Here is a 110,942-nt window from a genome sequence, read left to right as displayed (position 1 = left end):
GCCCAGCTCGGAACGGGCCCCGTGGAGCTGGCCGCCGATGTCCGACAGCGACAGCAGCGGGTCCGCGCAACGGGCGGCCAGCACGAGGATCGCGAGGACCTCCGCCGCGCCGATGTCCCCGCCGAGCGCGAGGTGGGCGCCGAGGACGAGCAACGCGGTGAACGCCGCCTGCACCGTGAGCGTCAGGCCGAGCACGCCGGGCAGCGTCGAGAGCACCGTCCGGCGGGACGCGCGCTGGACCTCCCGCAACGAGTCGTCCAGGGTCTGGAAGCGTTCGGCGGACCGGCCGCCGGCGCGCAGCACCGGCTGGGCGCGGAGGTACTCGACGACCCGGCCGGCGGCCTGCTGGTCGTGTTCGGCGCGCTCGGCGTCGGTGGCGGCCGTCAGGCGGCCGGTCCAGAGCTGGACCGCCGCCACGAGCGGGACGGCGGCGAGCGCGGCCAGCCCCATCTGCCAGTTGAAGGCGAGGATCACCGCGACGATCGTCAGCGGGGTCACGCAGGCGGAGATCGACGGCGCCAGCAGGTGCGCGATCACGCTCATGGCCTGGAGGACGCCGCTGCTGGCGAGGACCGACACCTCGCCGACGCGGCCCGCGCCGTACCAGCCGATGGGCAGCCGGGCCAGGTGGTCGCCGAGGCGGTGGTACATCCCGTGCAGCAGCGTGGTCCCGACGCGGAAGCCGGACAGGTCGCTGACGTAGCGCAGCGCCGCGTAGACCGCGACCGCCGCCCCGAACGCGATCAGCCAGGGCCGGGCGTCCGACGGCGTGCTCCCGAACAGCTCCCGCAGCACCGGGACCAGCAGCGCGTAGGACAGTCCCTCGACGACCGCGGTCGCCGTCATCAGGGCCACGGTGCGGCGCACCGGCCCGGCGTACCGGTGTCCCAGCACGCGCAGCAGCATCCGGATCATCGGGCCTCGCCTCCTCGCGGTACGCCGCGGGCTTCGCTCTCGTCGGCGATCGCGGCCTGGTTGGAACGCCAGAACGCGGCGAACCTCCCGTCCTGGGCCAGCAGCTCGGAGGGGTCGCCGCGCTCGACGACCGTCCCGTTCTCCAGCATCACGACGGTGTCGGCGTCGGCGATGGTCTCCAGCCGGTGGGCGATGACCAGGACGCTCCGGTCGCCCTCCGGCGCGAGCGCCCGGCGGACGGCCTGCTCGGTCTGCGGGTCGGCGAACGCGGTCGCCTCGTCCAGCACCAGGACGGGCGTGGCGGCGAGCAGGGCGCGCGCGATCGAGATCCGCTGCGCCTCGCCGCCGGACAGCCCGGCCTCGTCCCCGATCACCGTGTCGTAGCCGCGCGGCAGTTCGAGGATGCGGTCGTGGATGTTCGCCCGCCGCGCGGCGCGCTCCACGGCGTCGCGGCCGGCGTCCGGCACCGCGAGCGCGATGTTGTCCGCGACCGACGCGCGCAGCAGCCGGACGTCCTGGAAGACGAACGACACGTTCCGGTACAGCTCCCGGCTGCCGATCTCGCGCAGATCCACGCCGCCCAGCGAGACCGTTCCGTGGGTCGGGTCGAAGAACCGCGGCAGCAGTTGGACGAGCGTGGACTTCCCGCTGCCCGAGGGCCCGACGACCGCGGTCACCGTCCCCGGCTCCAGCACCAGGTCGATCCCGCGCAGTACCTCGTGGCCGTCCTGGTAGGCGAAGCGGACGTCCCGCAGCTCCACCAGGTGCCCGCGCGGTGCGACCGGGCGCGCGGGCTCCGGCAGCGGCCGCACCGCCAGCACCTCCCGGATCCGGCCGACCGCGCGCCGGGCGGCCTGAAGGCCGTCGAAACCGTGGCCGAGCGCCGCCACCGGAGCGGTCAGCCCCAGCCCGAGCAGCAGGAACGGCAGCAGGTCCGCCGCCGCCATGCCGCCGTCCGTGACCAGAACGGCGCCGCCCACCAGAACGACCAGCAGCACGAACGGCGGAGACAGCGCGACCTGCATTCCCGCGGCGACCGCGGAAAGGCCGCGCACCATCCGGTAGAAGACCGTGACGAAATCGTCGGTGGCCGTCCGGAACCTGCGGTGCGCCCGTTCCGCGCCGCCGAACGCCTTGACCACCGCGATGCCCTGAACGAATTCGACGACCGAGTTCGCGATCCGTCCCATGGCCGTGTCGAACTCCGCCTGCTCGCGCAACCGGGTCGGCGTCATCATCAGCGGAACGAGCGCCACCGCCAGCACCACCGGGATCAGGGTGATGAGCGTCATCCGCCAATCGACGGTGAACAGGTAGACCAGCGACACCAGCGGCACCACGAACGCCGAGATCAGCTCGCCGGGGGCGTGGGCGATGAACGGGTGCACGGCACTGACGTCCTCCCCCACCACCTTGGCCAGCTCGCCCCTCGGACGTGCGGACAGCCAGCCGATCGGCACGCGCCCCAGCCGCGCGGCCAGCCGACGCCGGAACGACAACTGCACCCGTCCGTCCAGAACGTGCCCCACCCCGGACGACGCGGCCTGGAACACCAGCCGGACGAACAGCCCGATCGCGCCGACGGCCACGACCGTCCAGACGTGGTCGTGGTCGACCGGATCGGACGACAGGAAAACGCGCCCCAGTTCGACGACGGCCAGCAAAGGCGCCAGACCCGCGACGGCCCCGACCACCTGCAAGACCACAACGGCCGCGAATCCCCCGGAATAGGGAAGCAGCAGTCCCGCCATACTTTCCTCCGCCGCGGAATCAGCGGAATCGGCGTCCGGCGGCGGCGGGGGTTGGGATTTCTCCCCCACAGGAGCCAGCTCGGTAGCGCTCATCGTCCTCTTCTCTCCGTCAATTGACATGGCCTACGTTCCGGCTCGCTTTTCCAGTCGGCTGCCGCGCGGCAGGGTGACGGCCATGATGTTGCTGGGGGTGTCCAGCTCGATGCGGTGCCATCGCCCGCGCGGGACGATGGCGGCGGTCCCGGCCGTCAGCCTGATCACTTCCTCCTCCTGTCCCGGCCGTTCCGGACGGAGGTGGAGGCGGATCTTCCCGATGAGGCAGGACAGGACCTCCTCGGCCTCGGGATGGACCTCCCAGTGGTCGGCGTGGACGTCGGCGTCGGTCTTCGCGTGGAAGGCCGTCAGCCGCCAGCCGTCCCGCTCGTGGACGGACGCCCGCGGCCCGGCGTGCACCCGGCCGCCCTGGTGGAGGCCGATGGAGGACGCGAACAGGTCGATCGGGGTGACGGTCATGCCGAGGCTTCCTTCCTGCGCTGCATCTGCCCCTGCCGCGTCGCGGCCGGTACGGGCGCGCCGGTCCGGCACAGGACGGTGAGGGCGACGAGGACGGCGCCGGCCAGGAGCACGGCGCCGAGGGACAGCCCGAGCGCGTACCCGTCGCTGAGGCTCTCGGGCGTGACGTCCCGTCCGGTGCGGTGCTGGGCGGCGGTGCCGAGCGCGGCGAGCCCGAGCGACGCGCCGATCTGGCGGGAGCTGGCGAGCAGGCCGGACGCGGTGCCGGTCTCGTGCGCCGCGACGCCGGTGGTCGCGGTGGAGACGACCGGCGCGAGGCACAGCCCGAAGCCGACGCTGATGAGGACCGAGGGGCCGAGGACGTCGGCGGCGAACGTTCCGTCCGGGCTGATCAGGCCCAGCCAGGCGAACCCGGCGGCCGCCAGGAGCCCGCCGGCGACCAGCAGGGTCCGGGGAGCCAGCCGGTAGCCGAGCTTGACGGCGAGCGCCGAGCCGACGATCACGCCGGCGGCGAGCGGCAGGAACATGATCCCCGTCAGCGCCGGACCGTGGCCGAGGACCCGTTGGAGGTAGAGGGAGACGAAGTAGAAGGCCGAGGACATCGCCGCGCCCGCCAGGAGGTTGTAGGCGTTGGCGCCCGCGACCGCGCGGTTGGCGAACAGGCCGAGCCGGACGAGCGGTTCGCGCCTGGTGGTCCGTTCGACCTGGAGGAACGCGGCCAGCAGCGCGACGGCGGCCCCGAGGGTCGCCAGGGTGGTCGGCGACGTCCACGCGTACCGGTCGGTGCGGACGACGCCGAACACCAGCAGCGTCATCCCGGCGGTGGCGAGGACGGCGCCGAGGACGTCCGGACGGCGGCCGCGGGCCGCGGGCGGCGCGGCGGCGACCCCGCGCCAGGCCAGGGCCAGCGCGCCGGCGGCCATCGGCACGTTCACGAACATCACCCAGCGCCAGCTCGCGTACTCGGTGAGCAGGCCGCCGATCAGGACGCCGAGGGCGGCCCCGGCGGCGTTCATCGCGCTCCACACGCCGAACGCCCGGACGCGGGCCCGGCCCGAGGGGAACGTCGCGGCCAGCAGCGCCAGCGCGGCCGGAGCCAGCACGGCCGCCCCGACGCCCTGGACGACGCGGGCGCCGACCAGGTGCCCCGGCTCCTGGGCGAAGCCGCCGAGCAGGGACGCGAGCCCGAACAGCGCGAGCCCGAGCAGCAGGACCCGCTTGGGCCCGTACCGGTCGGCGGCCTTGCCGCCCAGCAGGAGCAGCCCGCCGAAGGTGAGCGCGTAGGCGTGGATCACCCAGGTCAGGCCGGACGCGCTGAAGCCGAGCCCGGCGGCGATCTCCGGAAGCCCGACGTTCACCACCGACAGGTCCAGCGACACCATGAACTGCACGACGGCCACCACGGCGAGCGTCAGCCCCGGCCGGACGCCCGGCCGTCCGCCCGCCGTCCCTCCACCGGTCACCGCGGCCCACTCCCCCGTGCTCCCGCGGCCGCGGGCCCGCCCCTGCCGGGTCCCGGCGCGGAAGGCGACGGCCTGCGGCACCCCGGGGGTACGCGGCGGAACCGGCCCTTGACTCCGATCATGTGCATGCCGGACATCGTGGTGTCCGGGCCGTTCAGCGGTCATCGTGCGCAGGAAGACTCCTGCGCACGGCACCCGGGAAGTACGACCGGCCGTACTACTACGTGGGGAGTAGTGCTGATTTCCGCCGTGCTGCGGACATTGCTCGTTGAAACAGCCTCTAATCTGCACGAATGAGGTTCCTGGACCGGTGGCGGCCGCTCGCCGAGGACGGCTTGCTCGCCGCGTCGATGGCCGTCCTGCTGGCGGTCATCGTGATCTATACGCCGAGCGCGGGCGCGCTGGATCTCGCGGCCGTGCTCGCCGGCTCGTTCGCGCTCGTCGCCTGGCGGCGGGCGCCGCTGGTGTCGCTGCTCGTCAGCACGCCCTGCATGCTCGTCGTCGCGGCGACGATCGAGCCGGGCCCGGCGGCCTCGTTCCCGGTGCTGGTGTCGGTGTTCGCGGCGGTCAGGGCGGGCCATCTCCTGGCCCCGGCGCTGGCGGGCGCGGTCTACCTGGGCACCGGCCTGGTGAACCTGCCCCGCGACGCCGGCGTCGTGGAGAACCTCCAGGACACCGCGCTGCTGGTCGGCTGGTTCGTCGCGGCCGGCGTGGTGGCGACGGTGTCCCGGCACAGGCAGGCGTACCTGGAGGAGGCCGAGCAGCGGGCCGCGGAGGCCGAGCGCACCCGCGAGGAGGCGGCCCGGCGGCGCGCGGGCGAGGAGCGGCTGCGCATCGCCAGGGAGCTGCACGACTCGCTCACCCACAGCATCTCGATCATCAAGGTCCAGGCCGGGGTGGCCGTCCACCTGGCGCGCAGGCGCGGCGAGGACGTGCCGCCCGCGCTGCTCGCCATCCAGGAGGCCAGCGGCGACGCCACGCGCGAGCTGCGCGCCACGCTGGAGGTGCTGCGCGATCCCGGCCGTTCCGACGGCGACGCCCCGGGCAGCGGCCTCGACCGGCTCGGCGACCTGGTCGAACGGGCCCGTTCGGCCGGGCTGCGGGCCACGGTGGCGATCTCCGGCACGCGCCGGGAGCTGCCCGCCGAGGTGGACCGGGCCGCGTACCGGATCGTCCAGGAGTCTCTCACCAACGTCTCCAGGCACGCCGGGGGCGACGCCGCCGCGGCGGTGCGCATCGACTACGCGGACGGGGAGCTGGTCGTGCGGATCGACGACGACGGCAAGGCCGACCCGGACGCGCCGCCCGTCCCCGGCACGGGCCTGCTCGGCATGCGCGAGCGCGTCGCGGCGCTCGGCGGACGGCTGCGGGCCGAGCCCCGCGCCGAGGGCGGCTTCACCGTGCGCGCCGAGCTGCCCCTCGGGGAGCCGTCGTGATCCGCGTGCTGCTCGTGGACGACCAGGCGCTCATCCGCGGCGGCTTCCGGGCCCTGCTGGAGATCGAGGACGACCTGGAGGTGGTGGCCGAGGCCGCGGACGGCGAGCAGGGCGTCGCGCTCGCCCTCGAACACCGGCCCGACGTCGCCCTGGTCGACATCCAGATGCCGGTGATGGACGGCATCGAGGCCACCCGGCTGATCGCCGCCGACGCGCGGCTGAGCGGCGTCCACGTCGTGATCCTCACCAACTACGGCCTGGACGAGTACGTCTTCAACGCGCTGCGCGCCGGCGCCTGCGGCTTCATGGTCAAGGACACCGAGCCCGCCGACCTGCTCCAGGGCGTACGGGTCGCGGCCCGCGGCGACGCGCTGCTGTCCCCCGCGATCACCCGCCGCCTGATCGGCGAGTACGTCGCCCGCCGCCCCGGCCCCGCGCCCGGCGCGCTCGACGTGCTGACCAACCGCGAGCGCGAGGTCACCGCGCTGGTGGCCCGCGGCCTGTCCAACGACGAGATCGCCGTCCACATGGTGATCAGCCCGACGACCGCGAAGACGCACGTCAGCAGGGCGATGACCAAGCTGGGCGCCAGGGACCGCGCCCAGCTCGTGGTGTTCGCCTACGAGTCCGGCCTCGTCACCCCGCGCCGCGACTGACCTGCGGCCCGACGCCCCCACGGCGCCGCGTGCCCACCGGCAGCCGCCGTGCCCGCGAGTTAAGCGACGATCACACCGGGTAATGCTTCCAGTACCGCATATCGAACATGACGCAGCGTTAGGACACGACGATGGCCGATTCGGGGCACCCCGTCCAGGGCGAGCACCGCTACCAGCAGCAGGTGGACTCGCCGTACGAGCATGAGGAACGGGCCGGACGCAGCCTGATCACCACCGACCAGGACGTCATCCGCCGCTGGGCGAACGAGCGCGACGCCCAGCCCGCGACCGTGCCGGGCAGCGAGTACGACGGCCGTCCCGGCAGGCTGCTCTTCGACTTCCCCGGATACGGCGGCGACGACCTGGTCCACATCTCCTGGGAGGACTGGTTCCGTACGTTCGAGGAACGCAAACTCAACTTCCTTTACCAGGAGCATAAGAAGGACGGCTCGCAAAGCAATTTCTTCCAGTTGCAGAATCCGGAGCGGAGCGGCGGCGAGTGACCGCCCGCACCGGCACCGCGCGGGCCCGCCGGTGATCAGGCGTCGCCCGCCCGGGAGGCGGGACGCGGCGACACCGATCCTCTGACGGGGGCGGGGTCGAGGGTCTCGGCCCTGTCGGTGGGCGGGCGGGTGTGGTGGGGGCCGTCCCATTCGAGGACCAAAACGGTGGCGTCGTCCTGGAGCCGGTGGTCGTGGTACTCCAGGATGGCGCGGATCAGGCGGCGCAGGGTCTCGGGGACGGGGAGGCCGTCGGCGCTGTGCCGGATGATGAAGTCGACGAAGCGGTGGAGGCCGAACTCCCGGCCGTGGCTGTTGCGGGCTTCGGTGATGCCGTCGGTGTAGAGCAGGACCCGGTCCCCCGGTTCAAGCTGCTCGCTGCACATCGGGACCTCGCCTCCGAGGTCCAGCCCCATGGGGTGCGCGGGCGGGCACGGCAGGGTGGTCGTCCACCGGCCGCCGCGGATGACCACAGGCGGGTGGTGCCCGCGGTTGACCCAGGTGAACAGGCCGGTGGTGGTGTCCAGGTCGGCGATGATCGCGGTGACGAACCGGGTGTCGTCGCCGAACTCCTCGATCAGGGTGCGTTCGATGGCGATGCTGGTCTCGGCCAGGCCGGTGCCCTGGCGGCGCTGGTTGCGGCAGCAGGCCATGGCCAGGTTCGCCGTCAGCCCGGCGGACACGTCGTGGCCCATCGCGTCGAAGACCGCCAGATGGACGTTGCCGTCGGCGATGGCGTAGTCGAAGGCGTCCCCGCCGACCTCGTAGGCCGGTTCCAGCGCCGCGCCGATCACCATCTGCGGGGTCGCGCAGGTCAGCGGCGGCATCAGGTTCCACTGCATCTCGGCGGCCACGTGCATCGGCCGCGTCCGCACCAGCCTCGGGTAGGAGTCGCTGTACGGGCGGCAGCTCACCACCATCAGCGCCGTCAGCGACGCCAGATGCCGCAGCCGCTCCTCCACCCGCGGCCCGGCGCCGTCGCGGTGAACGGTGACCCGCAGCACGCCGACGCGTTCGGTGCCGTCGAGCAGCGGCACCCACCAGCAGTCCGCGCCGTCCTCCTCCGAGCCCTTCGTGGCCAGCATGCGCACCTGCTGGAACGCCCGTCCGGCCATCGTGCCGTCGACCCGCAGCTCCGCCAGCTCGGGATCGGCGCCCTGCCCCGCGTCGATCCCGTGCCCGGTGAGCTGCCGCAGCACGGTCTCCTGGAGGTCGGCCAGGTAGATCAGCACCTCGTCCAGCCCGGCGTGCCGCGCGTGCTCGGCGACCAGCCCCGGCACCTGCTCCATCGACGCCTCGTGGCTGGCGTCCAGCAGCGCGGTCAGCATCCGCTCGATACCGCGGTCCTCGTCCATCGGCCCCGTTCCCATCCGAGTACTGGCCCCCCGACCGCGCCGATCGGCCACCAGGCCCACACCCACGTGACCTACCCTTCGGCCGAGAACTCCACCATGCGCTCACGCCGTGCCCGCAGGACGGCGTCGCGGGTGTGCCGGGTCCCGGCGGGGGCGGGCGCGGTCCGCGGGCGGGTCTCGTTGATCAGGACGGTCCAGTCGCGGCCGAGGAGCCCGGCGATGTCGTCCGGACGGTAGTAGTCGCGGGGGTCGATGCCGTGCTCCCCGTGCCGGGCCAGGTCGGCGGAGTCGTGGGTGGCGAAGAGCAGGGTGCCGCCGGGCGCGACGGCGTTCAGCAGGCCGCGCAGCGCGGTGTGGCCCGGCTCCTTCCGGAGCGGGAAGTACTGGACCGACACCAGGTCGAACGCGCCGGCCGGGGCGGCGCGACGGCCAGGTCGGCCCGGGTCCAGGTCACGCGGTGGGCGGTGTCGGCCGCGGCGGCGCGTTCCAGGGCGGTACGGGAGATGTCGGCCGCGGTGACCTGCCAGCCTCCTCGCGCCAGCCAGAGGGCGTCGGCGCCTTCGCCGCATCCGACGTCGAGCGCTCGTCCCAGCGGCAGGCCGGCGGCCTCGGCGACGAGGACCCCGTTGGGGTCGCCGCTGAAGACCTGGCCGCGGCTGCGGTACATCTCGTCCCATGTCCGGGCGTCCATCGTGCCTCCTGGTGTCGGACGGCTGGTGCCGGGCGCCGGGCGCTGATCGCGGGCCGCCTGCGGCGTCACCGTGCCTCCGGCCGTGCGGGTTTGACAAACTTCTTTGCGGAAAACGAAAAACGTGGGGCAGTGTGGGCCCATGAGCGAGGAGTACGACGACGTTCTTGCCGCGGTCGGGCCACGGCTCCGCGAGCTGCGGCGCCGCAGCGGGACCACCCTGACCGCCCTGTCGCAGAGCACCGGCATCCCGATCAGCACCCTGTCGAGGCTGGAGACCGGGCAGCGCAAACCGGGCCTGGAACTGCTGCTGCCCCTCGCCAGGGCCTACCGGATGCCGCTCGACGAGCTCGTCAACGCGCCGTCCGACGCCGATCCCCGGGTGTATCCGCGGGCGGTCACCCGCGGCGGCATGACCGTCATCCCGCTGACCCGCAAGCCCGGCGGCCTCCAGGTGTGGAAGCAGATCCTCCCCGCCGACCCCGACCTCGGCCGCGTGCCCGATCCCCGTTCGCACGAGGGCTACCACTGGCTGTACGTCCTGAACGGGCGGCTGCGGCTCGTCCTCGGCGACCGCGAACTCGTCCTCTCCAGCGGCGAGGTCGCCGAGTTCGACACCCACCTCCCGCACTGGTTCGGCAACGCCGACGCCCGGCCGGTCGAACTGCTGAGCATCCTCGGACCCCAGGGCGAACGCTTCCACATCAAGGCCCGATACCGCCCCGGCTAGCCCGGCCGACGAACGGGTCGCGGTCGCCGGACGGACGCGGCGTGAACGGGTCGCGCTTCCGGGCGGAGAGGGCCGCGCGGCAACGCTCGCCCTGTGGCGCGACGCCGGGCGGGAGGCCCACCGGCACGTTGACGGCCTGCGGCGGTCGAGCTGAACGGCGGGCCACACGGGCGGCGGCGCCTCGCGGTCGTTCGCCGGTCAGTCGGGGTCGCCGGCGGCGAGCATGGGGATGAGGGTGAGGTCGGGGTGGTCGCGCTGGAGGCCGCGCATCCGCCACTTGTCGGAGAACACCGCGACCAGCGTGCCGTCCAGCGTCCGGGTGAGGACCTCGACGCCGCGGCGCGCCTCCAGCGTGGCAGCCGACTCCTTGTCGGTGAGGCGCGCGGTCGTGTAGTCGAGGCGGGTCAGCTCGACGGGCGCGCCGAACTCGTTCTCCATCCGGGTGGCGACGACCTCGAACTGGAGCGGTCCGACCGCGGCCAGCACCGGGGCCTGGTCGCCGCGCAGGTCGCTGCGCAGCACCTGCACCGCGCCCTCGCTGTCGAGCTGGTCGATGCCGCGGCGGAACTGCTTGGCCCTGCCGTTGTCGCGGGTGCGCGCCACCATGAAGTGCTCGGGCGCGAACGCCGGGATCGGCGGGAACGCCACCGGCGCGCGGGCGTACAGGGTGTCGCCGACGGTCAACCCCGACGCGTTCGGCAAGCCGATCACGTCGCCGGGGTAGGCGGCGTCGAGCGTGGAGCGGTCCCGTCCGAACATGGTCTGCGCGTACTTCGTCGCCAGGGGCCGTCCGGTGGGGCCGTGGGTGAGCGGCATGCCGCGCTCGAAGCGCCCCGAGCACACCCGGACGAACGCCAGCCGGTCGCGGTGCGCGCGGTCCATGCCCGCCTGGACCTTGAACACCTGCCCGGAGAACGGCGCGGTGACCGGCCGCGGCACCCCGTCGGCGTCCACCCGGTCGGCCGGCGGCGGAGCCAGCGCGCACAGCGCCTCCAGCAGCGCGCCGACCCCGAAGTTGGGCAGCCCGGCCCCGAACAGCACCGGCGTGCAGAGCCCGGCGGCGAACGCCTCCGGGTCCAGGTCGGCGCCGATCTCGTCCAGCAGCGCCAGCTCCTCGGCGGCGGCGTCCCAGGCCGCCCCCTCCTCGGCCGCGGCCTGCTCGGCCGGGACGCGTTCGGCGATCGCGCGGGTGGCGCCGCCGGGGGTGCGGCGGAACCGGGTGTAGGCGCCGCTCGCGCGGTCGATCAGGCCGCGGAAGTCGCCGGCGATCCCGACCGGCCAGTTCAGCGGGGCCGGGCGCAGGCCGATGCGCTGCTCCACCTCGTCCAGCAGTTCCAGCGGCTCGCGGCCGGGCCGGTCCCACTTGTTGACGAACGTGATGACCGGGATGCCGCGGTGGCGGCACACGTCGAACAGCTTGAGCGTCTGCGCCTCCAGGCCCTTGGCCGAGTCCAGCAGCATCACCGCCGCGTCCACGGCCGCCAGCACCCGGTAGGTGTCCTCGGAGAAGTCGGCGTGCCCGGGGGTGTCGAGGAGGTTCAGCAGCGTCCCGCCGAACTCGAACCGCAGCACCGAAGAGGTGATCGAGATGCCCCGGCTGCGTTCCATCTCCATCCAGTCGGAGGCCACGCCCTTGCGCCCGGCCTTGCCGTGCACCGCCCCGGCCTGCTCGATCGCCGCCGCGTGCAGCGCGAGGGCCTCGGTCAGCGTGGACTTGCCCGCGTCCGGGTGGCTGATCACCGCGAACGTCCGCCGCCGCGCCGCCTGCGCCGCCACCTCGGAAGAAGAACTCACCGCCACCGCTCCGCCCCGGACCCCCGGCCGACCCCTCGTGGGCCCCCTGAACCTGCCCTCACGTTAGGGTACGTCGCCCGCCACCCCTCGCTGGCCGCCGCCGGCCCCTGCGCGCCGCCGGTCAGCGGGCGCCTCGGCCGGTCGCGGCGGAGCGGGTCCGCGCAAGCCGTACGCTGGCGAGCCCACGGGTGTCCCGATCGACTCCAGGAGGAGCCGGATGGCCAGGCGTTTCGAAGAGCTCGACTGGCGGCCGACCCCTCTCGGCGAGATCAGCCTGCGGCGCCGCCTCGACCCCGCGTCCGGCGGCGAGGTGTACGAGGTCAAGCTCGACGACGACTTCCTGATGTCCAGCCTGTGGACGGCCGGAGAGGTCGCGCTCGCGAGGCTCGGCCTGGACGCGGCCGCGGGCGACCGACTGGACGTCGCGGTCGGCGGGCTCGGGCTGGGGTACACCGCGCACGCGGCCCTGCGAGACCGCCGGGTGCGTTCGCTGACGGTGGTGGAGGCGCTGGGCGAGGTGATCGAGTGGCATCGGGCCGGGATGGTCCCGCTGGGGGCCGGGCTGGTGGCCGATCCGCGGTGCTCGCTCGTCCAGGGGGACTTCTTCGAGATGGCCGCGGAGCCGTCCGCTCTCGCCGCCGCCTCCGGGCTCGGCCCGAAGGGCCTTCTGCACGCCGTGCTGGTCGACATCGACCATTCGCCCCGCCACGTGCTGGCCACCGGGCACGCGTCCTTCTACGGGCCGGACCCGCTGCGCCGTCTCGCCGCCCAGCTGCATCCGGGCGGGGTCTTCGCGCTGTGGTCCACCTCCCCGCCCGATGACGGCTTCCAAGCCGTTCTGGACGAGGTGTTCGCGGAGTCGAGCGCGCACGTCGTGGAATTCCCCAACCCGTTCCAGGAACGTACCGAGACCAACACCGTCTACGTGGCGAGCACCGCACCGCCGGGGCGCTAGGAGCGGTCGCGTCCGGCGGACGGCTCGGCGGCGGAGGCGGAGGCGGCCGGTCGGTCGAAGATCCCGGCGTTCCACAGGACGCGGACATGGTCGATCAGGGGCGGCCCGAGGGCCCGCAGCGCGTCCGGGTCCCCGGCGGCCACCGGCGGGGTCACCATCGCGCTGGTCGCCGCCACGAGCATCCGGCAGGCGAACCGGTCGGCCTCCTCACCGAGTCCCATCAGTTCGGCGAGCGCGTCGCTGATGACCTCCTGCAACCGGCCGCGCCGCCGGATCGCCTCGGGCCCCGCCGCGTACACCTCGACCAGGAACAGCCGCGCGTACGGCAGCTCGCCCGCCAGCGCCTCCAGGTAGGCGGTGATCGCCCGCTCGCACCGCTCCAGCCGGGCGTCCGCCGCCCGCCGCGGGTCCCCGGCGGGCTCCGCGCCCGCGCCTTCGGCGATCGTCCCGGACACCCTTGCGAGCAGCAGCTCACCCGCGCACTCGAAGGCGGCGTTGAAGCAGTCGAGCTTGGACGCGAAGATCTCGTAGAAGCTCTGCCGCGACACCCCGGCGCGCTTGAGGACGTCCCCCACGGAGGTGGCCACGTAGCCCTTCTCCGTCATCACCTCGGCCATCGCGGCGCACAGCCGCGACCGCTGGATGCGCTGCACCTCCTCGCGCGGCAGCGCGTGGCGGCCCCGGGGCAACCGGTGGGACGCTGACTCCGGCATCCGACCACCCTAAGGGACCCGGGCGCTCCCTTCCCGGCCGCGGACGCCTCCCGTTGGCCGGTTGCGGTACGCGCCGTTCCGGTGCTCGCCGGTTCCGGCGCCCGGCACGCGGGCCGTCGCACGTTTCCTGAACGTTCACCGAACTTCGCCCCCGCCCCTGCCGTCGTACGGGCCAAGGAGACAAGATTGTCTATTTGATGGGGACGGGTGGCCGTCCCGAGCGGAGAAGAGGGCTCATGGAGGAACTGCTGCGCGTGCTCGTCGCCGGAGCCATCGGCGGCGGACTGATCGGTGTCGCCGGGGTGCTCGGCCAGTCCCGGCGCAAGCGGAGGGAGGAGCGGCGCAGGCAGGGCCGTTCCTGACGCCGCGCCGGCGTCCTCCGCGCCCTCCGGCCGGAAGACGCGGAGGACGCCGAGGGCGCGGCGGCCGGGTCCTGCAGCGGGGACCGGCGTCTAGATATGTGAGTCCACGGCCGCCCCGGCCGGGCCGCGTTCAGCGGTCCCGGCCGGGCCCCGGCCCATCTGTCCGAGGATGCGAGTACATGGCTGGACCCTTGGTCGAGAGAGATCCTCGACAGCTCGGCGGTTACTGGCTGGCGGCGCGACTGGGCGCCGGAGGCCAGGGGGTCGTCTACGAAGGCTACGACGCGCGCGGCGAACGGGTCGCGGTCAAGGCCCTGCACGCCGACGCGGTCGGCGAGAAGTTCCGCGAGGCGATGCGCAAGGAGGTCGCGACGCTCCAGCGCGTCGCGTCGTTCTGCACCGCGCGGATCATCGAGGCCGATCTGGACCACTTCCCCCCGTACATCGTCAGCGAGTACGTGCCGGGCCCGGACCTGCAAAGCTGGGTCGCCCGCAACGGCGCGTACGGCGCGGGCGAGCTCTACCGGCTCGCCATCGGCATCGCGACCGCGCTGTCGTCGATCCACCGCGCGGGCGTGGTGCACCGCGACCTGAAGCCGGCGAACGTGCTGCTCGGCCCGGACGGGCCGCGCGTCATCGACTTCGGCATCGCCAAGACCGACGAGATGTCGCGCAGCGCCACCGGGCAGATGAAGGGCACCCCGCGCTGGATGGCGCCCGAGCTGTTCCGGGGCGAACGGGCCACGCCCGCCGTGGACGTGTGGGCGTGGGGCGCGATCGTGCTGTTCGCGGCGGTCGGCTCCGCGCCGTTCGACGGCGACACCCTGCCGGTGCTGATGCACCAGATCACCACCCTCAAGCCGGACACCGCCGTGCTCGGCGAGCCGCTCCGCGGTTTCGTCGAGGCCGCGCTCAGCCAGGACCCCGCCGAACGGCCGTCCCCCGAGGAGATCCTCGTCGGCCTGATCGGCGGCGGGACGCCGAACCCGCTCGAAGCGGGCAAGCAGGCCGCCGCCGGGAGCGCCCGGCCCGCGATGACGCTCCCGCCGTCCCTCGCCGAACTCGCCGAGCAGGTCTACGGCGGGCTGGACCCGCACACGCAGCAGGCCGTTCCGCGGATCCTGCTGCGCATGGTCGTCGCGCTTCCCGACGCGGACGACGTCCTGCGCACCGTCCCGCTGGGCGATTTCGCCGACGGAGAGACGGACCACGAGACCGTAGGGCGCGTTCTGACCGCGTTCGCCGGGCCCGGTCTGCTCCGTTACGTCGATGGCCAGACCGTCGGGATCGGCACCCCCGCCCTGCTGCGCGCGTGGCCCCGACTGCGCGACTGGGTGGAGGCGGAGCGGCACGGCCTGAACGGCCACCACGCCCTGGCCGACGCCGCGCGCCGCTGGAACGCCAACGGGCGCAAGCCCGCCGACCTGCTCCAGGGGTCGGGCCTGGACGAGGCGCTCGGCTGGGCGTCCACCGGCCGCCGCCAGCTCACCCTCAACCTCGCCGAACGCGCCTTCCTGGAGGCGTCGGTCGAGCAGACCCGCCACCGGGCCCGGACCAGGACCATCGTGACCGCCGCGCTGGCCGCCCTGCTCCTGGTCGCCACGAGCGCCGGGATCGCGGCCGGGGTCCAGAGCTGGAACCTCAGCCGGGCCAACGCGACGGTCTCCGAGCAGCGCGACTCGGCCGTGGGCCGCCAGCTCGCCGCGCAGGCCGTCCAGATCCGGCGCACCGACCCGGCCCTCGCGCGCCGCCTCGCCGTCGCCGCCGCGTCCCTCGCCGAGGACAACCCCGACACCCACAACGCGCTGCTCACCCTCTCGTCGCAGTGGGAGCGCGACATCTGGGCGCCGCCCGGAACGGACGGCTCCTGGAACCAGGGGTACCCGTCGGCCGGAGGCCCGGTCATCTTCTGGAAGCGCGAGGAGAGGAAGGCCATCCTCGCCGACCCCGACACCCGCAAGGTGCTGCGCACGATCACCGTCCCGGGCGCGCCGCTCACGGACCTCGCCCTGACCGCCGACGGCAGGCGTCTCCTCACCAAGCAGCAGGACGGGACCCTGACGTTCTGGGACATGGCGAAGGGGACCGCCAGCCCGCTGCCGTACAAGGCCCCGGAGGGCAGCCTCTGGCTCAGCCCCACCGGCACGAAACTGATCAAAGCCAACGACGGCCTGATCACGGTGCTGGAGACCGCCACCGGCAGGGAGCTGTTCAAGGCCAAAGGGCAGGCGAGCGTGTGGGGCCCGGCGATGCCCCCGGACGAGCGTTCCATGGTCATGGCGCTGGAGAGCGGCAAGCGGCACATGCGGCTGGCCTGGTGGGACCTGACCACCGGCAAGGAGCTCAAGGGCCCGTACAACTCCCCGAACCAGTACCCGTTCTCCGACGCCAGGCAGCTCCGCGACACGACGTTCAGCCCGGACGGGCGCCTCCTCGCGACCCGCGCCAACGACTCGATCGTCGTCCTGGACGCGCGCACCCGGCAGATCCGGACCACGCTCTCGGTGCCGAAGGGCCTGGACGACGGCGGCCTGGACTTCAGCCGGGACGGCCGGTACATCGCCACCGACATGACGATGTGGAGCACCGAGCCCGGCACCAACGCGGGACCGTACCTGCGCTACACCCCCGACGCCATGTGCTCGGGCACCAGCTTCAACGCCGACGGGACGGCCCTGCGCTGCGTCGACCACCAGGACCGGATCCGTTCGATCGACGTGTCCGGCTTCACCCGCAGGCTCCGGTTCTCCGAGCTGAGCGTCCGCTCGGCGGCCAGCCTGGACGGGACGACCCTGGCCGTCCGGACGGCCCCCGACACCGTCCAGATCTGGGACCCCGCGACCCGTACCCGCCGGGCCGCTCTCGCCATCGGCCACCCCGTCGAGTCCGAGATGGCGCTGTCGCCGAACGGCCGGAAGCTCGCCGTCACCGGCAGTGACGGGTCGATCGAGATCTGGGACGTCCGGGCCCGCGCCAAGCGCACAGTGATCAACGCCGGCGCCCCGTCCCTGGGAGGCAGGCCGCTGCCCTCGTTCTCGCCCGACGGCAAGGCGGTGGCCGTCATGACGTCGTCCAAGCCGGCCGTGCTGAAGTTCTGGGACAGCGCCACCGGACGCCAGCTCGGCGAGGCCCGTCCCGCGAAACCGTCCGAGATCTCCGTCGCCTCGGAGACGCGGATCGTCTGGAGCAAGGACGGGCGCCGCGTCGTCTCGGCCCCCGAACTCGGTGTGGTCGCGTTCCCGTCCGGCAAGACGCTCGTCCAGCCGGGAGCGCTCGCGTCCGCGGTGGGCCGCTCCGTGCAGGCGCTCAGCGCCCAGGGCGACCTCGCGACCGTCGAGGGCGTCATCGACCAGCGCTCCCTCATCTTCTGGAACGCCGAGACGCTCAAGCAGAAGGGCTCCCCCATCCACCTCCCGAAGGGCCAGACCTCCATCACGGCGATCTCCCCGGACGGACGGCTCGCCGCCACCGCCGACTACCGCGGCAAGATCGACATCTGGGACGTGCGGACCCAGGCCCACCTCGGCCTCGCGCTCACCGGCCACACCACCGACACCGACACGGTGATCCAGGCCCTGGCGTTCAGCCCCGACGGCTCCCGCGTCTACAGCGTGGGCCAGGACGACGCGGCCCTCGTCACCCACATCGTCGCCCCCACCCCCCTCAAACGGGCCCTCTGCGCCAAGAGCGGCCAACTGACCCGCCAGGAGTGGAACCAGTACGTCCGCAAGGCCAACGGCATCCCCTACCGAAAGACCTGCTGACCCACCCCAGTCCGGGCCGAGCCCCCTCGGCCCGGACTCCCGTTCCCGAATCCCGCTCGGGCCGTCAGGCGACCTTGATGGAGTGGGGTCCGACGCTGACGGTGATGTCCACGTGCCCGCCGAGCGCGGTGGCGTACGCGCGGAGCGTCTCCAGTTCCATGGCTTCGATGTCGCCGTTCTCGATCTGCGAGACGCGTGACTGGGAGACACCGAGGATCTGAGCGACCTCGGCCTGCGTCTTGCCGATGGCCTTGCGGAGTTCCTTGAGGTGGTGGCCGGCGACGTAGGCGTCCAGTTCGGCGCGTGCCCGGGCCCGGCGTTCAGGATCGGCCAGTTCGGGGTTGCGGCGGTGCGCTTCGGCCTTGACATCCTGCCAGCGGCGTCCAGTGCTCACCGTCCAGCCTTCCTATCCTTGGCGGCCCGGTACTCGGCGTAGCGGGCTTCGGCCAGTGGGATCGCCTCGTCGTACCAGCGGGACCACTGCCCGGCCTTGTCCCCGGCCACCAGGAAGATCGCGGCACGGTCCGGGTCGAAGACGAACAGCATGCGGATCTGCGATCTTCACGCGGCGGTGGCGCGGCCGGAGCATCGGACTCCGGCCGCGAAAGCCATGCTGACCATGCTCACCAGGGAGGCGTCCTTGGCCGCCACCGGCGGCTGACGCGGGCGGGCTGCGGGATATCGCCTTCCCCACTGCCAAGGCGCGAGGGAGCGGGGGTCAGAGGCAGCCTTCGAATTGGGGGACTTCGATGATGGACATGTCCAGGCCGGAGCCCGCGAACCACTTGGCGACGAGCTTGGCGGCCGTGCCGTCCTGGTACATCGTGGTGATCGCCTTGTTGAGCGCCTCGCAGCCGTCCGGGTCGCCGCGGCGGATGCCGACGCCGGTGTTCTGCTCGCTGATGCGGGCGTTGACCAGGCGGAACCCCGTGCCCTCCCGGCGGATCAGCCCGGCGAGGATCACGTCGTTGGTGGTGATCGCGTCCACCGCCCTGGACTTGATCATCTTCATGCACTGGTCGTAGTCGGCGGCGGGCACGAGGGAGGCGGTCATCCCGGTGACCGCGGTGAGGCGCTGCGCGGTGTCGGCGCCCCGCACCGCGCAGAACTTGCGTCCCTTGAGGTCGCGGAGCTTGGTGACGCCGCGCTCGGCGGCCCGCACCATGACGTCCTGGTACGACGTGAAGTACGGCCCCGCGAACGCGATCTTCGTCTTGCGCTCCGGCGTGACCGACAGGGTGGCCAGCACCAGGTCGGCCTTCCCCTTCTCCAGCACCGGGATCCGGTCGGCGGCGCGCACCGGGACGAACCTGACCTTCTTCCCGAGCCGTTCGACGATGTACCGCGCCACGTCGATGTCGAAGCCCTCGAACCGGCCGTCCGCCGTGCGCAGGCCGAGCCTCGGCAGGTCGGGCCGCACGCCCACGACCAGCGTCCCCTTGTCCATCAGGGACTGCTCGCGTTCGGCTCCGCAGCCAGAGAGAACGCCCGCCAAGAGCAGTACCGCCACGAGCAATCGCATTCCGCACCCCAGCGTCACAGCCGCCACCGCGATCGCCCGTCGCCATCGCTTTGGAAGATCAATGCAGGCGCCGGGGCGTTCGTCAAGACCGGCCGCGCGGAATGCGGCCGCCGGTCGCGGCGGTGGGACCGTGGCCCTGGACGAGACCAGGGCCACGGTCGCGGATCAAGCGGCGCCGAAGGCCGTGCGCAGGATGCCGGCCGCCTGGTCGATGGCGGCCTCGGCCGTCCACAGCCTGTGGACGCTCTCGGACCCGCGCCCACGCGACTTGTTCAGCCGCGGTACGGGTCGAAGTCAGTCGTGCGGGGCCGCGGTGGGGCGGCGCGCTGACCTGGGGGGTCGTTCCACCTCCTCGAAGAGGGCCGCCGCCCGCGCGGCGGTGGACGAGGCCCAGCGGCCGGTGCTGAGCAGGCCGAGGGCCAGGACGCCGATGCCGAGGGCGAGCACCAGCCCCCAAACCCCGCGTTCCGCCCTGGTGAACGCCGCCCCGTCGCTCGCCGGGACCGATCCGACGATCGTTCCGGCGATCGCGACGCCCAAAGTGGTGCCGATCTGCCGCCCGGCGGAGGACAGCGAGGCGGCGACCCCGGCCATCGAACGGGGCATCCCGGAGACCGCCGTGTTGGTGATCGGCGGGTTGATGGTCGCCAGGAAGACGCCGAACAGCACGTAGACCGCGAGGACGCCCGGCAGCGGGGTGTCCGGGCCCAGCCAGAACGACGCGCCGCCGCCGAGGGCCAGCGCCGTCCCGGCGACCGCGAGCGGCAGGCGGGGCCCGCGCGCGCCGACCATCCGGCCGGTGAACGGGGACAGCACCACGACCAGCGCGCCGACCGGGAGCAGGCACAGCCCGGCCGTGAGCGCCGGCATGCCGCGTACGTCCTGGAGGTACTGGGTGGTGAGGAACAGGAACGCGTTGAACCCGCACAGGGCCCAGACCGCCGTCAGGATCGCCGAGCTGAACGGCACGCTGCGGAACAGGCGCAGTTCCAGCAGCGGGTCGGCGCGGCGCGGTTCGTACCGGAGGAGGCCGAGCGCGCCGACCGCCGCGACGGCGAGCAGGCCGAGGACGACCGGCGACGTCCAGCCCAGCGCGTCCGACTCGATGATCGCGCCGACGGCGCCGCCCAGCAGCAGGACCACCAGGACCTGGCCGACCGGGTCGAACCGGCGCGCCCTGGCGGCGCGGGACTCGGGCACGAACAGGGCGGCGCCCGCGATCGCGGCGGCCACGATCGGCACGTTGACCCAGAACACCGAACGCCAGCCGAAGCCGTCGACCAGCGCGCCGCCGAGGACCGGCCCGAGCGCCAGCGACAGGCCCGACACCGAGCCGAACACCCCGATCGCCCTGGCCCGTTCGGCGGGTTCGGGGAACGTGGCGGCGACGATCGCCATCGCCACCGGGTTGAGCATCGTCCCCCGACGGCCTGGAGCGCCCGCGCCGCGATCAGCCAGCCGATGCCCGGCGCGAGGCCGCACAGCAGCGACCCGAGCCCGAACGCGGCGAGGCCGGTCTGGAACACGCGCCGCCGGCCGACCCGGTCCGCGGTGGACCCGGCCGGCAGCAGGAACGCCGCCAGCACCAGCGTGTACGCGTCGACCGTCCATTGGAGGCCGGTCACCGGAGCGTGCAGGTCGCGGCGGATCTCGGGGAGCGCGACGTTGACGATGGAGATGTCCATCACCACGACGACCATGCTGGCGCAGCAGATCGCCAGCACCAGGAACCGGCGGCGTACCGCGGGTTCGCCCGGCCGCGGCGGTGTCGAAGCAGTCATGGCCACGGACGCTAGGATTTAGAGCATGCTCGAAGTCAAGACGACGGAATCCGCCCCGGGCATCCCCGCGGAAGGGCTGAGCATCGCCGAGGCCGCGCGCCGTACCGGAGTGAGCGCGCACACGTTGCGCTACTACGAACGCGTCGGCCTGGTCGTCACCACCGTCGGCCGCACGGCCGGCGGGCGGCGGCGCTACCACCGGCTCGACCTCGAATGGATCAAGGTCTGCACCAAGCTGCGCGCCACCGGCATGCCCATCAGGACGATCCGGCGCTACGCCGACCTCGTCTCCGCCGGACGCGGCAACGAGCAGGAGCGGCTCGACCTCCTGGAGTCCCACCGCGCCGAGGTCCGCGCGCGCCTCGCCGAAGTGCGGAGGAACCTGGAACTCATCGACCACAAGATCGACGTCTACCGGGGCCGCCTGGCCGCCGGCGACGCCGACCGCCTATGGGCCCCCACCCCCGACCCCGGCCCCGCCCCCGAGTGAACGAACACCGTGTGTGGGCGGGGGTCAGGGTTTGCGGGCGGCCGCGGCGTACATGTTGGTGGCGGTGTCGGGGAGCGGCTGGTCGCCGGGGGCGGGGTGCCAGCGGGGCATGGGGACGACGCCCGGGTCCAGGAGTTCCAGGCCGGTGAGGAGGCGTTCCACCTCGGCGCGGTCGCGGAGGTACATGGGGATGCCGCTGCGGGTGTACTCGTCGGCCAGGCGCCGCGCCTCGGGGGCGAGGTCGGCGGTGGGGATGGTGACGGCGAGGTAGCTGCCGGGGGCGAGCGGGGCGACGAGCGCCTCCACCAGGTGCTGGGCGTCCTCGACGAACTGGAGCATCGCGATCATGGTGAGCGCGACCGGCTGCGAGAGGTCGAGGGCCTCGTGCAGGCTCGGGTCGCCGAGCAGCGCGCCGGGCGTGCGCATGTCGGCCTGGATGTAGGCCGTACGGCCCTCGGGGGTGCCGGTCAGCAGCGCGCGGGCGTGGGCGAGGACGATCGGGTCGTTGTCGACGTAGACGATCCGGGCGTCGGGCGCCGTCTCCTGGACGACCTCGTGCAGGTTCGGCGAGGACGGGATGCCGGTGCCGACGTCGATGAACTGCCGCACTCCGAGCCCGGCGAAGTAGCGGGCCATCCGGTGCATGCAGGCCCGGTTGGCGAGCATCGAGGTGCGCAGTCCGGGCCAGTCCGCCAGCACCTTCGCCGCGGTCTCCCGATCGGCGGCGAAGTTGTCCTTGCCGCCCACGATGTAGTCGTAGACCCGCGCCGAGTGCGGCCGGTCGGTCTGGAGATCCGTCTGGGCGATCCTGTCCTGTCCGTCGGGGCGCTTCCCTTGCGGGGCATCCGACATATCCGCGGCCTGCCTTTCGCTAGCGGCTGCCGTGAGCTGCTGCCCGCGGCTCCTTCCCCTTGAGCCGAGCACTATAGCTCCGCGCGCGAGAACGGGCTGGATCATGCTCGATATCGGCGTCCGGAGGAGCGTGGCAGCGAGATCCGAATGTCACGGATAGTGATCGGGACGGGTGCTTGAGTTTCGAGGGCGAACGGAATTCGCGGCGAAAGTCCGGCGGTTGATTTCCGCGGTGAGAGCGTGGATGCCGGGGGCATCGCTACTGGAATTGGTGGAGCCCGGATGTCTCTGGCGAGCAGGCTGAGAGCCAAGGCGCGGGCGGGGCGGAGGGGGGACGGGGAGCGTGAAGTGGTGATTTCGCCCGTGAACGCGGCGGGGGCGGCTACCGTGTGATTTGTGCCATTGGACTAGTCATGGAGGCTTTGGTGCCGGACACAGGAGACCACGGTCCGCCTTCCATGGACCTCGACACGGACGTGCCCCACTCCGCCCGGGTCTACGACTACCTGCTGGGCGGCAAGGACAACTTCGCGGCCGACCGCGCGGCGGCGGAGGAGGTCGTCAAGATCGCGCCGTACATGCGGACGTCCACGCGGGCCAACCGCGACTTCATGGTCCGCACGGCCCGCTACCTGGCGGCCGAACGCGGCGTCAGGCAGTTCCTCGACATCGGCACCGGGCTGCCCACCTCGCCCAACCTGCACGAGGCCGTCCAGGACGTGGACCCCGCCTGCCGGGTCGTCTACGTCGACAACGACCCGATCGTCCTGACGCACGCCCGCGCGCTGCTGACCAGCACGCCCGAGGGCCGGTCGCGCTACGTCCACGCGGATCTGAGCGAGCCCGAGACCATCCTCGCCTCCGCCGAACTGCGCGAGACGCTCGATCTGGAACGTCCCGTCGCGCTCTGCCTGATCGCGGTCCTGCACTTCATCAGCGACGTGGACGTGGCCCGTTCGATCGTCCGCCGCCTGATGGAGCCGCTCGCGCCGGGCAGCTTCCTGGCCGTGTCGACGATCACGAGCGACAGCGCTCCCAAGCAGGTCGCCGCCGCCGTCTCGGAGTACAACTCGCGCGGCATCAACTCCAAGGCGCGCCCGAAATCAGAAGTCGTGAGCTTTTTCGACGGTTTTGAACTGGTCGAGCCCGGTGTGGTCCCCGTCCACCACTGGCGTCCCGATGACAAGGCGCGGTCGATCGACGACTCGCAGGTCTCCATGTACGGCGGCGTGGCGCGGAAAAAGTGACGATTGCGGCGTTTCACTAGGATGCTTCCGTGAACGAAGGTCAGGACGGCCGGAACGGGCAGCCCATCGCCGGCGCGGTGGCCGATGACATCACCACGACCCCCCTCCGACCGCCGATCGGTGAGGACGACCCGACGGCGGTAGCGACGACCGGCGCGGCGTCCGGCCCGGCCGGGGCTGTCGGCGCTTCCGAAGCGTCCGGCGCCGCCGCGGCGTCCGGCAACGTCGCGGCGTCCGGCACCGGCGCGGCGTCCGGCAACGTCGGGGCGTCCGGCACCGCTGCGGGCTCCGCTCCGCTCGGCGCGTCCGGACGCGGTGCCGCGTCCGGCGCGGGCGTTGACGAGGGTGGCGGGGCGGCGCCTGTGCGGGCGTTCGGGCAGGACGTGGACCGGCTCGCGGAACTGGTGGCGCGGCTCGCCGCGACGGCGGCCGCGCTGGGCGAACGGCTCGACGGCGAGGTCCGCGGGGTGCTCGACGGGGCCGAGGAGGCGCTGGCCGAGGCGCGTGCCGCCCGCCGCGCGACCGCCGAGGCCGACGACCGCGCGCGGCTGGCCGAGGAACGGGCCGAGGCGGCGCGGCTCGAGGTCGCCGAGGCGCGGGAGGATCTGCGCAAGGGCATGGCCGCGGCGAGCGCGACCGTGGCGGCCGCGCAGGACAGCGAGGCCAACGCGTGGAGGGAGGCCGGCGCGTCCCAGCAGGCCCGCGCGACCGCGGCCAACGAGGCCGCGCACGCCGAGGGGCTCCGCAAGCGCGCCGAGACGGCGTGGAGCGCGGAGCACCAGGCGCGGGCTGAGGCAGAGAAGGAACGCGACGAGCTGGCCGCGCGGCTCGCCGCCGAGCAGAGCGCCCTCGCCGCCGTACGGGCCGAGTGCGAGGACGCCCGCGCCGATCTCGCGGACGGGCTGAAGCGGCTGGAGGACGCCGCGGAGGCCGAGCGGCGCCTGCGCGCCGAGCTGGGCGCCGCCGAGGGCGAGGTCGCGCGGCTGACCGCCGAGCGCGACGCGGCCGTCGCGCGCGCCGCCGAGCAGGCCACCCGCGCCGACCGCGCCGAGCAGCTCGCCGACACCGCGACCGTCCGCGCCGACGACGCGTCGGAGCGGGCCGAACGGGCCGAACGGCGCGCGGAGGCCGCCGCGCTCCGCACCGACCGCGACGCCGCGAGCGCGCGCGCCTTGCAGGACACGCTGCGTTCGGCGCTGGACCTGCCCGCCGTCGAGGAGCTCGACGGCGGGCGCGGCGTCCCGTTCGGCGAGGAGGGCGCGGTGACCGCCCTGCCCGGCGGCCTGATCGGGATCGAGCAGGTCCCCGACGTGCTGGACGGGGAGCAGGCCGCGAGGTTCGCGCGGGCGCTGCTGGCGGTGCGCGTCCACCAGGTCACGCGGCGGCCCCGTCCGGAGGCGGACGAGCCCGCGGACGCCACCGAGCCCGTCGAGGCGGTCGGCGCCGACGACCCGGAGGAGTGAGCGTCAGCCCGCCAGGTCGGCGATGAGCAGCCAGGCGCCGATGCCGATCATCGCCGCGCCGGACAGCCGGCCGCCGAGGCGCGCGGCGGCGGGGCGGGCGTGCAGCACCGTGCGCGCGAGGGTGCCGAGGCACAGGTAGAACAGGGCGCAGGTGGCCATGAACGCCAGGCCGAGGACCCCGATCTGCACGCCGACGGGCCAGCCGCCGTCCGGGTCGGTGAACTGCGGCAGCAGCGCGAGGAAGATCAGGAGTCCCTTGGGGTTGAGGCCGCTGACGCCGACGCCGCGTGCGAAGGTGCTCCAGTCGGCGCGCCCGGGGTCGCCGGACGGCTCGGCGTCCGGGACGGCGGGCTCGGCGGGGCGGGCGAGGGTCGTCGCGCCGTGCCACATCAGGTAGAGGCCGCCGACCGCGGTGAGGCCGGTCAGGACGGCCGGGGAGCCGGCGACCAGGGCGCCGACGCCCGCCGCGACGACGAGGGTGACGACGGCGTAGCCGGTGACCAGTCCGCCGACCGCCGGGAGGACCGAACGGCCGCGGAGCCCGGCGCCGATGGTGAACGCCCAGTCGGCGCCCGGGACGACGATGAGCAGCAGCGCGACCGCCCAGAAAGCGAACACGGAACCGGCCGCCACGATGCGTCCCTCCCCTCATTAGGGTTGATATGAGGAGGTTAGTTCTCAATGGCCCGAAAGTGCTTTCAACTTTCACCACGCACAGGCGCTCGAATGGAAGGATCTTCGCCGTGGACGCGATCGACCGGAAGATCCTTGCGCTGCTCCAGGAGGAAGGCCGGCTGACGATCACCGAGCTGGCGGCGCGGGTGGGGCTCAGCGTCTCGCCGTGCCACCGGCGGCTGCGCGAGCTGGAGCGCGCCGGCACCATCCGCGGCTACCGGGCGGTGGTGGACGCGGCGGCGCTCGGGCTGACGTTCCAGGCGCTGGTGTTCGTCACCATGCGGCAGGAGGACCGCGAGACGCTGCTCGGGTTCGAGGAGGCGGTGGCGCGGGTGCCCGAGGTGGTGCAGGCGCAGCGGCTGTTCGGCGACCCCGACTACCTGCTGCGCGTCGTCACCGCCGACCTGACCGCCTACCAGGAGCTGGAGGACGACGTGCTGGCCGCGCTGCCCGGCGTCCAGCGGCTCAACTCGACGCTGGTCATGAAGCACGTCGTGAGCGACCGGCCCCTGCCCACCTGACGGCGGGCGCCGCGCGGAGGGGCACGCGTCCCGGCTACGTACGATTGCCGGGCCGGAAAGAGCTCGTTCGAACGGAGGCGGCCATGGTCACGCGCGAGGACGTCGGAGAGGCCGCCGCGCGCATCGCGGGCCGGGTGCGCGCGACGCCGGTGATCGAGGTCGAGCCGGGACGGACGTGGTTCAAGCTCGAACTGCTCCAGCACACCGGGTCGTTCAAGGCGCGCGGCGCGTTCAACCGGCTGCTGGCCGCGGCGGAGCGGGACGGGCTGCCGAGCGCGGGCGTGGTGGCGGCCTCGGGCGGAAACGCCGGGCTGGCCGTGGCGTACGCGGCGGCGCGCCTCGGCGTTCCGGCCCTCGTGTACGTCCCCGAGACCGCGCCCGAGGTGAAGGTGCGCGGCCTGCGGGCGTACGGGGCGGAGGTCGTCCAGGTGGGGACGGTCTACGGCGAGGCGTACGAGGCGGCGGTCAAGCGGGCGGCCGACTCCGGCGCGCTGTTCAGCCACCCCTACGACCAGCCGGAGGTCTGCGCGGGGGCGGGCACGCTCGGGGCCGAGCTGCTGGAGCAGGTGCCCGGTGTCGACACGGTCCTGGTGTCGTGCGGGGGCGGCGGGCTGATGGCGGGGGTCGCCGCCGCCGTGGAGGGTTCGGCGCGCGTGGTCGCGGTCGAGCCGGAACGGGCGCCGACCCTGCACGCGGCGCTGCGGGCGGGACGGCCCGTGGACGTGCCGGTGGCGGGCGTGGCGGCCGACTCGCTCGGCGCGACGCGGGCTGGCGGGATCGCGTTCGAGACCGCCTCGCGGACGGGCACGCCGTCCGTCCTGGTCGGGGACGGCGCGATCGTGGAGGCGCGGCGCGCCCTGTGGAAGGAGCACCGGCTCGCCGTCGAGCACGGCGCGGCCGCCGCCCTCGCCGCGCTGCGGAGCGGCGCCTACCGCCCCGCGGACGGCGAACGGGTCGCGGTGGTCGTCTGCGGCGCCAACACCGACCCCGGCGACCTCGCCGGGCACGTCGTGTCGGTCGGCGGCTGACCGTCAGCCGGTCGCGTAGAGGGACTTCAGCTGGCCGGTCGTCATGACGTGGGCGGTGGAGAACGCCAGGACCGACAGCATCGTGGCGTGGACGTCCTCGGCCGCGTAGGCGCCCTGGCCGACGTCCGGGTAGTCGAACGTGGTGGTGGCGTCGGAGAGGAACGCGACCTTGATGTTGCGGAACATCGCGTCGCGGGCCGTGGAGAAGCAGCAGTTCTCGGTGGTGGCGCCCGCGATGATCAGCGTCTCGGTGCCGAGGCCGCGCAGCAGGATGTCCAGGTCGGTGCCGTAGAACGCGCTGAAGCGGTGCTTCTTGACGACGACGTCCTCCGGGCGGACGTCCAGGGCGGGGTGCAGGTCCGCGCCGGAGCTGCCGTCGATGAGGCACTCGCGGTCGGCGATCTCGGGGTGGATCTCGCTGTAGAGGCCCATGTCCCAGCCGTTGCCGCGGTGGACGTGCGCGGTGAACAGCACCGGGATGCCGAGGCCGCGGCAGAACCCGATGAGGTCGTTGACCGTCGGGACGAGCTCGCGGGCGGCGGCGGCCTCCAGCGGCGCGCCCTCGGCGAGGAAGTCGCTCTGCATGTCGATGACGATCAGGGCGGAGGTCTCCGGGGTCGCCCGGTCGATGGTGTACGGCACGGTGGCTCCAGGATCTCGGGACGGTCAGAGGAGGTCGAGCGCCAGGTCGCGCAGCTCGCCGGTGAGCAGGCTCTCCACGGCCCCGAAGTGCGCGGCGTCCGGCACCTGCACCTCGGTGACCGAGGCGGCGCGGGCCCGCCAGCGCCCGGCGAGGACGGCGGACTGCCGGTGCCACTCGTCCGACTCGCGCTCGCCGACCGCGACCACCGCCCGCAGGCCCGGGTCCGGGTCGAGGTGGGCGGGGCTGAGGCCGTCCGCGTCGCGGTTCAGGCCGAGCGTCCGGGCGATCGGCATCAGCATGAGCGGGGTCAGGTCGTAGAGGCCGCTGACGAGCACGGCCGAGCCGACCGGGCCGCCGTCCGCGGCGGCGAGCGCGGCGAGGTGCCCTCCGGCGGAGTGGCCGATGACCTGCATGCCGTGGTCGCGGTAGCCGAGCCGGGCCGCGTTCTCGTGCAGCCAGCGGACGGCCCCGCGCACCTGCCCGGCGATCGCCGACAGCGGTACCGACGGGCACAGGTCGTAGTTGACGACGGCGACCGCCGCGCCGCCGTCGAGGAGCCCGGCGGTGAACTGGCAGTGGTCGGACTTGTCCATCATCTGCCAGTAGCCGCCGTGGACGAACACGGCGAGGGGCGCGCCCGGACGCTCGGACGGGAACAGGTCGAGGGTCTCGCGCGGCCCCGGCCCGTACCGCAGGTCCGCGTGGTGCTCGCGGGAGCGCAGGAACTCCTCGCCGCGGCGCCGCCATCCGGCCAGGGTGTCCTGGACGCCGTCCTCCCACAGGATCGGGCCGTACTGCCACTGGAGCTCGGAGGCCGAGTAGCCGTTGTAGACCGCGCCGCGGGGCTCGTCGCGCGGCGGCAGCTCGCCGGTCACGGTGAGGCCGGGCCTGTCGGAGGCGTGCACGCGCAGGACGGGAACGTTCCCGGCGAAGTGCTCGCGCCAGAGCCGTTCGACCTGGAGGCCGTCGAACGCGGCGGGGTCGGGGACGCGCAGGTCGAGGGCGAGCAGCTCGGCTTCGAGCGCGCCCTCGGCGGCGAGCCGTTCCTGGAGCGCGCGGAACAGGCCGATGAGCGGCTCGGACGTGCCGGTGAACGGGCCGTCGTGGTCGACGCCGGCGACGACCGTGCCCCGTCCCGACACGCGGATCCGCGGGAAGCACTCGGCGGGCATCGGTGGTCCTCTCGACGGCGTTGTCGGGCCCGGCGCGGCGTACGGCGCCGTCCTCCATGCTCCGACCGGGCGGTCATACCGCACCAATGCCAAAGCTGACCGCGGGTATGGCCGGGCGGATATGAGAGGCCCGCGGGCGTTCCCGCGGGGCCTCCCGCCGGTCCGAGCGGACGGCGGTCGGGTCAGGTGCCGGCGTGCGGCGAGTGCTGGTTGCTGACGATGTCGCTGCCCGCGCTGCCCGAACCGTCGTTGGTGTTGAGCGTGCGGTCGATCTCCACGATCGCGTCGTTCTCGCTGTGGTCGATGACGATGAGGTTGATCTGGCGGGCCGGCGGGTCCGCGAGCGCGGGCCCGGCGCAGGCCGCCGGGACGGCGACGGCCGCGGCGAGGGCCGTCAGGACGGTGCGCAGGCGCATGGTCTCTCCTCGGTGGGTCAGGCGGTGGCGACCGCGGGTTCGGTGGCCGGGTCCGCGCGGCCGGCGAAGCGCTGCGCCAGCCAGGAGCAGACCAGGAGCTGGAGCTGGTGGTAGAGCATGAGCGGCAGCACCATCAGGCCGACCGTGCTGTCGGCGAACAGGACCGACGCCATCGGCAGGCCGCTCGCCAGGCTCTTCTGCGACCCGCAGAACAGGATCGCGACGCGGTCCGGCCCGGAGAACCCGCGCGACAGCAGGTGCGCGGCCCCGAGCGCGACCGCGAGCAGGACCGCGATCACCGCCAGCAGCGGCGCGAACCGCTCCGGTTCGAGCCGGCGCCAGACGCCGGTGACGATGCCCTGGCTGAACGCGGTGTAGATGACCATCAGGATCACGCCGCGGTCGAAGAGCGAGAGCTGCTTGGAACGGGCCCGCACGGGCCGGCCGATCCAGCGCTGCGCGAGCTGGCCGAGCACGAACGGCAGCAGCAGCCGCAGCATGATGTCGCCGACCGACCGCGCCGAGACGCCCCCGCCCTCGGCGCTGACCAGCGCGGCCGCGAGCACCGGGGTGAGCACGACCCCGAGCATGCTCGACAGCGACGCCGAGCAGATCGCCGCCGCCTCGTTGCCGCGCGCGATGGCGGTGAGCGTGATCGACGACTGCACGGTGGAGGGCAGGACGCACAGGAACGCCACCCCACCGTACAGCCGCGGGTCCAGCACGGACGGGACGAGGAGCATGCCGGCCAGCGCCAGCACCGGGAAGACCCCGAAGGTGAGCAGGACGATCACCAGGTGCAGGCGCCAGTGCCGCAGGCTCTCCAGGGCCTGCCGCGTCGGGACTTTGACGCCGTACAGGAAGAACACCAGGGTGATCGCCACCGCCACCGCCTGGTCCAGCACCGCCGCGGTCCCGCCGCGGCACGGGATCAGGGCGGCGATTCCCACGGTCAGCAGGATCGCGGCGATATAGGGGTCGAGGCGCAGGCGGGCCAACGCCGCTGAGACGAGTCGCACTGGTCCGTTCCTTGTCGAGGCCGTGCCGGAGACCGCGTTACACCCGGGAACCGGAGGACGGCTCCGGCGCGGGCGCGGGGACGACGCCCCGCGGGTGGTGCCGGCTGATGTTCTTCTCCAGCAGCGCCAGCGACTCCTTGACCCCGACGGCGCCCTCGGTCATCGCGGGGAGCCGCCCGTCCTCCCGCTTGAGTTCGAGCATCGCGCTCTCCATGGCCTCCTGGGCCGCGAACAGGCACGGCGTGCTGTAGATGGCGACGTCCACGCCGAGCTCGGTGAGCTCGGGCAGCGAGATGCGCGGCGACTTGCCGCCGGCGATCTGGTTGAACAGCAGCGGCTTGTCGCCGATGACCTCGCGGACGCGGCCGATCCACTCGACGCTGCGCACGCCGTCGACGAGGACGACGTCCGCGTCGGTGCGGGCGAGCGCCTCGGCGCGGCGCAGGATCTCCTCCTCCTCGCCGGCGTCGGTGCGGGCCACGACCACCAGGTCGCGCCTCGTCCGCAGGACCAGGTCGAGTTTCTCCAGGTACTCCTCCAGCGGCAGGATCCGCTTGCCGTCCACGTGCCCGCACCTGCGCGGGCGCTGCTGGTCCTCCAGGATCACGCCGGAGGCGCCGATGGCCTCCAGGTGCTCGACGACGTGGCAGGCGACCTCGGGGTCGACGTAGCCGTCGTCGATGTCGACGAGCAGGTGGTGGCGCGGGAACGCGAGCCGGAGCCGCTGGACGAACGCGACCATGTCCGGCCAGGCGATGAACCCGATGTCGGGCAGGCCGTAGTGGGACGCCGCGAATCCGAATCCGGACACGAACAGTCCGTTGTAGTGCTTGGCGGCCACGGAGGCGGAGAACATGTCGAACACCCCGATCAGCGGGGTGACCCCCTCGGACAGGATCTCGCGTCGTAGTGCGGCTGCGTTGTGCACCTTGTACTCCCGTAGTGGTTGTCGAGCCAGAGCGGGCGTCGATGTACGACAACTCGGCCATGACTCCCCTGAGGCATGGCTCACGACGTGTCGTCATCGCTTCGGTGCTTAGTTACTCACGAGCCGCACTAAGCGAAAATAATCGGCAACCCAAAGCGAGTTAAAAACCGTTGATCGCGGACGGCTTTATGCGCCCCCGGATTGCGGCCGACCGAAATGGGGGAGGTGTCGACCGTCCGGTCGCCGCGGACCGGGTTCTGACCTGCGGCGAGGCGAGACGAATGAGCGAACTGAATTGTTCCCGAAGATCAAGGCGGAAGAGTAAAGAATGAAGGCGGCGAACATTTCCGATCCACCGTCGGTGCGCCGGTGCGCCGCGCCCGCCCGGATCGTTCCGCCGCGAAAGAATGGGCGGTTGGGCCCCGCCGCGGGCGGCGCGGAACGGGGCCGAACGGACGGACCGGGGCGGGCCCGACAATCACGCGGGGGTGTACGGGTTCGCCAGGAGCGCCGCCAGGAGGGCGGCGCGGGCGGGCAGGGCCTCCAGGACGATCCGTTCGTCCGGGGCGTGCGCGCCGCGGCCGCGCGGGCCGAGCCCGTCGAGGGTGGGCAGGCCGAGGGAGCCGGGCAGGTTCGCGTCGCCCGCGCCCGCCGCCGGGCGGCCCTCGACCGTCTGGCCGAGCGCGGCGCCGAGCGCGGCGAGGTGGGCGAGCAGCGGGTTGGCGGGGTCGTCCGGCCAGGTGGGGCGGGACGTCAGGATCTCCGCCTCGACGGACGCGCCCGCGCGGAACGGGCGGGCGTCGCGGAGCACGCCGAGCATCCGGCGCTCGGCGTCCGGGTCGGTGAAGCGCAGGCCCAGCTCGGCCCACGCCTCGCCCGCGATGACGTTGGCGCGGCTGCCGCCCTGGACGCGGCCGATGTTGAACATCGTCGTGCCGTCGTCCGGGACGGCGGCGCGGACGGCGGCGAGCTGGTCGAGCAGCTCGTCGATCGCGGAGACGCCGCGGTCGGGGTCGAGCGCGGCGTGCGCCTCCCTGCCGCGCACCCGCAGGGCGACGCGGGTGCTGCCGCGCCGCGCGGACTTGAGCGCGCCGTCCGGGTGCGGCGACTCCAGCCCGACCACGGCGAGCGCGCCGTCCAGCTCGGCCTCCACCACCGCGCGGCCGGTGGGGCTGCCGACCTCCTCGTCCGCGACGACGACCGCGCGGACCGGGGCGGGCAGCGCGATCCCCGCGGACGCGAGCGCGCGCAGCGCCATCTCCAGGGCGACCAGGCCGCTCTTCATGTCGAGCACGCCGGGGCCGGTGACGGTCGTCCCGTCGTCGGTGTACGGCATGCCGGCGAGGCGGCCGACCGGCCAGACCGTGTCGTAGTGGCCGACGACCAGCAGGTGGCCGGGGCCGTCCGGCCCCCACGAGGCGACCAGGTGGTCGCCCGCCGGGGACGGGACGCGCCGCACCCGGCCGCCGGCGGCCGTCTGGCCCGCCTCGACCAGCGCGGCGCAGCGCGCCAGGGCGTCGGCGTCGCCGCTCGGGGACTCGGCCAGCGCGTACTCGCGGAGCCTGGCGCGGCCGTAGCCGAGCTGCGCGGCGGCGGCCTCGGCGATGCGGGCGGCGGTCTCGGGGGCGATCGGGGTCATGTCTCTCCTGTACGCGCGGACGGGGGCCCAGGTCAGGCCGGTGCGGCGGCGGTCATGACAGACATACGGATCGTATGTGCGAGCCGTACCGCCGCCTTTCTTGACGCTGACATGCCGTGATGCTACAACCAGGACATAGATCCAGAACATATCTAGGTCAGGACTTGTGCTGACAGTTAGCGATGCGATGCGGCCAGAACCCCCGGTCGTCCACGTGCGGCCCCTGTCCGATCCCGCGGAGATGCGCGCCGCGGTCGGCCTGTATCGCGAGGTCTTCCGGCTCGGCGCCACCGATCCCGCGGTGAGCCCCCGCCTGCTGGTCTCGCTCGCGCACAACGGAGGGTCGGTCGTCGGCGCGTTCGTCGGCGGCGACCTGGTCGGCTTCGCGTACGGGTTCCGCGGCGTGGACCCGTCCGGCGCCGTCTACCACTACTCGCAGATGGCCGCCGTACGCGACGACCAGCAGGGCCGCGGCGTCGGCCGCGCGCTCAAGCTCGGGCAGCGGGCGCACGTGCTGACGACGGGCGTGACGGCGATGCGGTGGGCGTTCGACCCCGTCCGCACCCGCAACGCGCACTTCAACCTCGACGTCCTCGGCGCGGTCGCCCGCTGGTTCGAGCCGAACCTGATGGGGGTGGAGGACATCGGCCGCGACCGCGGGATGCGCACCGACCGCCTCATCGTCGAGTGGGACCTCACCGCCGAGCCCCCGGCCGGGCCGTCCGCGCGCCGTCCCGCCGCGCCCGCCCCGCCGCGCGCCCCCTGGGGCGAACGGCTCCCGGACGGCGACGACGTGCTGCTCGGCCTGCCGAGCGACTGGGACGCGCTCGTGGACGCCGACCGCCCCGCCGCGGTGGCCCTGCGCGAACGCGTCGCCGAGGCCATGGCCGCGCTCGTCGCCGAGGGCCGCGCGGCCGTCTCCTGCCGGGTCGTCGACCGCGACACCGCTGTCTACCGCTTCACCCGAACGCCGTGACCCCGCCCGCCGCGGGGCGCGTCCCGCCCGCCGGCCCCCGGGCCGCCCACTCCCGCCAGGAGAACCACTGATGCCCTCCGTGGCCGCCGTAGAGGCGTTCCGGCTGAGCCTGCCGCTCGTCCGGTCGTTCCAGACCAGCTCGCACCGCAAGTCGCACCTGGAGCACATCGTGGTCCGGGTGACCGGGGAGGACGGGACGGCCGGCTGGGGCGAGATCGCCTCGCCCAGCGACCCGTACTACTGCCCCGAGACCGTCGACACCTGCTGGATGGTCCTCCAGCGGTACCTCGCGCCCGCGCTGGTCGGCGCCCGGTGGGAGCACCCGGCCGAGGCGGGCCGCGCGTGGGCGCGGATCCGCGGCCACCACTTCGCCAAGGCGGGCCTCGACATCGCCTGCTGGGACCTGTGGACCCGGGCGAACGGCACGCGCCTCGCGGACGCCCTCGGCGGCACCCGACCGCGCATCGCCGCGGGCGTCAGCCTCGGCATCGAGGCGACGGTGGACGAGCTGCTCGCCCAGGTGGAGCGGTACCTGGCGGACGGCTACCGGCGGATCAAGCTGAAGATCGCGCCCGGCTGGGACGTCGAGCCCGTGCGCGCCGTCCGCGCCGCGCACCCGGACCTCGCCTTGCAGGTGGACGCGAACGGCGTGTACCCCGAGACGCCCGAGGCCCTCGCCACGATGCGGGAGCTGGACGGGGCGGGGCTGCTGCTGATCGAGCAGCCGTTCGCGCCGGGCGCGCTCGCCGCGCACGCCCGCCTCGCCGAGCGGATCGCGACCCCCGTCTGCCTGGACGAGTCGGTGGACGACCTCGACCAGCTCGACTCGGCGATCGCGCTGCGCGCCGGGAGCGTCCTCAACGTCAAGGTCTCGCGGATGGGCGGCCTCACCGCCGCGCGCCTCGCCCACGAGCGCGCGGTCGCGGCGGGCTGGCGGGTGTGGTGCGGCGGCATGCACGAGTTCGGCGTCGGCCGGGCGGCGAACGTGGCCATCGCGTCGCTGCCGGGGTTCGAGCTGCCGGGCGACGTGTCCGGCTCCGACAAGTACTACGCGCACGACATCGTCGCCCCCGCGATCCGCGCGGTGGACGGCATGGTCGAGGTGCCGTCCGGTCCCGGCCTCGGTTACGAGGTGGACGAGGCCCTCGTCCGCGAGCAGGCGAGCGCGGCCTTCCACACGTGACCCCGCGCGGGTCCGCGCCCGCCGCGAGAACGCCGAGGCCCCCGTGCCCGATCCGAGTCGATCGGGCGCGGGGGCTTCGCCGTGGGCGGGCGCTTCGCCGTGAGACGGGGCTGCTCCCCGCCGGAAGGGCGCTTCGCCGGATGGGGCTTCGCGGTGGGCGTGCGGGTCAGGCTGGGATGAGGCCGGTGGCGGCGTAGACGGCGCGGCCCGTTTCGGCGATGAGGTCGGCCGCGCGGTCGCGGACGGGCTCGGGCTCCCGGCCGCCGCGGCCGCCGGGCGCGGGCGGCGGGTCGGTGACGCCCTCGGTCAGGACGACCACGACGATCGGGGCGCGGCCCTCGGGCAGGACGACGCCCGCGTCGTGCCGTACGCCCGGCAGCTCGCCCGTCTTGTGGGCGAGGCGCGCGCCGTCCGGCAGATGGCGCGGGAGCCGGTCGTTGACCTGCTGCCGGGCGAGGACGTCCAGGGCGAACGTGCTGGACCGCTCCCCCAGCAGGTCGCCGCGCACCAGCCCGGTGAACAGCGCGGCCATGTCGCCGGCGGTGGTGAGGTTCTCGTCGCCGCGTGCGCGCGCGTCGGCGTCGAGCATCCGGCGGGCGAGCACGGTGCCGCGCAGGCCGTGCCGCGCGCACCACGCGTTCACGGCCGCGAAGCCCACCAGGTCGATGAGCAGGTTCGTGGCCGTGTTGTCGCTCAGCACGATCATCAGCGTGGCCAGGTCGCGGAGGCTGAGGTCGGGGACGTCCGCGAGGTCCTTGAGGACGCCGCTGCCGCCGACCCGCGCCCGCGGGCCGACCGGCAGCCGGTCGTCCAGCGACCAGTCGCCGGCCTCGGCGCCCGCGAGCAGCGCCGCCAGCAGCGGCACCTTGATCACCGAAGCGGACGTGAACGACCGCCCGGCAGCGGCCTCGGCCCGTTCGCCGGTGCCGAGGTCGTGGACGGCCGCGCCGAGCGTGCCGCCCCACCGCTCCGCCCACCGGGCCGGGCCTTCGAGTGCGTCGCGCATCGTTCCCCCTGCCTCGGCACGGCGTCTCACAGCAGCACGGCGAACAGGACGAGGAACCCGGCCGTGTTGGCCACCATGATCGCCCAGCCGTTGAACAGCATCATCCGCAGGTCGCCGGAGCGGGCCAGGCCCATCTGCCCCATCATGTCCGCGGTCGGGTACGGGCCGAGCTGGTCGATCTGCGCCGTGCCGAGCAGCGACACCGCCCACGCGGCGGGCGGCACGCCGAGCGAGGTGACCAGCGGGCCGAACAGCTTGTTGATCAGCACCACCTGCGCGACGGCCGCGCCCGGCACCGCGTGCACGTAGCCGAGCAGCACCACCAGCAGCAGGAACGCGTACGGGCCGACGTCCGGCATGACGTCCTTCAGCGAGTCGAAGATCGTCTCGAACGCGCCGGTCTTCTCCACCAGCGTCAGCAGCGGGTCCAGCAGCCAGAACAGCACGAACAGCCAGATCAGCCGCGCCGCGCCCGCGTACACGGCCTCGGCCGTCGCCTTCGGGCCCTGCCCGGCCGCCAGCCCCGTCGCCGCCGCCGCGACGACCATGACGACCAGGGCGTAGGAGTAGCCGGCCTTCATCCACACCCCGTACACCGCGAGCACGACCAGCACGCCCACGAACACGAGCGCCGCGCGCCGTCCGGCCGCGGTGGACGGGGCGTCGCTCTCGCCCTCGGCCCGGTCCTCCGCGGTGTACTCCTGGTCGGTGTGCTTCTGGATCCACCGCGCCATGAAGAAGCCGGTGACGATGGTGATCAGGCCGACCGGGAGCCCGGCGTGCAGCAGGTAGTCGCCGTACGACAGCTTCGCCGCGGCCGTGATCGTCACGACCGGCGGGGTGAACGGGCCGACCATGAGCCCGGCCGCGCCCGCCGCGTGGAACATCGCGGCGACCGCCGGGGGCCGCCAGCCCATCCGCGCCGCGATCGGGATGACGATCGGCGCGATGATCGCGTTGCCGCCCGCCAGGGTGCCGAGCGCGCCCACGATGACCAGCGAGGACGCCATCACGCCGAGCTGGACGCGGGTCGGGGTGCTCAGCCCGATCCGGCTCATCACGGTCCGCACGAGGGTCTGCGCGGCGCCGGTCTGCTGCGCCACCTGGCCGAGTCCCGCGCCGAGCAGGATGATCAGCCCGATCACCGCGACGAGCGAGCCCGTCGAGGTGGCGAGCTGCTCGCCGAGGGGGACGGGCGCGGTGCGGGTCATGATCGCCGCGACCAGCACGGCGCCGACGGTGGCGAGCACCACGTCCACGCCGAGCAGCGCCAGCACCGCGTACAAGATGATCGGGACCAGGCCCCAGAGCCCGGCCTTGCCGCCGGCCACGGCCAGCACGATGCTCGCCGCGACGCTGATCCCGAAGCAGGCCACCGCGGTGGTCTGCTTGCGGTCCAGACGTCCGCCGAGCGTGACGGCGCTGTTCACACGCGCTCCTGTTCAACGGGGACCCCGTGCGGGGTCCGGTCAAGGTCCGTCCGGACCGGCGGCCGGGCGGCGCTCACGCCGCCCGGCGCAGGACGCGGCCCGGCCGGGCGCCGGTGGCGGCGGCGTCGCGGAGGACGGGCACGCCGCGCACCAGCACGTGCCGCACGCCCGTGGCGAGCCGCCACGGGTCGGCGAAGCCGGAGTTGTCGATCACCGTGTCCGGGTCGAACACGGCGAGGTCGGCGACCAGGCCCGCGCGGACCTCGCCCCGGTCGGCCAGGCCGAGGCGCGCGGCGGGCAGCGAGGTCATCTTGCGCACCGCCTCGGGCAGCGTGAGCAGCCCCTCCTCGCGCACGTACCGGCCGAGGACGCGGGCGAACGTGCCGAAGCTGCGCGGGTGCGGGCTTCCGGGCCCGGCGGGGCGCAGCGTCCAGCCGTCGCTGGCGACGCTCACCAGCGGATGGGCCAGGACGGTCGCCACGTCGGCGGGGGCCATCGCGTGGTTGACGATCGAGACGGTGGCGCGGTGCGCGGCCAGCAGCTCCATCGCCGCGTCCGCCGGGTCCGCGCCCAGCTCGGCGGCCAGGTCGGTCAGGCTGCGGCCGACGAACGCCGAGTAGGGCCCCTCGGGGAGCTCGGCGACGATGACGCCCGCCGGGTCGATGTCGCGGCCGAAGCGGGCGCGCAGCTCCGCGGCGATCCGGTGTCGGGTGGATCGTTCCATGAGGCGTTCGAGCAGCCGCGCCGTCCCGCCGTCCATCGCCCAGCCCGGCAGCCGGGACGTCAGCGTCGTGGACGAGGCGGTGTAGGGGTAGACGTCGGCGGTGACGTCCACGCCGTCCGCGCGGGCCGCCTCGATCGCGGCGAGCGCGGCGTCCACCGCGCCGTGGTTGGCCGGCCCCATCGCCTTGAGGTGCGAGATCTCCAGCCGTACGCCTGAACGGCGCGCGGCGTCCAGCGCCTCGCCGACGGCCGCGAGCAGCGCGCCGGTCTCGTCGCGCATGTGCGTGGAGTAGAGCATCCCGTGCTCGGCGGCCGTCGCGGCCAGCGCGGCGACCTCGTCCGGCGAGGCGTAGCTGCCGGGCGCGTAGATCAGCCCGGTGGAGAAGCCGAACGCGCCCTGCTCGGCGGCCTCGGCGAGCAGCGCGCGCATCCGCGCCGGCTCGCCGCCGGTCGCCGCGCGCTCGTCCGCGCCGAGGGCGGCCAGGCGCAGCGCCTGGTGGCCGACCTGGGTCGCCAGGTTGATCGCGGGCGGGTCGGCCTCGACGGCCGCCGCGTACCCGTCGAGGTCCGTCCAGCGGAACTCCATGCCGGAGGCGAGGAACCCGGCCGACCCGCTGAGCGCCGCCGCGTCCGCCACGGGGAACGGCGAGAACCCGCAGTTGCCGCCGAGCAGCGTCGTGACGCCCTGGTGGACGGCGGTGTCGGCGGCCGGATGGTCCTGGACGGTGAAGTCGGCGTGCGAGTGCAGGTCGATGAAGCCGGGCGCGACGACCAGGCCGGAGGCGTCCAGCACCTCGGCGGCGGGGCCGGGCTGGAGCGTTCCCGGCGCGGCGAGCGCGGTGATCCGCCCGTCGCGGACGGCGACGTCGGCCGCGCGGGGCGGCGCGCCGGTGCCGTCCACGACCTCGCCGCCGGAGATGATCAGATCGTTCACGCCGCCCCCCTCATTCGTCGGAGTAGATGTGCAGGGCCTGGGCGAGGTCCTCGCGCCGGGCGAGCCGCCGCCGCGCGCCCTTCGCGCTCGCGGCGGTGAGCGTGGCGAGGGCGTGGACGACGGCGGAGATGGCGGTCGGCGAGTCGCTGAACGACGCGCTGCCGGTGCCGACCACGACCGTGGTGTCGCCCGCGGCGGCGAGCGGGGAGCCCGCGTCGTCGGTGATCGCCACGACGTGGCCGCCGGCGGCGGCGAACTCGCGCGCGACCGTCGTGGTGTGCCGGGCGTAGCGGCGGAACGAGAACGCGACGAGCACGTCGGTCGGCCGCACGTCGCTGAGCACGTCGATGGCCCGTACCGCGGCCTCGTCGATCAGGCTGATCCCCGAGAGGCTGGCCGACAGCTCCAGGTGCAGCAGGGTCGCGTGCGCCCGGCTCTTCTGGCTGCCGGCGACGAACCGGCGGCGGGCCGCGACGATCTTGGCGGCGGCCCGTTCCAGCGTGCCGTCGGCCTGGAGCGCGGCCATCGTGCCCGCCAGATTGGCGCGCTCGGCCTCGATCACCGCGTTCAGCAGCACCGACGCCGACGACGGCCGCCGCAGCCGCGCCCCGTACCGGGCGTCCGGGCTGGTCAGCCGCCGGTTCTCCGCCGCCTCGGCGGCGCGCCGGTCATCGGCCGGCGCCGGGCCGCCCCGCCGGGAGGACTCGTCACTCAAGGCTCGCTCCCGTCCGTGGATACGTTTCCTATGTTGACGCGCCCCGTTTCTAGCAGCCTGGTTAAGCGCACGTCAATGGTCCTGCTCATGTAAATTCGAGCAGGTCAGGACGGGATCCGCACCCCTCCGACAATGTTGCTGATATGTAACGTATTTCTGCGTTGCCGGCGGGTGCCCGCCCGCGTCGGGGCGCGGGCGGGCGCCTTCGCGCTCAGATCCCCGCCGCCAGCGGGACGAGGAGCAGCACGGCGGGGAGCAGCACGGCCGCGCCGACCGACCAGCCGAGCGTCCAGCGGAACACGCGGGGCGTGTCCTCCTCGCGGGTGTTGGCGAGCACCAGCCCGCCGCCGAGGTGCAGCGGGCTGATCGCGACCGCGCCGATCGTCCCGCAGACGGCCACCAGCAGCGCGGTGAACTGCGCGGACGTCTGGTGCGGCAGCGCCGTCGCCGCCAGCGGGACGATCAGGCCCAGCACCGCGACCGTCGAGGACTCGATCGTCGCGAAGAACGCCGCCAGGTAGGCGATCGCGAGGACGGTGAGCAGCGTGCCGTCGATCCCGCCGAGATGCCGGGCGAGCGTCTTCAGCGTCCCGACCCGTTCGAGGTCGGCGACGTAGACCAGGATGCCCGCGGTCAGCACCACCACGCCCCACGGCAGGTCGGCGACCACCCGCCGGGTGTCCGGCCGGAACGCCGCGTGCAGCACGAGCCCGACGGCCAGCGCCACGAACGCGACGTTCATCCCGAACGCGAGCACGGCGACGACGAAGACCCCCAGCCCGGCCAGCGACCCGACCTGGTACGCGGTGACCGGCCCCGCCCCCGAACCTCCGGAACCCCCGCCCCCGCTCCCCCAACTTGCGAAGCACCCCCGCGCACGGACTCGGGCGCGGGGGCGGGACCGGACTCGGGCAGGGGCGCGGTCGCGGGGCGGGCACGGACCCGTGCGCGGACGCGGGCGCAGGCACGGACTCGGGCTCTTGGGCGGGCTCAAGGGTGGTGCGGCGGGCGAGGCGTCCGCCGCCGAGGGCGAAGAACGCGATCACGGTGACCGCGAACTTCAGCGCGGCGAGCCCGACGAAGAGCATGCCGGGCGAGTAGTCGGCACCCTGCCTGTCGGCGAGCGAGCGGACGATCGCCGCCCAGGGCGACAGCGGGGAGAAGCCTCCGACGCCCGCGCCGCTGCACGCGACCAGGGCCATCAGGACCGGGTCGATGCCGCGGTTGCGCGCCAGCCGCATCGCGATCGGCAGCACGATCGCGACCGTGGCGCTCGGCAGGGTGCCGATGCCGCTCAGCACGGCCCCGACCAGGAACATCACCCACGGCAGCGCCCAGTCGCGCCCGCCGGACGCGGCGACCACGGCGTGCACCATCCGGTCGATGGCGCCGCTGCGCTGCGCGTGCCCGAACATGTACATCACGCCGATGATGAGGACGACGATGTCGGCGGGGAACCCCGCGAGGACCTCCGCCTTCGGGATTCCGGCGATGCCGGCGAGGAGGAACGCGGCGGGCAGCGCGACCAGCCCGACGTTGACGTCCCGCCAGATCGCGAGTACGAAGACGGCGAGGAGCAGGACCAGGGACAGCACCTCGTTCGAGCTCATGCCGCACCGCCCCGCGCCGCCTCGGACCGGGCGGGGGCGGCTTCGCCGAGGAGTTCGGCGGTGTGCTCGCCCAGCTCCGGAGCGGGGCGGCGGAAGGTGTCCAGGCCGAGGCCGAAGCGGGTGGGGAAGCGGACCGCGGGGCCGTCGGCGGTGTCCGCGATGAGCTCCCGGGCCGCGATGTGCGGATCGTTCAGCAGGTCGTCCGGGCCGGTGAGGACGGGCGCCCAGGGGACCCCCGCCTCGTCCAGGACGCGGCTCCACCACGCCAGGTCGCGGGCGGCGAACGTCCGGGTCAGGATCCGCTCGACCTCGCGCTTGCGGCGGGTGCGCTCGGCGCGGCCGTCGAACGCGGCGGTGTCCAGGTCGGGGAACGTCCCGGCGAGCCGTTCGCGGAACGCCCGCCAGAACTTGTCCTCGAAGGTGGCGAGGGACAGCAGGCGCCCGTCCGAGGTCGCGAACACGCTGTTGTCGCCCATGACGAGCGGGCTGTCGGACGGCGCGGCGAGCCCGGCGAGCGACAGCGCCGCCGGGCCCGCCCACGCGGTGGCGGCGTCGTGCAGGGACAGGTCGAGGTGCTGGCCCGTCCCGTTCCGCCCGGCGCTCATCATCGCGACGGCCAGGGACAGCGCCGCGTACATCGAGCCGATCAGGTCGCCGACGCGCACGCCGGGCCGCGTGACCTCGGCGTCCGGGCGGGACGGGACCGCGAAGAAGCCCGAGAGGCCGAGGAAGTTGAGGTCGTGGCCGGGACGCCCCGCGTACGGGCCGTCCTGCCCGAATCCGCTGAGCGAGCAGAGCACGATCCCCGGGTTGGCGGCGCGCAGCCGCTCGTAGCCGAGGCCCATCTCGTCCAGGACGCCGGGGCGGAAGCTCTCCACGACCGCGTCGGCGCGTCCGGCCAGGCGCAGGAACGCCGCGCGGCCCTCGGCGGAGCGCAGGTCGAGCGCCACCGACCTCTTGTTGCGGTTGTTGACCGCGAACCGCCGCCGCCCGAACGCGCGCAGCGGGTCGCCGCCGGACGCCGCGTCCTCCACCTTGACCACGTCGGCGCCGAGGTCCGCCAGCAGCATCGTGGCGAACGGGCCGGGCAGCAGCCGCGAGAGGTCCAGCACGCGCGCGCCGTTCAGGCAGGACCAGGCGACCTCGCCCGGCGGCCCGGGAACGTCCGCGCCATCGGCGGGGGGTGGTGTGCTCGCCACGAGACCTCCTCAAGGCGCGCGGGCCCGGCGGCCTCCCCGTCACCGTTCGGCCGACCGCTCCCCGCACCCAAAACTGAACAGACTGTCTGGTAACAGTCGAAGTGGCCGGTAATCTACGTCACGTTCCGGAGCAGTCTCAAGGGCCCGGCGCGAACGAACGGCCCGATCACGCGAGGAGGCCAGGCGGCGCCGGACGTGCGGACGGGCCGGACACGCGACGAGACCAAGCGGACCCCGGACGTCCAGACGGCCCCGACGTGCGGACGGGCCCGGCCGTCCGGACGGGCCCGACGTGCGAGCGGGCCCGGCCGTCCAACCGGGCCGTCCAACCGGGCCGTCCAACTCGGCCGCCCAACCGGGCAGCCGGGCAGCCGAACGGGCCGTCCAACCGGGCGGGACAGCCCGACGGGACAGCCGGACGGGACAACCGGGTGGGACAGCCGAACCAGGCGAACACCGAACCGGCCGGGCGTCCGAACGGGGGGCGTTCGGGGAGGTCAGGTCAGGCGGGGGCGGGGAACCCGCTGGCCCAGTAGCGGCCGTGGACGGCGAGGTCGAGGAGCATCCGGGAGACCTCCTCGGCCGGCATCGGCGGGGTGTCGTGCTCGACCCACCACTGGAGGACGGCGGTCTGCTCGCCGACCCAGACGCGGGCGAGCAGGTCGGGGGCGAGCCTCGGCTCGACGCCGTTCAGCTCGGCGCGCTTGCGGAACTCCAGGCCGGTCGCCCGGACGAAGTCCTCGGTGAACATCCGCAGCGGCTTCCCGTCGCCCTCGCCGCGCAGGATGATCCGGTAGAGGTCGCGGCGGTCCTGGGCGTGGCGGAACATCTCCAGGACCGGCTTGCCGGTGAAGCCGACGGCGTTCTCGGCGACCAGCGGCTTCAGCCGCTCGCGCAGCTCGTCCAGCAGCTCGGCGGCCACCCGCGTGAACAGGTCGTCCTTGTCGCGGTAGTGGCTGTAGAACGTGGCGCGCGCGACGTCGGCGCGCTCGGCGATGTCCTCCACGGTGATGGCGGCGTAGCCGCGTTCGAGCACGAGCCCCACGAGCGCGTCGTTCAGGGCGCGCCGCGTGCGCCGCGTCCGCCTGTCCTCGGCCATCGTCACCCTTCGCGCGCCGTCGTCCGCTCGGGCGCGCCGTCCCGCCGTCCGCGCCCCTCGCCAGTCTAGAGACTCTTGACATGCGGTGAGTTAGTGAACATTCTGTCTGAAAATTTACAACACGTCCTCTAACTTCCGAGGTGATCGATGAACCTGGGCGTCTATCTGACCCGCAGCGCCCGGTACTGGCCGGACGAGCCCGCGGTCGTCTGCGCGGACCGCCGCTGGACGTTCCGGCGGCTGGAGGAGGAGGCCGACCGGCTCGCCTCCGCGCTGCTCGGCCGCGGCCTCGGGCCGGGCGACGCGGTCGCGAGCCTCGCCTGGAACCGGGGCGAGCTGGTCGTGGTCGAGTTCGCCCTCTACAAGGCCGGGCTGATGAGGGCCCCGATCAACGCGCGGCTCGGCCGGGCCGAGATCGCGCACATCCTGGCGTACGCGCCGGTCCGGGCCCTCATCTTCGACGCCGCGCACGCCGGCGACGCGCTCGCCGCCATCGCCGCCTCCGGCTCGGACTGCCTCCCCGTGGCGTTCGACGAACCACCCGCCCCGTCGGCCGGCTCCACCGCCCCGCCCGGCTCGGCGCCCTCGCCCGGCGCCACGCCGGAGGGCGCCGTGCTGGGGTACGGGGCGCTGCTCGCGGAGGGGGGCGGGGCCGGGCCCGTCCGCGTCGAGGTGTCCGAGGACGACCCGGCGGTGCTCAACTTCACGTCGGGCTCGACCGGCGCGCTCAAGGCGGCGACCCAGACCGTGGGGAACCGGCTCGCCAACATGCGCAAGCAGCTCATGAGCGACGAGTCCCGGCCGCGCCCGGGCGGACGCTACCTGGCGTGCGGCCCGATCACCCACGCGGCGGGCATGGGGCTACTCGCCGGGGTGTTCGGCGGCGCGACCGCGCACATCCTGCCGACGTGGGACGTGGACGCCTTCCTCGACACCGTCGAGCGGGAACGGATCACCGCGACGTTCATGGTGCCGACGATGCTCACCATGCTGCTCGCCCACGAGGGCCTCGCCGGGCGCGACCTGTCGAGCCTCACCAGCCTGCGGGTCGGCGGCGCGCCGGTGTCGCCGGCGCGGCTGCGGCAGGCCGTCGAGGTGTTCGGGCCGATCGTCGCGCAGGGGTACGGCCTCGGCGAGACCACCAGCGTCGTCGCCGGGCTGAGCGCCGCGGAGATCGCGCGCGCGGTCGCGGACGATCCCGAGCTGCTCGGGTCGTGCGGGCGCGCGGCGTACGACACCGAGGTCCGGGTGGTGGACGAGGCGGGCCGGGAGCTGCCGCCCCGCGAGGTGGGCGAGGTGGTCGTGCGCGGCCCCGACTGCGTGCGCGAGTACTGGCGGGAGCCGGAGCTGTCGGCCGAGACGTTCCGGGACGGCTGGGTGCACACCGGCGACCTCGCCTGGATGCGCGAGGACGGCTACCTGTTCATCGTGGACCGCAAGAAGGACATGATCATCTCGGGCGGTTTCAACGTGTACTGCACCGAGGTGGAGGCGGCCCTCTACGAGCACCCGGCCGTACGCGAGGCGTGCGTGGTCGGCGTCCCGGACGAGCGGTGGGGCGAGGCCGTCAAGGCGGTCGTCGTCACCCGCGGCGGCGCGGACGGCGAGGTCACCGAAGAGGGGCTCATCGCGTTCTGCGCCGAACGGCTGGACCGGTTCAAGAAGCCGCGCTCGGTCGACTTCGTGGCCGAGATCCCCCACAACCGCAACGGGAAGGTCGACCGGAAGGCCGTCCGCGAGCCGTACTGGGCGGGCGCCGCCCGGCGGGTCAACTGAAGCGAGGAGACGACGATGACCTTTTCCCTGCGCCCGTCCTACGACGAGGACCCGGACCTCGCGGCCCTGGTCGCGGACCTGCGCGGCTACCTCGACGGCGAGCTCGCCGACCACGAGCGCCGCAACGGCATCGGCCGCGACACCCGCCTCACCCGCGCGATGCTCGAACCCGTCTGGCAGCGCAGCCGGGAGCTCGGCTTCTACGGAATCCACCTGCCCGAGGAGCTCGGCGGCCGGGCCATCACGCACACCGCGCTGGCCGCGCTGAAGGAGGAGATCGGGGCGAGCGGCCGGGTGCTCGGGCACAGCGTGCTCGGCGAGATGGGCGGCCCGCTGCGCGCCGGCGACGTCTTCCGGCACGCCACCGAGCACCAGCTCCACAAGTACTTCCTGCCGGTGGCGCGGGGCGAGCGCGCCTGCTGCTTCTCGCTGACCGAGGCCGACGCGGGTTCGGACGTGCTCGCCATGCGCACCGTCGCGGTGCCGGACGGGGACGGGTACCGGCTCACCGGGCACAAGGTGTTCAGCAGCGCCGGGCCGTTCGCCGACTTCGCGATCGTGATCGCCCGGATGGACGGCACCGAGCGCTCGTTCTCCGCGTTCCTCGTGGACCTGGACAGCCCCGGCTGCCGGGTCACGGACGGCGCGACGCCGATGTCCGGCGACCACATCGAGAGCGACGTGATCCTGGACGACTGCCGCGTCCCGGCGGCCAACCTGCTCGGCCGGGAAGGCGACGGAATGCGCATCGGCCTCGGCCGCGTGACCGTCAACCGGCTGCTGCACTGCCCCACCCTGCTCGGCATGGCGCGCCGGGCCCTCGACCTGACGCTGGAACGGGCCCGCACGCGGATGGTGCACGGCGCCCCGCTCATGCGGCTCCAGGCGATCCAGCACAAGCTCGCCGACATGGCCACCGAGTTCTACGCGGCGCGCTCCATGACGTACGCGGCGCTGGCCGACCTCGACCGGGGCACGCCGCCGCGACTCGAAGCGTTCATGTGCAAGCTGTTCGTCGCCGAGACCGCGTTCCGCATCCTGGACGAGGCCGTGCAGATCCACGGCAAGGAGGGGCTGACCCAGGGGAACGAGGTCGAATACCTCTTCCGCCGGGTCCGGATGTTCCGGGTGCTGACGGGCACCTCGGAGATCCAACGCAACGGCATCGCAAAAGACCTCGCCGCCCTCCCCTAACCCGTACCACCTCTCCGCTGCCACCCCCCGCGCCCGCACCCGCGCCGCCCCACCGGACGCGGGCGCGACGCGCGGCGCGCAGGCACGGGCGGCGCGCGGGCGCGAGCGGGCGACGTGCGGGCGCGAGCAGCGTGCAGACGCGAGCGGCGCGCGGACGCGCGCGGCAGGCGAGGGCGGCGTGCGGACGCGAGTGGTGTGCGGACATGGACGGCGCGCGGACGCGAGCGGCAGGCGCGGGCGGCGTGCGGACGCGGGCGGCCGATGTGCGGGCGGGTGCGGCTGGCGTGCGGCGGCTTGCGGGCGACTTGTGAGCGCTCGGGCGGCGTGCGGGCACCGTGTGGACGCGGGCGAACGGTGGGCGGACACGCGCGGACGGCGTGCATACGCGTGCGTACGCGCTGCGGACGCGTGTGGGCGGAGTGGGGACGAGCGCGGCAGTGCGGGCGCGTGCGGGGGTCGTGCGGACGCGCGGCAGGCGCGGGCCGCATGCGGGCATCGGGCGGATTAGCGCGGACGGCGGGCAGGCGTGGGCTTGGCGGGCGGGCGGCCGCCGGGGCGGGCGGTCAGGGGCGGACGAGCGCGGGCAGGCGCGGACGAGGCGGGCGGCGGGCAGGCGCGGGCTCGGCGGGCGGGCGTGAGCTTGGCGGGTGGGGGGCCGTCCGAGTGAGGGCGGGCGGCGGGCGGGGGCTCGGCGGGCGGGCGTGGGCTTGGCGGGCGGGCACCCGTCCGAGTGGGGGCGGTCAGGGGCGGATGTGGGGGCCGGAGACGGGGGCGGACGCCAGGAGGGCGGACCAGCCGATCACCGAGCCCTTCTTGATGTGGATGGGCGTGCGGGAGTCGGTCTCGACGTCGGCGGGCGGCGCCGGGACCGTGTGGTCGGCGACGGTGATCGAACGTCCGCCCAGATAGCGGTAGGTGGTGCGGTCGAGGATCAGCTCCTGCCTGATGTAGCCCTCGCTCATCACGTACAGCGCGAGGCCGTGCCTGCCCTGCGCGTCCACCGAGTCGGGGAGCGTCCGGACGCCGGGCATCCGGGACAGCGCGCCGTACAGCGTCGCCTGGAGGCGCGGCGGGACGTAGTACGACTCCAGCAGCGCCGACACGAGGTTGAACGCCGCGATGCCGCGCGGCGCGCCGAGGACGTCGTTGCGCACGCTGAAGCCGACCGGGCCCCGGCCCGCGGGCGGGTGCGCCGCGAGGCGCCTGATGCGGTGGACCTCGGCGTAGAGGCGGGCGAGCGCGGCGTCGGGGTCGGCGGGCATGCCGATCAGCGCCTTCGCGGTCGGCTCGGTCAGCGGGACGATGGCGCGGTCCTTGCGGGGCGGGGTCCGGCCGTCCACGGTGAGCCACCGCTCGTCGACGGTCCGCTTGGTGCGGGGCCCGAGCACGCGGCCGTCGATCTCGGCGGTGAGGGTCTTGACGTAGATCCACTGGCCGGGCGCCAGCGGGGTGTCCGGCTGCGACCGCGCCGCCGTCCTCGCGCGGGTCGCGAGCTCCTGCGCGTTGGCGACCGGGCCCGCGGGGACGACGCCTCCCGGCGAGGTGTCGCCGCCCACGCTCTGCACGACCGTGACTCCGGCGGCGATCGCCGCGGCCAGCGTCCCGACGGCGACGGTACGCACCACGGGCCGCGAGAAGCGGCGGCGCGGGAAGGCAGGACGCGAAGAGGCGCGGCGTGAGAAGGCGCGGGTCTCCTGGTCGGCTCCGCCGTCCATGTCGGCGAGGAGCCTTGCGCGGCCCTGGGCCAGCGACGCGCTGTCCGGCTCGGCCACGTCGCGGACGAAGTCCTCCATCAGCTTGAGCTCATCCATGGCGGGTGTCCTCCAGGGTCGCGCGCATCTTCGTACGGGCACGGTTCACGCGGGACGACACGGTGCCGACGCTGACGTCCAGCGCGCGGGCGATCTCCTTGTAGCTGAGCCCGGAGGCGAGGAGCACCATGGCGTCGCGTTCGCCGAGGTTGAGGCGGGCCAGGGCGGCGGCGAGGCGCTTGCGCATGGCCTGGGCGGCGAGGCGGTCGGTGACGGCCTCCAGGGTCGTCTCGCGGGCCGGGTCGACGCCCGTCCGCGCGATCGCCTTGAAGAACCTGACCTCGGAACGGCGGTGCCGCCTGATCAGGTTCGTCGCGATGCCGTACAGCCAGGGCCGGGCGTCGGCGAACGCGGCGTCGTACCGGCCGCGGTCCCGGAACGCCTGGAGGAACGTCTCGGCCGTCAGGTCGTCGGCCGCGTCCGGTCCGAGCCGCCGGACGGTGTAGCTCCGGATCGCCGCGGCGTGCCGGTCGTACAGCTCGGCGAAGCGCTCCGGCTCGTCGCGGGACGCCCGGATCAGCGCGGCGTCGTCGACGCGGCCGCCGGGAGGGGCGAGGGGGCGGGGGATCATGCCGCCTCCCGGTCTGGGGGTGTGCGTGCCATGCCTGCTTTTGCCCGATGCCCCGGCGCTTCTTCCAGAGCCGGCGCCCTTGCGAACGGTCAGAACATCATGATCTTCTCGGGACGAGCCAGGGAGGTCGTGTGAGACACGTGGGGATCCTCGCCCACAGCGCCGAAGGCGCGGCGCTGTGCTTCCAGACCGTGTGCCGGGAGGGGTTCCGCGAACTCGGCCCGCACGAGCACCCGGACGTGACGCTCGACTGCGTCGCCATGGGACGCAGCATGCCCGCGTGGGACTCGGGCGACCACGCGTCCATCCGCGAGACGCTCGCCGTCAGCGTGGACAGGCTCGCCAAGGCCGGAGCCGACTTCTTCGTCTGCCCCGACAACACCGCGCACATGGCCCTGGAGGCCCCGGGCGAGCCGCTCGCCCTGCCCGGCCTGCACATCGCCCAGGTCGTCGCCGAACGCGCCGCCCGCGACGGCCGCGGCAAGGTCGGCGTCCTCGGCACCCGCTACCTGATGGACGGCGACCTCTACCCGCGCGCGCTCGGCGAACGCGGCATCGAGGCCGAGATCCCGGGCCCCGACGACCGCCGCCTGATCAACGAGACCATCTTCGGCGAACTGGTCAACGGCGTGTTCCGCGACGAGGCGAGGCGCGAGTTCGTCCGCGTCATCGAGGACCTGGCCGCGCGCGGCTGCGACGCCGTGGCCCTCGTCTGCACGGAGATCCCGCTGCTGGTGCCGCCTGAGTCCTCTCCCCTGCCGACCCTCGACTCGACCCGCCTCCTGGCCCGTGCCGCCTTCGAGGTGGCCGCGGAACACCGGCCCCTCCCGACCTGGCACGGCTGACTCCCCTTCCCGCGCGGGCCCGTCCGCCGGGGCGGCGTCAATGGTCGTCCAGCCAGGATTGGAGGCCGTCGAGGAGGCGGTCGAGGCCGAACGCGAAGCTGTCGTCGGGGTCGATGACGAGTGAGCCGTTCTCCCCCCACCAGGCGGCGTAGTGGGGGTACTCGGCGGCGGTGCGCGCGACGTAGGGCGCCAGGGAGCCGACCAGCTCGCTCGGCGTCTTCCCGGCGCGGGCCGTCGCGGTGCGCAGGGCGACGTCGCCGGTGGCGGCGCCGATGGCGTGCGAGGTGAGCAGCGAGCTCGCCCGCGCGAGGTCGGCGCCCGCGAACCCGGCGGCGGTCAGGACCTCGACCATCCGGTCGCTCATCCGCATCGCCTGCGGCCCGATCGCGGGCCGGACGCCGAGCAGGGCGACCATCCACGGGTGGCGCAGCAGCACGGCGCGCAGGTCGCCGGCGAGGCTCGCGGCGGCGGCGCGCCAGCCGACCGCGCCGACGTCCGGGAGCCGCACCTCCCCCATGATCTCGTCGACGGCGAGCTCCAGCAGCTCGTCCTTGTTGGCGACGTAGAAGTAGGCCGACGTGGCGCCCGCGCTGAGGTGCGCGGCGAGCCGGCGCATGCTGAGACCGTCCAGGCCCTCGGCGTCCAGCAGCTCGATGGCGGCGGCGACGATCTCCTCGCGGCTGAGCTGCGGCCGGCCCCGCTTCGGCTTGGCCGGACGCAGCCAGACCGAGTCGGCGATGGGGTCGGTGTTCTGGGGCATGCGCGCGTTCCTCCGGGGTGCTCGACGGCTCGAAGCCTACCCGCTGGAGAACAGCGTACGAAAGTTGGTACAGTGTGCGAAAATTCGATCGCCGTACCAATGAGGAGCCATGCCTACCCCTCACCCCCGCCGCTGGTGGATCCTCGGCGTCCTCTGCCTGAGCCTGCTCGTGGCCGTCATCGACAACACCGTCCTCAACGTCGCGATCCCGTCGCTGGTCCGCGACCTGCACGCGAGCAACTCCGACATCCAGTGGATCCTCGACGCGTACATGCTGGTGTTCGCCGGGGTGCTGCTCACGGCGGGCGCCCTCTCGGACCGGTACGGGCGGCGGCGCGGCCTGGTCATCGGGCTCGTGCTGTTCGGCGGCGCGTCCGTGCCCGCCGCGCTCGCCTCGTCCCCCGGCGAGCTGATCGCGGCGCGGGCCCTGATGGGCGTCGGCGGCGCGTTCCTCATGCCGGGGACGCTGTCCATCCTCACCACCGTCTTCGACGAGAAGGAGCGCAAGAAGGCGCTCGCGATCTGGAGCTCGGTGCTCATGGTCGGCGCGCTCGGCGGCCCGATCGTCGGCGGCCTGCTGCTGCGGCACTTCTGGTGGGGCTCGGTGTTCCTGCTCAACGTCCCGATCGCGGTGCTCGGCGTGGTCGCCGCGCTGCTGGTCATCCCCGAGTCGCGCGGCCCGCGCGTGCGCCCCGACCTCCCGGGCGCCGTGCTGTCCACGGTCGGGATGACGGCGCTCGTGTGGGGCGTGATCGAGACGGCGCGGGACGGCTGGTCGTCCGGGCGGACGATCGGCGGGTTCGTCCTCGCGGTCGTCGCGCTCGCCGCGTTCGTGCTGTGGGAACGGCGCTGCCCGAGCCGATGCTGCCCGTCGGCCTGTTCCGCGACCGCAACTTCAGCGGCGCGAGCCTGTCGGTGGTGCTGATGTCGTTCTCGGCGGGCGGCCTGCTGCTCGCGCTGACCCAGTACCTCCAGTTCGTCCTCGGGTACAGCCCGCTCAAGGCGGGCGTCGCGTTCATCCCGCTGCTGCTCGCGGCGATGGTGTGCAACGGGATCGGCGTCGTGATCGACAAGAGGTTCGGCGCGCGGGTCGCGGTCGGCGGCGGCCTCGCGCTGCTCGCGGTCGGCTTCGGCGTGCTCGCCATGCTGTCGCCCGGCGACGGCTACCCGATGCTCGTCACCGCCCTGGTCATCATGGGCATGGGCAGCGGGACGATGGGCCCCGCCGCGTACGGCACGCTGCTCGGCGCGCTCCCGCCCGAACGCGCCGGGGTCGGCTCCGCTGTCAACGACACCGTCCAGCAGCTCGGCCAGGCCCTCAGCGTGGCCGTGCTCGGCAGCGTCCTGTCTGCGGCGTACTCGGACAACCTCCCGGACGCGGTCACCGGCCCGGCGCGCGAATCGGTCGGCGACGCCCTCGCGGTCGCAGCCGCGAGCGGCGACGCCGCCCTGGCCGCCGCCGCGCGCAACGCCTTCACCGAGGCGGTCTCCACAACGGCGGTCGCGGGCGTCATCGGCGGCGCGATCGCGGCGGTACTGGCGTTCGTCGTCCTCCGCCCGACCCCCGCCGCCCGCCCCACCACGGAGCCGGAGACCGCCGACGACGGTGACGACGGCAAGGGCAACGGCGACCCGGCCACCACCGTCCCCGGCTAACGCCGTCCTCGCGGCCGGCCGCGTTCCGGCGGCCGGCCACGTTCCGGCGGCCGGTCGCGTTCCGGCGGCCGGTCGCGTTCCGGCGCCCGGCCGCGCCCGCAGCCCAAGAACGCCTTCCAAGGGCGGACCGAAACCGGCCTGAATGTGTAGACGCGAAGGGAGGGGTACGTACGACCATCGACAACGAAGAAGGAGAGACAATGCGCCGTATCACCGCGGCACTGCGAAGCATCATCGCGACCATCGTCAACGTCGTCACGCTGCCGTTCCGGGTCCTGCTCCAGCTCCTCACCCCCTCGGGCCGGGCGGGCCGCCGCACGTCGCGCCGCACCCGCCGCGCGGCCTGACCTCCGACGCCCGCCTCCGGATGCCGCACACCGCGCAGCCGGACGACCGCAGCACCACCCCGTCAGCGCACGCGTAGCCGTGATAGCGCAGCGCGGAGACGACGTCGGCGCGCGCCCGTTCGCCCGTGCCCTCCGGAATGCCCACGAACCGGCACCGGATCGCACCCCTCTTGAGGACGAACACGGCGCCGCCGACGTCGTCCACCCCGGTGTCCCGATCGGGCGAACGGCGGTCGCAGGACCGGCCGGTTCTCGCGGGGGCGCGCGCGTCCGACACGATGGATCATGGCGGAGCCGTAGTGCGGGCGGGAGGGACGACCATGATCCGGGTGCTGATCGCCGAGGACATGCACATGGTCAGGGGCGCGCTGGTCGCGCTGCTGAAGTTGGAACGCGACATCGACGTCGTCGCGGAAGTCCATTCGGGCGACGCCATCGTCCCGGCGGCGCTCGCGGAACGCCCGGACGTCGCGGTCATCGACATCGTGCTGCCCGGCGTGGACGGCCTCACCGCCGCCGCCGAACTGCGCGACAGGCTGCCGTCCTGCCGCGTGCTGGTCCTCACCGGCGTCGGCCGCCCCGGCAACCTGCGCCGCGCGCTCGCCGCGAAGGTGTCCGGGTTCATCGTCAAGGACGCGCCGCCCGAACAGCTCGCCGAGGCCATCCGCAAGGTCGCGGCCGGGCTGCGAGTGATCGACCCGCAGCTCGCGGTCGCCGCGCTGGAATCCGAGTATGGCCCGCTGTCGGACCGCGAACTGGAGGTGCTGCGGCTCGCGGCCGAGGGCATCGAGAGCGACGAGATAGCGGCCCGGCTGAACCTGTCCCCCGGAACCGTCCGCAACTACCTCACCGCGATCGTCGCCAAACTCGGCGCCCGCAACCGCCTGCACGCCGTACGAATCGCCGAGCACGCCGGCTGGCTCTAACCCCACCCCGCCAGCCGAGCCGGATGCGCCAACCGAACAGACCAGCCAAACGCGCCAGGGGCCGCCCCCGCCGAACGCGCCCGCTAGCCGCCGAACGCACCGTCCGAACGCGACCTCCGCGCGTCCCGTCCGGACGCGCCCGCCAGCCGCCCCCGCCGCCGTACGCACCGGCCGGGTGCAGCCTCCGCCCGCCCGCCGTCCTCCACGGACGTGCCCACCAGCCGCCCCTGCCGGACGCGGCCCCCGCCCGCCGGACGCGGTCTCCGGGCGCCCCGTCCGGACGAGTCAGGCGTTCTGCCACTGGCTACGCTGGGGCGCATGGACTGGACCCGGTACACCTCGGCGGACGAGGACAGCGGCCGGTGGGAGGACTTCCCGTTCCGCCGGGGCGACATCGTGATCAGTACCCGGTCCAAGAGCGGCACGACCTGGATGCAGATGATCTGCGCGCTCCTGGTCTTCCGCACGCCCGAACTCCCCGAGCCGCTCTCCGCTCTCTCCCCGTGGCTCGACTGGCTCGTCACGCCCCGCGACGAGGTCATCGCGCGCCTCGAAGCCCAGCGGCACCGCCGGTTCGTCAAGACCCACACCCCGTTGGACGGCGTCCCGCTCGACCCCCGCGCGACGTACATCGTCGTCGCCCGCCACCCGCTCGACATGGCCGTCTCCCTGCACCACCAGAGCGCCAACATCGTCCGCGAACGGTCCCGCGCCCTTCCTCCCCTGGACGAATGGCTTCTCGACTGGATCTCCCGGGACGTCTCGCACCTCGAAGAGATGGACTCGCTCCCCGGCGTCATGTGGCACCTGTCCGACGCCTGGTCGCGTTCCGAGCCGAACGTCGTGCTCGTTCACTACGACGACCTGCTGCGCGACCTCCCCGGCGAGATGCGCCGCCTGGCGGGGATCCTCGGCATCGACGTGCCCGAGGACGTGTGGCCGTCCCTGGTGGACGCGGCGACGTTCGCGTCCATGCGCGCGCGGGCGTCCGTTCCGACGCCGCCGGGCGTCCTCAAGGACGACGCCGCGTTCTTCCGCCGCGGCACGTCCGGCGAGGGCCGCGCGGCCCTCACCCCCGCCGACCTGGCCCGCTATCACGAACGCGCCGCCGCCCTCGCCCCGCCCGACCTGCTCACCTGGCTGCACCGTGATTGACGCGGCCGTCGAGGCGATCCGTACCGGCGCCCCCGAGACGCTCCGCCGCGTTCTCGCCGCCTCCCCGAACCTCGCCACCGCCCGCCCGGACGGCGCCCGCACGCTCCTGCACGTCGCCACCGACCACCCCGGCCACCTCCCGGAGATCGCGCGGACCGTCCTCGTACTGGTGGAGGCGGGCGCCGACGTCAACGCCCCGTTCGCCGGCGCGCACGCCGAGACGCCGCTGCACTGGGCCGCGAGCAACGACGACGTACCCGCCGTGGACGCCCTCGTCGCCGCCGGAGCCGACGTCTCCGCTCCCGGCTCGGTCATCGACGGCGGCACGCCCCTCGCGGACGCCGTCGCGTTCGGCCAGTGGAACGCCGCGCACCGCCTGCTGGAACACGGCGCGGACCCCAACCTCTGGCAGGCCGCCGCCCTCGGCCTCCTGTCCCGCGTCCAAGCCCTGACGGACCCGGTCCCCGCCCGTTCCGAACTCTCCAACGCGCTGTGGTGCGCAGCCCACGGCGGCCACCAGAACACCGCCGCCCACCTCCTCGCCCTGGGCGCCGACCTCAACTGGGTGGGCCACGACAACCTCACTCCCCTGGACGCCGCCCGCCGCTCCAACTTCCCCACCATGGCGATCTGGCTCGAATCCCACGGCGCCCACCCCACCTAACCCCCAACCGCATTACCTGGCCGATCAATTCATATAATCCACCCCTCCGAAGGCACCGAAATCCCGTAACGAGAACACTTCGACTCCCCGGCCGCCCGCCGTTTATCCCGGGTCTCCCGAATCACTTCCTACGACACCCGTTGCGAACGCATAGGCATTTACTGGTCGGGCCCGATGAAACGCGCCTCAGCGTGGCCGCCGTCCCGCGCCTCCAGCAGCGCGAGCGGCCAATCAGGATGGAAGGCCGGCTCACCGGGAATCCGATCGGACGAATCCCAGACCCCGATCCACACGCAATGCCGGCCGAACGTAGAGCGGTAGTGGATCTCGGCGTACGGCGTCTCCTTGCAGGCGTTCGTCAGGAGTTCGGAGGTGGCGAGATACAGGTCGTCCGCTCGGCCGCCGAGCAGAGGCAGCAGCCCGCGCCCCGCGAGGCGCTGCTCCAGCAGGAGGCGCACCGTGCCCGGCAGGCTCGCGCTCGGAAGGGCCTTCCAGTCGAGCACGAGAGGCGCACCGGCCTTCACGTCCCCAATGCCCACCACCAAGCAGACAAGCTGGACGCGTTCCTCCAGCTCAACGGGCATTTCGCTCGCTTGGTCAGATACGCGAGAACGGCCCACGACCCGGACTGGTTCGCGGAGTACGCGAAGTACGAAACTCAGGCGCGAGTCATCCGGTTCTACCGGCTATCGCTGATCCCTGGACTCTTCCAGACGCCCGAGTACGCGCGGGCCTGCATCACGGCCTCACGCATGGTGACCGACATCGAGGGCGCCGTAGAGGCCCGCATGCGCAGGCAGGACGTTCTACGGCGCGATGACCCTCCGCACGTGTGGGTCCTGCTGGACGAGTCCGCGCTGCTCCGCCCGATCGGCGGTCCCAAGGTGATGCGAGACCAACTCGCGGTCATTCACGAACTCGCCTGCCACCCTCAGGTCAGCGTCCGGGTGGTCCCGCAAGCCACGAATTTCTACCTCGGCCTGGACGGTTCCTTCAACAGGCTCGCGCTTGCCAGAGGAAGCCTCGCTTTTGTCGAAGCTCCAGGAGGAGGGAGGCTGATTCAGGGAGACTCTGAGCTCCGTGAGTTCGAGGTACGTTGGGACCGAATCGGCGATAGCGCCTTGCCTTGGGACGCTTCGCGGAAGCTCATCGCACGACGGATGGAGCAGTGGAATGACCAGCTGGCGTAAGTCGAGTCGTAGCGGCGGCGGGGGCTCTGGCGGCCAGGACTGTGTGGAGCTGGCAGCGCTGGAGCAGGGTGTGGGTGTTCGGGACAGCAAGAATCCTGAAAGTGGGCATCTGAGCCTGTCGTCCGAGGGCTTCGCCGAGTTCGTTGGCCGCGTCAAGCGGGACGAGCTGAGCTTCTGAGGGAATATTGGCTGACGTGAGTGAGCGGCGCGGTCGTGGAGTCCGTGCCGCTCATCGCATAAAGGAGAGACCAGACGATCCCTCCTCACGCCTCCGACGTGCACACATGGCGCCGTTCTCTCGTGCAGCGACGGCGTTCCTCCGGGGGGCTGCTGGGTACGTGCGTCGCCGTCCCATGTGAAGACGCGTCCGCCGCTCGTTCGCCAACCGCGCGGAGAGCAAGGCTGGACCTAAGCCCGAGAGTCCATGAGAGTGGGAATCATCGTCCAGCACGTTCTTGTTGAGCGCCGTTGGCCACCGTTCGAGCCGGTACGAGGCCCGGATGCGGCAGGGAGTCAATGCGATGAAGAGCCGGGCATGGCGGAGATCCAGCTACAGCAGCGGGTCTTCCGGACAGGCGGACTGCGTGGAGCTGGCAGCGATCAGCAGCGCCCACGTCGGCATCCGTGACAGCAAAGATCCTGAGGACCGTCATCTGACCCTGTCGGCCGAAGGCTTCGCTGAGCTTCTGATCCGCGCGAAGCAAGTCGAACGAGCTTGCTCAATGCCGGAACAGAATTGGTAGGCGCACATGATTCGGTGGCGGAAGTCGAGTCGTAGTGGCGGGGGCGGCGACGGCGGACAGGAGTGTGTGGAACTGGCGGCGCTGGTGCAGGGTGTGGGCGTTCGGGACAGCAGAGATCCCCAAGGCGGCCACCTGTGCCTGTCGGCCAGGGTCTTCGCCGAACTGCTTGATCGGGTGAAGCGCTACGAGGCAAATTTTTGAGTCCGGTGTGGATGGAGCGACGTGCACATGCAGCAATGGCGTAAGTCGTCCTACAGCAGCGGGCAGTCGTCCAACGCAGACTGCGTGGAGATCGCAGGCTCGGCGGGTCGCGCGGTCTGCGTTCGTGACAGCAAGGCGCCGGAGCGCGGACGGCTCGTACTGACGGCCAAGACCTTCGCCGAGTTGGTGCGCCGCGTGAAGGCGTGAGGCCGGTGCCGGAGGGCGGCGCGGTTGCCTCCGCCCTGCGGTGGCGTGGAGAAGAGGCGCCCTCGCCATCTCGCTGGATGCCTCTTTTCTGCACTGACCCGGCTTCCGCGGCACGGGCGTGTGGCGGGATGGGTTAGTGGGGTGGTTCGGTGGGTTTGTAGTTTTTGGGGATGAGGTGGTGGCCGATGAGGCCGGACAGGAGGAGGGTGATCGCGGCGGCGAGGAAGGACCAGCCGAGGGCCGCGGTGAACGCGCGGGTCGCCTCGTGCATGGCGTGCGCGCCTGCGGGGCCGCCGATCTCGCCGGAGACGACGGCGGCCTCGCCGATGGAGTCGCGGAGGCGGGCCGACAGCGGGGCGGGCAGGTCGAGGGCGGGGAGGGCGTTGCGGTACAGGACGCCGGCCAGGCTGCCGATCGCGGCGACGCCCATCGCGCCGCCCAGCTCGTACGAGATCTCCTCGACCGCCGCCGCGCCGCCCGCCTCCTCCTGCGGCGAGGACGCCAGCAGCGCCACCGAGGCCGCGGTGGCGGCGATGCCGAAGCCGATGCCGAGGCAGGCGAGCGCGACGGCGACCGCGGCGTAGTCCAGGCGGCCCGCCAGGTCGGCCAGCCACGGCACCGCCATGCCGAGCGCGGCGACGCCCATCGCGCAGCCGAGCACCGGGCCGACGCCGAAGCGGCCGATCAGGCGCGGTGTGAAGAGGGGCGCGATGATCAGGGTGGCGGGGGCGGGCAGCAGCCGCACCCCGGCGGCGAACGGCCGCAGGCCCTGCGCGTACTGGAACCACTGGCTGAGCAGGAACAGCACCGCGCCGAGCGCCAGCATGCCGAGGAAGATCGAGACCGCTGAGACGCTGAACGTCCGGCGCGCGAACATCCGGACCTGGAGCAGCGGGTTCGCGATGCGCAGCTCCCGGCGCACGAACAGCGTCAGGGCCGCCGCCGCCAGGACGAGCAGGGCGAGGCCGAGGGGCACGTCGTGCGCGCCGGCCAGCTTGATCCCCGCGGCCAGCGACACCATGCCGACGACCGACTGCGCCACGCCCCACCAGTCCCAGCGGCCCTCGCGCGGATGGGACGACTCGGGCACCAGCCACAGCGTGAACACGATGCACACGGCGGCGACGGGCACGTTCAGCAGGAACGCCGCCTCCCACGCGAACGCCTCGACGACCAGGCCGCCGACCAGCGGGCCGAGCGCCATGCCCGCGCCGATCACGGCCGTCCAGACGCTGTAGGCGAGGGCCCGCTCGCGGGGGTCGGTGAACACCACCCGCAGGATCGAGATCGTCGCCGGCATGATGGCGGCGCCGCCGACGCCGAGCAGGGCCCGCGCGACGATCACCACCACCGGGGTGGTCGCCGCCACCGCCAGCAGCGAGGCCAGCGTGAAGATCGCGAAGCCCGCCAGCAGCAGCCGGCGGCGGCCCCAGCGGTCGCCGAGCGCCCCGGCGGTGATCAGCAGCCCGGACAGCACGAGCGCGTACGCGTCGACGATCCAGAGCTGCTCGACCGAGGACGGCCGGAGGTCGGCCACCAGCGACGGGAACGCCACGTTGAGGATCGTCGCGTCCATCGCGATGATCAGCAGGCTGCCCGACAGCACCGCGAGCACGGCCCACCGCCGACCGCCCATGCGTCACCCCCGAACCCGGGGGCGATCGTGATCGTGCCCGGACCGGCCGCGGCCTAATCCCGGCCGGTCGAGGAGGTCTTCGGCTTGAGGACCCACTGACCCTTGACGCACGTGAAGGTCTGGTTGAGGATCTTCGCGTCGCTGCCCTCCGGGACCAGGAACGGCTTGAAGATGGGGATGTCCACCCGGCAGCCCTGCGCCGCGAGGGCGGTGGGCTCCGGCGCCGCGGACGCCGCGGGCAGCGGGCCGGCCACGGCGCAGGCGGCGCAGGCGGTCACGGTCATCACGCGCTTCACGTTCATGCAGTCCCCCGATTCGCGGTCGTCCCCAGGCCGGAGACGTCCCCCAGAGCTTGATCACCTTTACGCATGCCCACGGAGAGTGACCGCGGAAACCTCGCTCGGCGGGAACGGCGCGCCGGACTCCGCGCGAGCCGTCCTCGGCTCAGCGTTCGAGGGGGAGCAGGGCCCCGGCTCGTTTCACCGTGCGGATGACGGGGGCCGTCTCGATCGTGTGGATCGCGTCCAGTGACGCGATCCGCTCGGTCAGATACCGCGCCAGGTCCAGGGAGTCCTTGCAGTTGACGGCGGCGAGCAGGTTGGTCGGCCCCGTGGTCTGGGCCACGAGCGAGACTTCGGGGTGGCCGGCCATCGCGCGGGCCACGGCGGCGAGCCGGGACGGGCGCACGGTCATCCACAGGCGGGCCTCAGCGCGGAAGCCGAGGGCGGCTGGCGGGATATCGACGAGGAAGTTGAGCACTCCGGACCTGCGCAGGACGGTGAGTCGGCGTCGCACGGTCGATTCGGACCAGCCGGTCGCGGCCGCGAGTTCGGTGTGGCTCGCCCGTCCGTCCCGGGAGAGCAGGTCGAAGAGCGGACGGTCCGCGGGCTCCAGGGAGACGTCGGCGGCCTCGGGAGGCGGCGGGACGAGCGGCGCGGCCTGCTCGGGGGTGAGCCGGGCGGGCCCGGCCCAGTCGCCGGGCAGGGCGTGGTGGCCGAGCAGCAGGTGGGCGGAGACGGCGGTGACGCGCCTGGTCCTGGGGAGCCTGTGCAGCAGCAGCGCCTCGCTCTCATCCGCGGTGGGCGTCTGGACGCTGCACGAGATCTCGGTGCCGCCGGAGAGCAGGTAGACGTAGGACGTGTCGGGACGGGCGGCGAGGGCCTCGGCGATGGCGGTCGCCGCGTCCGGTGTGCACTGCAACCGGATGGTCCAGGCGTTGTAGCCGAGCCGGGCGCCGTTGAGGGTGCCGACGACGCGGAGGACGCCGGCCGTGCGCAGGCGGCGGTAGCGGCGGGCGACGGTGTTCTCGGAGACGCCGAGGGCCTGGCCGACGAGGCGGAACGGGGCCCGGCCGTCGATCCGCAGCGCGTGCACCAGTCCCTGATCAACCTCGTCCAGGGTGACGGCATCCGTCTTCATCGGGCAGAAGTATGCCAGTATCCGCCGAGCATGGGGCCCTGGATGGCGTCCGAGGGACGTTGGTCCGGACAGTGGAGGCGTCCGACGAGTTCTGCGGAGGAGAGCCTCATGCGCAAGTGGTGGCCGCTGGTCGCCGTCTGTCTCGGCACGTTCATGTTCCTGCTCGACACCACCGTGCTGTCCGTCGCCCTTCCCGAGATCGGGGAGGGGCTGTCCGCCCCGCTGCCCGCGCTCCAGTGGGTGGCCAACGTCTACACGCTGGTCCTGGCCGTGCTGATGCTCATGATGGGGGCCCTGGCGGACCGGTTCGGCGCGCGTACGGTGTACGTCGCGGGTCTGATGGTGTTCGGCGTCGCCTCGCTGGCCTGCGGCTCGGCCCCGAACGCGGGCGCGCTGGTCGCGGCCCGCGCGGCACAGGGCGTCGGCGGCGCGGCGATGGCCGTGACCACGTTCGCCCTGATCGGCTCCTGCTACCGGGGACCCGACATGGGACGGGCGATGGGCGTCTTCGGCGCGGTGTCCGGCCTGGCCGCCGCGGTGGGGCCGATGCTCGGCGGCGCCCTCACCCAGTACCTCGGCTGGCGGTCGGTCTTCTTCCTCAACCTCCCCCTCGTCGCCGTCACCGTGGCGTTGACGCTGCGGGTCCTGGCGCCGGGACGGCAGGGCACCGGAACGCGCATCGACCTGCCCGGCATGGTCGTCTTCGCGCTCTGCGCGGGCTCGCTGACCTACGCCCTGACGTCGGCCGGCGAGGTGGGCTGGGCGTCCCCCGCGGTGCTGGGCCCGCTGGCGCTCGCCGCACTCGCTCTCGCCGTCTTCGCCCGCGTCGAGCTGCGCAGCCCCGCGCCGCTGCTGGACGTGGCGCTGTTCGGCCGGGCGGCCTTCTCCGCCGTGATGATGTGCGTGGTCGCCTCCACGGCCGCCTTCGCGGCGCTCGTCTACACCTCGGTGTGGTTGCAGTCGGGACTCGGCCTGGGACCGGCGCGCGCCGGGCTCGCGCTCATGCCGCTCGCGCTGGCCTCCTTCGCCACCTCGCTGATCAGCGGGCGCAGGCTGCACGGAAGGTCCCCGCGCGCCGTCCTCGCGACGGGCCTGCTGCTGAGCGGGATCGGTTGCGCGCTACAGGCGGGGCTGGACGCGGGCGCGTCCGCCGTTTCGCTCGCGCCGGGGCTGGCCCTGACCGGCGTCGGTGTGGGGCTGCTGGGCCCGGCGATGGGAGCCGCGGTCTTCGCGGCGCTTCCGCCGGAGCGGGGAGGCATGGCCGCCGGGGCCATGACCACCTTCCGGCAGTTGGGGCAGACACTGGGGGTCGCCGTCCTCGGCGTGCTGTTCCAGCAGGGCGGCGGTGCCATGACCGAGGGCCTGGACCGGGTCCTGATCGCCGCCGCGGCGGCCGGGATCATCGGCTCCGTACTCGCGTACGTCTTCGTGCCGAGGCCGGCGGCGGCCAACGCGCCGGCACCCGCCCGCCGCGACCTGACCGACTCCCGCTGAGGACGTCCGGAGCCGTCCACCGTCCGGGCGGCCGGCCGCGGCGCAGGGGTTCACGACACCGGAGGGTCAGGCGGCAGGGTGCTCACCACGGCGGTGCCTCGGGGGGAGAGGCGGTAGCCGGTCCCGAGGCTTTCGGTGAGGCCCAGTTCCTTGAGCCTGCGGACGTCGCGCTTGAGCGCCGCCGTGTCGCGGCCGAGCCGTTCCGCGAGAACGGCGGCGGGCGTGGCCGGGAGCTCCTGGATCAGGCGGAGCAGGTTCGCGGTCCAGGGTCCCCGGCGTCCGGCCTTGTCGATGCGGGCCAGCTCCCGCCGGACCTCGGCGGCCTCGCGGGCGTCGAGGACGCCTCGTTCGCGGAGCGCGGTCCGCGGGTCCGGGCCGGCGAGGCGGAGGCCGATCCGGTAGAGGGCGCCGTCGGGGTACCTGGCCAGCTCCTTGCGCAGCTCCTCCAGGGACGCGTAGCCCGCGCGCCGGACGTCCTCCGGGGTGACCGCGTCCTCGGCGACCTCGGCTACCGAGTCGATCTCGACGACGCCGGCGCCGGTGCGAAGCCGGCTCCCCGGGCGTACGGCGCAGCGCTTCCAGCGGCGGAAGGCCAGCGTGACGCTCCCGTCCGCGATCCCCTCCAGGACCTTCTGCTTGAACAGCACGCGACTCCCCTTCCCCTCACGCCGAACGCTACTGCCGGACGGTCTTCGTGAGGCAAGGGGAGAAGCGGCGCGGGTTCCGGGGTGGGCGCGCCACCCCGGAGCCCGCGCCGCCCGGCTCAGCAGTTGCCCTTGGCGGGCTTGTCGTGGAAGCGGTCGTCGAGGAAGTTCATGACGTCGCCGGAGGCGCCCCACAGGGTGGTGGCGTGCTCGGTCGGGTACGTGTTGTTCCAGGTGGTGTTGATCCCGGCCTTGCAGTACGCGGCGCGGGTGCCGTCCTCGGTCTCGTGCGGGATGATCTCCTCGAAGTAGCCGCGGTACTGGAAGACCGGGAAACCGATCTTGTACTTGGCGTTCGAGGACGGGGCGCCGATGTCGACGCCGAGTTTGAGGCCGTCCACGATCTGGCCCCAGGTGGCGCCGTCCGGGCCCTTCAGCGCGTAGATCTGGTCGAGGGTGAGCTTGTCCTTGGAGAAGTTCTCCATGCGCTGGCCCGCGAAGACCGCGAGGGTGCCGAAGAGGCAGTTGGTCTGGACGTCCTTGATGGCCTTGCGGCCGGTGTCGTTCATCAGCTCGTCGAACGGCATCTCGGGGTACTGGAAGTGGAAGCCCACGACGGCGTCGGCCATGAACCCGGCGAACGGGCCGCCGTTCAGGAACTTGGCGACCGTCTTCAGATCGCCGGGGACGCCGCCGGACGCGACGCCCGCGACCTTGAGCTCGGGGGCGTACGAGGCGGCGAGCTGCGCCGCCCACAGGGAGCTGTTGCCGCCCTCGGAGTAGCCGGTGATGCCGACCTTGCCGTCGCCGCCGAGCGCGCCGCCCGGGACCGGGTCGGGGATCCTGCGGGCGGCGCGGACGACGTCGAGGGCGGCGCGGCCGTTCGCCTGGCCGTTGACGTAGAAGTGGGTCTGCCCGTCGAGGTAGCCGACGCCGTCGGTGGCGGCGAGCGCCCAGCCCTTGTTGAGGAAGCCGGAGAGGTTGGGCGCCTCGTACTGGTCGTTGAACCCGGTGGTCATCTGCTTGGACAGCGAGCACTGGGGGCCCGATCCGTGCGTGAACGGGGTGTAGTTCACGGTGGGCCGCGCTCCGCCGCCCGTCCAGGCCGCGTCGGGGACCGCGACGGTGCCGGACGCGGCGACCTTCGCGCCCTTCGCGTCCTCGGTGACGTACTGGACCTTCCAGGCGTGCAACTTGGGGGCGTTCGGAACGTAGGGGAGCGTGGTCGGGCGGCAGGCGAGGATGTCGCCCGGGTTCCCGGTCACGGTGGCGGGGGGCTTGTAGATCTCGGCCTCGGTGGCGGTGCAGCCCGCCGCCGACGCGGGTCCGGCCCCCGCCACCGCGGCGGTGACCGCGGCCGCGCCCGTGGCGCACGCGGCCAGCACGCTGGTGATCTTCACGCGGTCCTCCTCGGCGCTTCTGGGGAAAGCTGGACTGCGACCGTGGCAGAGGGGACCGCGTGAAGATACGCATCCGATGACGAAGTCGGTGCCGGTGAGGCGTCGATTCCTATGAAAAGTCACGCGGGGACGGGTCAGGCGAGGACGAGGCCGGACGCGCCTCCCGAGACGATGACCAGGTAGCGGTCGGCGGCGGCGTCGTAGCCCGGCGTCTCGTCGAGCAGGCGCGACTCCCCCGTCCTGACCCGGACGGGCACGCCCCGCGGCCGGACGAGGCGCAGGCCGTCCACCGACGCCAGCCGGACCGTGCGGGTGCCGCGCGGGCGGCCGAGCGCGATCGCCGCGCGCGCGAGGCCCGCGTGGAACGCCAGGGAGCACAGGTCCACGCCGGTGAGGTCGGCGTCGAGCCCCTCCGCCGCGCCGTGCACGTCCACCGACCACGGCAGGGACGGGTTGAGGTGGACGCGCGAGGTGCGGGTGCGGGGGAGCAGGCGCGCGCCGAGCGGGTACTCGATGTGCGTCTTGGCGTCCACCGCCCACACGATCGGCAGGGGCTCGGCGAACGTGGCCTCCAGCAGGTGCGGGAGCTCGCCGGCGCGGAGCGCCAGCCGGCTCAGCCCGTTGTCGAAGCTGAGCCGGGCGACGCCGGCGGGCGGCATCGGGACGACGACGTGCTCGTCCCGGACGCCTTCGGGTGTCGCGATCACGGCACGTGCCGGACGGCGCGCAGGGCGCCCGCCAGGTCGGCCGGGTCGCCGCCGCGCCAGGCGACGAACCCGTCCGGCCGGACGAGCAGCGCGCGCTCCGTGCCGGGGACCTCGTGCGCTTCGAGCCCGGCGTCGAGGGCGGGCCCGAGCCAGGAGGCGTCCGGTGCGACGAGGACGAAGCCGCGCCCGTACAGGTCGAGCGTGGAGCGGCCGTCGCCGAGCACGCGGTGCGGGGCGCGGGTGCCGGGCCGGCCGTCCAGCTCCGCCGGCCGGAGCGGCGCGCCGTCCTCCGCGCCGAGGACGGCGGACGAGACGTAGCGGTACCCCATCGAGACGGCGCCGTAGTCGATGACCGGCGGCGCCTCGGCCGGACCCATCCGCGTCCCGAACCGGGCGAGGGCCTGCTGCATGGTCAGCAGCCCGGCGGGACGGCGCTCGGCGTCGTAGCTGTCCAGCAGCGCTTCGCCCGCGCGGCCGTGGTGCACCTCGGCGAGCTTCCACGCGAGGTTGTGCGCGTCCTGGATCCCGGCGTTGGCGCCGAGGCCGCCGGTGGGAGGCCAGGCGTGGGCGGCGTCCCCGGCGAGGAAGACGCGGCCGTCGCGGTAGGCGCGGGCGAGGTGCGCGCCGATCGGGAACGACAGCACCTTCAGGTCGGTGCCCGGGACCTGCGGGCACAGCCCGACCTTGAGGTCGGGCAGCCCGGCCGCGGCGCGGACGAGGGCCGTGACGCGCTCGTCGGTGAAGTCGTACGGGCAGTCGCGGTCCGGGTCGTACCCGGTGCCGAACACCCAGCGCCGCCCCTCCGCGTCGTGCGCCATCAGGATGGTGAACGGCTGCGGCTCGTCGAGGTAGGCGGTGCCGACCTCGCGGCCCCGGGTGGCGGGGCTGAGGTCGGCCTCGATGACGGCCGTGATCGTGTGGAACATCGTCCCCGGGCCGTCCGCCTCGATGCCGAGCCGCGCGCGGATCGGGCTGTGGAACCCGTCCGCGGCGACCAGGTACCCGGCGCGGATCGTGCGGTGCTCGCCGGTCGCGTGGTCCACGACGCGGGCCGTGACGCCCGCGCCGTTCTGCTCGAACGAGATCAGCTCGGTCGCGAACCGGACGTCCGCGCCCAGCTCGCGGGCCCGGTCGCGCAGCACGACCTCCAGCTTGTCCTGGTCGACGGGGCCGAACGAGGTCGGGCTGGAGGCGGACCCGTCATCCTCGAACGGCTCGTCGGGCACGCCGTACTCCTCGTCGTTCAGCGTCCTCGCCCGGACGGGCCGCCACACGAACCCCTCCCCGGCGTACGCGACGCGGCGCAGCGCGTCCTCCACGCCGAGCTGCCGGTAGATCTCCATGGTGCGGGGGGTGAGGCCGCGGGCGCGGGGGTGGATGAGCAGGTCGGAGTGGCGCTCGATGAGGACGCAGCCGACGCCGTGCCAGGCGAGGAAGGCGGCGGCGGTCAGGCCGGCGACTCCCCCGCCGACGACGAGGACGGGGGTGCGGATCTCGGACATCGTTCCTCCTGGGGTGGCGGCGCGCCGTGCGGGCGGCGCGCCTGGGCGCTCGCACCCCGCTCCGGCGCCGGGCCCGGCGCCGTGCGGCCCGCGCCGTGCGGGCGGCGCGTGTCCCGCGGAGGGCGCTCCGTGCGGGGCGGGTCGCCGTGCGAGGTGATGGGCCGCGAGGTGTGCGAGGTGTCGGGTCCAGCCTGCGCCCGGCACGGGGCACGGCACGTCCGGCGAACGCCTTACCTGGTGCCTTATATAGCGATTCCAACCGCTCTGGTGTCTTATCTCCCGGCCGCTGACAGGGCAAAATGGCGATCATGCACCCGGGAAGGTTCGTCGGCCGCAGGGAGCAGCTCGCCCGGATCGACGGGGCGCTGCGCCGGGCCGAGGCCGGCGAGCCCGGAGTGGTCGTCGTCGGCGGCGAGGGCGGGGTCGGCAAGACCCGCCTGCTGGAGCAGGTCGCCGGCCGGCTGGCGGGCTCCGGGGTGCGGGTGCTGCGCGGCGCGTGCGTCGAACTCGGCACCGAGGGACTGCCGCTCGCCCCCCTGACCGCGATGCTCCGCGACCTGGCGCGCGACCTCGGCGGCGACGGACTGACGACGTTGCTGCCCGGCGCACACGCCCTCTGGCGCCTGCTCCCCGAACTCCCCACCCCCGCGAACGACCCCGCCCAGCCGATCGGCCCAGCCGCCCCGACGGACGGAGCGGACTGGCCGAACGGACCGGGCGGCCCGCCGGGCGGACCGAACGCGCCGGACGGGTCGGGGGCACCGGACGGGGCAGAGGCGCCGGACGGGGCGGACGGGTGGGGGGTGGGGATCGACCAGGGGCGGTTGTTCGAGCCGTTCGCGGCGCTGCTCGAACGGCTCGGCGCGCAGCGGCCCGTGCTGCTGGTGATCGACGACCTCCAGTGGGCCGACCGGTCCACCCGCGACCTGGTCGGGTTCCTCGCCCGGACGCTGCGCGCCACCCGGGTCCTGATGATCATGGCGTTCCGGTCGGACGCGCTCGGCGACCGGCATCCGCTGCGCGCGTTCCTCGCCGAGCTCGGCCGGCTGCCGAACGTGCTGCGCGAGGACCTGCCGGCGTTCGACCGGGCCGAGACGACCGAGCTGGTCGCGGCCGTCCTCGGCGCGCGGCCGCACGCCGCCCTCGCCGACCGGGTGTTCCGCGGCTCGGGCGGCAACGCCCTGTACGCCGAGGAGCTGGTGCGCGCGGGCGGCGACGCCCTGCCCGAGACGCTGCGCGACCTGCTGCTGCAACGGTTCGCGGGGCTGCCGCGCCCGGCGCGGGGCCTGGTCCGGCTCGCCGCGGCGGGCGGCCCGCGCATCTCCCACGAGCTGCTCGCCGAGGTCGCCGGGCTGCCCGAGGCCGACCTGCTCGCCGCGCTGCGGGCCGCGCGCGACGCGCAGGTGCTCGTCCCGGACGGCGACGGCTACGCGTTCCGGCAGGGGCCGCTGCGCGAGGCCGTGGCCGCCGACCTGCTGCCCGCCGAACGGCTCCGGGCGCACCGCACGTACGCCGAGGCGCTGGAGGCGCGGCCGGGCCTGGTCCCGCCCGACCGGTTCGCGGCGGAGGTGGCGTTCCACTGGTGGGAGGCGGGCGACGCGGCGCGGGCGCTGCCCGCCCTGCTGCGCGCCGCCGAGGCGGCCGGGGCGATGAACGCCCACGCCGAGCAGGGCCGGATGCTCGTGCGCGCCCTGGAGATCTGGCCGCGCGCGGGCCGGCCCCTGGACGAGCGGTACGACGTGCTCCAGCAGGCCCTGTCCGCCGCGGGCTGGGCGGGCGAGGACCTCCAGATGATCGACCTGTGCGACCACGCGCTGGTGGAGGAGACCGACCCGGGCCGGACGGCGATCCTGCTCGCGCACCGCGGGATGGCCCTGCACAACCTCGGCCGCGACGGCGCCCTAACCGCGCTGGACGAGGCGCTGCGGACCGTCGCGCGCGCGGGCCGCCTCGACCGCGCCCGCGTCCTCGACCTGGTCGGCGCCGCGTTCATGCTGCACGACCGGCCCGCGCGGGCGTACGAGACGGCCGTCGAGGCGCGCCGGCTCGCCGAGCAGCTCGGCGAGGCCGTCATCGCCGCGAACGCCGCCACCACCGCCGGGACGGTCCTCGCCGGGCTCGGCCGCACCGGCGAGGCGCTGTCCACCCTCACCGAGGTCGGCGAGATGGTCGCGCGGCGCGGCGACGTGGTGCAGCTCGCCCGCGTCCACCTGAACCGCGCCGACCTGCTCGGCAGGCTCGGCCGGCACGAGGAGGCGATCGAGGCCGCGCGGCTCGGGCTGGAGGCGGCGCGCACCGGCGGGCTCGCCCGCACCCTCGGCGCCCTGCTCGGCGAACGGCTCGCCGCGTCCCTCACCGCGACCGGGCGGTGGGACGAGGCGGAGCGGGCCGCGGTGGAGGCGCTCCGCCTCGACCCGTCCAGCCGGTTCGGGAGCATGCTGCACGCGATGTGCGGCGACATCGCGTTCGCGCGCGGCGACGTCGAGATCGCCCGCGAGGAGCTGCGGCTCGCGCGGACGCTGGAGGGCGCGCCGCAGGAGATGCTGCCGGCCGCGCTGCTGGAGATCCGCCTCGCCATCGGCGACAACCGGCTGGAGGAGGCCCGCGCGTCGATCGCGCGGCTGCTGCCCGGCACCGGCGACACGGAGATCTGGCCCCTGCTCGTCCTCGGCGCCCGCGTCGAGGCCCGCCTCCGCGACCGCGAGCGCGACCGGGAACGGCAGGACGAACGCGACGGGAAGGCCGGGGGCGGGAGCGCCGGGCTGCGCGCCGCGCTCGAACGCCGCGCCTCGGCGCTGCCGGTCGCCTCACCGCTGGACAAGGCGTACGCCGCGGCGTTCCGCGCCGAGACGGGCGAGGGGCCCTGGGCGGACGCGGTCGCGGCCTGGGACGCGCTCGGCTCCCCCTACCGCGCGGCGTACTCGCGGCTGCGCGCGGCCGAGGCGGCGGCGGGCGCCGGGGACCGGAACGCGGCGGCGGAGCTCCTGCGCACGGCGGCGGACCGGGCGGCGAGCCTCGGCGCGCGCCCGCTGCGCGAGGAGATCGAGGTGGTGGCGCGGGCGTCCCGCGTCGATCTCACCACCGGTCCGGACGGAGCGTACGACGAAGCGGCCCGGCGTGCGGGCGCCGGGCGCGAGGGCGTGCCCGGCCGCGCCCGCGACGGGCTCGGGCTCACCGAACGGGAGACGGACGTGCTGCGGCTGGTCACGGCGGGGCGGTCGAACCGGCAGATCGCCGAGGAGCTGTTCATCAGCCCGAAGACCGCCAGCGTGCACGTGTCACGGATCCTCACCAAGCTGGACGTGGCGACGCGTGGCGAGGCCGCGGCTCTGGCGCACCGCCTCCGTCTCTTCCCGTCGGACGGGGCCCCTGGGGGCCCTCAGGATGGGTTCAGATCTTGATCAGCTTGGCGAAGGGCGACGGGATCCGCACCTTCTGGGTCCCGAAGTCGACGACGATGGCGGAATCGCCGACGACGTCGACGACGCGGCCGAGGCCGTACTTGTCGTGGCTGACCCGGTCGTCGACCTCGTACTGCTCGACGGGCGGGGCCGCGGGCGGTGGTTTGAAGGGACTGGTCGGCAGGTGTCGCCGCGTGGCGGCTCTCGGTGCTTTCATCATTGCCAGTATGCGCCCTGTTGGGCGATAACAGGGCGTTCTTTGCCGAACCAATCCCCCGCGTGCCCTCGCGCGGGGGTGCCGCATCGTCGAGAAACCCCTGCGCACAAGGGTTTTCCGGCGATACGGGGAGGCCGATTTCGCAGGACGCCGGGACGTCGTGGTAGACTTTGGGTGTTGCGGTTCTCATAGACTCTTGTGTGCGCCTGCTGGTTCTTCTCCTCAGGCGCATTTTTTGTTGTTCTGGATCTTCCGGATGGGATCTTCGCGGCAACTCCGGCCCCGCACGGTGCGGGACCGGGCATTGACCCTAAGGGAGTCAGACATGGCCTCAGGCACTGTGAAGTGGTTCAACGCCGAAAAGGGCTTCGGCTTCATCGAGCAGGACGGCGGCGGCCCCGACGTCTTCGCCCACTTCTCCAACATCGCCGGTTCCGGCTACCGGGAGCTCCAGGAAGGCCAGAAGGTGTCGTTCGACGTCACCCAGGGCCAGAAGGGGCTCCAGGCGGAGAACATCCTCCCCGCCTGAACGCGGTGACCCCCGGCGGGCCCGGCCACCGGCCGCGGCCCGCCGTTCTCATGCGAGCACGCGCTCGCCTTTTCCCCTGGCTCGTTCTTGCGACTTCTTCGTGCGGTACCGCGCGGCTGAACACTCCTCGACACGCGCCGCCCGAGGAAGGTTTCTTTCCCCGAATGCCCCACAACGCACGCTCCCGCTCCGCGCCCGGCCGCTCCTCGCGTCCGCGCGGCGGCGCCCGCAGGGCCACCGCGCCCGCGGCGCCGCAGGGCGACTTCGCCCTCCCCGAGAGCACCACGCCGCCGCTGCCCCCGGTCTCGTCGTTCGACGAGCTCGACATGCCCGGCGCACTGCTCGACACCCTCACCCGCCAGGGCGTCACCGAGCCGTTCCCCATCCAGGCCGCGACGCTGCCCGACACGCTGAACGGGCGCGACGCCCTCGGCCGCGGCCGGACCGGCTCGGGCAAGACCCTCGCGTTCGGCCTCGCGCTCCTCGCCCGCACCGCGGGCCGCCGCGCCGAGCCCCGCCGTCCCCTGGTGCTGGTGCTGGTGCCCACGCGCGAGCTCGCGCAGCAGGTCACCGACGCCCTCACCCCGTACGCCGAGGCCGTGCGCCTGCACATCGCGACCGTCGTCGGCGGCATGTCGCTGAACCGCCAGGCCGAGGCGCTGCGGCGCGGGGCCGAGGTGCTGGTCGCGACGCCCGGACGGCTCGCCGACCTCATCGACCGCGGCGACTGCCGGCTCGACCAGGTCGAGACCACCGTCCTGGACGAGGCCGACCAGATGGCCGACATGGGCTTCCTGCCGCAGGTCACCGCGCTGCTCGACCAGGTCCGCCCGGACGGGCAGCGGATGCTGTTCTCCGCGACCCTCGACCGCAACGTCGACCGGCTCGTCCGCCGCTTCCTGAACGACCCCGTCACGCACTCGGTGGACCCGTCCGCCGGCGCGGTCACCACGATGGAGCACCACCTCCTGCACGTGGACGACGACGACAAGCACGACGCCGCCGCGCACATCGCGGCGCGCGACGGCCGCGTCATCATGTTCGTCGGCAAGAAGCACGTGGCCGACCGGCTCGCCCGCAAGCTGCTCAAGCGCGGCGTCCGCGCGGCGGCGCTGCACGGCGGCAAGTCGCAGCCGCAGCGCAACCGCACGCTGGAGCAGTTCCGCACCGGCGGCGTGACCGCGCTGATCGCGACCAACGTCGCGGCGCGCGGCATCCACATCGACGGCCTCGACCTCGTGGTCAACGTCGACCCGCCCGTGGACCACAAGGACTACCTGCACCGCGGCGGCCGTACGGCCCGCGCCGGCGAGTCCGGCACCGTGGTCACGCTCGTGCTGCCCGCCGAGCGCCGCGAGATGGACCAGCTCATGGCCATGGCGCGGATCAAGCCGGTGGTCACGCGGGTGCGGCCCGGCGACCCCGACCTCGCCCGCATCACCGGCGCCCGCGCGCCGTCCGAGACGCCCGTGACGATCGCGCCCGCCGCGTCCGCCGCTCCCGCCCGTACGGACGAGGGCGGCCAGGCCAAGCGGGGCGGCTCGTCCCGCCGCAGGAACGGCCGCGGCTCGGGCGGGCGCGGCGAGCCCGCCCGCCGGAGCGACGCCTCCGGGTCGCGCGAGGCGTCCGGGCGGGGCGACTCGTCCGGACGGGGCGACTCCGGGCGGTACGGCGCGACGGCGCAGCGCGACGCGCCCGGCTCGCGCGCGGGCTCCGGCCAGCGCGACGGGTCGGCGCAGCGCACCGGCCAGCGCGCCGCCGCCGGGCAGCGCGGAGGCCCGGCGCAGCGCGACGCGTCCGCTCAGCGCGACGCGTCCGGGCGCCGGCGCGGAGCGCGGCGAGGCCGCGGTGCGCGCACCGGGGCCGTCGGCTCCAACAACACCTGACAGGCGGGCGCCCCCTTCCGGGCGCCGACATACACGCGCGGTACGCGGCGGCGGGATTCCCCTCGCCGGGTGCCGCGCGTTCGCCATGCCCGCGGCCCGCGCGGCGGCGCCCCACCGGCGCCGTACGCGCGGGCCGCGCCTTTGTCGGGGGCCGACAAAGGGGGGGTGAAAAGTGCGGAGGGTTCTGTGCAGCAATCGGGGCGGCGCGCCCGCACAATCCTTTCCACCTCCCACCCCGAGAAAGGACCGCCCCGATGAACAGGCGTCTGAGGGATTCGCTGAGAGTGCTGCCCGCCGCCATCGCGCTGGCCGCGGCGGGTACCGCCGTCGCGGCGCCCGCGCAGGCGGCGGGCGCGCCGTCCGCGCGGGCCGCGCTCTCCGCGCCGCGCGCCGCCAACCCGTACGAGCGCGGGCCCGCGCCGACGGAGTCGAGCGTCACGGCGGAGAAGGGCCCGTTCGCGGTCGAGAAGATCGACGTGCCGCAGGGCAGCGGGACGGGCTTCAACAAGGGCACCATCTACGCGCCCACCGACACCTCGCAGGGCACGTTCGGCGCGATCGCGGTGTCGCCGGGGTTCGTCTCGCCGCAGGCGTGGATCGACTGGTACGGGCCGCGGCTCGCCTCGCAGGGCTTCGTCGTGATGACGCTGGAGACGCTCAGCCTGCTGAACGCGCCCGACGAGCGCGCCGACCAGTTGCTCGCCGCGCTCGACTACATGACCACCAAGAGCAAGGCCGCGAGCCGCATCGACACGTCGCGCCTCGCGGTGATGGGCCACTCGATGGGTGGCGGCGGCACGCTGCGCGCGGCGCAGAAGCGCCCGACGCTCCGGGCGGCGGTGCCCCTCGCGCCGTGGCACCTCGAACGCGACTGGAGCGCGGTGCGGGTGCCGACCATGGTCATGGGCGCGGACAACGACTTCATCGCCGCGGTCGGCATGCACGCCGAGCCGTTCTACCAGAGCATCGCCGCCGCGCCGGAGAAGGCGTACCTGGAGCTGAAGAACGCCGGGCACATGACGTTCAACACCCCGAACGCGACGATCGCGAAGTACGCCATCTCGTGGATGAAGCGGTTCGTGGACGACGACACCCGCTACGACAAGTTCCTGTGCCCGGCGCCGGCCCCGAGCGCCGCCATCTCCGAGTACAGGGACACCTGCCCGAACGGCGCCGCGGCACAGCCCGCCGCGTGAGCGCGGCACAGCCCGCCGCCTGAGCGCGGCGCGTGAGCGCGGCGCGAAGGCGCGCGGTCAGGCATCGGGGAGGGGGCGGTCCGGGGCGCGGAGTCCCGGACCGCCCTTCGCGGCGTCCGGAGAGCGGCCACGTTCGGAGACGCCAAGTGAGCGCTCGGTCATTTACGTGCCCAGGTGCGCATTCCGGTGATCAAGTGGTGCGGTTCGGCAGTAGCCGCGCCCCTGGCGGTAAGCCGAGGATCCACCCCATGAAGAACGTGCTGCGCGTCCTGCTCGTGTGCGTCCTGCTGGCCGCCCTGGCCCCGCTGACCGCCCCCGCCGCCTCGGCGGCCCGGACGGGCGCGGCTCCGGCGGGCCGGCCGGGGGCGGGGACGCACGAGCGGGCCGTCACCATGTACGGCCTGTGGAAGCGGGACTACCTGCTGCGCGTCCCGCCGGGCCGGGCGCGTCCCCGGCCGCTGGTCGTCGCGCTGCACGGCGGGCTGAACGACGCGAAGTACATGGAGCAGTCCACGGGGTTCGACGCGGTCGCCGACGCGAAGGGGTTCCTCGTCGCCTACCCGAACGGGTTCATGGGGACGTGGAACGCGGGCGGCTGCTGCTGGTTCGCGCGGATGGCGGGCGTCGACGACGTCGCGTTCCTCGACCGGCTGATCGGCACGCTGGTGAAGGAGGGCCTCGCCGACCCGCGCCGCGTCTACCTGACCGGGTTCTCCAACGGCGGCGGCATGGCGTACCGGTACGCGTGCGAACGGGCCGGGAAGGTCGCGGCGATCGGCGTCGTGTCGGGCTCGCTCGCGGTGCCGTGCGAGCCGGAGCGGCCGGTGTCGCTGATCGCCGTGCACGGCACCGCCGACTTCTCCGTGCCGTTCGGCGGGGGCGGCAACCAGGACTGGAACAACGAGACGCCCTTCCCGCCCGTCTCGGCGATCATGGACTTCTGGCGGACGCTCGACGGGCTGCCGCCGCTCGACCGGATCATCCTGGACGCCGCGTCCACCGTCTGCCGCACGTCCGCCGGGGCGGCCCGGGTGCAGGTCGAGTTCTGCACGGTCTTCGACGGCGGGCACACCTGGCCGGACGGGCGCGGCAAGGGCGTCGCGGCGTCCCCGCTCCTGTGGGACTTCTTCGCCCGGCACGTCCGCCGCTGACCGCGCCGTACAGCCTGTACGGGCCGTACAGGCTGTACGGGCTGTACGGCCCGCCGGAACGGGCGCGTCAGGGTCCGGCGCCGTCCGCCCTCGGGAACCGGGTCCAGGCGTGCAGCAGGAGCAGCAGTTCGAGGCGGCCGTCCGGGTCGTGGAGCGCGTCGCCGAAGAGCTCCTCCAGGCGGCGCACGCGGTAGCGGACGGTCTGCTCGTGCACCATCAGCCGCTCCGCCGCCGCGACGGCGTTGTCGTGGTTCTCCAGGTACGCCAGCAGCGTCTTCGCGAGCGGGACGCGGCGGTTGCGGGGCAGCGCCAGCAGCGGCGCGAGCCGTACCGCGATCGCCAGCTCCAGCACCTCCTCGCCGCTTGAGGCGACGAGCGTGGGCACGTGGTCCAGCCAGCTCACCGGGCCCTTGTCGCGGATGACGCCGCGCGCCGCGAGGTCCAGCGTGCGGCGCGCCCAGCGCAGCGACACCCCGCCCGCGCCGGCGGGACGGTCGGCCCGACCGCCGCCGGGCGGTCCCCGACCAGCGCGGCGACCATGCGCCGGCGGCCCGGCCCGTCCGGGTCGGGGACGACGAGGTACGGCTCGCGCCCGTGCCAGTCGGCGAGGACCATCGGCGGGATGACCGGGGCGTGCCGTTCCACCGCGGGTCCGAGCGCGACGGCGGCGACGGTGCGCGGCGTCTCCCACCCGGCCTGCTGGGCGAGTTCCGCGACCGCCTCCGGGCTGGCGGGCGGCTGCGCCACGAGCAGGTCGCGCAGCCGCCACCGGTGCCGTTCCCGCTCGGTCGCGAGGCGCTCCTGCGCGTCGGCGTAGCCCTGCGCGGCGGCGCCCGCCAGGCCCTCCAGGTACACGAACAGCGACTCGACGATGTGCCCGAGCGCGGTCAGCGGCCAGTCGAGCCGCCGCGCGTCCTTGATGAACCGGCGGCAGGCGACCTGCCCGCTCACCCGGATCGCCGTCTGGAGGCCGTTCAGGCTCCGGCCGCGCCGCGCCTCGTACGCGCCGATGCCGACGAAGATCTCGGTCAGCGGCTCCCACTCGATGTCGGCGCGGCCCATCGCGTCCACGAACCGCCGCACGGTCTCCTCGGTGACCCACCGCATCCGCTGCCCGTACCGGCTCTGCGGCGCCCGGTCGTACTCGGGCACCATGCCCTGGATCTCGCGCACCATCTCCTCGGCCGCGGCCCTCAGGTACGGGCGCAGGGAATCGGCCGTCCCCGCGGGCACCTCGGTCAGCCGCAGCCGCGCGGCGCGGGCTCCCGTCCGCTCGCCCATCCGGACCTCCCGTGGTCAAAGGCCCCGATCACCTCTCTCGTACCGAGCACTCCACGGTCGCGTGCGCGGACGCGGGAAGGTAGTCACGCGCGTCAAGTCCTCGAAGGGCGTTTTCGTTCGCTCGGGACAACGGGCGGGCCGCGCGGTGGGCCCCGCACGGGGCGTCAGAGCGCGTAGTCGGGGAGGTCCACGGCCTCGGCGGTACGGCGCGCGGCCTTCGCGATCAGGCCCTTGCCGGGCAGGTAGGGGAACGCCCGCTGCTGCTGGGCGAGCAGCCACGTCATGATCCGTCCCTCCGGCGCGATGAACTTCGCCGCGCCCTTCCCCTGCTTCTGGCAGCGTTCCGCGTACGGCCGCATCACCGCCTCGTACCGGGCGAACGCGGCGCGGTGGTCCTTCGGCGAGGCGGCGATCTCCCCGGCCAGCACGTACGCCCCGACGACGGCGAGGCCGGTGCCCATGCCCGACAGCGAGGACGGGCACGCCGCCGCGTCGCCGAGCAGCGCCACCCGCCCGCGCGACCAGCCGTCCACGTGGATCTGGCCGACGGCGTCGAAGTAGAAGTCGGGCGCGTCCGCCATCGCGGCGAGCAGCCGTTCGGTCTCCCAGCCGTGGCCCGCGAACCGTTCCGCGAGGATCTTCTTCTGCCGCTCCGGATCGCGCCGGCCCTCGTCGTCCAGCGGCGGGGACGCGAAGTAGAACATGGCCTTCGCCTCGGTGTTGCCGCGCGCGCTGTAGATCGCGACGAGCCTGCCGCGCTCGCTGTAGCCGAGCCCGGAGTGGTCCAGCTTGAGATGGTTGTCGGTGGTGAAGACGGCGTTGTAGAGGCCGAGATGGGTCGCGTAGCGGTGTTCCGGGCCGAACGCCAGGGAGCGCACGTTGGAGTGGTAGCCGTCCGCGCCGATCACCAGGTCGTACCGGCGGGGCGGGCCGTGCTCGAACGTCACGCGGACGCCGTCCGGGTCCTCCTCCAGCGCGGTGACGGAGTCGCCGAACACGTACTCGGCGCCGTCCCTGCTCGCCTCGTACAGGATGCGGACGAGATCGCCGCGCAGGATCTCGACGTCGCCCGCGAAGAGGTCCTCCGGCATCGTCCACCGCTCGCGGCCGTCGCGGTCGACCGTCACCATCGCGCCCATGCGGGTCCGGGCGGCCTCGATCTCGCCGAGGACGCCCATCCGCCGCAGCACGCCGAGATGCGCGTCGCCGCGGAAGTCGACCGCGTACCCGCCCTCGCGCAACACCACCGCCCTCTCGACGACGGTCACGGCGCAGCCGTGCCGGACCAGCCAGTAGGCCAGCGCGGGGCCCGCGACGGACGCCCCCGAGATCAGTACTTCAAGGCTCATGCGGCCGACCCTGCCCGCCGCCGCTCACCACCCGCTCACCCCGCACTCACCGCGCGCGCCCGCGCGCTCGCGCCCGCCCGCGCCGCGCGCCGCCGGGGTCAGGCGGTGGTGCGGCGGGGGGCGGCCAGGGCGAGGACCTCGTCGTGGGTCATCCGCGTTCCGGCGTGGTGGGCCGCGTCGAACGGGCCGTCGCCCAGTTCGGCGCGGGCCGCCGCCGCGACGCGTTCGACGCGGGCGGCCTCGGCGCCGAGGGGGACGCGGTGCCGCGGAACGCCGCCGCCGCGCCGAGCAGCGCCGCCGCCCCGTACGGGTCGCCGTCCGCGAGCACGGCCCCGGCGAGCCCGGCCATGGCCTGCGCGCCCTCGAACCGCGCGCCCATCGGCGCCGCCGCCTCGACGGCCCGCCGGTGCAGGTCCCGCGCCTCGGCGAGGTCGCCGCGGCGCTCCGCGAGGCGCCCGAGCCCGGACAGCGCGCGGGCGCGGTTGCCGACGCTCTTGACCCAGCGCGGGTCGAACCGTTCGAGCGCGGCCTCGTACCGTTCGCGCGCCCCGTCGAGGTCGCCGTCCAGGGCGGCGATGTCGCCGAGGCCGCGCAGCGCCGCCGCGAGGTAGGTGGGGCCGCCCGCGCGGCGCGCGAGGTCGGCGGCGCGCGCGTAGTCGGCGCGGGCCGCCGCGGGATCGGCGTCGATCCGGTAGTCGCCGAGGTTGCAGAGCAGGTCGGACTGGTCGTCCACGGCGCCGAGCCGTTCGGCCAGGCCGAGGGCCTCGCGGGTCAGGACGATCGCGCGCGCGGCGTCGCCGTGGGACGCGGCGAGGCCCGCGAGCGCGTCGAGCGCCATCGCGGTGCCCCAGCGGTCCCCGGCCTCCCGGAACGTCGCGGCGGCGACGCCGAACTCCCGTTCCGCGCCCTGGGCGTCGCCGGCCGCCAGCCGGGGGAAGCCCGACAGCAGGTGCGCGGCGGCACGGGCCCAGGGGTGCGGGTGGTCGCGCCCGCCGCGGATCAGCGCGAGCGCGCCCCGCGCGTCGTCCGCCCCGACCGTCACCATGAACCACCGGAACGGCACGTACGGCCGCCGCCCGCCGCCCGCGAGGACCACCGCGCCGACGGCCTCCCGGTGGCGCCGCCACGTCGCGGCGCGGGCCGGGTCCGCGGCGACGACGAGGCCGCAGATCGCGTACTCCTCCTCCAGGCCCGGCGGCGGCGCGTCCCCGGCGAGGTCCAGCAGCCGCGCCGCCAGGCCGGACGCCGACGTGGACAGCCCGCGAACCCACAGGTAGGTGGACAGCGCCGCGAGCAGGCGCAGCGCCGTCGCGACCTCGCCGCCGTCCACCGCCCAGCGCAGCGCGGCCAGCAGGTTGTCGTGCTCGGCGGCGAGCGCGCGCAGTCGATCGAGCTGCCCGGCGCCGAGGAGATGCGGGTCGGCGTCCTCGGCGAACGCGAGGAAGTGCAGCGCGTGAGCCCGCCCGGCGTCGTCGTCCGTGGTTCTGGCGGCGGTCAGGCGTTCTGCGGCGTAGGCCCGGATGGTCTCCAGCATCCGGTAGCGGCCGGCGGCGGCGTCGAGGAACGACTTGTCGGCGAGCGACTCCAGCACGTTCGCGGCGTCGGGGACCGCGCACACGGCCGCCGCCGCCTCGGGCGACGCGCCGCCCGCGAACACCGCGAACCGGCTCGCCGCGCGCCGTTCGTCCGCCGTCAGCAGGTCCCAGCTCCAGCCGATCGCCGCGCGCAGCGTCCGGTGGCGCGCGTCGGCCGAACGGGTGCCGCGCGCGAGCAGCCCGAGCCGGTCGTGCAGCCCGGACGCGAGGCTCGCGATGTCCCGCGTGCGGAGCCGCGCCGCCGCCAGCTCGATCGCGAGCGGCAGGTCGTCCAGCGCCGCACAGACGCGGCGGACGTCGGCGGCGTTCGCGCCGTCCACGGTGAAGCCGGGGCGGACGGCCGCCGCCCGGTCCGCGAACAGCCGTACGGCCGCCGCCCCGTCCAGCGGCCTGACCTGCCGCAGGTGCTCGCCCGTGACGCCGAGCGGCTCGCGGCTCGTGGTGAGGACGCGCAGGCCGGGGCAGGCGCGCAGCAGCGCGAGGACCAGCGCCGCCACCGCGTCCAGGACGTGCTCGCAGTTGTCGAGGACGAGCAGGGTCCGCCGTTCCGCCAGCGCCGCCGCGAGCCGTCCGACGGCGACGGGCACGGACGGCCCGGCCGCCGGAACGCCGGGCGGGGCGAGGAGGACGGTCTCGCGGAGGTCGAGGGCGCTCAGGACCGCCTGCGTCACTCCGGTCTCGTCACGGGTCGCCGCGAGTTCGACGAAGCACGCTTCGGAGTCCGGCGGGCCGGACGCCGCCTCGGCCGCGAGGCGGGTCTTTCCCACGCCGCCCGGCCCCAGCAGAGTGACCAGCCGCGCTCTGCGCAGGAGGTCGCGCACCTCCCGCACCTCGTCGGTCCGCCCGACGAAGCTGGTGTGCTGCGCGGGTGCCCGCGCCACCGCCCCGCCCCCGAACGGCCCGTCCGGCGGGGTTTCTTGCAGCAGGGACGTGTGCAGGGTGGTCAGTTCGGCGGACGGGTCGGTGCCGAGTTCGTCGGCCAGGGTGCGGCGGGCGTGCGCGAACGCCTCAAGTGCCTCGGCCCGCCGGCCTTGGGACGCGAGGGCGCGCATGAGCAGCGCGTGGAGCCGTTCGCGGACGGGATGCCGCCCGATCAGTTCGCGCAGTTCCGGGACGACCGCGTCGCCGCGGCCGAGCCGGAGGTCCGCGTCGATGCGGTCCTCGCGGGCGGCGAGCGCGCGTTCCTCCAGGCGTACGGCGTGGGCGCGGCCGGACGGCGCGTCGGCGATGTCGGCGAACGGCGCGCCGCGCCACAGCCGCAACGCGTCGCGCAGCAGGGCCGCCGCCGACGCGTGGTCACCCGCGCCGAGGGCGGCGCGCCCCTCGTCGGCCATCCGCTCGAACCGCCACGCGTCCACGGCGTCGGGCGGGGCGGCGACGCGGTAGCCGGACGGCGAGTGCTCGATCGGGGCGTCCGGGCCGAGTGCGCGGCGCAGCCTCGACACCTGGGCCTGGAGGGCGTGCGCGGCCTTGTCCGGGACCGTTCCGCCGTGCAGCTCGTCCAGGACGCGGCCGACCGGGATCGGCCTCCCCGGGTCGGTGAGCAGGACGGCGAGCAGCGCGCGCCGGGCGGGGCCGCCGAGCGCGGCCTCGCTCCCGTCGTCCCGCCACGCCCTCGTGGCCCCAGCACGCCGAACCGCATACCCGGATTATCCGCGCCTTCAGGCGCGCGCGAGCGCCTCGGGAGGTCGGCGCCGTCCAGGACGCTCAGCGCGATCCGCAGCTCCCTGGCCGCCGGGTCGCGGCGGGCCGCCTCCTCCAGCTCGGAGCGGTCGGCGGCGGACAGGACGGCGCGCAGGTCGGCGGCGTTGTTGAGGCCGATCTCCTCCCACACCCACTCGGCGATCGCGACGGCGTCGGCCGCCGCGGCGGGGTCCGCGGCGACCAGCGGGGCGAGGAGCGGCAGGCCGCCGTCGTTGCCGCCGTGGGCGAGCGCGAGCGCGATCAGCGCCCAGCGCGCCGGGCGGTCGCCGGGGTCGGCGGCCAGGCGCAGGCTCGCGTGGTCGTGCAGCTTGAACAGCGTCGCGTCGGTGTTGGCCCAGCCGATCCAGAACGCGTCGTCGCGCGGCAGCGCGTCGAGCGTGGCGACACCGTCCTCCAGCGCGCGGACGAGCCGTTCGGCGAGGTCCGGGTGGCCGACGTCGCTGCCCGCACGGCGGAGCAGGTCGACGCAGGTGGCGAGCCGGCTCATGCGCCGTGCGGGTCGGCGGGGCCGCGCAGGATCGCGCCGGTCATGGACACTCCGTCTGGTGGTACGGCGAGGGACGGTCCGGGGTCCGGGGTGGCGGGTGGGCCGGGCCCGAGGGCGGCGGCGTGCAGGGGCCCGGCGACGGGTCCGACGGTGTCCGGGCCGTGGTGATCGTTCCCCATGCGCGGCCCTCCCTTCGGTACGATCTTGCAAGCCGTACGGCTCCAGCGGAAGGGCGTCCCCGGGCCGGACCCGGCGGCCTCCGTTCCGGAGAGGCCCAATCCCGCCCGGATGTACGACTGTTTCCTCGGCGGTTCCGCGGCAGCCGCGCGTTCCTGGGCCGCGCGGTCGAGCATCTGCTGGGCGCGGGCGTACGGCGGTTGCTCGGCATCGGCTTCGTCACCGACGACGCCGAGACCGCCCGCGCCGTCGCGACGCCCAGCGCCCCCGGCTGGCGCACGGCACGTGTCTTCCTCGCCTCGGCTTACGGCACTCGCCTGGCGGCTCGCACCTGACCGGGTCTTGCGAGCGCCGCATCGCTGCGCGGTCCGTCCGGGGAGGCTCGCCTCCCCGGACGGTCAACGCGCTCGTGCGGTGGCCGAGGTCACCGCGTCCGCGGCGTCGGTGGGGCGGGGAGGGTGGCGCGGACGCGGTGGGCGGCGGCGACCATGTTGCGCAGGGACGCCTCCGTCTCGGCGTAGCCGCGCGTCTTGAGGCCGCAGTCGGGGTTCACCCAGAGGCGGCCGGGCGCGATCGCGCCCAGCGCGCGACGCAGTGACTCTTCCATCTCCTCGACGTCAGGTACACGTGGCGAGTGGATGTCGTAGACGCCCGGACCGATCCCGGCGGCGTACCCGGCGGCGCTCAGGTCGGTGACGAGCTCCATGTGGGAACGGGCCGCCTCGACGCTCGCCACGTCCGCGTCCAGGTCGCCGATCGCGCCGATCACCTCGCCGAACTCCGAGTAGCACATGTGCGTGTGGATCTGCGTGCCCGGCGCGACGCCCGAGGTGGCGAGCCGGAACGCCCCGACCGCCCACGCCAGGTAGGCCGGGCGGTCGGCGCGGCGGAGCGGGAGCAGCTCGCGCAGCGCCGGCTCGTCCACCTGGACGACGCCGATCCCGGCGGCCTCCAGGTCGCGGATCTCGTCGCGCAGCGCCAGCGCGACCTGCCGCGCGGTGTCGGCGAGCGGCTGGTCGTCGCGGACGAACGACCAGGCCAGCATGGTCACCGGCCCCGTCAGCATCCCCTTCACCGGCCGCCGCGTGCGGGACTGCGCGTACGTCGTCCAGCGGACGGTCATCGGCTCGGGCCGCGCCACGTCGCCGTGCAGGATCGGCGGCCGGACGCAGCGCGTGCCGTACGACTGGACCCAGCCGTTCGCCGTGGCGGCGTAGCCGTCGAGCTGCTCGGCGAAGTACTGCACCATGTCGTTGCGCTCGGGCTCGCCGTGCACGAGGACGTCGAGGCCGAGGTCCTCCTGGAGCGCGACGACCCGGTCGATCTCGGCCCGCATCGCCGCCTCGTACGCCTCGGTCGTGATCCGCCCGGCCCGGTGGTCCGCGCGCGCCGCCCGCACCTCCGCCGTCTGGGGGAACGACCCGATCGTGGTCGTGGCGAGCGGCGGCAGCCCGAGCGTCCGCGCCTGCGCCGCGAACCGCACGGCCCGGTCGGGGCGTCCGCCGCCCTCGCCGAGGGCGTCGAGGCGCGCGCGCACGCGGTAGTCGGCGGCGCCCTCCGCGTCCCGCGCCGCGCGGCTCTCCGCGATCTCGGCCGCGACCGCCTCGTGCCCCTCGCGCAGCGCCCGCCCGACGAGCACGACCTCGTCCACCTTCTGCCGGGCGAACGCCAGCCGGGCCCGCAGCGCGCCGTCCAGGCCCGTCTCCGCGGCCAGGTCCAGCGGGACGTGCAGCAGCGAGCACGACGTCCCGACGACCACGTCGCCCGCGAGGCCGAGCAGGGACGCGCAGGTGGACAGCGCCCGGCCGAGGTCGGCGCGCCACACGTTGCGGCCGTCCACGACGCCCGCGACGAGCGTGCGGCGCGGCAGCCCGCCGATCGACGCGATCGCCCTGAGGTTGCCGGGCCCGGCGACGAAGTCGAGCCCGATCGCCTCCACCCGCGTCCCCGCGAGAACGGGCAGCGCGTCGCCGATCTCACCGAAGTACGTGGCGGCGAGCAGCCTGGGCCGCGACGGCAGGGCGCCGAGCCGCTCGTACGCCCGCCGCAGCGCGTCCAGCTCCTCGCCGGTGCGGTCGGCGGCGAGGGCGGGCTCGTCGAGCTGGACCCACGCGCAGCCCGCGCCCGCGAGCCGTTCGAGCAGCTCGGCGTACACCTCGACCAGCGGGTCCAGCAGGTCCAGCGGCCGGAACCCGTCCGGCGCGCCCGGCGCGGCCTTGGCCAGCAGCAGGTACGTCAGCGGGCCGACCAGCACCGGCCGGGTCTCGACGCCGAGCCCGCGCGCCTCCCGGTACTCGGCGAGCGGCTTCGCGCGTTCCGGGCGGACGAGCCGGAACCGCGTGTCCGGCCCCAGCTCAGGCACGAGGTAGTGGTAGTTCGTGTCGAACCACTTGGTCATCTCCAGCGCCGGAACGCCCTCCGCGCCGCGCGCCATCGCGAAGTAGGCGTCCAGCCCGTCCAGGTGCCGGAACCGTTCGGGGACGGCGTCGACCAGCACGCTCATGTCGAGCATCTGGTCGTACAGCGAGAACGTGTTGGACGGGATCGTGCCGAGCCCGGCGTCGCGCAGGCCCGTCCACACCGAACGGCGCAGCGCGCGGGCGGTCCCTTCGAGCTCCTCCGCGCCGGTCCGTCCCGCCCAGTACGCCTCGGTGGCGCGCTTCAGCTCGCGGTCCGGGCCGATCCTCGGGTACCCGAGCACGGTCGTGTCGATCGTCATGACGGCTTCTCCCTCGTCAGGCCGTAGCCACGGCCGTACGGGGAGGAGGGGATGCGGGGCCGCCGCGTCCCGGGCCGTCCCGCGAGGCCGTGGACCACCGCGCGCCGGACGGCGCGCGGGCGGAGGCAGGTCTTCGGACTCACGGGCACTGGTGGCCTACTGGCCGTCGCTTCCCAACCCGTGACGGATCAGTGCGTATGACGGCGGTCGTTCCCGTTCACCGCTGCGGGGCAGTTCCGGAATTGGCGGGCCGACTGATCGGCCCGGCCGCACCGGATTCCCTCTTGCGACACCCGCACCTGCGTGCGGGTGAACCTTCCGCAGCCGCGAGTATAGACGGACGGCGCACGGCGCCCTCGGCACGCACATCCTGAAGGGGCGGACACATGACGGGACAGGCACGACCGATCACGCTGGTGGGGGAACCGGTGCTGCACCGCCCCTGCCGCCCGGTCGAGGACTTCGACGCGGCGCTCGCGGCGCTCGCCGACGACATGTTCGCGAGCATGTACGCGGCGAACGGCGTCGGCCTCGCGTCCAACCAGATCGGCCTCGACCTGCGGATCTTCGTGTACGACTGCCCCGACGAGGACGGCGAGCACCGCAAGGGCGTGCTGGTCAACCCCACCCTGGTGCTGCCCGCGCTGGAGGAGCGGCGGCTCGACGACGGCGACGAGGGCTGCCTGTCGGTTCCGGGCCCGAGCGCGAAGCTCGCCCGCCCCGACCGCGTCACCTGCCACGGCTTCGACGTCAAGGGCGACCCGGTCACCGTCCACGGCACCGGCGTCCTCGCCCGCTGCCTCCAGCACGAGACCGACCACCTGGAGGGCCGGCTCTACATCGACCGCCTCTCCACCAGGGCCCGCAAGAAGGTCCTCAAGGAGTACGAGTCCCTCCAAGCCGAATCCCACTGACCCGCACCCGCCCGCCCCGGAGTTCCGCCGGGGCGGGGACGGCCTGGTCGCGGGTTCGGTCGGCGGTCAGGCGGGGGTGTCGGCGAGGTAGGGCGGGGCGGGGTCGTACTGGATGTGGCGGCGTACGGCGCGGGCGTGGTCGCGGCCGTGGAGGTGGCCGACGAGCCAGAGCGACATGTCGATCCCGGCCGAGACGCCCTGGCTGGTGACGAGGTTCCCGTCCACGACGTAGCGGACGTCGCGGACGACCGTGACGTCACCGAGCCGTTCGAGGGCGTCCTCCGAGGCGTGGTGCGTCGCGACGCGGCGGCCGCGCGCGGGCCCGGCGGCGTGCAGCAGCACCGAGCCCGTGCAGACGGCCGTCACCCAGTCCGCGCGTTCGGCGGTCTTGGCGATCCAGCCGGTCACGGCCGGGTTGGTGGTCTGGTCCTCGCGCGCGCCCCGGCCGCCCGGGACGAGCATGACGTCCAGCGGCGGGTGGTCGTCCAGCGTGTGGTCGGGGAGGACGCGCAACCCTCCGACGCAGCGCACCGGCGCGTCGTGCTCCGCGATGAGCACGGCCGCGTCGCCCTGCCCGCGCAGCCTCGCGGAGACGTTGAACACCTCCCAGGGGCCGACGAAGTCGAGCTCCTCCGCGTCGGGGAACACCAGCAGTCCGTAGGTCGTCACGCGTACTCCTTCATGGCTCGGAAACGTTCGCGGTAGTCGGACGGGGCCACCCCCAGGTGCCGGTGGAACGAGCGCCGCAGCGTCTCGCCCGTCCCGAAGCCGAGGCGGCGCGCGAGCGCCTCCACCGGCTCGTCGCCCTCGGCGAGCGCGCGGCGCGCGGCCTCGACCCGCACCCGCTCGACGTACGCGGCGGGCGGCACCCCGACCTCGTCCGCGAACCGGCGTTGCAGGTGGCGGGGGCTCAGGCCGCAGCGGTCCGCCAGGTCGGCGATCGAGTGCCGCGCCCCCGGCTCCGCCTCGACGGCCGATACCGCCGCCCGGATCGGGTCGCTCGCGGGACGCGCCGTCCACAGCGGGACGCTGAACTGCGACTGGCTGCCGGGCCGCCGCAGGAACAGCACGAGCTGCCGCGCGACCGCGTGCGCCACGTCCCGCCCGAGGTCGTCCTCGACCAGGGCGAGCGCGAGGTCCATCCCGGCGGTCACTCCGGCGGACGTCCAGACCGGTCCGTCCCGGATGAAGATCGGATCGCAGTCGACGTCCAGCTCGGGATGGGCCTCCCTCAGCCCCGTTCGCGGGACCAGTGGGTGGTGACCCGGCGGCCGTCCAGCACCCCGGCGGCGGCCAGCAGGAACGCGCCGCTGCACACCGACGCCGCGCGCCGCGCCCCCTCCGCCGCGCGCCGCACCCAGCCGACCAGCTCCGGGTCCTCGCACGCGGCGTCCACGCCCACGCCGCCCGCGACGACGAGCGTGTCCACCTCCGCCGGGTCGAGGTCGCCGATCCCGTACGAGGCGTGCACGGGCAGGCCGCTGCGGCTCGCCACGGGCCCGGCCTCGGGCGCGACCACCCGGCAGTCGTAGCCGCCGTCCGACAGGTGCCCGGCGTACTGGAACACCTCGTACGGACCGGTCAGGTCCAGCGACTGGAACCCCTCGAAGATCACGAACACGACGCGGCGCATGCCCCCAGGCTCGTCCCGCCGCCGCGATGGCGTCAACGACGCCCACCCCACAGATCACGCCATCACCCCGTTGTACGGGAGCGCGGCCACCACGTCCCTCCGCCCATCCGCCGAGACGCTGTGCTGCACGTACCCCGGCGCCACGAACCGTTCGACCGCCGCCGGATCCCGCCGCCCGACCAGCTCCGCCACCGCCCGGACGACCACGTCCATGCTCTCCGCACTTCCCACGACGCCCCCTAAGCCCCCGCCCCCATTCCCAGGACCAGACCCCGCACGAGCGTGTGCCGGACCGGCGTGAGCGACGCCCCGCGACAATCACCCGCCATTTATTCCGCGAGAACGGGCTTGACATCCATGCGCCCCGTACCGCTATTATCTGGGCCATGGAGCTTTGATTCTCATTGGTTGAGCCGCCCGCAGCGACGCTGCCGGCACGCTCCCATCCCCCGCGCCACGGGCGCACCCCCATCGCATCACCCCTCCTCATACCGCCTGCACGGCGGCCCTGAGCCGGGGCTCGACGCATCCGCGATGGACCCGCACCGACCGTCCCCGGACGGCCGTCCCGTACCGCGCGCGGCCTTTCCCTCTTTTCCGCACGGCCTCGACGCAGGCCGAATTCGACATGCCCGGAGGTGGTTTCTTTATGCGCGCCAACATCCAGAACCCGGAAGGCAACAACCCCTTCGAGAAGGCCAAGAAGAAGGGCAAGCGAAAGACGCCCGACTTCAGGTCGGCGGCCTTCAACGACAACCGCCGCAACGCCCGCCAGATGCCGGCCCGCCGCCTCCAACGAGGCCGCTGACCCCATCCCGCCGAGCCCCCGGCCCCCGCCCGTCCCCGACGGGCCGGGGGCCGGGGGCTCCCCCGCTTCCCACCCAAACCCTCCGCCCAGCCCCCCACCTCCACGACCCCACCTCCACACCCCCGCCCACTCGCCACCCCGCACTCGTACCGCCACAGAACTCGACGTCCGTCCGTCCGCCCGGCACCCACGGCCGCCCCCAGCCGGAACGCGCCGTCCGCCAACGACGGAACGACCGTCACCCGGCGGAACGCAGAAGCGCCCCAGTGGCGACAACGACCGGCCACGAGCGCCCCAAGAAGAGCCCCGAGGCTGCCAGCCCGCAGTCCGCCCTGACGGCGCACGCACCCGGACCAAGCAGCAGGCCACCAGCGCGAGCACTCGGAGGCACAGCCGAACGCTCCCCGGACATCCGCGCTGCGACCAGCCCCCACGACCAGCGAGCCGGCCGCCCCGCCAGGCCCTCGCGGCGTCATCGAGCGCATCCCCGGCCAAGCCCGGCGGGTAGCGGATACGGGTCGGCGGAACCGCGTGCTTGACGAACGTCCCGAAGGCGCCCGCCCTGAACGGCGTTCCAGCACCTGGCCGCTGTTCAGCCCAGGGCAGGACAGTCGTGTCCGTCTCGCCGACGCCTCAGTCAGAGCCCAATCCGGTGGTCGGCAGCCAGGGCTATCGGGCTCGCTGGTGGACGAGGCAGTCAAAGCCGCTGCGCTGATGGCCGGTTCGGGACAATACGGCTTCGCCGCAGCACACGTTCCGGGGCGAAGCGGCGCGGCTGGGACAATGCCGCGGGTATCGAACCGGGCATGTGACTGCGGGGTGCACGCCCGAGATCTCCTACCGCGGCCACAGCAAGGGGCGGACGCCCGGAGAGGGAGGGGAAATCTTCGAACGCCGAGGGGAAGGGACGCCTTGCGAATGTCCATGGGCCAACTTGAAGGCGCGGTGGGTGTTTTTCTGGGCGCCCGTCTAGCAAACGTCGGACGCTCCCTCGATATGGGCGAGATCGGCAATGGCGGGTCGGCGGGGCAGAGCAGTATTGTCCCACCGGCCCGCCCGCTGCCACGAGACACACCAAAAGGAGCACAATGGACTACACGCCTCCCCTGACAATCACGGGCTGGGTCCATATCTCCTACGGCCAGTATTATCTTATGGCCCACGGCGCCGGTGAGCCCGAACCACCCACCGAAGACGGACTCATCCTCAGCAACGAAGCAGACGAAGGTTCGCTGTACATTGCCTCTGAAACACAGCACGGAAAGATCCGTCTGATCGTACGCGTGTATGACCGAGAGCCTTCTTTGGACTCCGGTGAATGGGATCACATCGAAAGCAGCGAAATTCGTGCCGAGTCTGCCGATATCGACGTGATCAAGTGGGGTGGGGGAAGCCCGCCGGGTTTCACCGGCCTGGCGGACTCCGGACCTGGGCTTTACGAAGTTCGCGTATATAGGCGCCGCCGCCTGTTCCGACCAGAGGATGTATCCCCTGAGGAGGAGAGTGACAGGGACGTTGATATTGAAGATGGCATGCGCGAAGAGCATCTGATTGAGATGTGGCTCGCGGATGAGTGACCGCCCCGCCGGGTGGGCGGGATGAGTGAAGGCCGCGACCGGCAGGACCGGCGGCCTTGTCGCCTGCGAACCGAGCTCGTCCAACCAGGCCGGTGCCATGGTGGAGGCGCTCGATGCCCGGTCCGGCCCTTCTGAAAAGCCCGGACAGAGGAGGCTTCCTCCTGCGGGGCGCTGGGGGCGGGGGGCGGCACCTGCTGGCGGTGGGCAGGCGGGGACGTGCTGTCGTCCGACGCGGTCGAGCGGGGTCGGGTGATCACTGAGGGTTACAGTGGGGTGGAGGCCGGGGCGGGGATTCGGGGGATCCGCGGTGAGCAGGGGCATGGGGGGACGGAGGCGTCTCGACCAGTGGCGTTCGCGCCTGTTCTACTCGGTGCGCGGGCGGGCGACGGTCGTCACCGTGGGGGTGGCGGCGCTGATCCTGACCGTGTGCGTGGCGCTCGCCGGGATGCTCGCCCGCGACGCCGCCGTCAACGCCGTCCAGGACAGGGCGGAGCACACGGCGGAGCGCGTGATCTACGGCATCGCGAGCGGGGCGGGCGGGTCGCCGATCGCGACGCGGCCGGGCGAGGCGCCGTACGTGCAGGTCGTCGACCAGAGCGGCGCCGTACGGGCCGCGACCCGCAACCTCGGCGGGAAGCCGCCGATGATCGCGCCGAGGTCGCCGCGGAACAGGCTGCTCATCGACACCAGGCTCTGCCCGGAGGCGGTGGACGGCTGCCTGTGGGCGTTCGGGATGCACCTGCCGACCTCGCCGTACGGCCCGAACGTGTCGGTGTACGCGGCGGCCCCGATGCCCACCCTGTGGGGCAAGTGGGCGGTGCCGCTGTGGTCGCTGCTCGCCCTCGCGTCGTTCCTCACCCTGATCGGCTGGTGGACGTGGCGGACGATCGGCCAGGCGCTGGCGCCGGTGGACGCGATCCGCGCGGAGATGGCGGGGCTGAACGCGTCGGGCCTCGACCACCGGGTCCCGGAGCCGCACACGGGCGGGGAGATCCAGCGGCTCGCCGAGACCGTCAACGACACCCTCGAACGCCTGGAGGAGGCGACGAGCCGGGAGCGGCGGTTCATCTCCGACGCCTCGCACGACCTGCGCAACCCGATCGGCGGGCTCCGACTGCGGCTGGAGAGCGCGCTTGAGGAGCCGGACGGCTACGACTGGCGCGCCATGGCGCGTGCCGCGCTGCGCGACGCCGACCGGCTGAACGACATCGTCATCGACCTGCTGGAGCTGTCGCGCCTCGACTCCCGCGCGCCCGCGCCGCTCGAACGGATCGACCTCGCCGAGCTCGCGCGCCGGGAGGTGGAGCGCCGCCCGCACGAGATCCCGATCGCGACGCGGCTGGAGCCCGGCGCGGTCGTGGACGCCAACCCGGTCCGGCTGAACCGCATCCTCGGCAACCTGCTGAGCAACGCCGAGCGCCACGCCGAGTCGTCCATCACGGTCCGCTCGTACGTGGACGGGGACGGCATGGCGGTGCTGGAGGTCGCCGACGACGGCGCGGGCGTCCCGGAGGAGTCCCGCGAACGGGTCTTCGAACGGTTCGCGCGCCTGCCGGAGTCGCGGCGCAAGGACCCGGCGGGCACGGGCCTCGGCCTGCCCATCGCGCGAGAGATCGCCGAGATCTACGGCGGCTCCCTGCGCCTCGCCGACAGCCCGCGAGGGGCCCGGTTCGTCCTGCGCCTGCCGTTGGCGAAGGCACCCGTCCCGCAGCCCGCCTGACCGCCCGGTCAGGGGGCGAGGGCCGCGGCGAGGTCGTTCGGGAGGGGGTCGGGGCCGCCGTCCGCCGGGGTGTCGGTCACGAAGCCGAACCCGAGGCCGAGATCCGGGTCGGCGAAGCCGAGCGCGCCGACCGCGCCGGTGTGGCCGAACGCGTTCGGCCCGGTCCAGGGCCGCCAGGGCGCGGCCTTCTCGAAGACCGTCGCGTAGCGGGTCGGCATCGGCAGGACGAGGTCGGGCCCCTCCGCCTGCACGGCCGTGACCCGCGCGAGGGTCTCGGGCGTCAGCAGGCTCCCGTGCGCGACGGTGGAGTAGAGCGCCGCGACCCCGCGGGCGCTGCCGAAGCCGCCGATGGACGGGACGCCCGCCGCGCGGAAGGCGCGCATCCCGAGCAGGTCGCCGCCCGGGGACCCGGGGCGGCGGTTCATCGCCTGGCGGAAGAACGGCGGCGGCTCGAACGGCGGGTCGCCGGTGCCGAGGGCGATCGGCCGGGTCGGGACGACCCGTTCCTCCTCGCTCTCGGGGAGGCCGATGAAGAAGTCGATCCCGTACGGCCGGGCGATCTCGTCGCGGAAGTACGCGCCGAGCGTCCGGCCCGTCACGCGCCTGACCAGCTCGTCCAGGAGGGCGCCGAGGGTGAGGGCGTGGTAGCCGTGGGCCGTGCCGGGCTCCCAGAACGGGCGCTGCGCGGCGAGCCGTCCGGCCAGCGGCTCGTGGGCCAGCAGCTCGTCCACGGTGAACATTCCGTCGACGTTGACGAGCCCGGCCTGGTGGGACGCGAGCCAGCGCACCGGGAGCCGGTCCTTGCCCTCCGCCGCGAACTCCGGCCAGTACGTCGCGACGGGCTCGTCCGGGTCGATCAGGCCGCGCTGGACGAGCAGCGCCAGGACGACGCCCGCCGCGCCCTTCGTGACCGAGTAGACGCCCTGGAGGCTGTCGGGCCCGTAGCCGGGCCCGGCCCGCAGGTCCACGACCTGCTCCCCCTTGAGCCGTACGGCCAGCGCCAGGTTGACGCCCGGCCGGTCGGCCGCGCCCGCCTCGAAGACCTCGCGCACGCGCTCGAAGCCGGCCCGCACCGTTCCCCGCGCGATCCCGTCCGCCATGACGCCTCCCCAGATCCGCCGCCCACGCTAGGACCTCAAGCAAGGTCAAGGTCAACCGCGCCCGCCGGGGGGGCGCGATGGGGAATGATCTCGCCGGAGCGGTTGTCGTCCCCCGTGACCGGACGACGCGGGCCGCGCGAACGCGGCGAGGAGGACGACCATGGACCACGACCCCGGGCGCGACTGGCAGGGCGGCAGGCTCGACCTGGACGCCTATCTGGCCCGGATCGGCTTCGAGGGCGAACGCACGCCCACGATCGCCGCCCTGCGCGCGTTGCAGCGGGGCCACGTCACGACGTTCCCGTTCGAGAACCTGGAGATCATGCTGGGCCGGCCGGTCGTCCTCGACATGGACCACCTCCAGGACAAGTTCCTGCGCGGGCGGCGCGGCGGCTACTGCTTCGAGCACGCGAAGCTCTTCGCCGCGGTGCTGGAACGCCTCGGCTTCTCGTTCCGCGCCCTCATCGGCCGCGTCACCATGGGCGCCGACAAGCTGCGCCCCGCGACGCACGCCATCCTGCTCGTCACCACGGACGACGGCGGCGAACGGGCGCGCTGGGTGTGCGACGTCGGTTTCGGCGGCGGACCCTTGGAACCGATCCCGTTCGTGGACGGCACGGAGGTTTTCCAGGACGGCTGGGGGTTCCGCCTCGAACAGCTCACGAACGCCGCCGAAGGGCTGCCGGGCGTCCAGGAATGGGGGCTGTCCCAGCGCGAACCGGACGGATGGCTCCAGCGGCACAATTTCGTGGTCGCGCCCTCGTACCCGCTCGATTTCGAGGTGCTGAGCCACTTCGTCTCCACGCACGCACACTCGCCGTTCACCACGCGCCCGTACACGCAGCGGTTCACAGGCGACCGGCACCACCAGCTCGACGGAACGACCCTGACGACGACCACTCCCGACGGGCAGCGGACCCAACGCGAGGTCGCCCCAGAGGAACTCCCGGACGTCCTGCGCGACACGTTCGACATCGTCCTGGACCCGGACGACACCGACCGCCTGGTCTCCCGCGCGCCGCGAGTGCAGGGGGTTGGCATCGGCTAATCTGGACGTGTAGCATCCAGATTATGCGGATGAGCGAGGGCGTCGAGTGGGCGGTGCACTGCTGCCTCCTGCTCGACTGGATGGGCGAGGACCGGCCCGTGTCGACGACACGGCTCGCGGCCGGTTTCGAGCTGCCTCCCCCTTACCTCAACAAGCAGCTCCAGGCGCTGGTCAGGGCGGGCATCGCGACGTCCACGGCGGGCGCGCGCGGCGGGTTCCGCCTGGCCCGGCCCCTGGAGCGGATCACCCTGATGGACGTCGTCGCCGCGATCGAGGGCCCGGACGACGCCTTCCAGTGCACCGAGATCAGGCGGCGCGGAGCGGGGGCCGACTCGCCCGAGTCGGCGTTCGCGCGCCCGTGCGCGGTGTTCTCCGCCATGCACCGGGCCGAACTCGCCTGGCGGCGGGCCCTCGCCGACCAGACGCTGGCCGACGTCCGGGCGAACGCCGAACGCAACGCGCCCCGGGTGGGCGAGCACGTCCGCGCCTGGTACGCCCGCAACTGACCCCCGAACCCGACGACCCACGACCCACGACCCCGACGGCTGTCCTGAATCTGGACATCCAATATCCAATTAGGAGCAGATCATGCAGGCAAGGATCACCGACCTCCCCGCGCTCGCCCGCGACGGCTACAAGGCGATGCTCGACCTGGAGGCGTTCCTCGGGCGCAGCGGCGTCCCGGCGAGCACCCTCGAACTCGTCCGGATCCGCGCCAGCCAGATCAACGGCTGCGGCTTCTGCCTGGACATGCACGCCCACGACGCGCGGAAGGCGGGCGAGACCGAGGAGCGGCTCTGGTCGGTCGCCGCCTGGCGCGAGTCGCCCTACTTCACCGACGAGGAACGCGCCGCGCTCGCCCTGACCGAGGCCGCGACCCGCCTCGCCGACAACCCCGACGGCGTCCCGGACGAGGTGTGGGACGACGCCGCCGACCACTACGACGAGAGCAGCCTCGCGGCCCTGGTCATGGCCATCGCCGCCATCAACGCCTGGAACCGCGTCAACGTCACCACCCGCCAGATCGCGGGCTCCCTCCGCCGCTGACCGCCCCGCGCGGACAGCTCGTGCGCACGGACGGCCCGCGCGGACGGCTCGCGCGGACGGCTCGCCTTGGCGCGCGGTGCTAGGTGAGGGGGAGGCGGGAGAGTTCGCCTCGGGACGCCACGCCGAGCTTCGGGTACGCCTTGTAGAGGTGGTAGCCGACCGTGCGCGGGCTGAGGAAGAGCTGCGCGCCGATCTCGCGGTTGCTCAGGCCCGTCGCCGCGAGCCGTACGACCTGGAGCTCCTGCGGGGTGAGGAGGGCGAGCAGGTCCGCGCCCGCCTCGGCGGCGGAGTCGGCGAAGCTCTCTCCGGCGGCGCGCAGCTCGGTACGGGCGCGTTCCGCCCAGGGGACGGCGCCGAGCCGTTCGAAGGCGTCCAGGGCGGAGTGGAGTTGGGCGCGCGCGTCGTTCTTGCGGCGCGCGCGCCGTAGCCATTCGCCGTACAGCAGCTCGGTACGGGCCCGTTCGAAGGGGATGCCGCCCTGGCGGTGCAGCTCGACCGCCTGGGTGAAGTACTTCTCCGCGTCGTCGTCCGTAGCGAGGAGTGCGGCGCAGCGCAGCGCGACGGCCTCCGCCCACGGCAGGCGTACCTGCGCGGACCATTCGCGGTACCAGGCGGCGGCGTCCGCGCCGCGTTCGGGACGTCCCGAACGGACGGCGGCCTCGACCAGGTCGGGGAGGCTCGCGATCGCGCCCTGCCGGTTGGGCGGGCCCGCGACCAGCTCCGACAGCCGGTTCAGCGCCGCCTCGTGGCGTCCCGCGCCGAGGTCGAGGAGGCCGAGCGCGGCGACGGCGTGCACGCTGCTCGGCGGTACGTCGCGCGCGATCGCCTCGGCGGCCAGTTCGGCGCAGCGCTCCTCGTCCCCCCGCATCGCGGCGATCAGCGCGAGCACGGTCGCCTGGTAGACGCGGATGCGGTGCTGCCCGGTGTCGGCCGCGATCCGCATGCCCTCGTCGGCGGCGGTCAGCGCGTCGCGCGTACGGCCGAGCATGAGCAGCGTCCGCGACAGGGGCATCAGCGTCAGCGACAGCAGCCCGATCGCGCCCTCGTCGCGGAACCGGCGCTCCAGCGACGCGGCGATCTCGTGCCCGCCCCGCACGTCGCCGAGCATCAGGTGCCACATCGCGAACCGGACGACGTCGCGCGGGCTCAGGCAGTCGCGCATGCCGTCCAGCAGTTCGCGCAGCGCCGCGACGCCGTCGGCGGCCCCGGCGGCCCCGGCGGCGCCGAGCGGGTTCTGCCCCGCGAACACCCGCGCGAGCGCGCGCACGTACGGGGCGTTCGGCGCGCCCATCTCCTCCGCGCGGCCGGCGATGCGTTCCAGCTCGGCGAGGTCGCCCGCGTTCCCGGCGGACGCCGCGGCCTGGAACAGCAGGTGCCCGGCGGTGTACGGCTCGGCGCCCGCGACGGAGACGGCCTCCTCGACCAGCAGCCGGGACGCCTCGCGCGTGCGGTCCTGCTCGTCGGCGAGGGCCGCGCGCAGCAGCACGAGCCCGGCGCGCTCGCCGTCGTCGGCCACGTCCGGCGCGGCGCGGCCCGCGAGCGCGAACGCCTGCTCGGCCTCGCCCGCGTCGGCGGCGGCCCGCGCGGCGGCGGCGAGGCGGCGGCCCCGGTCGGCCGGGTCGGGGCTGAGCCGCGCCGCCCACTCGTACATGGACGCCGCCGCGTGCTGCCCGCCGCCCTGCCGCTCGCCCTCGGCCGCCTCCTCCAGCGCGGCGGCGGCCCGCTCGTCGTGGCCGGTCGCGGCGTTCGCGAGGTGCCAGGCGCGGTGGCAGAGGTCGCCGCTCGCCGCGTACGCCTCGGCGAGGGCCGCGTGCGCGCGGAGCCGGTGCCCGACGGGCCGCCCCTGGTAGACGGCGCTGCGGATCAGCGGGTGCCGGAACTCCAGCCGTCCCTCCGCCGAACGGACCAGCCGCGCCCGCTCGGCCGGCTCCAGGTCGGCGACGCCCGCGCCGAGCCGTCCGGCGGCGTCGAGGACCGTGCCGAGCCCGCCCTGGTCGTCGGACGCCGCGACGAGCAGGACGGTGCGGGTCGCCTCGGGCAGCTCCTCGACCCGTTCGGCGAACGTCCGCCAGAGCCGCCCGAACGTCGCGGTCACGGGCCGCGCGCCGCGCGCCGGGTCGGCGGCGGGGTCCGGCGCGGGGACGGACGCGGGGCCCGGTCCCGTCCGGGAGGCGCCGACGGGGAGTTCGAGCAGGGCGAGGGGGTTGCCGCGCGCCTCCGCGAGGATCTCCCGGCGGACGTGGGCGGGCAGTCCGGCGGCGCGCTCGTCGAGGAGCCCGGCCGCCGCCGCGTCGTCCAGGCCGGTCAGCCGCAGCTCCGGCAGGCCCGGCGCGGGGAACTCGGGGGCGTCGGGGTCGCGTGCCGCGAACAGCATCACGATCGGCTCCGCCTCCAGCCGCCGCGCCGCGAACAGCAGCGCCTCGGCGGACGCGCCGTCCAGCCACTGCGCGTCGTCCAGCAGGCACAGCAGCGGGCGCTCCTCGGCGAGGTCGGACAGCAGCGTCAGGACCGCGAGGCCCACGAGGAACCGGTCGCCGCCGGTGGCGGCCCCGGGCGCGGCGGCCGTCGCCGGGTCCGCGGGCGCGGCGGCGTTCGCGCCGACGCCCATGCCGAGGGCCCGGCGCAGCGCCTCGGCCTGCGCGTCCGGCAGCGCGCCGACGCGGTCGAGGTGGCGGCCGAGGAGCAGGTGCAGCCCCGCGTAGGGCATGCCGAGTTCGGACTCGACCCCGGTCCCGCGCAGGACCCGCAGGTCGGCGGCCTCGGCGGCGCGGTCGAGGAGCGCCGACTTGCCGATGCCCGCCTCGCCGCGCAGGACGAGCGTCCCGCTGCGTCCGGCGCGGGCCCGCTGGAGCAGCAGCTCGATGGCGGCCAGTTCCCCCTCGCGACCGTGCAGCATGGCCCCAACCCTATTCAACCTGCGCCAACGCGGCCATTTCGAGCTCCGCCGCGAGGGCCTCCTCGGACTGCGCGCCCGCCAGCGGCGGCCGTCCCCCGATCAGGAACACCGGGACGCCCCGCACGCCCGAGGCCCGCACCCGTTCCAGCGCGGCCCGCGTCTCCCCGGCCGCCGCGCCGTCGCTCCACGGCACCCCGATCTCGGCGGCCAGCGAACGCAGCGTCGCCGGGTCGGCCACGTTCAGCGCGTCGGTGTGGTGGGCGCGGAAGAGCCGTTCGACCATCGCCTCGCCCCGGCCGTGCGCGGACGCCACCGCGATCAGCCGGTGCGCGTCGAACGTGTTGGACATCACCGCGCCCTCGTGCCGGAACGTCAGGCCCTCCTCCGCGGCCTTCGCCGTGATCCCCGCGATCGCGTCGGAGGTCCCGTCGCCGAACGCGCGGCGCAGCACCTCCGTCTTCGGCTCGCCCTCCACCGTCGCGTCCGGCGCGAGGCGGTACGGCAGGAACCCGACGTCCAGCACCCCGCCCCGCGCCCGGAACCGTTCCGCCACCCGCTCGAACCGGGTGAACGCGAAGTACGACCACACGCACGGCACGTCCAGAACGATCTCGACCCTCATCGCCGGGCACCCGCGCCCGCGGCGGCCGGGGCCGCGCCCTGGTCCTGGTCCTGGGCCGGCTCCTGGCCCAGGTCCTCGCGGATCGGCGGCTCGCCGTTGAACCACACCGGGTGCACGTCCAGCCGCCTGAACCGCCACGCGCCGTCCTCCGGCGAACGGACCGCCTCGCCGTCGAAGTAGCCGCCCACGTCGAAGTGCGCCCCGGGTTCCAGGCCCCGCGCCTCGACCGTCGAGTCCAGGTGGACGTGCACCATCAGCGCGTTCCACCGCACGTCGGCGCGGTCGCCGTCCACCGTGATCACGTAGTTGGAGCCGATGTGCTGGGTGCGCTGGAACCGGCCGACCGCCACGGCCGTCCCCTCCGCGATCCCGGCGCGGCCGGAGTGGTCGCCGACGGGCGTCCGGGACACGAAGTCCTCGGTGTGGAAGCCCGCCGCCCATTCCGCGTCGAAGACGCGCTCGTCCAGGCTCAGCAAGTACCGGTCGATCAGCGCGCCGATGCTTCGGATGTCGTCCATCGTTCCCTCCGGGTCCAGGTGCTCCGCCCTTCCGGACGTTCCGGGAGGGCACTGACGACGCTAGGAGCGCGACCACCGCCCCGGCATCCGTCACCCGACCGGTCTCCCCGACCGGGATGACCGGCCGCCCCGCCGTCTTCCGCCGGCTGGGGCCCGGCCGGACCGGGCCGGATGGTTGAGATCCGCTGCCGGGGTACCGCCACCTTGATGACCGGAGCGCCATCCGAGACCAGAGGGGGACGATCATGACCCGGACGGACCACTCCGTCGTCGACCTGCTGAAAGCCCAGCACGACGAGATCCGCGGGCTGTTCGACGAGGTCGAGAAGAGCACCGGGACGGCCCGCGCCGAGGCGTTCGACCGGCTGCGGCACCTGCTGGCCGTGCACGAGACGGCCGAGGAGGAGGTCGTGCACCCGTTCGCGCGCCGCTCCCTGGACGGCGGCGGCAAGGTGATCGACGCGCGGCTGGAGGAGGAGAACCACGCCAAGAAGACCCTCAGCGAGCTCGAACGGCTCGGCACGGACGCGCCCGAGTTCGCGCCGCTGTTCGGGCGGTTCCACCGGGACGTCGAGGAGCACGCCGAGCGCGAGGAGCGGGAGGAGTTCCCGAAGATCGCGGAGAACGCCTCCGCCGAGCAGCTCCGGGGCATGGCCGCCGCGGTGAAGGCCGCCGAGGCGACCGCGCCCACCCATCCGCACCCGGGCACCGAGTCGGCCGCCAGGAACCTGGCCGTCGGCCCGCTCGCCTCCGTGGTGGACCGGGCCCGCGACGCCATCCGCAAGTCCCGCGGCTGACCCCGCCGCACCCGCCCGCCAGCGCGCCGCCCGGCACGACCGCCCGACGCGACCGCCCGACGCGACCGCCCGACGCGACCGCCCAGCGCGTCCGCCCAGCGCGTCCGCCCGCGCTCCGCTTGGTGCGGCCGCCGGGCACATCCGCTGGTGCGGTCGGTCGGCGGGGTGGTCGTACGTCGCACGTTCAACGGCCCCAGGGAGGGGAGCATGACGAACGATCGCAGGAACGACGCGGACAAGCCGCTCGCGGATCGCCGCGCCGAGCAGGGCGCGCCGCAGGAGGACGCCGAGCAGGACTTCGCGGACGAGCACGCGCCCGGTCCGACCGACCCGCCCAACGCCGAGGCGGAGGCGCCCGGCGGCGAGGAGGAGGGCTACAGCCCGCAGACCGAGGTCCCCTGACCGGCGGTCACCGGGCTCCCCGGCCCGCCGTCGGCCGTTCGTTCCCCGTCACTCGCTGTCGTCGTCGGTACCCGTGCCGACGGTGACGCCGACGATGTCGGGCAGTTCGCTCAGCACGCCGGTGAGGTCGGGGACCGAGCCGGTGCCCTCCAGCACCAGCGTGACCACCGCGTTGCCGCGCCCGCGGCCGGGCCGCTCGTCCCGGTCGCGGCGCTCGTCGCGGCCGAGGTCGGAGTCGTCCGGGAGGTACTCGCGCTCGACGGCGACCTCGGAGACCACGAACCCCCGGCCGGTGCACTCCATCAGCGTCCGCCGCAGCGCGCCCCGGCCGTCGCGGTAGACGAGCCGGACGCGGTGCGTGTCGGGCCGCCGGAACCGGCCGAGGGGCAGCGAGCGGGCGAGCCAGCTCAGCCCGTACACGACCAGGAAGTGGCCCGCCGTCACCGCGACCGCGAGCACCGGCAGGCCGCCGCCCGCCGCCATGCCCACGGCCGCCGTCACCCACACCACCGCCGCCGTGGTCAGACCGCGCACCGCGTCCCGCCGAACGAAGATCAACCCGCCGCCGATGAACCCGATCCCCGACACGATCTGCGCCGCCACCCGCGACGGATCGAACGCGACGTTCTGCCCCGGCACGTTGTCGAAGCCGTACTTGCTGACCAGCATGAACAACGCCGCACCGACCCCGACCAGGGTGTGCGTGCGCAGGCCCGCGCTCTTGTTGCGCAGCCCGCGCTCCAAGCCGATCGCGGCGGACAGCACCAGAGCCAGCAGCAGCTCGCCGAGCTGCGTCCAGCCCTGGCCGGGGGAAAGGTCGATCACCCCATCCCCCTACCCACGCTCGTCGCCTTGATCCACTCGGGCGCGTGGGCCGCGACACACGGGCGGCCCGCCCGCCCCGGCGCTCGGCCGGGACGGACGGGCCGCCGCGCCGCGCCCGCGATCGGGCGCTCAGCCGGAGCGGTCGGTTCCGCCGCCGTCAGTCCCTGGCGCCGACAGCCCGGTCAGTCCTCGGGGCTGTCGGTCCAGTCCTGGCGCTGTCGTCAGTCGGGGTGCTGAGGCCGCTGGTCCGGGGGCGTGCCGCCGCCCTTGCCTCCGCCCTTGCCGCCCTTGTCGGTTCCGTGAGCGTGGCCCTTGGAACGGGACGACTTCGGGTCGGTGGCCTCGGGCGCGGGTTCCTCCGTGACGGCGGTCCGCCCGGATCGGCGCATCTCGGGTTGCTGCGGGTTCGGCATGTGTCGTCTCCCTCCGGTTCGTCTCCGGTGCTCCCGCTACGGCTTCAGGGGATCGTGGCCGACGTTCATGAGCGAATGCCGCCAGTCCTCGTTCTGCACCGCCTGCGGGGGCCGGTCGTCCAGCCGGTCCTCGACGTACTCCACGACCTGGCGCATCACGTCGGCGTCGCGGGGCGTGAGGTCGACCTTCCGCTTGCGCAGCAGGTCCACGACGCGGGTGCCGAGTTCCGGGAGCCTCATGTCGGGCTCGGCCGGGAACGCCTCCTCGCCGGACGCCTCGGTGAGCAGCCAGGTGCGGAGCTCGTCGCTGGTCATGTTGACGACCTGGTGGAACTCGTCCCAGACCAGCTCCGCGTCGGCCGGGGTCGGTTCAGTCATGATCCCTCCCTGTCCGTCGGGCCACTGTCCTACCCGGGAGCGGGCAGGGCATTCGAGCGCATCGACCCGTTCTGAGGGGGTAAGCCCCCGGAACCCCGGTGAGGAGGAGGATGTCGTGACGGGTAAAACTCCCGGCAAGGAGGCCCGGCTCGGGTGGCGCGGCAGGTGGGGCGTCGGGAGACGGACCGTACGGGAGTTCCGGAACGACAACCTGGTGGACTGGGCGGCGGCCCTCACCTACTACGGCGTGCTGTCGCTGTTCCCCGCGCTGATCGTGGCGGTGTCGCTGGTCGGGCTCGCGGGCGCCTCGGGCACCAAGACCCTCGTCGACAACGTCCGGCAGCTCGCGCCCGGCCCGACCCGCGACACGCTGATCGGCATCATCGAGAGCCTGCGCGGGACGGCGCCGACGGCCGGGCTGATGGCCGCCGCCGGACTGCTGGTCGCGCTGTGGTCGGCGTCGAAGTACGTCGCGGCGCTCATCCGGGCGCTCAACGCGGTGTACGACATGCCCGAGGGCCGTCCGATGTGGAAGCTCGCGCCGCTGCGGCTCGCGCTGACGCTCGCGATGGTCGTCCTGCTCGGGGCGAGCGCGCTGGCCGTCACGTTCACCGGACGCCTCGCGGAGCAGGCGGGCCGCGTGCTCGGGCTCGGGTCGGCGTTCGTCACCGCGTGGGGCATCGTGAAGTGGCCCGTCCTGCTGCTCGTGGTGATCGTCGCGATCGCGACGCTGTACTGGGCCGCGCCGAACGTGCGGCGGCCCGGCTGGCGCTGGATGACGCCGGGCTGCGTGTTCGCGGTGCTGGTGTGGGTGGCGGCGTCGGCGGGGTTCGCGGTGTACGTGTCGGGCTTCGGCACCTACAACCGGACGTACGGCGCCCTCGCCGCCGTGATGGTCTTCCTCGTCTGGATGTGGCTGTCCAACATCGCCATCCTGCTCGGCGCGGAGCTCGACGCCGAGCTGGCCCGCGGCCGCCGGATCAGCGAGGGCGAGATCACCGACCACGAGCCGTTCGCCGAACCCCGCGACACCCGCAAGATCAGCGACCGCGAGGGCCTGGCCGAAGCCTGACGCGCCGCCCGTCAGCGGGGACGGGCGGGGGGCTGGACGTAGTCCTCCAGGCGGGCGACGGCGAAGCCCCTGCTGCGGATGTGCTTCAGCATGTGCGCGAACATCCGTGTCATCGACTCGCCCTTGAGCGCGTCCGGCCCGCGGAAGTGCGCGAGCAGCACGTCGCCCGGGTACAGCTTCTTGCCGGGGTCGTCGTACTGCATGTCGTGGATCTGCATCGACGCCTTCCACAGCACGATCCCGTGGACGCCGCAGGACGCCGCGGCCTGCTGCGTCAGCGAGTTCCACGAGCCGAACGGCGGCCGGAACAGGATCGGCGCCGTCCCGTAGTGCCTGGTCAGGACCTTCTGGTCGCCGCAGATCTGCTGCCGCTGCCCTTCCAGCCCGAGCGTGGTCATCTGCGGGTGCGTGAGCGTGTGGTTCTGGACGTGGTCGCCGAGGTCCCGGATCGGCTTGAAGTAGCCGTAGTCGTTCAGGATCGACTGGTCGGTCAGGAACATCGACACCGGGACCTTCAGGTCGCGCAGCATCTCGACGAACCTCGGGTCCTTCTCCTGGCCGTCGTCGATCGTCACGAAGACGACCCGGTCCTTGGTCGGCACGTTCGAGAACACCCGCGCCGACTTCGCGGGCAGCTTGAGCGGCTTGACGACCGGCGGCGGGGGCGCGGGCCGCATCGGCTTGAGCCCCCACTTCGCCCACGTCGCCGCGCTCGGCCGTTCGGTCGCGTGCTCGCCCGACACCGGATCGGCGGAACGTTCGGCGTGGGTGCCGCCGTGCGCGGCCGGCTTGTCGCACCCGCTGCCCAACGCCGCCAGCACCGCGGCGAGCGCCGCCGCCCCCGCCGCCCGGCGCGCCGCGGCCCGCCCCGTCCCGCCGCCGCGCCCACCCGCGACTCCGCCCCCATGCACACCGCGCACACCGCGCACGCCGGCCTCCCCGATGACCCCGATACCGCCGTAATGATCACAAACCTACGCCACGTCCGGCCACGTGAACGCCCCGGCCGCCGTGGTGGGGCGCGGCGTCAGGCGTCCGCCGCGAGGGCCGCGACGACCTGCTCGGCGGGGGCGTCCGAGGCCAGCCGGAACGACTCGCCCGCCCACAGGTTGACCACGTCGGCGTCGCCCCGCGCCGCGCCCGCCTTGCGCAGCGGCGAGGTGACGTAGTGGACGTCCGGGTACGCGGCGGGCGCCTCCCCGAGTGCTCGGCGAGGAAGCGGTTGACCAGGCCGCGCGCGGGGCGTCCGCTGAACGCCCTGGTCATGGCCGTGCGGGTGAAGCGCGGGTCGGCGAGGGCGGCCTTGTGGACGGTGCTCGCGCCGCTCTCCGGGCAGCGCAGGAACGCCGTGCCGCACTGCGCGGCGACCGCGCCGAGCGCCAGCGCCTCGGCGACGTGCGCGGCCGTCGCGAGCCCTCCGGCCGCGATGACGGGCTGCCGGGCGGCGTGCCGTACGGCGCGCACGAGGTCCCGCACCGGCGGGACGTCGCCGAGGGTGTTGGCGAACGAGCCGCGGTGCGCTCCGGCCTCCGCGCCCTGCACGCACAGCGCGTCGGCGGACGCCGCCTGGCGCGCCTCGTCCGCCGAGGTGACGGTCGCGATCACGACCGCGCCCCTGCGCTGGAACGCGCGCACGACGTCGTCGGAGGGGAACCCGAACGTGAAGCTCACGTACGCGGGCGGGTCGGCGAGCAGGTCGGCGACCTTCGCGTCCCAGTCGTCGTCGCGCGCCCGCGGCGTGCCGGGCTCGACGCCGAGCCGTTCGGCCTCGGGCAGCAGCCGGTCGCGGTAGGCGGCGACCGCCGCGTCGTCGATCCCGTCGCGGGACGGCATGAACAGGTTCACGCCGAACGGCTCGCCCGTCAGCCCGCGCGTCCGCTCGATCTCGGCGCGCGTCGCGGCGGCGGTCTTGTAGCCCGCGCCGAGGAACCCGAGCGCGCCCGCCCGCGCCACCGCGGCGACCAGTTCGGGCGTGGACGTGCCGCCCGCCATCGGCGCCTGGACGACCGGGTGCTCCAGCATCGTTCACCTCGTTCCCGAGGGCCCGCGTCGGCCCCTCCCCCTCCCGGCAACCTAACCGGCGCGGCCCGCGGTCACGCGGCCGCCTTCACGAATCGTGAACGCGGCCGAAGGGGCTAGGGGATCAGCACGGGCTTGACGACCTCGCCGGACAGCGCGTCGGCCTCGGCCCGGTTGATGTCGGCGAGCGGGTACGTCCGGATGAGCCGGTCGTAGGGGAAGCGGCCCTGCCGCCACAGTTCGACCAGCTTCGGGATGAACGTCTGCGGGACGACGTCGCCCTCGATGATGCCCTTGACCGTACGGCCCATCAGCATGAGGGACGGGTCGAGCCGGTACTCCTCGCTCCCGACGCCGACCAGGCCGCAGACGCCGGTCGTGCGCAGGGACGCGACGGCGGCCGACACGACGGACGGGACGGCGGTCGTGTCGAAGGAGTACTGCACGCCCTCCCCGCCCGAGATCGCCCGGATCCGCGCGGCGAGGTCGCCCTCCGCGCCGTTCAGCGTGTGCGTCGCGCCGAGCTCGCGGGCGAGGTCGAGGCGGGACTCGTGCAGGTCGACCGCCACGATGGTGGTCGCGCCCGCGATCCGCGCGGCCATCACGGCGGCGAGGCCGACCGCGCCCGTCCCGAAGACCGCGAGGGTGTCGCCCGCGCGGACGCCGAGCGCGACGAGCACCGAGCCCGCGCCGGTCTGCATGCCGCAGCCGAGCGGGCCGAGCGTCTCCAGCGGCGCGTCGTCCGCGACGGGCACGACGTTGCGGGCGGTGCCGAGCGCGTGCGTCGCGAACGACGACTGCCCGAACCACCGGCTGTGGACGGGCGCCCCGCCGCCGTCCGTCACGCGCGGCATCCCGTCCGGCGGGACGGACGCCATGTTGAGCGCCGCCATCCGCGCGCAGTTGCCGGGCAGCGCGGCGCGGCAGTTGGCGCAGCCGCCGCACGAGTCGATGGACAGCACCACGTGCGCGCCGGGCGCGACCGCGGTGACGCCCGGCCCGACCGCCTCGACCACGCCCGCGCCCTCGTGCCCGAGGACCACCGGTTTCGCGACGCGGCCGCCGGGCGCGCGGCCGAGCAGGTCGGTGTGGCACATCCCCGTCCCGGCGATCCTGACCAGCACCTCCCCCGGTCCCGGGTCGGCCAGGTCGAGCGGCTCGATCGTGTACGGGGCGTCGGCGGCGCGCAGCACCGCGGCCTCGATCCGCATGCGGGCTCCCTTGCCGGAGTGGGAAGGCGGGGTCGGGGAGGCGGGGGGGTCAGGTCCTGAGGGTGTAGCGGACGGGCAGGCGCTTCAGCCCGCCCACGAACGTGGTCGCGACGCTCTCGGCCGGCCCGGCGGCCTCGATCGACTCCAGCCTCGGGATCAGCTCCTCGAAGAACGCGCGGACCTCGATGCGGGCGAGCGCCGCGCCGAGGCAGTAGTGCACGCCGAAGCCGAACGCCAGGTGCTTGTTGGGGTCGCGGCCGACGTCGAAGCGGAACGGGTCGTCGAAGACGGCCTCGTCGCGGTTGGCCGACGGGTACGACAGCAGCAGCGCGTCGCCCTTGCGGACGGCCGTCCCGTTCAGCTCGCAGTCCTCGGTCGCCGTCCGCATGAACTCCTTGACGGGCGTGACCCAGCGGATCATCTCGTCCACCGCGTACGGCATGAGGGACGGGTCGGCGCGCAGCCGCGCCAGCTCGCCGGGGTGCTCCAGCAGCGCCAGCAGCCCGCCGGAGATCGTGGAGCTGGTGGTGTCGTGCCCGGCCGTCGCGATGATCACGTAGTAGGAGGCGGTGTCGAGGTCGTTCAGCGGCGCGCCGTCCACCTCGGCGTTGGCGATCGCGGAGGCGAGGTCGTCGGTCGGGTCCACGCGGCGCGCCTCGGTGAGCCGCTGGAAGTAGGCGAAGAAGTCGAGCAGCGTCGCGATCTGCTCGTCCGGCGCCTCGCCGCGCCGCATCTCGTCGTCGGCGCCGCCGAACAGCTCCTGGGTGAGCTTCAGCATCCGGTCGAAGTCGGACTCGGGCAGCCCGAGCAGCGACAGGATGACGTACAGCGGGAAGTGCACCGCGACCTGCTGGACGAAGTCGCACTCGCCGCCGAGCTCGACCATCCGGTCCACGTAGCGGCGGGCCAGCTCGCGGACGCGCGGTTCGAGGGCGCGCATCGCCTTCGGCCGGAACCAGTCGGCGCCGATCGCGCGGACGACCCGGTGGTCGGGGTCGTCCATGTGGACCAGCGTGCGCAGCGCGGAGCCCTGCCGCGCCCGCTCGGCGTTGATCGCGTCGAACGCGGCGGTGGTGAGCATCGGGCGCGGGGCGTTCAGGAAGAGCTGGTGGTCGCGCTCGACCTCCATCACGTCGGCGTGCCGGGTGACCGCCCAGAACGGGTTGTAGCCCGGCCTCTCGACCCGGTGCACGGGCGACTCGCGGCGCAGCAGCGCCAGCGCCTCGTGCAGCCGCGCGTCGTCGGCGTACGCCCCCGGATCGGCGACCGTCCGGCCCGCCTCGTCCACCGTCAAGGTCATTCTCGGCTCCCTGGGTCTCCCGCTCCGGGCGCCCCCGCCGCGCTCGCGGCGGCGGCGCGTCCCGGCCGCCCGCAAGGGGAACCTAGAACCCGAATGTCGTTCGGTCAACCGCCCGCAACGGTACGGCCAGCGTACGCCGGGCGGCGCGATCGCCTCGGCCGGTCGCGCGGGGATCTCAGATGTCGGTGAAGTCGCCGTGCCGTCCGCGGCCCGCCGCGAACCGGGCCGCGCCCTCCACCGCCTCGCCGAGGGCGCGCATGCCGTGCGCCAGCTCGCCCGCGATGGCCTCGGCCTCGCCGAGCCCCTCCTGTTCGAGGACGGACATGCGGTCGCCGCGCATGCAGGTCTGCGGGAAGCGGGCGATCTCGGCGGCCAGCTCCTCGGCCGCCGCCCGCGCCCGCCCCGTCGGGACGAGCCGGTTGGCGAGGCCGATGTCGTACGCCTCGCGCGCCGGGACGGGCCGACCCGTGAGGATCATGTCCATGGCGCGGCTCGTGCCGATGAGGCGCGGCAGCCGCACGGTCCCGCCGTCGATCAGCGGGACGCCCCAGCGGCGGCAGAACACCCCGAACACCGCGTCCTCCTCCGCCACCCGCAGGTCGCACCAGAGCGCCAGCTCCAGCCCGCCCGCGACGGCGGGCCCGGCGACGGCCGCGATCACCGGCTTGGACAGCCGCAGCCGCGAGGGCCCCATCGGCCCGTCGCCGTCCGCCGCGACCCGGTTGCCGCGCCCGTCCGCGACGCCCTTGAGGTCGGCGCCCGCGCAGAACGCCCCGCCCTCGCCCCACAGCACCGCGACCGACGCGTCCGGGTCGGCGTCGAACGCGCGGAACGCCGCGGCGAGCGCCTCGGCGGTCGGGCGGTCCACCGCGTTGCGGACCTCGGGACGGGACAGGACGACCGTGGTCACCGGTCCGTCGCGCTCGACTCGTACCGCCATCGGCCTCTCTCCGTTCGGCTCTCGCGCGGGTCGCGCGGTCGGGTGCGGGGCGCCTCGGGTGCGGGGCGCCTCGGTTCAGGCGTTCAGTTGAGGCGTTCCTTGGTGAAGTGCTCCTCGGGGACCTCGACGAACAGCGCGGCGGCGCGCACGGCGACCGGGCCGTCCGGCGCGCCGATCCGCCCCTCGCCCTCGACGTACGCCTTGCGGCCGTGCACGCCGTTGCACCAGGCGCGCAGGCGGACGGTCGCGCCGACCGGCACGGGCGCGAGGAAGTCGGTCTCCAGGCGGCCGGTGACGTAGCGCCCGCCGAGCCGCCACGCCACCGAGCCGAGCACCTCGTCCATCGCGGTCGCGAGCAGGCCGCCGTGCGCGAGGCCCGGCGCGCCCTGGTGGACGTCCCGCACCGCGAACTCCGCCTCGACCGACGTGCCGTCCACCCGCGTCTCCACGATCCGCAGGCCGGACGGCGAGTCGCCGCCGCAGCCGAAGCAGCCCTGGTAGTCGTCCCGCGCCGGGCTGCTCGCCCGGGGGAACGGCGCGCCCGCCGCCGGCGCCGCCGCGCCCGCGGGCGGGGTGGTCCGGGACGAGGCCGGGCCGCGGCGCCGGACCGGGCCGTCCGGCGCCGCGGAGGCCCAGACCTCCAGGTCTTCGCCCGAGACGCGGTCAGAGGGGATCGTCATGCTTCTCCTGTCACAACCGAACATAATTCGGTCACGAGGGTACGGCGTGCCTCACTCCCGATCGTCCACCAGGGCTCCGTCCGCGAGCTCGCCGAACCGTTCGAGCTCCTCCGCCGGGGCGTCGATCCCGCGCAGCGGCCCCGCGTCGGCGAGGTGCTCGCGCGCGTACAGCCGGGCCACCAGCGCCTTGCGGTCGCCGCCGGAGTCGGCGCGCTCCCAGCCCGCCTGCTCCAGCAGCAGCGCCGCCGCGTAGACGTCCGCCATGTACCGCGCGAGCGGGAACAGCCGCGCCTCGGCCGCCGCGCCGTCCAGCTTCTCCCACGTCGCGATGGTCTCCCGGAGCCGCCCGATCCGCTCGTGCACCAGCCCGGCCGTGGCGTCGTCGCCGGACGGCGCGCGCCCCGCGGCCTCCTCCAGCCGTTCGAGGAACGGCTCGTGCGCCCGCTCCCGCGCCATCGCGCGCCGCACGTCCAGGCACAGGATGTTGTCGCCGCCCTCCCAGATCGGGTTGACCTGCGCGTCGCGCAGGATCCGCGCGACGGGCCACTGCTCGATGTAGCCGTTGCCGCCGTGGATCTCGATCGCGTCGCTCGCCGCGGTCACGCCGAGCCGCGCCGCCCGCAGCTTGATCAGCGGCGCGCCGATCCGCAGCCGGGACGGCCCGAGGTAGCCGTCGTAGACCAGCGCCTGCGCGGCCTCGGTCTCCACGATCAGCTCCGCGAGCTTGCGGCGCATCAGCGGCTGGTCGGCGAGCGGCGCCCCGAACGCCTCGCGCGCACGGGCGTAGCAGAGCGACTCCACCAGCGAGCGCCGCGCGCAGCCGAGCCCCATCATCGAGATGCCGAGCCGCGCGCCGTTCGTCAGCTCCATCATCCGGGCCAGCCCCTTGCCGTCGCCGGCCTCGCCCTCGACGGGCGCGCTGGTGGCCGGGGCCAGCAGGAACGCCTCCGCGTCCGTGAACTCGATCTCCGCCGACGCCACCGAGCGGGTGCCGAGCTTGTCCTTGAGCCGCCGGATCCGGATCCCGTTGCGCGAGCCGTCCCGCCGCTCCCTCAGCACGAGGAACGGCGCGATGCCGCGCACGCCGTCCCGCGCGCCCTCCGGCTTGGCGAGCACCACGAACGCCGACCCGTTCGCGTTGGAGGCGAACCACTTCAGGCCGTTCAGCCGCCACGCGTCGCCGTCCGCCGTGGCCGTCGACTCCAGCGCGCCGAGGTCGGACCCGCCGGACCGCTCGGTGAGCATCTGCGCGGCCTCGCCCGAGAACGCGCCGTCGCGGAAGATCTCCCGCACCCGCTCCTTCACGTCGTCCGGCGCGAACAGCTCGGCGAGCCCCACCACCATGTCGCCGCCCGTCCCGAGGGCGCACGCCATCCCGATGTCGGCCTGGTCGAGCAGGTAGCTCCACGTCACCGCGAGCGGTGCGGGATCGACGCCCGCGGCCTTGGCCTCGGCGAAGAACGCCGGGCTGGTGAACGACGAGGCGACCATCTCCCTGCGCGCGTTCTCGAACGAGGCGGGCATCACCACCTCGCTGACGTCGCGTCCCCACCGGTCGTACTTCTCCAGCCGGGGCGGGTTGCGGTCGGTCTCCTCGGCCCAGGCGTTGACGGGCCCGCCCGTCAGCGCCCCGAGCGCCTCCAGCCTCGGCTCCGCCCACGCGAGCCCGTCGCCGAGGTGCTTGCGCATCAGGAACCGCAGCGTCGGGTCGCAGGTGTACCAGTTGAGCCCCGCGGCCCCCGGTACCGCTCGGTCGCGTACCGCCGTGCCTTGTCCGGAGTCCCGAACGGGAGCCGGTCCGTCGCCTCAACGAGATAGCCCATGCCCCCGGACATTACACTTGCCTTGCACGCGACGGAAGAGTGTAATCCGGCTAGGCTCCGGGGCAGCCATGACGACCAGGACCCTCGGCATCCGCCCGCTCACCGCGCGCTCCGTCGTGCTCAGCACGCTGCTGGGCCTGCACCCGCCCCGCCTCCCGGCGCGCTACCTCGTCCGCGTCGGCGAGCTGTTCGGGATCGCCGAGGGGACGATCCGGGTCGCCCTCTCGCGCATGGTCACCTCCGGCGACCTCGTCCAGTCGGACGGCGGCTACGAGCTGACCGACCGCCTGCTCAGCCGCCAGGCCCGCCAGGACGAGAGCCGCTCCCCCCGGACCCGCCCGTGGGACGGCGCCTGGGAGATCGCCGTCATCACCGCCGACCGCCGTCCCGCCGCCGACCGCGCCGCCCTCCGCCAGGCCATGTCCGAACTGCGCCTGGCCGAGCTGCGCGAGGGCACCTGGCTCCGGCCCGCCAACCTCACCCGCCCCCGCCCGGAGATCGTCACCCGCCAGTGCACCTATCTGTCGGGCCGCCCCGAGCAGGACCCGGCCGCCCTGGCGTCCGCCCTCTGGGACCTGGACGCCTGGGCCGCGCACGCCGAGGCGCTCCGGCACGCCGTGGACGCGGCGGACACCCTCGCTGACCAGTTCACGGTCTCCGCCGCCGTCCTGCGCCACCTCCTCAACGACCCGCTCCTCCCGCCCGAGCTGCTTCCCCCGTCCTGGCCGGGCCCCGCCCTCCGCGCCCACTACGCCGACTTCGAGACCCGCTTCGAACGCCTCCTCACCCACCA

At 74.1% G+C, this 110,942-nt stretch carries 106 protein-coding genes, 4 pseudogenes and 1 riboswitch (2 of these 111 cut by a window edge); of the genes and pseudogenes, 45 read left to right on the top strand and 65 right to left on the bottom strand.

What is annotated here, in order from left to right; genetic code table 11:
* From GEV43_RS17045 to GEV43_RS17030, 4 genes are all read right to left on the bottom strand, one after another.
* On the bottom strand, positions 1-915 hold the 5' portion of the coding sequence (locus GEV43_RS17045; RefSeq protein ID WP_160821553.1) for an ABC transporter ATP-binding protein. 792 nt of this gene lie to the left of the window's left edge; the window shows 915 of its 1,707 coding nt (coding positions 1-915); its start codon is at positions 913-915; its stop codon lies off the left edge, out of view.
* On the bottom strand, positions 912-2,666 hold the full coding sequence (locus GEV43_RS17040) for an ABC transporter ATP-binding protein (RefSeq protein ID WP_241682939.1): 1,755 nt from the start codon (positions 2,664-2,666) through the stop codon (positions 912-914). The genes GEV43_RS17045 and GEV43_RS17040 overlap by 4 nt, the downstream gene beginning before the upstream one ends.
* 123 nt (positions 2,667-2,789) lie before the next feature.
* Positions 2,790-3,179: a cupin domain-containing protein gene (locus GEV43_RS17035; protein ID WP_160821551.1), complete on the bottom strand. Its 390-nt coding sequence runs from the start codon at positions 3,177-3,179 to the stop codon at positions 2,790-2,792.
* Entirely contained in the window at positions 3,176-4,642 is a 1,467-nt protein-coding gene (locus GEV43_RS17030) for an MFS transporter (RefSeq protein WP_309239679.1), read from the bottom strand. The genes GEV43_RS17035 and GEV43_RS17030 overlap by 4 nt, the downstream gene beginning before the upstream one ends.
* Before the next feature lie 293 nt (positions 4,643-4,935).
* On the opposite strand from GEV43_RS17030, the gene GEV43_RS17025 reads away from it, so the two are divergent.
* The 3 genes from GEV43_RS17025 (at position 4,936) to GEV43_RS17015 (ending at position 7,237) form a co-directional block, all read left to right on the top strand.
* Positions 4,936-6,078, top strand: a complete 1,143-nt coding sequence (locus tag GEV43_RS17025; protein ID WP_160821550.1) for a sensor histidine kinase — start codon at positions 4,936-4,938, stop codon at positions 6,076-6,078.
* Complete coding sequence (locus GEV43_RS17020) at positions 6,075-6,734, top strand: response regulator transcription factor (RefSeq protein ID WP_160821549.1); 660 nt, start codon at positions 6,075-6,077, stop codon at positions 6,732-6,734. Before GEV43_RS17025 ends, GEV43_RS17020 begins: the two co-directional genes overlap by 4 nt.
* Before the next feature lie 131 nt (positions 6,735-6,865).
* On the top strand, positions 6,866-7,237 hold the full coding sequence (locus GEV43_RS17015) for a hypothetical protein (RefSeq protein ID WP_160821548.1): 372 nt from the start codon (positions 6,866-6,868) through the stop codon (positions 7,235-7,237).
* Positions 7,238-7,272: 35 nt separating this feature from the next.
* Here the strand turns inward: GEV43_RS17015 and GEV43_RS17010 are convergent, their stop codons facing one another.
* A complete protein-coding gene (locus GEV43_RS17010) occupies positions 7,273-8,589 on the bottom strand; it encodes a PP2C family protein-serine/threonine phosphatase (protein ID WP_206681188.1) in 1,317 nt (438 codons plus the stop codon).
* A 71-nt stretch (positions 8,590-8,660) separates the two neighbouring features.
* Positions 8,661-9,280, bottom strand: a pseudogene (locus GEV43_RS17005) (class I SAM-dependent methyltransferase).
* Positions 9,281-9,419: 139 nt separating this feature from the next.
* Between GEV43_RS17005 and GEV43_RS17000 the strand changes: the two are divergent.
* On the top strand, positions 9,420-10,007 hold the full coding sequence (locus GEV43_RS17000; RefSeq protein WP_160821547.1) for a helix-turn-helix domain-containing protein: 588 nt from the start codon (positions 9,420-9,422) through the stop codon (positions 10,005-10,007).
* Between the two features lie 198 nt (positions 10,008-10,205).
* On the opposite strand, the gene GEV43_RS16995 is transcribed toward GEV43_RS17000, so the two are convergent.
* A complete protein-coding gene (locus GEV43_RS16995) occupies positions 10,206-11,807 on the bottom strand; it encodes a peptide chain release factor 3 (RefSeq protein WP_160821546.1) in 1,602 nt (533 codons plus the stop codon).
* A gap of 211 nt (positions 11,808-12,018) precedes the next feature.
* Between GEV43_RS16995 and GEV43_RS16990 the strand changes: the two genes are divergently transcribed.
* Positions 12,019-12,756, top strand: a complete 738-nt coding sequence (locus tag GEV43_RS16990; protein WP_160821545.1) for a spermidine synthase — start codon at positions 12,019-12,021, stop codon at positions 12,754-12,756.
* Here the strand turns inward: GEV43_RS16990 and GEV43_RS16985 are convergent.
* The gene (locus GEV43_RS16985) at positions 12,753-13,469 is read right to left on the bottom strand and encodes a TetR/AcrR family transcriptional regulator (RefSeq protein ID WP_160821544.1); all 717 of its coding nucleotides are present in this window, start codon (positions 13,467-13,469) and stop codon (positions 12,753-12,755) included. The two genes, GEV43_RS16990 and GEV43_RS16985, sit on opposite strands and share 4 nt — an antisense overlap.
* A 236-nt stretch (positions 13,470-13,705) precedes the next feature.
* Here GEV43_RS16985 and GEV43_RS53805 point away from each other — a divergent pair, with 236 nt between their 5' ends.
* On the top strand, positions 13,706-13,831 hold the full coding sequence (locus GEV43_RS53805) for a hypothetical protein (protein WP_302930836.1): 126 nt from the start codon (positions 13,706-13,708) through the stop codon (positions 13,829-13,831).
* 179 nt (positions 13,832-14,010) lie between these two features.
* Positions 14,011-17,595: a WD40 repeat domain-containing serine/threonine protein kinase gene (locus GEV43_RS16980; protein WP_160821543.1), complete on the top strand. Its 3,585-nt coding sequence runs from the start codon at positions 14,011-14,013 to the stop codon at positions 17,593-17,595.
* Positions 17,596-17,659: 64 nt separating this feature from the next.
* Here GEV43_RS16980 and GEV43_RS16975 read toward each other — a convergent pair whose 3' ends face one another.
* The 5 genes and pseudogenes from GEV43_RS16975 to GEV43_RS56135 all read right to left on the bottom strand — a co-directional run.
* The gene (locus GEV43_RS16975; protein WP_160821542.1) at positions 17,660-17,989 is read right to left on the bottom strand and encodes a helix-turn-helix domain-containing protein; all 330 of its coding nucleotides are present in this window, start codon (positions 17,987-17,989) and stop codon (positions 17,660-17,662) included.
* Positions 17,986-18,156 (bottom strand): annotated as a pseudogene (locus GEV43_RS16970) (type II toxin-antitoxin system RelE/ParE family toxin); the annotation flags it as partial. The pseudogene GEV43_RS16970 and the gene GEV43_RS16975, both read right to left, overlap by 4 nt.
* A gap of 157 nt (positions 18,157-18,313) precedes the next feature.
* Positions 18,314-19,042, bottom strand: coding sequence for a transporter substrate-binding domain-containing protein (locus GEV43_RS16965; RefSeq protein ID WP_160821541.1), 729 nt, complete (start codon positions 19,040-19,042; stop codon positions 18,314-18,316).
* Between the two features lie 369 nt (positions 19,043-19,411).
* The gene (locus GEV43_RS16960; RefSeq protein ID WP_375539095.1) at positions 19,412-20,515 is read right to left on the bottom strand and encodes an MFS transporter; all 1,104 of its coding nucleotides are present in this window, start codon (positions 20,513-20,515) and stop codon (positions 19,412-19,414) included.
* A gap of 80 nt (positions 20,516-20,595) precedes the next feature.
* Positions 20,596-20,802 (bottom strand): annotated as a pseudogene (locus GEV43_RS56135) (MFS transporter); the annotation flags it as partial.
* 121 nt (positions 20,803-20,923) lie between these two features.
* On the opposite strand from GEV43_RS56135, the gene GEV43_RS16955 reads away from it, so the two are divergent.
* Positions 20,924-21,388 (top strand): MerR family transcriptional regulator, encoded by a 465-nt coding sequence (locus tag GEV43_RS16955; RefSeq protein ID WP_160821540.1) that lies wholly within the window; start codon positions 20,924-20,926, stop codon positions 21,386-21,388.
* Positions 21,389-21,412: 24 nt separating this feature from the next.
* On the opposite strand, the gene GEV43_RS16950 is transcribed toward GEV43_RS16955, so the two are convergent.
* On the bottom strand, positions 21,413-22,240 hold the full coding sequence (locus GEV43_RS16950) for an SAM-dependent methyltransferase (RefSeq protein ID WP_160821539.1): 828 nt from the start codon (positions 22,238-22,240) through the stop codon (positions 21,413-21,415).
* Between the two features lie 458 nt (positions 22,241-22,698).
* Between GEV43_RS16950 and GEV43_RS16945 the strand changes: the two genes are divergently transcribed.
* Positions 22,699-23,487, top strand: a complete 789-nt coding sequence (locus GEV43_RS16945) for an SAM-dependent methyltransferase (protein ID WP_241682938.1) — start codon at positions 22,699-22,701, stop codon at positions 23,485-23,487.
* Between the two features lie 29 nt (positions 23,488-23,516).
* A complete protein-coding gene (locus GEV43_RS16940; RefSeq protein ID WP_160821537.1) occupies positions 23,517-24,950 on the top strand; it encodes a hypothetical protein in 1,434 nt (477 codons plus the stop codon).
* A gap of 3 nt (positions 24,951-24,953) precedes the next feature.
* Here GEV43_RS16940 and GEV43_RS16935 read toward each other — a convergent pair whose 3' ends face one another.
* The gene (locus GEV43_RS16935) at positions 24,954-25,583 is read right to left on the bottom strand and encodes a LysE family translocator (protein WP_160821536.1); all 630 of its coding nucleotides are present in this window, start codon (positions 25,581-25,583) and stop codon (positions 24,954-24,956) included.
* 110 nt (positions 25,584-25,693) lie between these two features.
* On the opposite strand from GEV43_RS16935, the gene GEV43_RS16930 reads away from it, so the two are divergent.
* Complete coding sequence (locus tag GEV43_RS16930; RefSeq protein ID WP_160821535.1) at positions 25,694-26,146, top strand: Lrp/AsnC family transcriptional regulator; 453 nt, start codon at positions 25,694-25,696, stop codon at positions 26,144-26,146.
* A gap of 83 nt (positions 26,147-26,229) precedes the next feature.
* Positions 26,230-27,174: a threonine/serine dehydratase gene (locus GEV43_RS16925; protein ID WP_160821534.1), complete on the top strand. Its 945-nt coding sequence runs from the start codon at positions 26,230-26,232 to the stop codon at positions 27,172-27,174.
* 3 nt (positions 27,175-27,177) lie between these two features.
* Here the strand turns inward: GEV43_RS16925 and GEV43_RS16920 are convergent, their stop codons facing one another.
* The 6 genes from GEV43_RS16920 to GEV43_RS16895 all read right to left on the bottom strand — a co-directional run bounded on the left by GEV43_RS16920 (position 27,178) and on the right by GEV43_RS16895 (position 32,991).
* Positions 27,178-27,816 carry a cysteine hydrolase family protein gene (locus tag GEV43_RS16920; protein WP_160821533.1) on the bottom strand — a complete coding sequence of 213 codons (639 nt, stop codon included), beginning with the start codon at positions 27,814-27,816 and terminating at the stop codon, positions 27,178-27,180.
* Between the two features lie 24 nt (positions 27,817-27,840).
* Positions 27,841-28,989: an alpha/beta hydrolase gene (locus GEV43_RS16915; protein ID WP_160821532.1), complete on the bottom strand. Its 1,149-nt coding sequence runs from the start codon at positions 28,987-28,989 to the stop codon at positions 27,841-27,843.
* Between the two features lie 182 nt (positions 28,990-29,171).
* Positions 29,172-29,405: a hypothetical protein gene (locus GEV43_RS16910; protein ID WP_160821531.1), complete on the bottom strand. Its 234-nt coding sequence runs from the start codon at positions 29,403-29,405 to the stop codon at positions 29,172-29,174.
* A gap of 17 nt (positions 29,406-29,422) precedes the next feature.
* Positions 29,423-30,424: a bile acid:sodium symporter family protein gene (locus GEV43_RS16905; RefSeq protein WP_309239677.1), complete on the bottom strand. Its 1,002-nt coding sequence runs from the start codon at positions 30,422-30,424 to the stop codon at positions 29,423-29,425.
* 37 nt (positions 30,425-30,461) lie between these two features.
* Complete coding sequence (locus GEV43_RS16900; RefSeq protein ID WP_160821530.1) at positions 30,462-31,352, bottom strand: oxaloacetate decarboxylase; 891 nt, start codon at positions 31,350-31,352, stop codon at positions 30,462-30,464.
* 478 nt (positions 31,353-31,830) lie between these two features.
* On the bottom strand, positions 31,831-32,991 hold the full coding sequence (locus GEV43_RS16895; protein WP_160821529.1) for a M20/M25/M40 family metallo-hydrolase: 1,161 nt from the start codon (positions 32,989-32,991) through the stop codon (positions 31,831-31,833).
* Positions 32,992-33,178: 187 nt separating this feature from the next.
* Here GEV43_RS16895 and GEV43_RS16890 point away from each other — a divergent pair, with 187 nt between their 5' ends.
* On the top strand, positions 33,179-33,967 hold the full coding sequence (locus tag GEV43_RS16890) for a hypothetical protein (RefSeq protein WP_160821528.1): 789 nt from the start codon (positions 33,179-33,181) through the stop codon (positions 33,965-33,967).
* Positions 33,968-34,037: 70 nt separating this feature from the next.
* Entirely contained in the window at positions 34,038-35,150 is a 1,113-nt protein-coding gene (menC, locus tag GEV43_RS16885) for an o-succinylbenzoate synthase (protein ID WP_160821527.1), read from the top strand.
* Between the two features lie 166 nt (positions 35,151-35,316).
* On the opposite strand, the gene GEV43_RS16880 is transcribed toward menC, so the two are convergent.
* The 8 genes and pseudogenes from GEV43_RS16880 to GEV43_RS16850 form a co-directional block, all read right to left on the bottom strand.
* Positions 35,317-36,156, bottom strand: a complete 840-nt coding sequence (locus GEV43_RS16880; RefSeq protein ID WP_160821526.1) for a serine hydrolase — start codon at positions 36,154-36,156, stop codon at positions 35,317-35,319.
* Between the two features lie 26 nt (positions 36,157-36,182).
* Positions 36,183-37,586: an SLC13 family permease gene (locus tag GEV43_RS16875; RefSeq protein WP_206681187.1), complete on the bottom strand. Its 1,404-nt coding sequence runs from the start codon at positions 37,584-37,586 to the stop codon at positions 36,183-36,185.
* Positions 37,587-37,659: 73 nt separating this feature from the next.
* Complete coding sequence (locus GEV43_RS16870) at positions 37,660-39,243, bottom strand: amidohydrolase family protein (RefSeq protein WP_160821525.1); 1,584 nt, start codon at positions 39,241-39,243, stop codon at positions 37,660-37,662.
* 10 nt (positions 39,244-39,253) lie between these two features.
* Complete coding sequence (locus GEV43_RS16865) at positions 39,254-39,958, bottom strand: MurR/RpiR family transcriptional regulator (RefSeq protein ID WP_164717197.1); 705 nt, start codon at positions 39,956-39,958, stop codon at positions 39,254-39,256.
* A gap of 211 nt (positions 39,959-40,169) precedes the next feature.
* On the bottom strand, positions 40,170-40,952 hold the full coding sequence (locus tag GEV43_RS50385; RefSeq protein WP_375539047.1) for an SLC13 family permease: 783 nt from the start codon (positions 40,950-40,952) through the stop codon (positions 40,170-40,172).
* A 16-nt stretch (positions 40,953-40,968) separates the two neighbouring features.
* Positions 40,969-41,568 (bottom strand): annotated as a pseudogene (locus tag GEV43_RS56130) (SLC13 family permease); the annotation flags it as partial.
* Complete coding sequence (locus GEV43_RS16855) at positions 41,565-42,767, bottom strand: CaiB/BaiF CoA-transferase family protein (protein WP_160821524.1); 1,203 nt, start codon at positions 42,765-42,767, stop codon at positions 41,565-41,567. The gene GEV43_RS16855 and the pseudogene GEV43_RS56130, both read right to left, overlap by 4 nt.
* 502 nt (positions 42,768-43,269) lie before the next feature.
* Positions 43,270-43,866, bottom strand: coding sequence for a TetR/AcrR family transcriptional regulator (locus GEV43_RS16850; RefSeq protein ID WP_160821523.1), 597 nt, complete (start codon positions 43,864-43,866; stop codon positions 43,270-43,272).
* A gap of 147 nt (positions 43,867-44,013) precedes the next feature.
* On the opposite strand from GEV43_RS16850, the gene GEV43_RS16845 reads away from it, so the two are divergent.
* Both GEV43_RS16845 and GEV43_RS16840 read left to right on the top strand, forming a co-directional pair.
* Positions 44,014-45,642: an AMP-binding protein gene (locus GEV43_RS16845; RefSeq protein ID WP_160821522.1), complete on the top strand. Its 1,629-nt coding sequence runs from the start codon at positions 44,014-44,016 to the stop codon at positions 45,640-45,642.
* Positions 45,643-45,657: 15 nt separating this feature from the next.
* Positions 45,658-46,836, top strand: a complete 1,179-nt coding sequence (locus GEV43_RS16840) for an acyl-CoA dehydrogenase family protein (protein WP_160821521.1) — start codon at positions 45,658-45,660, stop codon at positions 46,834-46,836.
* Positions 46,837-47,576: 740 nt separating this feature from the next.
* Here the strand turns inward: GEV43_RS16840 and GEV43_RS16835 are convergent.
* Together GEV43_RS16835 and GEV43_RS16830 are read right to left on the bottom strand one after the other, a co-directional pair.
* Positions 47,577-48,647, bottom strand: a complete 1,071-nt coding sequence (locus tag GEV43_RS16835) for a CU044_5270 family protein (RefSeq protein ID WP_160821520.1) — start codon at positions 48,645-48,647, stop codon at positions 47,577-47,579.
* On the bottom strand, positions 48,640-49,218 hold the full coding sequence (locus GEV43_RS16830) for an RNA polymerase sigma factor (RefSeq protein WP_160821519.1): 579 nt from the start codon (positions 49,216-49,218) through the stop codon (positions 48,640-48,642). The genes GEV43_RS16835 and GEV43_RS16830 overlap by 8 nt, the downstream gene beginning before the upstream one ends.
* Positions 49,219-49,349: 131 nt before the next feature.
* Here GEV43_RS16830 and GEV43_RS16825 point away from each other — a divergent pair, with 131 nt between their 5' ends.
* Positions 49,350-50,063: an aspartate/glutamate racemase family protein gene (locus GEV43_RS16825; protein WP_160821518.1), complete on the top strand. Its 714-nt coding sequence runs from the start codon at positions 49,350-49,352 to the stop codon at positions 50,061-50,063.
* Positions 50,064-50,100: 37 nt separating this feature from the next.
* On the opposite strand, the gene GEV43_RS16820 is transcribed toward GEV43_RS16825, so the two are convergent.
* Positions 50,101-50,823: a TetR/AcrR family transcriptional regulator gene (locus GEV43_RS16820; protein WP_160821517.1), complete on the bottom strand. Its 723-nt coding sequence runs from the start codon at positions 50,821-50,823 to the stop codon at positions 50,101-50,103.
* Positions 50,824-50,932: 109 nt separating this feature from the next.
* Between GEV43_RS16820 and GEV43_RS50380 the strand changes: the two genes are divergently transcribed.
* The 6 genes from GEV43_RS50380 to GEV43_RS16800 all read left to right on the top strand — a co-directional run bounded on the left by GEV43_RS50380 (position 50,933) and on the right by GEV43_RS16800 (position 55,571).
* Complete coding sequence (locus GEV43_RS50380; RefSeq protein ID WP_241682936.1) at positions 50,933-51,748, top strand: MFS transporter; 816 nt, start codon at positions 50,933-50,935, stop codon at positions 51,746-51,748.
* Complete coding sequence (locus GEV43_RS50375; RefSeq protein WP_309239676.1) at positions 51,661-52,479, top strand: MFS transporter; 819 nt, start codon at positions 51,661-51,663, stop codon at positions 52,477-52,479. Before GEV43_RS50380 ends, GEV43_RS50375 begins: the two co-directional genes overlap by 88 nt.
* Before the next feature lie 200 nt (positions 52,480-52,679).
* Complete coding sequence (locus GEV43_RS46865) at positions 52,680-52,826, top strand: LPFR motif small protein (RefSeq protein WP_164717196.1); 147 nt, start codon at positions 52,680-52,682, stop codon at positions 52,824-52,826.
* Positions 52,827-53,146: 320 nt separating this feature from the next.
* On the top strand, positions 53,147-53,752 hold the full coding sequence (locus tag GEV43_RS16810; RefSeq protein WP_160821516.1) for a DNA-binding response regulator: 606 nt from the start codon (positions 53,147-53,149) through the stop codon (positions 53,750-53,752).
* Between the two features lie 318 nt (positions 53,753-54,070).
* Positions 54,071-54,907, top strand: coding sequence for a sulfotransferase domain-containing protein (locus tag GEV43_RS16805; protein ID WP_160821515.1), 837 nt, complete (start codon positions 54,071-54,073; stop codon positions 54,905-54,907).
* Complete coding sequence (locus tag GEV43_RS16800; RefSeq protein WP_160821514.1) at positions 54,900-55,571, top strand: ankyrin repeat domain-containing protein; 672 nt, start codon at positions 54,900-54,902, stop codon at positions 55,569-55,571. The genes GEV43_RS16805 and GEV43_RS16800 overlap by 8 nt, the downstream gene beginning before the upstream one ends.
* A 158-nt stretch (positions 55,572-55,729) precedes the next feature.
* Here GEV43_RS16800 and GEV43_RS16795 read toward each other — a convergent pair whose 3' ends face one another.
* Positions 55,730-56,155, bottom strand: a complete 426-nt coding sequence (locus GEV43_RS16795) for an ATP-binding protein (RefSeq protein WP_160821513.1) — start codon at positions 56,153-56,155, stop codon at positions 55,730-55,732.
* 9 nt (positions 56,156-56,164) lie between these two features.
* On the opposite strand from GEV43_RS16795, the gene GEV43_RS16790 reads away from it, so the two are divergent.
* From GEV43_RS16790 to GEV43_RS16770, 5 genes are all read left to right on the top strand, one after another.
* The gene (locus GEV43_RS16790; protein ID WP_241682935.1) at positions 56,165-56,761 is read left to right on the top strand and encodes a DUF5753 domain-containing protein; all 597 of its coding nucleotides are present in this window, start codon (positions 56,165-56,167) and stop codon (positions 56,759-56,761) included.
* A gap of 43 nt (positions 56,762-56,804) precedes the next feature.
* Positions 56,805-56,939: a DUF397 domain-containing protein gene (locus tag GEV43_RS16785; RefSeq protein WP_309239675.1), complete on the top strand. Its 135-nt coding sequence runs from the start codon at positions 56,805-56,807 to the stop codon at positions 56,937-56,939.
* A gap of 322 nt (positions 56,940-57,261) precedes the next feature.
* On the top strand, positions 57,262-57,504 hold the full coding sequence (locus tag GEV43_RS16780) for a DUF397 domain-containing protein (RefSeq protein WP_309239674.1): 243 nt from the start codon (positions 57,262-57,264) through the stop codon (positions 57,502-57,504).
* 6 nt (positions 57,505-57,510) lie between these two features.
* Complete coding sequence (locus GEV43_RS16775) at positions 57,511-57,705, top strand: DUF397 domain-containing protein (RefSeq protein WP_160821510.1); 195 nt, start codon at positions 57,511-57,513, stop codon at positions 57,703-57,705.
* 27 nt (positions 57,706-57,732) lie between these two features.
* Positions 57,733-57,912, top strand: a complete 180-nt coding sequence (locus tag GEV43_RS16770) for a DUF397 domain-containing protein (protein ID WP_160821509.1) — start codon at positions 57,733-57,735, stop codon at positions 57,910-57,912.
* Between the two features lie 133 nt (positions 57,913-58,045).
* Here the strand turns inward: GEV43_RS16770 and GEV43_RS16765 are convergent, their stop codons facing one another.
* The 3 genes from GEV43_RS16765 to GEV43_RS16755 form a co-directional block, all read right to left on the bottom strand.
* Positions 58,046-59,548, bottom strand: coding sequence for an MFS transporter (locus tag GEV43_RS16765; RefSeq protein WP_160821508.1), 1,503 nt, complete (start codon positions 59,546-59,548; stop codon positions 58,046-58,048).
* Between the two features lie 53 nt (positions 59,549-59,601).
* Positions 59,602-59,850 (bottom strand): hypothetical protein, encoded by a 249-nt coding sequence (locus tag GEV43_RS16760; protein WP_160821507.1) that lies wholly within the window; start codon positions 59,848-59,850, stop codon positions 59,602-59,604.
* A gap of 142 nt (positions 59,851-59,992) precedes the next feature.
* Positions 59,993-60,967 (bottom strand): Lrp/AsnC family transcriptional regulator, encoded by a 975-nt coding sequence (locus GEV43_RS16755; protein ID WP_160821506.1) that lies wholly within the window; start codon positions 60,965-60,967, stop codon positions 59,993-59,995.
* A 108-nt stretch (positions 60,968-61,075) separates the two neighbouring features.
* Here GEV43_RS16755 and GEV43_RS16750 point away from each other — a divergent pair, with 108 nt between their 5' ends.
* Positions 61,076-62,461, top strand: a complete 1,386-nt coding sequence (locus tag GEV43_RS16750; RefSeq protein ID WP_160821505.1) for an MFS transporter — start codon at positions 61,076-61,078, stop codon at positions 62,459-62,461.
* Positions 62,462-62,511: 50 nt separating this feature from the next.
* On the opposite strand, the gene GEV43_RS16745 is transcribed toward GEV43_RS16750, so the two are convergent.
* From GEV43_RS16745 to GEV43_RS16730, 4 genes are all read right to left on the bottom strand, one after another.
* A complete protein-coding gene (locus tag GEV43_RS16745) occupies positions 62,512-63,108 on the bottom strand; it encodes a hypothetical protein (protein ID WP_160821504.1) in 597 nt (198 codons plus the stop codon).
* Between the two features lie 116 nt (positions 63,109-63,224).
* Positions 63,225-64,505, bottom strand: a complete 1,281-nt coding sequence (locus GEV43_RS16740) for a lipase family protein (protein WP_160821503.1) — start codon at positions 64,503-64,505, stop codon at positions 63,225-63,227.
* 134 nt (positions 64,506-64,639) lie between these two features.
* On the bottom strand, positions 64,640-65,212 hold the full coding sequence (locus tag GEV43_RS16735) for a hypothetical protein (protein ID WP_160821502.1): 573 nt from the start codon (positions 65,210-65,212) through the stop codon (positions 64,640-64,642).
* Entirely contained in the window at positions 65,209-66,714 is a 1,506-nt protein-coding gene (locus GEV43_RS16730) for an FAD-dependent monooxygenase (RefSeq protein WP_160821501.1), read from the bottom strand. Before GEV43_RS16730 ends, GEV43_RS16735 begins: the two co-directional genes overlap by 4 nt.
* 308 nt (positions 66,715-67,022) lie before the next feature.
* Between GEV43_RS16730 and GEV43_RS16725 the strand changes: the two genes are divergently transcribed.
* Complete coding sequence (locus GEV43_RS16725; RefSeq protein ID WP_160821500.1) at positions 67,023-70,115, top strand: helix-turn-helix transcriptional regulator; 3,093 nt, start codon at positions 67,023-67,025, stop codon at positions 70,113-70,115.
* Here the strand turns inward: GEV43_RS16725 and GEV43_RS16720 are convergent.
* A complete protein-coding gene (locus GEV43_RS16720) occupies positions 70,105-70,332 on the bottom strand; it encodes a hypothetical protein (protein ID WP_160821499.1) in 228 nt (75 codons plus the stop codon). The two genes, GEV43_RS16725 and GEV43_RS16720, sit on opposite strands and share 11 nt — an antisense overlap.
* Before the next feature lie 325 nt (positions 70,333-70,657).
* On the opposite strand from GEV43_RS16720, the gene GEV43_RS16715 reads away from it, so the two are divergent.
* The 4 genes from GEV43_RS16715 (at position 70,658) to GEV43_RS16700 (ending at position 75,094) form a co-directional block, all read left to right on the top strand.
* Positions 70,658-70,861, top strand: a complete 204-nt coding sequence (locus tag GEV43_RS16715; RefSeq protein WP_160821498.1) for a cold-shock protein — start codon at positions 70,658-70,660, stop codon at positions 70,859-70,861.
* Positions 70,862-71,025: 164 nt separating this feature from the next.
* Complete coding sequence (locus GEV43_RS16710) at positions 71,026-72,747, top strand: DEAD/DEAH box helicase (protein WP_160821497.1); 1,722 nt, start codon at positions 71,026-71,028, stop codon at positions 72,745-72,747.
* A gap of 254 nt (positions 72,748-73,001) precedes the next feature.
* Positions 73,002-73,943, top strand: coding sequence for a dienelactone hydrolase family protein (locus tag GEV43_RS16705; RefSeq protein ID WP_160821496.1), 942 nt, complete (start codon positions 73,002-73,004; stop codon positions 73,941-73,943).
* 248 nt (positions 73,944-74,191) lie between these two features.
* Complete coding sequence (locus GEV43_RS16700; protein WP_160821495.1) at positions 74,192-75,094, top strand: PHB depolymerase family esterase; 903 nt, start codon at positions 74,192-74,194, stop codon at positions 75,092-75,094.
* Between the two features lie 67 nt (positions 75,095-75,161).
* Here the strand turns inward: GEV43_RS16700 and GEV43_RS50370 are convergent, their stop codons facing one another.
* The 6 genes from GEV43_RS50370 to metE all read right to left on the bottom strand — a co-directional run bounded on the left by GEV43_RS50370 (position 75,162) and on the right by metE (position 84,406).
* Positions 75,162-75,497: a helix-turn-helix domain-containing protein gene (locus tag GEV43_RS50370; protein WP_309239673.1), complete on the bottom strand. Its 336-nt coding sequence runs from the start codon at positions 75,495-75,497 to the stop codon at positions 75,162-75,164.
* Entirely contained in the window at positions 75,494-76,375 is an 882-nt protein-coding gene (locus GEV43_RS16695; protein WP_241682934.1) for a hypothetical protein, read from the bottom strand. The genes GEV43_RS50370 and GEV43_RS16695 overlap by 4 nt, the downstream gene beginning before the upstream one ends.
* Positions 76,376-76,539: 164 nt before the next feature.
* Complete coding sequence (locus GEV43_RS16690) at positions 76,540-77,724, bottom strand: FAD-dependent monooxygenase (RefSeq protein WP_160821494.1); 1,185 nt, start codon at positions 77,722-77,724, stop codon at positions 76,540-76,542.
* A 148-nt stretch (positions 77,725-77,872) separates the two neighbouring features.
* Positions 77,873-80,653, bottom strand: a complete 2,781-nt coding sequence (locus tag GEV43_RS16685; RefSeq protein WP_206681186.1) for a BTAD domain-containing putative transcriptional regulator — start codon at positions 80,651-80,653, stop codon at positions 77,873-77,875.
* A gap of 853 nt (positions 80,654-81,506) precedes the next feature.
* Positions 81,507-81,689 carry a hypothetical protein gene (locus tag GEV43_RS16680; RefSeq protein WP_160821493.1) on the bottom strand — a complete coding sequence of 61 codons (183 nt, stop codon included), beginning with the start codon at positions 81,687-81,689 and terminating at the stop codon, positions 81,507-81,509.
* 422 nt (positions 81,690-82,111) lie between these two features.
* On the bottom strand, positions 82,112-84,406 hold the full coding sequence (gene metE, locus GEV43_RS16675) for a 5-methyltetrahydropteroyltriglutamate--homocysteine S-methyltransferase (RefSeq protein WP_160821492.1): 2,295 nt from the start codon (positions 84,404-84,406) through the stop codon (positions 82,112-82,114).
* A 106-nt stretch (positions 84,407-84,512) separates the two neighbouring features.
* Positions 84,513-84,724, bottom strand: a riboswitch (cobalamin riboswitch).
* Between the two features lie 68 nt (positions 84,725-84,792).
* Here metE and def point away from each other — a divergent pair.
* Entirely contained in the window at positions 84,793-85,320 is a 528-nt protein-coding gene (gene def / locus GEV43_RS16670) for a peptide deformylase (RefSeq protein ID WP_160821491.1), read from the top strand.
* 66 nt (positions 85,321-85,386) lie between these two features.
* Here def and GEV43_RS16665 read toward each other — a convergent pair whose 3' ends face one another.
* The 4 genes from GEV43_RS16665 to GEV43_RS16655 form a co-directional block, all read right to left on the bottom strand.
* Positions 85,387-85,989 (bottom strand): DJ-1/PfpI family protein, encoded by a 603-nt coding sequence (locus tag GEV43_RS16665; protein WP_160821490.1) that lies wholly within the window; start codon positions 85,987-85,989, stop codon positions 85,387-85,389.
* A complete protein-coding gene (locus GEV43_RS54905) occupies positions 85,986-86,474 on the bottom strand; it encodes a helix-turn-helix domain-containing protein (RefSeq protein WP_309239672.1) in 489 nt (162 codons plus the stop codon). The genes GEV43_RS16665 and GEV43_RS54905 overlap by 4 nt, the downstream gene beginning before the upstream one ends.
* 77 nt (positions 86,475-86,551) lie before the next feature.
* Positions 86,552-86,953: a DJ-1/PfpI family protein gene (locus GEV43_RS54900; RefSeq protein ID WP_309239671.1), complete on the bottom strand. Its 402-nt coding sequence runs from the start codon at positions 86,951-86,953 to the stop codon at positions 86,552-86,554.
* Positions 86,954-87,007: 54 nt separating this feature from the next.
* Complete coding sequence (locus tag GEV43_RS16655; RefSeq protein WP_160821489.1) at positions 87,008-87,184, bottom strand: hypothetical protein; 177 nt, start codon at positions 87,182-87,184, stop codon at positions 87,008-87,010.
* A gap of 418 nt (positions 87,185-87,602) precedes the next feature.
* On the opposite strand from GEV43_RS16655, the gene GEV43_RS16650 reads away from it, so the two are divergent.
* From GEV43_RS16650 to GEV43_RS16640, 3 genes are all read left to right on the top strand, one after another.
* Positions 87,603-87,761: a hypothetical protein gene (locus tag GEV43_RS16650; protein ID WP_160821488.1), complete on the top strand. Its 159-nt coding sequence runs from the start codon at positions 87,603-87,605 to the stop codon at positions 87,759-87,761.
* Positions 87,762-88,849: 1,088 nt separating this feature from the next.
* The gene (locus tag GEV43_RS16645) at positions 88,850-89,338 is read left to right on the top strand and encodes a hypothetical protein (RefSeq protein WP_160821487.1); all 489 of its coding nucleotides are present in this window, start codon (positions 88,850-88,852) and stop codon (positions 89,336-89,338) included.
* Between the two features lie 307 nt (positions 89,339-89,645).
* The gene (locus GEV43_RS16640; protein WP_309239670.1) at positions 89,646-91,058 is read left to right on the top strand and encodes a HAMP domain-containing sensor histidine kinase; all 1,413 of its coding nucleotides are present in this window, start codon (positions 89,646-89,648) and stop codon (positions 91,056-91,058) included.
* An 8-nt stretch (positions 91,059-91,066) separates the two neighbouring features.
* On the opposite strand, the gene GEV43_RS16635 is transcribed toward GEV43_RS16640, so the two are convergent.
* Positions 91,067-92,158 carry a serine hydrolase domain-containing protein gene (locus GEV43_RS16635; RefSeq protein ID WP_160821486.1) on the bottom strand — a complete coding sequence of 364 codons (1,092 nt, stop codon included), beginning with the start codon at positions 92,156-92,158 and terminating at the stop codon, positions 91,067-91,069.
* A 160-nt stretch (positions 92,159-92,318) separates the two neighbouring features.
* On the opposite strand from GEV43_RS16635, the gene GEV43_RS16630 reads away from it, so the two are divergent.
* From GEV43_RS16630 to GEV43_RS16620, 3 genes are all read left to right on the top strand, one after another.
* Positions 92,319-93,206 (top strand): arylamine N-acetyltransferase, encoded by an 888-nt coding sequence (locus tag GEV43_RS16630; RefSeq protein ID WP_160821485.1) that lies wholly within the window; start codon positions 92,319-92,321, stop codon positions 93,204-93,206.
* 23 nt (positions 93,207-93,229) lie between these two features.
* Positions 93,230-93,712: an Rrf2 family transcriptional regulator gene (locus GEV43_RS16625; protein WP_160821484.1), complete on the top strand. Its 483-nt coding sequence runs from the start codon at positions 93,230-93,232 to the stop codon at positions 93,710-93,712.
* 82 nt (positions 93,713-93,794) lie between these two features.
* A complete protein-coding gene (locus GEV43_RS16620) occupies positions 93,795-94,253 on the top strand; it encodes a carboxymuconolactone decarboxylase family protein (protein ID WP_160821483.1) in 459 nt (152 codons plus the stop codon).
* Positions 94,254-94,332: 79 nt separating this feature from the next.
* On the opposite strand, the gene GEV43_RS16615 is transcribed toward GEV43_RS16620, so the two are convergent.
* The 3 genes from GEV43_RS16615 to GEV43_RS16605 are packed head-to-tail and all read right to left on the bottom strand — an operon-like array spanning position 94,333 to position 98,289.
* Positions 94,333-97,149, bottom strand: a complete 2,817-nt coding sequence (locus GEV43_RS16615; RefSeq protein WP_160821482.1) for a helix-turn-helix transcriptional regulator — start codon at positions 97,147-97,149, stop codon at positions 94,333-94,335.
* A gap of 10 nt (positions 97,150-97,159) precedes the next feature.
* On the bottom strand, positions 97,160-97,771 hold the full coding sequence (locus GEV43_RS16610) for a DsbA family protein (protein ID WP_160821481.1): 612 nt from the start codon (positions 97,769-97,771) through the stop codon (positions 97,160-97,162).
* Positions 97,768-98,289 (bottom strand): nuclear transport factor 2 family protein, encoded by a 522-nt coding sequence (locus GEV43_RS16605; RefSeq protein ID WP_160821480.1) that lies wholly within the window; start codon positions 98,287-98,289, stop codon positions 97,768-97,770. Before GEV43_RS16605 ends, GEV43_RS16610 begins: the two co-directional genes overlap by 4 nt.
* Positions 98,290-98,534: 245 nt before the next feature.
* On the opposite strand from GEV43_RS16605, the gene GEV43_RS16600 reads away from it, so the two are divergent.
* Together GEV43_RS16600 and GEV43_RS16595 are read left to right on the top strand one after the other, a co-directional pair.
* A complete protein-coding gene (locus GEV43_RS16600) occupies positions 98,535-99,086 on the top strand; it encodes a hemerythrin domain-containing protein (RefSeq protein WP_160821479.1) in 552 nt (183 codons plus the stop codon).
* Positions 99,087-99,293: 207 nt separating this feature from the next.
* The gene (locus tag GEV43_RS16595; RefSeq protein WP_160821478.1) at positions 99,294-99,488 is read left to right on the top strand and encodes a hypothetical protein; all 195 of its coding nucleotides are present in this window, start codon (positions 99,294-99,296) and stop codon (positions 99,486-99,488) included.
* Between the two features lie 48 nt (positions 99,489-99,536).
* On the opposite strand, the gene GEV43_RS16590 is transcribed toward GEV43_RS16595, so the two are convergent.
* The 3 genes from GEV43_RS16590 to GEV43_RS16580 form a co-directional block, all read right to left on the bottom strand.
* A complete protein-coding gene (locus GEV43_RS16590; protein ID WP_160821477.1) occupies positions 99,537-100,313 on the bottom strand; it encodes an MgtC/SapB family protein in 777 nt (258 codons plus the stop codon).
* Between the two features lie 221 nt (positions 100,314-100,534).
* On the bottom strand, positions 100,535-100,726 hold the full coding sequence (locus GEV43_RS16585; protein ID WP_160821476.1) for a hypothetical protein: 192 nt from the start codon (positions 100,724-100,726) through the stop codon (positions 100,535-100,537).
* 36 nt (positions 100,727-100,762) lie between these two features.
* A complete protein-coding gene (locus GEV43_RS16580; protein ID WP_160821475.1) occupies positions 100,763-101,104 on the bottom strand; it encodes a DUF3140 domain-containing protein in 342 nt (113 codons plus the stop codon).
* A gap of 115 nt (positions 101,105-101,219) precedes the next feature.
* Between GEV43_RS16580 and GEV43_RS16575 the strand changes: the two genes are divergently transcribed.
* Positions 101,220-102,176: a YihY/virulence factor BrkB family protein gene (locus GEV43_RS16575; RefSeq protein ID WP_309239669.1), complete on the top strand. Its 957-nt coding sequence runs from the start codon at positions 101,220-101,222 to the stop codon at positions 102,174-102,176.
* Between the two features lie 11 nt (positions 102,177-102,187).
* On the opposite strand, the gene GEV43_RS16570 is transcribed toward GEV43_RS16575, so the two are convergent.
* The 7 genes from GEV43_RS16570 to GEV43_RS16540 form a co-directional block, all read right to left on the bottom strand.
* Positions 102,188-103,105 (bottom strand): polysaccharide deacetylase family protein, encoded by a 918-nt coding sequence (locus GEV43_RS16570; protein ID WP_309239668.1) that lies wholly within the window; start codon positions 103,103-103,105, stop codon positions 102,188-102,190.
* A 37-nt stretch (positions 103,106-103,142) separates the two neighbouring features.
* A complete protein-coding gene (locus GEV43_RS16565) occupies positions 103,143-104,198 on the bottom strand; it encodes a nitronate monooxygenase (protein ID WP_309239667.1) in 1,056 nt (351 codons plus the stop codon).
* A 113-nt stretch (positions 104,199-104,311) separates the two neighbouring features.
* Positions 104,312-105,406 carry an NAD(P)-dependent alcohol dehydrogenase gene (locus GEV43_RS16560; RefSeq protein WP_160821473.1) on the bottom strand — a complete coding sequence of 365 codons (1,095 nt, stop codon included), beginning with the start codon at positions 105,404-105,406 and terminating at the stop codon, positions 104,312-104,314.
* A gap of 49 nt (positions 105,407-105,455) precedes the next feature.
* Complete coding sequence (locus GEV43_RS16555; RefSeq protein WP_160821472.1) at positions 105,456-106,706, bottom strand: cytochrome P450; 1,251 nt, start codon at positions 106,704-106,706, stop codon at positions 105,456-105,458.
* 175 nt (positions 106,707-106,881) lie between these two features.
* Entirely contained in the window at positions 106,882-107,646 is a 765-nt protein-coding gene (locus GEV43_RS16550) for a crotonase/enoyl-CoA hydratase family protein (RefSeq protein WP_160821471.1), read from the bottom strand.
* Positions 107,647-107,729: 83 nt separating this feature from the next.
* Complete coding sequence (locus GEV43_RS16545) at positions 107,730-108,326, bottom strand: PaaI family thioesterase (RefSeq protein WP_160821470.1); 597 nt, start codon at positions 108,324-108,326, stop codon at positions 107,730-107,732.
* A gap of 51 nt (positions 108,327-108,377) precedes the next feature.
* Complete coding sequence (locus tag GEV43_RS16540; protein ID WP_241682933.1) at positions 108,378-110,015, bottom strand: acyl-CoA dehydrogenase family protein; 1,638 nt, start codon at positions 110,013-110,015, stop codon at positions 108,378-108,380.
* 202 nt (positions 110,016-110,217) lie between these two features.
* Between GEV43_RS16540 and GEV43_RS16535 the strand changes: the two genes are divergently transcribed.
* Positions 110,218-110,942: the 5' portion of a PaaX family transcriptional regulator C-terminal domain-containing protein gene (locus GEV43_RS16535; RefSeq protein WP_160821469.1), read on the top strand. The gene runs 13 nt beyond the window's last position; only the first 725 of its 738 coding nucleotides appear in the window; its start codon is at positions 110,218-110,220; the stop codon falls past the right edge of the window.

Origin of the sequence: Actinomadura sp. J1-007 (assembly GCF_009793335.1) — a bacterium.
Classification (GTDB): domain Bacteria; phylum Actinomycetota; class Actinomycetes; order Streptosporangiales; family Streptosporangiaceae; genus Spirillospora; species Spirillospora yumaensis.
The sequence above is the reverse complement of the archived record's forward strand: the minus strand, read 5'-3'. Positions and strand labels throughout refer to the sequence as shown.

What these genes read in the sequence shown, in the direction of transcription:
- GEV43_RS17040 (WP_241682939.1), bottom strand. Translation starts at nt 2,666, where the DNA reads ATGGCGGGACTGCTGCTTCCCTATTCCGGGGGATTCGCGGCCGTTGTG.
- GEV43_RS17035 (WP_160821551.1), bottom strand. Translation starts at nt 3,179, where the DNA reads ATGACCGTCACCCCGATCGACCTGTTCGCGTCCTCCATCGGCCTCCAC.
- GEV43_RS17025 (WP_160821550.1), top strand. Translation starts at nt 4,936, where the DNA reads ATGAGGTTCCTGGACCGGTGGCGGCCGCTCGCCGAGGACGGCTTGCTC.
- GEV43_RS17015 (WP_160821548.1), top strand. Translation starts at nt 6,866, where the DNA reads ATGGCCGATTCGGGGCACCCCGTCCAGGGCGAGCACCGCTACCAGCAG.
- GEV43_RS17010 (WP_206681188.1), bottom strand. Translation starts at nt 8,589, where the DNA reads ATGGACGAGGACCGCGGTATCGAGCGGATGCTGACCGCGCTGCTGGAC.
- GEV43_RS17000 (WP_160821547.1), top strand. Translation starts at nt 9,420, where the DNA reads ATGAGCGAGGAGTACGACGACGTTCTTGCCGCGGTCGGGCCACGGCTC.
- GEV43_RS16990 (WP_160821545.1), top strand. Translation starts at nt 12,019, where the DNA reads ATGGCCAGGCGTTTCGAAGAGCTCGACTGGCGGCCGACCCCTCTCGGC.
- GEV43_RS16985 (WP_160821544.1), bottom strand. Translation starts at nt 13,469, where the DNA reads ATGCCGGAGTCAGCGTCCCACCGGTTGCCCCGGGGCCGCCACGCGCTG.
- GEV43_RS53805 (WP_302930836.1), top strand. Translation starts at nt 13,706, where the DNA reads ATGGAGGAACTGCTGCGCGTGCTCGTCGCCGGAGCCATCGGCGGCGGA.
- GEV43_RS16980 (WP_160821543.1), top strand. Translation starts at nt 14,011, where the DNA reads ATGGCTGGACCCTTGGTCGAGAGAGATCCTCGACAGCTCGGCGGTTAC.
- GEV43_RS16965 (WP_160821541.1), bottom strand. Translation starts at nt 19,042, where the DNA reads ATGGACAAGGGGACGCTGGTCGTGGGCGTGCGGCCCGACCTGCCGAGG.
- GEV43_RS16960 (WP_375539095.1), bottom strand. Translation starts at nt 20,515, where the DNA reads ATGGCGATCGTCGCCGCCACGTTCCCCGAACCCGCCGAACGGGCCAGG.
- GEV43_RS16955 (WP_160821540.1), top strand. Translation starts at nt 20,924, where the DNA reads ATGCTCGAAGTCAAGACGACGGAATCCGCCCCGGGCATCCCCGCGGAA.
- GEV43_RS16950 (WP_160821539.1), bottom strand. Translation starts at nt 22,240, where the DNA reads ATGTCGGATGCCCCGCAAGGGAAGCGCCCCGACGGACAGGACAGGATC.
- GEV43_RS16945 (WP_241682938.1), top strand. Translation starts at nt 22,699, where the DNA reads ATGGACCTCGACACGGACGTGCCCCACTCCGCCCGGGTCTACGACTAC.
- GEV43_RS16925 (WP_160821534.1), top strand. Translation starts at nt 26,230, where the DNA reads ATGGTCACGCGCGAGGACGTCGGAGAGGCCGCCGCGCGCATCGCGGGC.
- GEV43_RS16915 (WP_160821532.1), bottom strand. Translation starts at nt 28,989, where the DNA reads ATGCCCGCCGAGTGCTTCCCGCGGATCCGCGTGTCGGGACGGGGCACG.
- GEV43_RS16910 (WP_160821531.1), bottom strand. Translation starts at nt 29,405, where the DNA reads ATGCGCCTGCGCACCGTCCTGACGGCCCTCGCCGCGGCCGTCGCCGTC.
- GEV43_RS16895 (WP_160821529.1), bottom strand. Translation starts at nt 32,991, where the DNA reads ATGACCCCGATCGCCCCCGAGACCGCCGCCCGCATCGCCGAGGCCGCC.
- GEV43_RS16890 (WP_160821528.1), top strand. Translation starts at nt 33,179, where the DNA reads ATGCGGCCAGAACCCCCGGTCGTCCACGTGCGGCCCCTGTCCGATCCC.
- menC (WP_160821527.1), top strand. Translation starts at nt 34,038, where the DNA reads ATGCCCTCCGTGGCCGCCGTAGAGGCGTTCCGGCTGAGCCTGCCGCTC.
- GEV43_RS16880 (WP_160821526.1), bottom strand. Translation starts at nt 36,156, where the DNA reads ATGCGCGACGCACTCGAAGGCCCGGCCCGGTGGGCGGAGCGGTGGGGC.
- GEV43_RS16850 (WP_160821523.1), bottom strand. Translation starts at nt 43,866, where the DNA reads ATGGCCGAGGACAGGCGGACGCGGCGCACGCGGCGCGCCCTGAACGAC.
- GEV43_RS16845 (WP_160821522.1), top strand. Translation starts at nt 44,014, where the DNA reads ATGAACCTGGGCGTCTATCTGACCCGCAGCGCCCGGTACTGGCCGGAC.
- GEV43_RS16840 (WP_160821521.1), top strand. Translation starts at nt 45,658, where the DNA reads ATGACCTTTTCCCTGCGCCCGTCCTACGACGAGGACCCGGACCTCGCG.
- GEV43_RS16835 (WP_160821520.1), bottom strand. Translation starts at nt 48,647, where the DNA reads ATGGATGAGCTCAAGCTGATGGAGGACTTCGTCCGCGACGTGGCCGAG.
- GEV43_RS16830 (WP_160821519.1), bottom strand. Translation starts at nt 49,218, where the DNA reads ATGATCCCCCGCCCCCTCGCCCCTCCCGGCGGCCGCGTCGACGACGCC.
- GEV43_RS16820 (WP_160821517.1), bottom strand. Translation starts at nt 50,823, where the DNA reads ATGCCCCAGAACACCGACCCCATCGCCGACTCGGTCTGGCTGCGTCCG.
- GEV43_RS50380 (WP_241682936.1), top strand. Translation starts at nt 50,933, where the DNA reads ATGCCTACCCCTCACCCCCGCCGCTGGTGGATCCTCGGCGTCCTCTGC.
- GEV43_RS46865 (WP_164717196.1), top strand. Translation starts at nt 52,680, where the DNA reads ATGCGCCGTATCACCGCGGCACTGCGAAGCATCATCGCGACCATCGTC.
- GEV43_RS16810 (WP_160821516.1), top strand. Translation starts at nt 53,147, where the DNA reads ATGATCCGGGTGCTGATCGCCGAGGACATGCACATGGTCAGGGGCGCG.
- GEV43_RS16805 (WP_160821515.1), top strand. Translation starts at nt 54,071, where the DNA reads ATGGACTGGACCCGGTACACCTCGGCGGACGAGGACAGCGGCCGGTGG.
- GEV43_RS16795 (WP_160821513.1), bottom strand. Translation starts at nt 56,155, where the DNA reads ATGCCCGTTGAGCTGGAGGAACGCGTCCAGCTTGTCTGCTTGGTGGTG.
- GEV43_RS16780 (WP_309239674.1), top strand. Translation starts at nt 57,262, where the DNA reads ATGCGGCAGGGAGTCAATGCGATGAAGAGCCGGGCATGGCGGAGATCC.
- GEV43_RS16775 (WP_160821510.1), top strand. Translation starts at nt 57,511, where the DNA reads ATGATTCGGTGGCGGAAGTCGAGTCGTAGTGGCGGGGGCGGCGACGGC.
- GEV43_RS16770 (WP_160821509.1), top strand. Translation starts at nt 57,733, where the DNA reads ATGCAGCAATGGCGTAAGTCGTCCTACAGCAGCGGGCAGTCGTCCAAC.
- GEV43_RS16765 (WP_160821508.1), bottom strand. Translation starts at nt 59,548, where the DNA reads ATGGGCGGTCGGCGGTGGGCCGTGCTCGCGGTGCTGTCGGGCAGCCTG.
- GEV43_RS16760 (WP_160821507.1), bottom strand. Translation starts at nt 59,850, where the DNA reads ATGAACGTGAAGCGCGTGATGACCGTGACCGCCTGCGCCGCCTGCGCC.
- GEV43_RS16755 (WP_160821506.1), bottom strand. Translation starts at nt 60,967, where the DNA reads ATGAAGACGGATGCCGTCACCCTGGACGAGGTTGATCAGGGACTGGTG.
- GEV43_RS16750 (WP_160821505.1), top strand. Translation starts at nt 61,076, where the DNA reads ATGCGCAAGTGGTGGCCGCTGGTCGCCGTCTGTCTCGGCACGTTCATG.
- GEV43_RS16730 (WP_160821501.1), bottom strand. Translation starts at nt 66,714, where the DNA reads ATGTCCGAGATCCGCACCCCCGTCCTCGTCGTCGGCGGGGGAGTCGCC.
- GEV43_RS16725 (WP_160821500.1), top strand. Translation starts at nt 67,023, where the DNA reads ATGCACCCGGGAAGGTTCGTCGGCCGCAGGGAGCAGCTCGCCCGGATC.
- GEV43_RS16720 (WP_160821499.1), bottom strand. Translation starts at nt 70,332, where the DNA reads ATGAAAGCACCGAGAGCCGCCACGCGGCGACACCTGCCGACCAGTCCC.
- GEV43_RS16715 (WP_160821498.1), top strand. Translation starts at nt 70,658, where the DNA reads ATGGCCTCAGGCACTGTGAAGTGGTTCAACGCCGAAAAGGGCTTCGGC.
- GEV43_RS16710 (WP_160821497.1), top strand. Translation starts at nt 71,026, where the DNA reads ATGCCCCACAACGCACGCTCCCGCTCCGCGCCCGGCCGCTCCTCGCGT.
- GEV43_RS16705 (WP_160821496.1), top strand. Translation starts at nt 73,002, where the DNA reads ATGAACAGGCGTCTGAGGGATTCGCTGAGAGTGCTGCCCGCCGCCATC.
- GEV43_RS16700 (WP_160821495.1), top strand. Translation starts at nt 74,192, where the DNA reads ATGAAGAACGTGCTGCGCGTCCTGCTCGTGTGCGTCCTGCTGGCCGCC.
- GEV43_RS16695 (WP_241682934.1), bottom strand. Translation starts at nt 76,375, where the DNA reads ATGGGCGAGCGGACGGGAGCCCGCGCCGCGCGGCTGCGGCTGACCGAG.
- GEV43_RS16690 (WP_160821494.1), bottom strand. Translation starts at nt 77,724, where the DNA reads ATGAGCCTTGAAGTACTGATCTCGGGGGCGTCCGTCGCGGGCCCCGCG.
- GEV43_RS16685 (WP_206681186.1), bottom strand. Translation starts at nt 80,653, where the DNA reads ATGGCCGACGAGGGGCGCGCCGCCCTCGGCGCGGGTGACCACGCGTCG.
- GEV43_RS16680 (WP_160821493.1), bottom strand. Translation starts at nt 81,689, where the DNA reads ATGGGGAACGATCACCACGGCCCGGACACCGTCGGACCCGTCGCCGGG.
- metE (WP_160821492.1), bottom strand. Translation starts at nt 84,406, where the DNA reads ATGACGATCGACACGACCGTGCTCGGGTACCCGAGGATCGGCCCGGAC.
- def (WP_160821491.1), top strand. Translation starts at nt 84,793, where the DNA reads ATGACGGGACAGGCACGACCGATCACGCTGGTGGGGGAACCGGTGCTG.
- GEV43_RS54900 (WP_309239671.1), bottom strand. Translation starts at nt 86,953, where the DNA reads ATGCGCCGCGTCGTGTTCGTGATCTTCGAGGGGTTCCAGTCGCTGGAC.
- GEV43_RS16650 (WP_160821488.1), top strand. Translation starts at nt 87,603, where the DNA reads ATGCGCGCCAACATCCAGAACCCGGAAGGCAACAACCCCTTCGAGAAG.
- GEV43_RS16645 (WP_160821487.1), top strand. Translation starts at nt 88,850, where the DNA reads ATGGACTACACGCCTCCCCTGACAATCACGGGCTGGGTCCATATCTCC.
- GEV43_RS16635 (WP_160821486.1), bottom strand. Translation starts at nt 92,158, where the DNA reads ATGGCGGACGGGATCGCGCGGGGAACGGTGCGGGCCGGCTTCGAGCGC.
- GEV43_RS16630 (WP_160821485.1), top strand. Translation starts at nt 92,319, where the DNA reads ATGGACCACGACCCCGGGCGCGACTGGCAGGGCGGCAGGCTCGACCTG.
- GEV43_RS16625 (WP_160821484.1), top strand. Translation starts at nt 93,230, where the DNA reads ATGCGGATGAGCGAGGGCGTCGAGTGGGCGGTGCACTGCTGCCTCCTG.
- GEV43_RS16620 (WP_160821483.1), top strand. Translation starts at nt 93,795, where the DNA reads ATGCAGGCAAGGATCACCGACCTCCCCGCGCTCGCCCGCGACGGCTAC.
- GEV43_RS16615 (WP_160821482.1), bottom strand. Translation starts at nt 97,149, where the DNA reads ATGCTGCACGGTCGCGAGGGGGAACTGGCCGCCATCGAGCTGCTGCTC.
- GEV43_RS16610 (WP_160821481.1), bottom strand. Translation starts at nt 97,771, where the DNA reads ATGAGGGTCGAGATCGTTCTGGACGTGCCGTGCGTGTGGTCGTACTTC.
- GEV43_RS16605 (WP_160821480.1), bottom strand. Translation starts at nt 98,289, where the DNA reads ATGGACGACATCCGAAGCATCGGCGCGCTGATCGACCGGTACTTGCTG.
- GEV43_RS16600 (WP_160821479.1), top strand. Translation starts at nt 98,535, where the DNA reads ATGACCCGGACGGACCACTCCGTCGTCGACCTGCTGAAAGCCCAGCAC.
- GEV43_RS16595 (WP_160821478.1), top strand. Translation starts at nt 99,294, where the DNA reads ATGACGAACGATCGCAGGAACGACGCGGACAAGCCGCTCGCGGATCGC.
- GEV43_RS16585 (WP_160821476.1), bottom strand. Translation starts at nt 100,726, where the DNA reads ATGCCGAACCCGCAGCAACCCGAGATGCGCCGATCCGGGCGGACCGCC.
- GEV43_RS16580 (WP_160821475.1), bottom strand. Translation starts at nt 101,104, where the DNA reads ATGACTGAACCGACCCCGGCCGACGCGGAGCTGGTCTGGGACGAGTTC.
- GEV43_RS16565 (WP_309239667.1), bottom strand. Translation starts at nt 104,198, where the DNA reads ATGCTGGAGCACCCGGTCGTCCAGGCGCCGATGGCGGGCGGCACGTCC.
- GEV43_RS16560 (WP_160821473.1), bottom strand. Translation starts at nt 105,406, where the DNA reads ATGCGGATCGAGGCCGCGGTGCTGCGCGCCGCCGACGCCCCGTACACG.
- GEV43_RS16555 (WP_160821472.1), bottom strand. Translation starts at nt 106,706, where the DNA reads ATGACCTTGACGGTGGACGAGGCGGGCCGGACGGTCGCCGATCCGGGG.
- GEV43_RS16550 (WP_160821471.1), bottom strand. Translation starts at nt 107,646, where the DNA reads ATGGCGGTACGAGTCGAGCGCGACGGACCGGTGACCACGGTCGTCCTG.
- GEV43_RS16545 (WP_160821470.1), bottom strand. Translation starts at nt 108,326, where the DNA reads ATGACGATCCCCTCTGACCGCGTCTCGGGCGAAGACCTGGAGGTCTGG.
- GEV43_RS16540 (WP_241682933.1), bottom strand. Translation starts at nt 110,015, where the DNA reads ATGCGCAAGCACCTCGGCGACGGGCTCGCGTGGGCGGAGCCGAGGCTG.